109 protein-coding genes, 1 other RNA gene and 1 pseudogene are annotated in these 109,167 nt (G+C 61.9%); 41 read left to right on the forward strand and 70 right to left on the reverse strand.

Going from position 1 to position 109,167, the window contains the following annotated elements:
- Positions 1–131: 131 nt before the first annotated feature.
- Complete coding sequence (locus AC07W7_RS17185) at positions 132–824, reverse strand: alpha/beta family hydrolase (RefSeq protein ID WP_495039753.1); 693 nt, start codon at positions 822–824, stop codon at positions 132–134.
- Between the two features lie 79 nt (positions 825–903).
- Between AC07W7_RS17185 and ccoN (AC07W7_RS17190) the strand changes: the two genes are divergently transcribed.
- From ccoN (AC07W7_RS17190) to hemN, 16 genes are all read left to right on the forward strand, one after another.
- Positions 904–2,328, forward strand: coding sequence for a cytochrome-c oxidase, cbb3-type subunit I (ccoN, locus tag AC07W7_RS17190; RefSeq protein ID WP_076961247.1), 1,425 nt, complete (start codon positions 904–906; stop codon positions 2,326–2,328).
- A 10-nt stretch (positions 2,329–2,338) separates the two neighbouring features.
- A complete protein-coding gene (gene ccoO / locus AC07W7_RS17195; protein ID WP_029300055.1) occupies positions 2,339–2,947 on the forward strand; it encodes a cytochrome-c oxidase, cbb3-type subunit II in 609 nt (202 codons plus the stop codon).
- Positions 2,948–2,950: 3 nt separating this feature from the next.
- Positions 2,951–3,169 carry a cbb3-type cytochrome oxidase subunit 3 gene (locus AC07W7_RS17200; protein WP_076961246.1) on the forward strand — a complete coding sequence of 73 codons (219 nt, stop codon included), beginning with the start codon at positions 2,951–2,953 and terminating at the stop codon, positions 3,167–3,169.
- A complete protein-coding gene (gene ccoP / locus AC07W7_RS17205; RefSeq protein ID WP_076961245.1) occupies positions 3,166–4,089 on the forward strand; it encodes a cytochrome-c oxidase, cbb3-type subunit III in 924 nt (307 codons plus the stop codon). The genes AC07W7_RS17200 and ccoP (AC07W7_RS17205) overlap by 4 nt, the downstream gene beginning before the upstream one ends.
- Positions 4,090–4,625: 536 nt before the next feature.
- Positions 4,626–6,068, forward strand: a complete 1,443-nt coding sequence (gene ccoN / locus AC07W7_RS17210; RefSeq protein WP_076961244.1) for a cytochrome-c oxidase, cbb3-type subunit I — start codon at positions 4,626–4,628, stop codon at positions 6,066–6,068.
- Positions 6,068–6,676 (forward strand): cytochrome-c oxidase, cbb3-type subunit II, encoded by a 609-nt coding sequence (gene ccoO / locus AC07W7_RS17215; RefSeq protein ID WP_076961243.1) that lies wholly within the window; start codon positions 6,068–6,070, stop codon positions 6,674–6,676. The genes ccoN (AC07W7_RS17210) and ccoO (AC07W7_RS17215) overlap by 1 nt, the downstream gene beginning before the upstream one ends.
- A 5-nt stretch (positions 6,677–6,681) precedes the next feature.
- Positions 6,682–6,867: a CcoQ/FixQ family Cbb3-type cytochrome c oxidase assembly chaperone gene (locus tag AC07W7_RS17220; protein WP_003175465.1), complete on the forward strand. Its 186-nt coding sequence runs from the start codon at positions 6,682–6,684 to the stop codon at positions 6,865–6,867.
- Positions 6,864–7,838 carry a cytochrome-c oxidase, cbb3-type subunit III gene (ccoP, locus tag AC07W7_RS17225; protein ID WP_076961242.1) on the forward strand — a complete coding sequence of 325 codons (975 nt, stop codon included), beginning with the start codon at positions 6,864–6,866 and terminating at the stop codon, positions 7,836–7,838. The genes AC07W7_RS17220 and ccoP (AC07W7_RS17225) overlap by 4 nt, the downstream gene beginning before the upstream one ends.
- A 149-nt stretch (positions 7,839–7,987) precedes the next feature.
- A complete protein-coding gene (locus AC07W7_RS17230) occupies positions 7,988–8,242 on the forward strand; it encodes a type II toxin-antitoxin system Phd/YefM family antitoxin (protein ID WP_076961241.1) in 255 nt (84 codons plus the stop codon).
- Positions 8,242–8,652: a type II toxin-antitoxin system VapC family toxin gene (locus tag AC07W7_RS17235; RefSeq protein ID WP_495039754.1), complete on the forward strand. Its 411-nt coding sequence runs from the start codon at positions 8,242–8,244 to the stop codon at positions 8,650–8,652. The genes AC07W7_RS17230 and AC07W7_RS17235 overlap by 1 nt, the downstream gene beginning before the upstream one ends.
- Before the next feature lie 207 nt (positions 8,653–8,859).
- Entirely contained in the window at positions 8,860–10,275 is a 1,416-nt protein-coding gene (ccoG, locus tag AC07W7_RS17240; RefSeq protein ID WP_099170760.1) for a cytochrome c oxidase accessory protein CcoG, read from the forward strand.
- Positions 10,276–10,289: 14 nt separating this feature from the next.
- Positions 10,290–10,829 carry a FixH family protein gene (locus AC07W7_RS17245; RefSeq protein WP_076961238.1) on the forward strand — a complete coding sequence of 180 codons (540 nt, stop codon included), beginning with the start codon at positions 10,290–10,292 and terminating at the stop codon, positions 10,827–10,829.
- A 142-nt stretch (positions 10,830–10,971) separates the two neighbouring features.
- On the forward strand, positions 10,972–13,422 hold the full coding sequence (locus AC07W7_RS17250) for a heavy metal translocating P-type ATPase (protein ID WP_495039755.1): 2,451 nt from the start codon (positions 10,972–10,974) through the stop codon (positions 13,420–13,422).
- Between the two features lie 22 nt (positions 13,423–13,444).
- Positions 13,445–13,672: a cbb3-type cytochrome oxidase assembly protein CcoS gene (gene ccoS, locus AC07W7_RS17255; protein WP_057960320.1), complete on the forward strand. Its 228-nt coding sequence runs from the start codon at positions 13,445–13,447 to the stop codon at positions 13,670–13,672.
- The gene (locus AC07W7_RS17260) at positions 13,665–14,348 is read left to right on the forward strand and encodes a sulfite exporter TauE/SafE family protein (RefSeq protein ID WP_099170758.1); all 684 of its coding nucleotides are present in this window, start codon (positions 13,665–13,667) and stop codon (positions 14,346–14,348) included. The genes ccoS and AC07W7_RS17260 overlap by 8 nt, the downstream gene beginning before the upstream one ends.
- Positions 14,349–14,450: 102 nt before the next feature.
- Positions 14,451–15,833, forward strand: a complete 1,383-nt coding sequence (gene hemN, locus AC07W7_RS17265) for an oxygen-independent coproporphyrinogen III oxidase (protein WP_495039756.1) — start codon at positions 14,451–14,453, stop codon at positions 15,831–15,833.
- Positions 15,834–15,839: 6 nt separating this feature from the next.
- Here hemN and AC07W7_RS17270 read toward each other — a convergent pair whose 3' ends face one another.
- Positions 15,840–16,310 (reverse strand): hypothetical protein, encoded by a 471-nt coding sequence (locus AC07W7_RS17270; protein WP_076961234.1) that lies wholly within the window; start codon positions 16,308–16,310, stop codon positions 15,840–15,842.
- A 154-nt stretch (positions 16,311–16,464) separates the two neighbouring features.
- Here AC07W7_RS17270 and fnr point away from each other — a divergent pair, with 154 nt between their 5' ends.
- On the forward strand, positions 16,465–17,199 hold the full coding sequence (fnr, locus tag AC07W7_RS17275; RefSeq protein ID WP_076961233.1) for a fumarate/nitrate reduction transcriptional regulator Fnr: 735 nt from the start codon (positions 16,465–16,467) through the stop codon (positions 17,197–17,199).
- A 90-nt stretch (positions 17,200–17,289) separates the two neighbouring features.
- Positions 17,290–17,838, forward strand: coding sequence for an adenine phosphoribosyltransferase (locus AC07W7_RS17280; RefSeq protein WP_495039757.1), 549 nt, complete (start codon positions 17,290–17,292; stop codon positions 17,836–17,838).
- Positions 17,839–17,966: 128 nt separating this feature from the next.
- Here AC07W7_RS17280 and AC07W7_RS17285 read toward each other — a convergent pair whose 3' ends face one another.
- From AC07W7_RS17285 to dnaX, 5 genes are all read right to left on the reverse strand, one after another.
- Entirely contained in the window at positions 17,967–19,115 is a 1,149-nt protein-coding gene (locus AC07W7_RS17285) for an acyl-CoA dehydrogenase family protein (RefSeq protein WP_076961231.1), read from the reverse strand.
- Positions 19,116–19,316: 201 nt separating this feature from the next.
- Complete coding sequence (recR, locus tag AC07W7_RS17290; RefSeq protein WP_076961229.1) at positions 19,317–19,919, reverse strand: recombination mediator RecR; 603 nt, start codon at positions 19,917–19,919, stop codon at positions 19,317–19,319.
- Positions 19,920–19,977: 58 nt separating this feature from the next.
- A complete protein-coding gene (gene curA / locus AC07W7_RS17295; protein ID WP_495039758.1) occupies positions 19,978–21,003 on the reverse strand; it encodes an NADPH-dependent curcumin/dihydrocurcumin reductase in 1,026 nt (341 codons plus the stop codon).
- Positions 21,004–21,144: 141 nt separating this feature from the next.
- The gene (locus tag AC07W7_RS17300; protein ID WP_003193199.1) at positions 21,145–21,483 is read right to left on the reverse strand and encodes a YbaB/EbfC family nucleoid-associated protein; all 339 of its coding nucleotides are present in this window, start codon (positions 21,481–21,483) and stop codon (positions 21,145–21,147) included.
- A gap of 66 nt (positions 21,484–21,549) precedes the next feature.
- The gene (gene dnaX / locus AC07W7_RS17305; protein WP_495039759.1) at positions 21,550–23,604 is read right to left on the reverse strand and encodes a DNA polymerase III subunit gamma/tau; all 2,055 of its coding nucleotides are present in this window, start codon (positions 23,602–23,604) and stop codon (positions 21,550–21,552) included.
- A gap of 133 nt (positions 23,605–23,737) precedes the next feature.
- Here dnaX and AC07W7_RS17310 point away from each other — a divergent pair, with 133 nt between their 5' ends.
- Positions 23,738–24,505 carry a substrate-binding periplasmic protein gene (locus tag AC07W7_RS17310; protein ID WP_495039760.1) on the forward strand — a complete coding sequence of 256 codons (768 nt, stop codon included), beginning with the start codon at positions 23,738–23,740 and terminating at the stop codon, positions 24,503–24,505.
- On the opposite strand, the gene AC07W7_RS17315 is transcribed toward AC07W7_RS17310, so the two are convergent.
- The 3 genes and pseudogenes from AC07W7_RS17315 to AC07W7_RS17325 form a co-directional block, all read right to left on the reverse strand.
- On the reverse strand, positions 24,484–26,175 hold the full coding sequence (locus tag AC07W7_RS17315) for a putative bifunctional diguanylate cyclase/phosphodiesterase (protein WP_495039761.1): 1,692 nt from the start codon (positions 26,173–26,175) through the stop codon (positions 24,484–24,486). The genes AC07W7_RS17310 and AC07W7_RS17315 overlap by 22 nt on opposite strands.
- 18 nt (positions 26,176–26,193) lie before the next feature.
- On the reverse strand, positions 26,194–27,114 hold the full coding sequence (locus AC07W7_RS17320) for a methyl-accepting chemotaxis protein (RefSeq protein WP_415640210.1): 921 nt from the start codon (positions 27,112–27,114) through the stop codon (positions 26,194–26,196).
- A gap of 363 nt (positions 27,115–27,477) precedes the next feature.
- A pseudogene (locus AC07W7_RS17325) lies at positions 27,478–27,759 on the reverse strand (PAS domain-containing protein); the annotation flags it as partial.
- 457 nt (positions 27,760–28,216) lie between these two features.
- Here AC07W7_RS17325 and AC07W7_RS17330 point away from each other — a divergent pair.
- On the forward strand, positions 28,217–28,531 hold the full coding sequence (locus AC07W7_RS17330) for a helix-turn-helix domain-containing protein (RefSeq protein WP_029298195.1): 315 nt from the start codon (positions 28,217–28,219) through the stop codon (positions 28,529–28,531).
- A 182-nt stretch (positions 28,532–28,713) separates the two neighbouring features.
- The gene (locus AC07W7_RS17335; RefSeq protein WP_076961223.1) at positions 28,714–29,616 is read left to right on the forward strand and encodes a DUF2167 domain-containing protein; all 903 of its coding nucleotides are present in this window, start codon (positions 28,714–28,716) and stop codon (positions 29,614–29,616) included.
- Positions 29,617–29,746: 130 nt separating this feature from the next.
- Here AC07W7_RS17335 and ffs read toward each other — a convergent pair.
- The 6 genes from ffs to AC07W7_RS17365 all read right to left on the reverse strand — a co-directional run bounded on the left by ffs (position 29,747) and on the right by AC07W7_RS17365 (position 39,044).
- Positions 29,747–29,843, reverse strand: an RNA gene (ffs, locus tag AC07W7_RS17340) — signal recognition particle sRNA small type.
- A gap of 146 nt (positions 29,844–29,989) precedes the next feature.
- A complete protein-coding gene (locus AC07W7_RS17345; RefSeq protein WP_495039762.1) occupies positions 29,990–31,156 on the reverse strand; it encodes a zinc-binding metallopeptidase family protein in 1,167 nt (388 codons plus the stop codon).
- Between the two features lie 176 nt (positions 31,157–31,332).
- Positions 31,333–33,690 (reverse strand): NAD-dependent DNA ligase LigA, encoded by a 2,358-nt coding sequence (gene ligA, locus AC07W7_RS17350; protein ID WP_495039763.1) that lies wholly within the window; start codon positions 33,688–33,690, stop codon positions 31,333–31,335.
- An 86-nt stretch (positions 33,691–33,776) separates the two neighbouring features.
- Positions 33,777–34,640, reverse strand: a complete 864-nt coding sequence (gene zipA / locus AC07W7_RS17355) for a cell division protein ZipA (protein WP_076961220.1) — start codon at positions 34,638–34,640, stop codon at positions 33,777–33,779.
- Between the two features lie 253 nt (positions 34,641–34,893).
- Positions 34,894–38,382, reverse strand: a complete 3,489-nt coding sequence (smc, locus tag AC07W7_RS17360; protein ID WP_169900789.1) for a chromosome segregation protein SMC — start codon at positions 38,380–38,382, stop codon at positions 34,894–34,896.
- Between the two features lie 2 nt (positions 38,383–38,384).
- Positions 38,385–39,044 carry a GntR family transcriptional regulator gene (locus AC07W7_RS17365; RefSeq protein WP_076961218.1) on the reverse strand — a complete coding sequence of 220 codons (660 nt, stop codon included), beginning with the start codon at positions 39,042–39,044 and terminating at the stop codon, positions 38,385–38,387.
- A gap of 267 nt (positions 39,045–39,311) precedes the next feature.
- On the opposite strand from AC07W7_RS17365, the gene xdhA reads away from it, so the two are divergent.
- Positions 39,312–40,760, forward strand: coding sequence for a xanthine dehydrogenase small subunit (xdhA, locus tag AC07W7_RS17370; protein ID WP_169900791.1), 1,449 nt, complete (start codon positions 39,312–39,314; stop codon positions 40,758–40,760).
- Positions 40,753–43,152 (forward strand): xanthine dehydrogenase molybdopterin binding subunit, encoded by a 2,400-nt coding sequence (gene xdhB, locus AC07W7_RS17375; RefSeq protein WP_197883764.1) that lies wholly within the window; start codon positions 40,753–40,755, stop codon positions 43,150–43,152. The genes xdhA and xdhB overlap by 8 nt, the downstream gene beginning before the upstream one ends.
- 280 nt (positions 43,153–43,432) lie before the next feature.
- On the opposite strand, the gene AC07W7_RS17380 is transcribed toward xdhB, so the two are convergent.
- Positions 43,433–44,284, reverse strand: coding sequence for a glycine betaine ABC transporter substrate-binding protein (locus AC07W7_RS17380; protein ID WP_076963920.1), 852 nt, complete (start codon positions 44,282–44,284; stop codon positions 43,433–43,435).
- A gap of 273 nt (positions 44,285–44,557) precedes the next feature.
- Between AC07W7_RS17380 and AC07W7_RS17385 the strand changes: the two genes are divergently transcribed.
- Positions 44,558–46,111, forward strand: a complete 1,554-nt coding sequence (locus AC07W7_RS17385; protein WP_495039764.1) for a glycoside hydrolase family 17 protein — start codon at positions 44,558–44,560, stop codon at positions 46,109–46,111.
- 87 nt (positions 46,112–46,198) lie between these two features.
- On the opposite strand, the gene AC07W7_RS17390 is transcribed toward AC07W7_RS17385, so the two are convergent.
- Complete coding sequence (locus tag AC07W7_RS17390) at positions 46,199–46,567, reverse strand: hypothetical protein (RefSeq protein ID WP_099169483.1); 369 nt, start codon at positions 46,565–46,567, stop codon at positions 46,199–46,201.
- A 236-nt stretch (positions 46,568–46,803) separates the two neighbouring features.
- Here AC07W7_RS17390 and AC07W7_RS17395 point away from each other — a divergent pair, with 236 nt between their 5' ends.
- The 4 genes from AC07W7_RS17395 (at position 46,804) to AC07W7_RS17410 (ending at position 50,751) form a co-directional block, all read left to right on the forward strand.
- Positions 46,804–48,102, forward strand: a complete 1,299-nt coding sequence (locus AC07W7_RS17395) for a serine/threonine protein kinase (RefSeq protein ID WP_076963923.1) — start codon at positions 46,804–46,806, stop codon at positions 48,100–48,102.
- Positions 48,095–48,883: an MlaA family lipoprotein gene (locus AC07W7_RS17400; RefSeq protein ID WP_099169484.1), complete on the forward strand. Its 789-nt coding sequence runs from the start codon at positions 48,095–48,097 to the stop codon at positions 48,881–48,883. The genes AC07W7_RS17395 and AC07W7_RS17400 overlap by 8 nt, the downstream gene beginning before the upstream one ends.
- A 459-nt stretch (positions 48,884–49,342) precedes the next feature.
- The gene (locus tag AC07W7_RS17405; protein ID WP_495039765.1) at positions 49,343–50,113 is read left to right on the forward strand and encodes a hypothetical protein; all 771 of its coding nucleotides are present in this window, start codon (positions 49,343–49,345) and stop codon (positions 50,111–50,113) included.
- A 167-nt stretch (positions 50,114–50,280) separates the two neighbouring features.
- A complete protein-coding gene (locus AC07W7_RS17410; protein WP_495039766.1) occupies positions 50,281–50,751 on the forward strand; it encodes a hypothetical protein in 471 nt (156 codons plus the stop codon).
- 9 nt (positions 50,752–50,760) lie between these two features.
- On the opposite strand, the gene AC07W7_RS17415 is transcribed toward AC07W7_RS17410, so the two are convergent.
- Positions 50,761–51,675, reverse strand: coding sequence for a DUF808 domain-containing protein (locus AC07W7_RS17415; RefSeq protein WP_099169889.1), 915 nt, complete (start codon positions 51,673–51,675; stop codon positions 50,761–50,763).
- A 137-nt stretch (positions 51,676–51,812) separates the two neighbouring features.
- Between AC07W7_RS17415 and AC07W7_RS17420 the strand changes: the two genes are divergently transcribed.
- The gene (locus tag AC07W7_RS17420) at positions 51,813–52,418 is read left to right on the forward strand and encodes a TetR/AcrR family transcriptional regulator (RefSeq protein ID WP_057438851.1); all 606 of its coding nucleotides are present in this window, start codon (positions 51,813–51,815) and stop codon (positions 52,416–52,418) included.
- A 204-nt stretch (positions 52,419–52,622) separates the two neighbouring features.
- Positions 52,623–53,081 (forward strand): REP-associated tyrosine transposase, encoded by a 459-nt coding sequence (locus AC07W7_RS17425; RefSeq protein ID WP_169897528.1) that lies wholly within the window; start codon positions 52,623–52,625, stop codon positions 53,079–53,081.
- Positions 53,082–53,192: 111 nt separating this feature from the next.
- Here the strand turns inward: AC07W7_RS17425 and AC07W7_RS17430 are convergent, their stop codons facing one another.
- A complete protein-coding gene (locus tag AC07W7_RS17430; protein ID WP_495039767.1) occupies positions 53,193–53,633 on the reverse strand; it encodes a GlcG/HbpS family heme-binding protein in 441 nt (146 codons plus the stop codon).
- A 268-nt stretch (positions 53,634–53,901) separates the two neighbouring features.
- Here AC07W7_RS17430 and gcl point away from each other — a divergent pair, with 268 nt between their 5' ends.
- The 9 genes from gcl (at position 53,902) to AC07W7_RS17475 (ending at position 64,860) form a co-directional block, all read left to right on the forward strand.
- Positions 53,902–55,677 carry a glyoxylate carboligase gene (gcl, locus tag AC07W7_RS17435; RefSeq protein WP_169901338.1) on the forward strand — a complete coding sequence of 592 codons (1,776 nt, stop codon included), beginning with the start codon at positions 53,902–53,904 and terminating at the stop codon, positions 55,675–55,677.
- A gap of 10 nt (positions 55,678–55,687) precedes the next feature.
- On the forward strand, positions 55,688–56,470 hold the full coding sequence (gene hyi / locus AC07W7_RS17440; protein WP_197882508.1) for a hydroxypyruvate isomerase: 783 nt from the start codon (positions 55,688–55,690) through the stop codon (positions 56,468–56,470).
- 171 nt (positions 56,471–56,641) lie between these two features.
- Positions 56,642–57,532, forward strand: coding sequence for a 2-hydroxy-3-oxopropionate reductase (locus tag AC07W7_RS17445; RefSeq protein ID WP_076963931.1), 891 nt, complete (start codon positions 56,642–56,644; stop codon positions 57,530–57,532).
- Positions 57,533–57,866: 334 nt separating this feature from the next.
- Positions 57,867–59,147: a glycerate kinase type-2 family protein gene (locus AC07W7_RS17450; protein WP_495039768.1), complete on the forward strand. Its 1,281-nt coding sequence runs from the start codon at positions 57,867–57,869 to the stop codon at positions 59,145–59,147.
- Positions 59,137–60,552, forward strand: coding sequence for a pyruvate kinase (gene pyk / locus AC07W7_RS17455; RefSeq protein ID WP_495039769.1), 1,416 nt, complete (start codon positions 59,137–59,139; stop codon positions 60,550–60,552). Before AC07W7_RS17450 ends, pyk begins: the two co-directional genes overlap by 11 nt.
- 113 nt (positions 60,553–60,665) lie before the next feature.
- Positions 60,666–61,541, forward strand: coding sequence for an urea transporter (locus tag AC07W7_RS17460; protein WP_495039770.1), 876 nt, complete (start codon positions 60,666–60,668; stop codon positions 61,539–61,541).
- A 31-nt stretch (positions 61,542–61,572) separates the two neighbouring features.
- Positions 61,573–62,397, forward strand: coding sequence for an ion transporter (locus AC07W7_RS17465; RefSeq protein ID WP_099169896.1), 825 nt, complete (start codon positions 61,573–61,575; stop codon positions 62,395–62,397).
- Positions 62,398–62,490: 93 nt separating this feature from the next.
- Entirely contained in the window at positions 62,491–63,495 is a 1,005-nt protein-coding gene (locus AC07W7_RS17470) for a sulfate ABC transporter substrate-binding protein (protein WP_099169897.1), read from the forward strand.
- Positions 63,496–63,663: 168 nt separating this feature from the next.
- The gene (locus AC07W7_RS17475; RefSeq protein WP_169901341.1) at positions 63,664–64,860 is read left to right on the forward strand and encodes an MFS transporter; all 1,197 of its coding nucleotides are present in this window, start codon (positions 63,664–63,666) and stop codon (positions 64,858–64,860) included.
- Positions 64,861–64,895: 35 nt separating this feature from the next.
- Here the strand turns inward: AC07W7_RS17475 and AC07W7_RS17480 are convergent, their stop codons facing one another.
- From AC07W7_RS17480 to ccmA, 27 genes are all read right to left on the reverse strand, one after another.
- Positions 64,896–66,458 (reverse strand): M10 family metallopeptidase C-terminal domain-containing protein, encoded by a 1,563-nt coding sequence (locus AC07W7_RS17480; RefSeq protein ID WP_495039771.1) that lies wholly within the window; start codon positions 66,456–66,458, stop codon positions 64,896–64,898.
- Between the two features lie 269 nt (positions 66,459–66,727).
- Entirely contained in the window at positions 66,728–67,132 is a 405-nt protein-coding gene (locus AC07W7_RS17485) for a type II toxin-antitoxin system HicB family antitoxin (RefSeq protein ID WP_099169899.1), read from the reverse strand.
- Between the two features lie 24 nt (positions 67,133–67,156).
- Positions 67,157–67,345, reverse strand: coding sequence for a type II toxin-antitoxin system HicA family toxin (locus tag AC07W7_RS17490; protein WP_099169900.1), 189 nt, complete (start codon positions 67,343–67,345; stop codon positions 67,157–67,159).
- A 121-nt stretch (positions 67,346–67,466) separates the two neighbouring features.
- Positions 67,467–68,216, reverse strand: a complete 750-nt coding sequence (gene phnP, locus AC07W7_RS17495; RefSeq protein WP_495039772.1) for a phosphonate metabolism protein PhnP — start codon at positions 68,214–68,216, stop codon at positions 67,467–67,469.
- Positions 68,207–68,773 carry a phosphonate metabolism protein/1,5-bisphosphokinase (PRPP-forming) PhnN gene (gene phnN, locus AC07W7_RS17500; protein WP_495039773.1) on the reverse strand — a complete coding sequence of 189 codons (567 nt, stop codon included), beginning with the start codon at positions 68,771–68,773 and terminating at the stop codon, positions 68,207–68,209. Before phnN ends, phnP begins: the two co-directional genes overlap by 10 nt.
- Positions 68,773–69,918: an alpha-D-ribose 1-methylphosphonate 5-triphosphate diphosphatase gene (locus tag AC07W7_RS17505; protein WP_169897521.1), complete on the reverse strand. Its 1,146-nt coding sequence runs from the start codon at positions 69,916–69,918 to the stop codon at positions 68,773–68,775. Before AC07W7_RS17505 ends, phnN begins: the two co-directional genes overlap by 1 nt.
- A complete protein-coding gene (gene phnL, locus AC07W7_RS17510; protein WP_169901344.1) occupies positions 69,908–70,630 on the reverse strand; it encodes a phosphonate C-P lyase system protein PhnL in 723 nt (240 codons plus the stop codon). Before phnL ends, AC07W7_RS17505 begins: the two co-directional genes overlap by 11 nt.
- The gene (phnK, locus tag AC07W7_RS17515) at positions 70,627–71,436 is read right to left on the reverse strand and encodes a phosphonate C-P lyase system protein PhnK (protein WP_495039785.1); all 810 of its coding nucleotides are present in this window, start codon (positions 71,434–71,436) and stop codon (positions 70,627–70,629) included. Before phnK ends, phnL begins: the two co-directional genes overlap by 4 nt.
- A complete protein-coding gene (locus AC07W7_RS17520; protein WP_099169906.1) occupies positions 71,397–72,239 on the reverse strand; it encodes an alpha-D-ribose 1-methylphosphonate 5-phosphate C-P-lyase PhnJ in 843 nt (280 codons plus the stop codon). The genes phnK and AC07W7_RS17520 overlap by 40 nt, the downstream gene beginning before the upstream one ends.
- Positions 72,232–73,308, reverse strand: a complete 1,077-nt coding sequence (locus AC07W7_RS17525; RefSeq protein ID WP_495039774.1) for a carbon-phosphorus lyase complex subunit — start codon at positions 73,306–73,308, stop codon at positions 72,232–72,234. The genes AC07W7_RS17520 and AC07W7_RS17525 overlap by 8 nt, the downstream gene beginning before the upstream one ends.
- A complete protein-coding gene (gene phnH / locus AC07W7_RS17530) occupies positions 73,308–73,898 on the reverse strand; it encodes a phosphonate C-P lyase system protein PhnH (RefSeq protein WP_495039775.1) in 591 nt (196 codons plus the stop codon). The genes AC07W7_RS17525 and phnH overlap by 1 nt, the downstream gene beginning before the upstream one ends.
- A complete protein-coding gene (gene phnG, locus AC07W7_RS17535) occupies positions 73,895–74,335 on the reverse strand; it encodes a phosphonate C-P lyase system protein PhnG (protein ID WP_197882524.1) in 441 nt (146 codons plus the stop codon). Before phnG ends, phnH begins: the two co-directional genes overlap by 4 nt.
- Before the next feature lie 11 nt (positions 74,336–74,346).
- Positions 74,347–75,051: a phosphonate metabolism transcriptional regulator PhnF gene (gene phnF / locus AC07W7_RS17540; RefSeq protein WP_495039776.1), complete on the reverse strand. Its 705-nt coding sequence runs from the start codon at positions 75,049–75,051 to the stop codon at positions 74,347–74,349.
- Between the two features lie 35 nt (positions 75,052–75,086).
- Positions 75,087–75,869: a phosphonate ABC transporter, permease protein PhnE gene (phnE, locus tag AC07W7_RS17545; RefSeq protein WP_099169911.1), complete on the reverse strand. Its 783-nt coding sequence runs from the start codon at positions 75,867–75,869 to the stop codon at positions 75,087–75,089.
- Between the two features lie 183 nt (positions 75,870–76,052).
- A complete protein-coding gene (gene phnD, locus AC07W7_RS17550; protein ID WP_495039777.1) occupies positions 76,053–77,054 on the reverse strand; it encodes a phosphonate ABC transporter substrate-binding protein in 1,002 nt (333 codons plus the stop codon).
- Positions 77,055–77,086: 32 nt separating this feature from the next.
- A complete protein-coding gene (gene phnC / locus AC07W7_RS17555; protein ID WP_099169913.1) occupies positions 77,087–77,920 on the reverse strand; it encodes a phosphonate ABC transporter ATP-binding protein in 834 nt (277 codons plus the stop codon).
- A 294-nt stretch (positions 77,921–78,214) separates the two neighbouring features.
- Entirely contained in the window at positions 78,215–78,808 is a 594-nt protein-coding gene (locus AC07W7_RS17560; RefSeq protein ID WP_495039778.1) for a LysE family translocator, read from the reverse strand.
- A gap of 328 nt (positions 78,809–79,136) precedes the next feature.
- Positions 79,137–79,532 (reverse strand): hypothetical protein, encoded by a 396-nt coding sequence (locus tag AC07W7_RS17565; protein WP_236384410.1) that lies wholly within the window; start codon positions 79,530–79,532, stop codon positions 79,137–79,139.
- Positions 79,533–79,547: 15 nt separating this feature from the next.
- Positions 79,548–80,741 (reverse strand): c-type cytochrome biogenesis protein CcmI, encoded by a 1,194-nt coding sequence (ccmI, locus tag AC07W7_RS17570; RefSeq protein ID WP_495039779.1) that lies wholly within the window; start codon positions 80,739–80,741, stop codon positions 79,548–79,550.
- The gene (locus AC07W7_RS17575; RefSeq protein WP_099169921.1) at positions 80,734–81,207 is read right to left on the reverse strand and encodes a cytochrome c-type biogenesis protein; all 474 of its coding nucleotides are present in this window, start codon (positions 81,205–81,207) and stop codon (positions 80,734–80,736) included. Before AC07W7_RS17575 ends, ccmI begins: the two co-directional genes overlap by 8 nt.
- The gene (locus AC07W7_RS17580) at positions 81,204–81,740 is read right to left on the reverse strand and encodes a DsbE family thiol:disulfide interchange protein (RefSeq protein ID WP_099169922.1); all 537 of its coding nucleotides are present in this window, start codon (positions 81,738–81,740) and stop codon (positions 81,204–81,206) included. Before AC07W7_RS17580 ends, AC07W7_RS17575 begins: the two co-directional genes overlap by 4 nt.
- Positions 81,737–83,725, reverse strand: a complete 1,989-nt coding sequence (locus AC07W7_RS17585; RefSeq protein ID WP_236310163.1) for a heme lyase CcmF/NrfE family subunit — start codon at positions 83,723–83,725, stop codon at positions 81,737–81,739. The genes AC07W7_RS17580 and AC07W7_RS17585 overlap by 4 nt, the downstream gene beginning before the upstream one ends.
- Before the next feature lie 3 nt (positions 83,726–83,728).
- On the reverse strand, positions 83,729–84,184 hold the full coding sequence (gene ccmE, locus AC07W7_RS17590; protein WP_099169924.1) for a cytochrome c maturation protein CcmE: 456 nt from the start codon (positions 84,182–84,184) through the stop codon (positions 83,729–83,731).
- Positions 84,181–84,357, reverse strand: coding sequence for a heme exporter protein CcmD (gene ccmD / locus AC07W7_RS17595; protein ID WP_029292593.1), 177 nt, complete (start codon positions 84,355–84,357; stop codon positions 84,181–84,183). The genes ccmE and ccmD overlap by 4 nt, the downstream gene beginning before the upstream one ends.
- Positions 84,354–85,109 carry a heme ABC transporter permease gene (locus AC07W7_RS17600; protein ID WP_495039780.1) on the reverse strand — a complete coding sequence of 252 codons (756 nt, stop codon included), beginning with the start codon at positions 85,107–85,109 and terminating at the stop codon, positions 84,354–84,356. Before AC07W7_RS17600 ends, ccmD begins: the two co-directional genes overlap by 4 nt.
- An 85-nt stretch (positions 85,110–85,194) precedes the next feature.
- The gene (gene ccmB, locus AC07W7_RS17605) at positions 85,195–85,863 is read right to left on the reverse strand and encodes a heme exporter protein CcmB (protein WP_032859085.1); all 669 of its coding nucleotides are present in this window, start codon (positions 85,861–85,863) and stop codon (positions 85,195–85,197) included.
- Positions 85,860–86,495, reverse strand: a complete 636-nt coding sequence (gene ccmA, locus AC07W7_RS17610; protein WP_495039781.1) for a cytochrome c biogenesis heme-transporting ATPase CcmA — start codon at positions 86,493–86,495, stop codon at positions 85,860–85,862. Before ccmA ends, ccmB begins: the two co-directional genes overlap by 4 nt.
- A 197-nt stretch (positions 86,496–86,692) precedes the next feature.
- Between ccmA and fliK the strand changes: the two genes are divergently transcribed.
- Positions 86,693–88,264: a flagellar hook-length control protein FliK gene (fliK, locus tag AC07W7_RS17615; protein WP_099169927.1), complete on the forward strand. Its 1,572-nt coding sequence runs from the start codon at positions 86,693–86,695 to the stop codon at positions 88,262–88,264.
- Positions 88,261–88,590, forward strand: a complete 330-nt coding sequence (locus AC07W7_RS17620) for an EscU/YscU/HrcU family type III secretion system export apparatus switch protein (protein ID WP_099169928.1) — start codon at positions 88,261–88,263, stop codon at positions 88,588–88,590. Before fliK ends, AC07W7_RS17620 begins: the two co-directional genes overlap by 4 nt.
- A 212-nt stretch (positions 88,591–88,802) precedes the next feature.
- Here the strand turns inward: AC07W7_RS17620 and AC07W7_RS17625 are convergent, their stop codons facing one another.
- The 23 genes from AC07W7_RS17625 to fliL form a co-directional block, all read right to left on the reverse strand.
- On the reverse strand, positions 88,803–89,195 hold the full coding sequence (locus AC07W7_RS17625; RefSeq protein ID WP_169897508.1) for a DUF2802 domain-containing protein: 393 nt from the start codon (positions 89,193–89,195) through the stop codon (positions 88,803–88,805).
- Positions 89,196–89,678 (reverse strand): chemotaxis protein CheW, encoded by a 483-nt coding sequence (locus AC07W7_RS17630; RefSeq protein WP_032859076.1) that lies wholly within the window; start codon positions 89,676–89,678, stop codon positions 89,196–89,198.
- A gap of 75 nt (positions 89,679–89,753) precedes the next feature.
- The gene (locus AC07W7_RS17635) at positions 89,754–90,554 is read right to left on the reverse strand and encodes a CheW domain-containing protein (protein WP_099169930.1); all 801 of its coding nucleotides are present in this window, start codon (positions 90,552–90,554) and stop codon (positions 89,754–89,756) included.
- Positions 90,555–90,638: 84 nt separating this feature from the next.
- Positions 90,639–91,427, reverse strand: a complete 789-nt coding sequence (locus AC07W7_RS17640; protein ID WP_099169931.1) for a ParA family protein — start codon at positions 91,425–91,427, stop codon at positions 90,639–90,641.
- Positions 91,428–91,478: 51 nt separating this feature from the next.
- Entirely contained in the window at positions 91,479–92,366 is an 888-nt protein-coding gene (gene motD, locus AC07W7_RS17645; RefSeq protein WP_099169941.1) for a flagellar motor protein MotD, read from the reverse strand.
- A gap of 15 nt (positions 92,367–92,381) precedes the next feature.
- A complete protein-coding gene (locus AC07W7_RS17650; protein ID WP_099169932.1) occupies positions 92,382–93,122 on the reverse strand; it encodes a flagellar motor protein in 741 nt (246 codons plus the stop codon).
- The gene (locus AC07W7_RS17655) at positions 93,122–94,243 is read right to left on the reverse strand and encodes a protein-glutamate methylesterase/protein-glutamine glutaminase (RefSeq protein WP_099169933.1); all 1,122 of its coding nucleotides are present in this window, start codon (positions 94,241–94,243) and stop codon (positions 93,122–93,124) included. The genes AC07W7_RS17650 and AC07W7_RS17655 overlap by 1 nt, the downstream gene beginning before the upstream one ends.
- A 49-nt stretch (positions 94,244–94,292) precedes the next feature.
- Positions 94,293–96,512 (reverse strand): chemotaxis protein CheA, encoded by a 2,220-nt coding sequence (locus AC07W7_RS17660; protein WP_495039782.1) that lies wholly within the window; start codon positions 96,510–96,512, stop codon positions 94,293–94,295.
- Between the two features lie 12 nt (positions 96,513–96,524).
- Positions 96,525–97,313 carry a protein phosphatase CheZ gene (locus AC07W7_RS17665; RefSeq protein WP_099169935.1) on the reverse strand — a complete coding sequence of 263 codons (789 nt, stop codon included), beginning with the start codon at positions 97,311–97,313 and terminating at the stop codon, positions 96,525–96,527.
- A gap of 18 nt (positions 97,314–97,331) precedes the next feature.
- A complete protein-coding gene (locus AC07W7_RS17670) occupies positions 97,332–97,706 on the reverse strand; it encodes a chemotaxis response regulator CheY (RefSeq protein WP_162473193.1) in 375 nt (124 codons plus the stop codon).
- 168 nt (positions 97,707–97,874) lie between these two features.
- Positions 97,875–98,615: an RNA polymerase sigma factor FliA gene (fliA, locus tag AC07W7_RS17675; protein ID WP_099169936.1), complete on the reverse strand. Its 741-nt coding sequence runs from the start codon at positions 98,613–98,615 to the stop codon at positions 97,875–97,877.
- A complete protein-coding gene (fleN, locus tag AC07W7_RS17680) occupies positions 98,612–99,445 on the reverse strand; it encodes a flagellar synthesis regulator FleN (RefSeq protein ID WP_003192912.1) in 834 nt (277 codons plus the stop codon). Before fleN ends, fliA begins: the two co-directional genes overlap by 4 nt.
- Positions 99,446–99,545: 100 nt before the next feature.
- Positions 99,546–100,862, reverse strand: coding sequence for a flagellar biosynthesis GTPase FlhF (gene flhF, locus AC07W7_RS17685; RefSeq protein WP_197883942.1), 1,317 nt, complete (start codon positions 100,860–100,862; stop codon positions 99,546–99,548).
- Between the two features lie 11 nt (positions 100,863–100,873).
- Complete coding sequence (gene flhA / locus AC07W7_RS17690; RefSeq protein WP_495039783.1) at positions 100,874–102,988, reverse strand: flagellar biosynthesis protein FlhA; 2,115 nt, start codon at positions 102,986–102,988, stop codon at positions 100,874–100,876.
- Between the two features lie 293 nt (positions 102,989–103,281).
- Complete coding sequence (locus AC07W7_RS17695) at positions 103,282–103,485, reverse strand: cold-shock protein (RefSeq protein ID WP_495039784.1); 204 nt, start codon at positions 103,483–103,485, stop codon at positions 103,282–103,284.
- Positions 103,486–103,616: 131 nt separating this feature from the next.
- Complete coding sequence (flhB, locus tag AC07W7_RS17700) at positions 103,617–104,753, reverse strand: flagellar biosynthesis protein FlhB (protein WP_197884000.1); 1,137 nt, start codon at positions 104,751–104,753, stop codon at positions 103,617–103,619.
- 3 nt (positions 104,754–104,756) lie between these two features.
- Entirely contained in the window at positions 104,757–105,542 is a 786-nt protein-coding gene (gene fliR / locus AC07W7_RS17705) for a flagellar biosynthetic protein FliR (RefSeq protein WP_038446990.1), read from the reverse strand.
- Between the two features lie 4 nt (positions 105,543–105,546).
- Positions 105,547–105,816 (reverse strand): flagellar biosynthesis protein FliQ, encoded by a 270-nt coding sequence (gene fliQ, locus AC07W7_RS17710; protein WP_003192936.1) that lies wholly within the window; start codon positions 105,814–105,816, stop codon positions 105,547–105,549.
- Positions 105,817–105,820: 4 nt separating this feature from the next.
- Complete coding sequence (fliP, locus tag AC07W7_RS17715) at positions 105,821–106,564, reverse strand: flagellar type III secretion system pore protein FliP (protein ID WP_032859054.1); 744 nt, start codon at positions 106,562–106,564, stop codon at positions 105,821–105,823.
- Positions 106,564–106,998 carry a flagellar biosynthetic protein FliO gene (gene fliO / locus AC07W7_RS17720; protein WP_197884002.1) on the reverse strand — a complete coding sequence of 145 codons (435 nt, stop codon included), beginning with the start codon at positions 106,996–106,998 and terminating at the stop codon, positions 106,564–106,566. The genes fliP and fliO overlap by 1 nt, the downstream gene beginning before the upstream one ends.
- Before the next feature lies 1 nt (position 106,999).
- Positions 107,000–107,467 (reverse strand): flagellar motor switch protein FliN, encoded by a 468-nt coding sequence (gene fliN / locus AC07W7_RS17725; RefSeq protein ID WP_099170491.1) that lies wholly within the window; start codon positions 107,465–107,467, stop codon positions 107,000–107,002.
- Between the two features lie 48 nt (positions 107,468–107,515).
- The gene (gene fliM / locus AC07W7_RS17730) at positions 107,516–108,484 is read right to left on the reverse strand and encodes a flagellar motor switch protein FliM (RefSeq protein ID WP_099170492.1); all 969 of its coding nucleotides are present in this window, start codon (positions 108,482–108,484) and stop codon (positions 107,516–107,518) included.
- 9 nt (positions 108,485–108,493) lie between these two features.
- Positions 108,494–108,997 carry a flagellar basal body-associated protein FliL gene (gene fliL / locus AC07W7_RS17735; RefSeq protein WP_099170493.1) on the reverse strand — a complete coding sequence of 168 codons (504 nt, stop codon included), beginning with the start codon at positions 108,995–108,997 and terminating at the stop codon, positions 108,494–108,496.
- Positions 108,998–109,167: the final 170 nt, after the last annotated feature.

The following is a 109,167-nucleotide window of genomic DNA, read 5'->3' on the forward strand; positions in this document are numbered from 1 at the left end:
TCAGACTGAATGCCATGCTGCGTGACGGCACCGAATGGAGGTGACGAATGGCATGTTGAAGACAGTTGCTCCCACATTTTGAATGTATTCACAGATCAAAATGTGGGAGCTGGCTTGCCTGCGATGAGGCCCTAACGGGCGCCGAGAAACCCAGCCACCTTCCCCGCCGCAGCCTCCAAATGCTGCTCATGGGTAAACCCCGAAGCCTTCAACGGCTTCAGATCATGATCCCCCGCCACCAGCCACATCACCTCGATGCCCGGCGACAGCACATAACCCTGCACCGCCGCCCGATTGCCCAACGCATCGCGCTCGCCCTGCACAATCAAGGTCGGCGTCTTCAGCCCGGCCAGGTGCTCGACCCGGGGCTTGTCCGGCTTGCCCACCGCATAGAATGGATAACCCAGGCACACCAGCGCATCAACCGCCAGTTCATCGGCCAGTAAACTGGCCATGCGCCCGCCCATGGACTTGCCGCCGATAGCCAGCGGCCCAGCGACATGACGTCGCACCTGGGCATACACCTCGCGCCAGCATTCCAGCAGTCTGGGGGCCGGGTTCGGTGGGCGTTTGCCACCGTCCACACGGCGCTGGACCATGTAGGGAAACTCGAAGCGCAACACGTTGACCCCATGCCCGGCAAGGCGTGCAGCCATGTCGCCCATAAAGCCCGAATCCATCGGCGCGCCGGCACCGTGAGCCAGGATCAGCGTCGGTGATTGGCCCGCGTCAACGCTCGTGGCCGCATTCCACAACCACCCGTGTTCACGCACACACTGCGCCCATTGATCCCCGTCAATACTGGCCTTGTGCTCTTTGCCCATGCTTACCTCGCTTTTTAGTCTGCCTATAACTCCAGCCCAAGTGCCGTATCTGCTTGGGTTGAACCGTGGATGGGGAACCATGAACACTACTTTAAGTACCGCCTATAACTACAAGGTGGTCCGCCAATTCGCCATTATGACGGTGGTGTGGGGCATCGTCGGCATGGGGCTCGGGGTTTTTCTCGCTGCCCAGTTGGTATGGCCCGAACTCAACTTCAACCTGCCTTGGACCAGTTTCGGTCGATTGCGCCCACTGCACACCAACGCAGTGATTTTCGCGTTTGGTGGCTGTGCGCTGTTTGCCAGCTCCTTCTACGCGGTACAACGCACCTGCCAGACCCAGCTGTTCGCGCCGAAAGTCGCCGCGTTCTGCTTCTGGGGCTGGCAATTGGTGATTGTACTGGCAGCGGTCAGCTTGCCGCTGGGCTACACCAGCTCCAAGGAATACGCCGAGCTGGAATGGCCGATCGACATCCTGATCACCATCGTCTGGGTCGCCTATGCCATCGTGTTCTTCGGCACCGTGGCCAAGCGCAACACCAAGCACATCTACGTGGGCAACTGGTTCTTCGGTTCGTTCATCATCACCGTGGCGATCCTGCATATCGTCAACAACCTGGAAATCCCGGTCAGCCTGACCAAGTCCTACTCCCTCTACGGTGGTGCGACGGATGCCATGGTGCAGTGGTGGTACGGCCATAACGCCGTAGGTTTCTTCCTCACTGCGGGCTTTTTGGGGATGATGTACTACTTCGTGCCGAAACAGGCCGAGCGTCCGGTTTACTCCTATCGCCTGTCCATCGTGCACTTCTGGGCACTGATCACCCTGTACATCTGGGCCGGTCCGCACCACCTGCACTACACCGCGTTGCCAGACTGGGCACAGTCCCTGGGCATGGTGATGTCACTGGTTCTGCTGGCGCCAAGCTGGGGCGGCATGATCAACGGCATGATGACCCTCTCGGGCGCCTGGCATAAGCTGCGCAGCGACCCGATCCTGCGCTTCCTCGTTGTATCGCTGGCGTTCTACGGCATGTCGACCTTTGAAGGGCCGATGATGGCGATCAAGACCGTTAACGCCCTGTCCCACTACACCGACTGGACCATCGGCCACGTACACGCCGGCGCTCTGGGTTGGGTGGCGATGATTTCCATCGGCGCGCTGTACCACATGATCCCGAAAGTCTTCGGTCGCGAGCAGATGTACAGCCTCGGCCTGATCAACGCGCACTTCTGGCTGGCCACCATCGGCACCGTGCTCTACATCGCTTCGATGTGGGTCAACGGCATTGCCCAGGGCCTGATGTGGCGTGCGGTCAACGAAGACGGCACCTTGACCTATTCCTTCGTCGAAACCCTGGTGGCCAGCCACCCAGGCTTCATCGTGCGGTTGGTGGGCGGGGCGATCTTCCTCAGCGGCATGTTCCTGATGGCTTACAACACTTGGCGCACCGTGCGTTCGGCACAACCTGCCGAAGTGGCCGCTGCGGCGCAGATGGCCTGAGGAGTCGATGATGAAACACGAAACGATTGAAAAGAACGTCGGCCTGCTGATGCTGCTGATGGTGCTCGCCGTGAGTATCGGCGGCCTGACGCAGATCGTCCCGCTGTTCTTCCAGGACGTGACCAACAAGCCGGTCGAAGGCATGAAGCCCTACACCGCGCTGCAACTGGAAGGCCGTGACATCTACATCCGCGAAGGCTGTGTACAGTGTCACTCGCAGATGATCCGGCCGTTCCGCGCCGAGACCGAACGCTACGGCCACTACTCGGTCGCCGGCGAAAGCGTGTGGGACCACCCGTTCCTGTGGGGCTCCAAGCGTACCGGGCCGGACCTGGCCCGGGTGGGCGCACGCTACTCCGACGACTGGCACCGCGCGCACTTGTACAACCCGCGCAACGTCGTGCCTGAGTCGAAGATGCCGGCCTACCCATGGCTGGTCACCGCCCAGGTCGACAGCAGCCACACCGAAACCAAGCTCAAGGTCATGCGCACCCTCGGCGTGCCGTACACCGACGCGGACATCACCGCGGCCGTGGACAGCCTCAAGGGCAAGACCGAAATGGACGCTCTGGTCTCCTACCTGCAAGTGCTCGGCACTGCAATCAAGAGCAAGAGGTGAACCATGGGTTTTGAACTGGATACCGGAATGATCCGCGGCCTCGGCACGCTGGTGGTGGCGATTGCCTTCATCGGCCTGTCGCTGTGGGTGTTCAACGCCAAGCGCAACCCGGAGTTCGCCGAGGCCTGCCTGCTGCCATTTGCCGATGAGCCTAAGCCTGACGCCATCGACACCCCATCCGACGCTCAAGAAGAGCCTGTAACAAGGAGCATTCGGCCATGACTACCTTTTGGAGTACATGGATCTGTGTACTGACCCTGGGCAGCCTGATCGGCCTGACCTGGCTGCTGTTCGGCACCCGCAAGGGCGAGACCAAGGGCAGCGTCGACCAGACCATGGGCCACGCCTTCGACGGGATTGAGGAGTACGACAACCCCCTGCCCCAATGGTGGTTCCTGTTGTTCGCCGGCACCCTGGTGTTTGCCGTCGGCTACCTGATCCTCTATCCCGGCCTGGGCAACTGGAAAGGCGTCTTGCCGGGCTATGAAGACGGCTGGACGCAAAACAAGGAATGGGACAAAGAAATGGCCAAGGCCGACGCCAAGTTTGGGCCGATCTTCGCCAAATTTGCCGCCATGCCCGTGGAAGAAGTGGCTAAGGACCCGCAAGCGTTGAAAATGGGCGGCCGCCTGTTTGCCTCCAATTGCGCGGTGTGCCACGGCTCTGACGCCAAGGGTGCCTATGGCTTCCCGAACCTGGCGGACAACAACTGGCGCTGGGGTGGTTCGGCCGATGCAATCAAGCTGACCATCATGAACGGTCGCCATGCCGCCATGCCGGCCTGGGGTGAAGTACTGGGCGAAGACGGAGTGAAAAACGTCGCCGCCTATGTACGCCAAGACCTGGCCAAGTTGCCGCTGCCGGCTGACAGCAAAGTCGACCTGGCCGCTGGCAAGCAAGCGTTCGACACCACCTGCGTGGCTTGCCACGGCCCAGAGGGCCACGGTGTCGAAGCCATGGGCGCGCCGAACCTGACGCAACCTGCCGGGTTCATCTACGGCACCAGCCTGGCGCAGTTGCAACAGACCATCCGCCACGGCCGCCAGGGCCAGATGCCGGCGCAGGAAGCCCTGCAAGGCAATGACAAGGTTCATCTGTTGGCGGCTTACGTTTACAGTCTGTCGCAGAAGGAGCAGAAGTAAGCTACAAGCTGCAAGCTGCAAGAGAAGGGTTCTCAACTCGGCTCTTGCAGCCCTCTCCCTCCCCGCTCCAAACTTTCCGCTTGCCGCTTGCTACTCACCACTGCGCCCTGCGCCCCATTGTCGCACCCTTCCAAAGCACACCTTTCCCCTCTCGCCATTCGGGTCTACGCTTGTTTCGACAGTGGGCCGGCGTTGGTCGGTCGCAGCTCGACTTGCACTCGACGAGTCAAACGCTCCAGCAGGGTGACAGGCGCAAAGGCTGGCAGTGACCGGCTATCGCGCCATTGACCGCTCATCCCCCCGCCAGCGTGTTTGCACTGACCTCGGCGCAAGGACCTGCGTCCGCTCAAAATTCCTGTCCAACCCGTCAGCTTTTCATTTTGGATTTTGTCCTTACGCCAAACATGGAAAGGGCGCAGAATCTGGTTTGTAAAGCATTGACGCAGGTCAGCGTTACGTTGCAATGGCACCTCGCTTTCTCCATACTTGCGACCGATTTTTATCCTAATAAAACACCTAAACCGTGGAACCTTAGAATGAGCACAGCAATCAGTCCGACTGCTTATAACTATAAGGTAGTCCGCCAGTTCGCCATCATGACGGTGGTCTGGGGGATCCTTGGCATGGGGCTCGGTGTCTTCATCGCCTCGCAACTGGTCTGGCCGGAGTTGAACTTCGACCTGCCATGGACGACGTTTGGACGCCTACGCCCACTGCACACCAACCTGGTGATCTTCGCCTTCGGCGGATGTGCACTGTTTGCCACTTCCTACTATGTCGTGCAGCGAACCTGCCAGACGCGACTGATTTCCGATGGCCTGGCTGCCTTCACCTTCTGGGGCTGGCAAGCGGTCATCATCGGCGCCATCATCACCCTGCCAATGGGTTTCACCACCACCAAGGAATACGCGGAATTGGAATGGCCCCTTGCCATCCTTCTGGCGATTGTCTGGGTGGTCTACGGCATTGTGTTCTTTGGCACCATCGTCAAGCGCAAGACCAAGCACATCTACGTCGGTAACTGGTTCTACGGCGCATTCATCGTCGTGACGGCGATGCTGCACATCGTCAACCACGCGTCCTTGCCGGTGAGTTTCTTCAAGTCCTACTCGGCCTACGCCGGTGCGACCGATGCGATGATCCAGTGGTGGTACGGCCACAACGCCGTAGGCTTCTTCCTGACCACCGGTTTCCTGGGGATGATGTACTACTTCGTGCCAAAACAGGCCGAGCGTCCGATCTACTCCTATCGCCTGTCCATCGTGCACTTCTGGGCGCTGATCACCCTGTATATCTGGGCCGGTCCTCACCACCTGCACTACACCGCGTTGCCGGACTGGGCACAGTCCCTGGGCATGGCCATGTCGATCATCCTGCTGGCGCCCAGCTGGGGCGGCATGATCAACGGCATGATGACCCTCTCGGGCGCCTGGCATAAGCTGCGCACCGACCCGATCCTGCGCTTTTTGGTGGTGTCGCTGGCGTTCTACGGCATGTCGACCTTTGAAGGCCCGATGATGGCGATCAAGACCGTCAACGCCCTGTCCCACTACACCGACTGGACCATCGGCCACGTACACGCCGGCGCTCTGGGCTGGGTAGCGATGATCTCCATCGGCGCGCTGTACCACATGATTCCCAAGCTCTACGGCCGGGCGCAGATGCACAGCATCAGCCTGATCAATACCCACTTCTGGCTGGCCACTATCGGCACGGTGCTGTACATCGCCTCGATGTGGGTCAACGGCATCACCCAGGGCCTGATGTGGCGTGCGATCAACGACGACGGCACCCTCACCTACTCCTTCGTCGAAGCGCTGCAAGCCAGCCATCCTGGTTTCATCGTGCGTGCCTTAGGCGGCGCGTTCTTTGCCAGCGGCATGCTGTTCATGGCCTACAACGTGTGGCGCACCGTGCGTGCGGCAGACCCTGTAGCCGCTGAAGCCGCCACCAAGATCGCTGTTGTGGGAGCCCACTGATGAAGCATGAAGTAGTCGAGAAGAATATCGGCCTGCTGGCCTTCTTCATGGTCATCGCCGTGAGTATCGGCGGCCTGACCCAGATCGTTCCGCTGTTTTTCCAGGACGTGACCAACAAGCCGGTCGAAGGCATGAAGCCGCGCACCGCCCTTGAACTGGAAGGCCGCGACATCTACATCGCCAACGGCTGCGTACAGTGCCACTCGCAGATGATCCGCCCGTTCCGTGCCGAAACCGAACGCTACGGCCACTACTCGGTCGCCGGTGAAAGCGTGTGGGACCACCCGTTCCTGTGGGGTTCCAAGCGTACCGGCCCGGACCTGGCCCGGGTTGGCGGTCGTTACTCCGATGACTGGCAGCGTGCGCACTTGTACAACCCGCGCAACGTGGTGCCCGAGTCGAAAATGCCGGCGTACCCGTTCCTCGTGGAAAACAAGCTCGACGGCAAAGACACTGCCAAGAAAATGGAAGTCTTGCGCACCCTCGGCGTGCCTTACACCGACGAAGACATCGCCGGTGCCCAGGCAGCCGTCAAGGGCAAGACCGAAATGGACGCGCTGGTGGCCTACCTGCAAGGCCTGGGCACCATCATCAAAAGCAAACGGTGATCTGAATGGATATCGGGATGATTCGAGGCCTGGGCACCGTTGTCGTGATGGTGGCCTTTATCGGCCTGGCCTTGTGGGTGTTCAGCCCCAAGCGCAAGTCAGAGTTTGAAGACGCGACCTTGTTGCCTTTTGCGGATGATCCCGAAGCCATCAAGCACGTCGAGCAAGCTTCTAGGAGTAACAAAGAATGACTACGTTCTGGAGTCTGTACGTCACAGTCCTCAGTCTGGGTACCATTTTTGCCCTGACCTGGCTGCTGCTGTCGACCCGCAAGGGCCAGCGCGCCGAACAAACCGACGAGACCGTTGGCCACTCGTTCGATGGTATCGAGGAATACGACAACCCACTGCCCAAGTGGTGGTTCATGCTGTTCGTCGGCACCATCGTGTTTGCCCTGGGTTACCTGGTGCTATACCCCGGCCTGGGCAACTGGAAAGGCCTGCTGCCGGGCTATGCCTACCTCGATAACGACAAGCAAACCCAGTTCGCCAACGGCCAGAGCGGCTGGACCGGCGTGCACGAGTGGGAAAAGGAAATGGCGCGCTCGGACGCCAAGTTCGGGCCGATCTTCGCCAAATTCGCAGCCATGCCCATTGAAGAAGTGGCCAAGGACCCGCAAGCCCTGAAGATGGGTGGCCGCTTGTTCGCCTCCAACTGCTCGGTCTGCCACGGTTCCGACGCCAAGGGCGCCTATGGCTTCCCCAACCTGACCGACGCCGACTGGCGCTGGGGCGGCGAGCCGGAAACTATCAAGGCCACCATCATGGCGGGCCGCCATGCGGTGATGCCAGGCTGGGCTGAAGTCATCGGTGAACAAGGCGTGGCCGACGTGGCCGGCTTCGTGCTGACCAACCTCGATGGCCGCAAACTGCCGGAAGGCGCCAAGGCCGACGTGGCCAACGGCGAGAAGTTGTTCGCCACCAACTGCGTGGCCTGCCACGGCCCGACCGGTAAAGGCACCCCTGCCATGGGCGCGCCGGACCTGACCCACCCGGGCGCGTTCATCTACGGCTCCAGCTTCGCGCAACTGCAGCAGACCATCCGTTACGGCCGCCAGGGCCAGATGCCTGCACAAGAGCACCTGCAAGGTAACGACAAGGTGCATTTGCTGGCGGCGTATGTTTACAGCCTGTCGCACAAAGAGCAGCCAGAGCAGAAGTAAGCTTTAGGCTGCAAGCTGCAAGAAAAAGCTCCGTACAGTGCATGCTGGCGGGGCTTTTTTGTATCTGGTGAAGCGCATCGACCGCTTGAAGCTCGCCACTTCAACGTAGTAACGTAACTACATTCACCCATCCCGCTGGGAGGCGCTCCATGACAATTACGACAATCTCCAGCCGCGAATTTAACCAAGACACAAGCGGTGCCAAAAAAGCCGCGCGCCAAGGACCGGTTTTTATCACCGACCGAGGCAAGCCTGCCCATGTACTGCTAAGTATTGAGGACTACCAAAAATTGACAGGCCTCAACGCCGATATTGTTGACCTGTTGATGATGCCAGAGGCGGCGGACATCGAGTTTGAAACCGAGCGCGCCGTGATCATTGATCGACCCGTGGACCTCTCTTGATGTATCTGCTCGATACCAACGTCATTTCCGAGTTACGCAAACCCCAGGCCGACAAAAATGTGGTGGCCTGGGCCAAAACCGTCGCCGCGCCGCGCCTGTATATTTCGGCGATTACCTTGAAGGAACTGGAGACCGGGGTGCTGCGCATGGAGCGCCGTGACCCCGTACAAGGCAAGGTCTTGCGCACCTGGCTCAAACGCCATGTCATGCCGGCCTTCGATGCCAGGATCCTGCCGATTGACGCGGCCGTGGCACTGCGCTGTGCCAGCCTGCATGTACCGGATCGAACCAACGAAAGTGATGCACTGATCGCCGCAACCGCTCTGGTTCACGGCCTGACCGTGGTCACCCGCAATGTCGCCGACTTCCAAGGCAGTGGTGTGACACTGATCAACCCATGGGACGAATGACCTTCAGGCCCTGAAAAAACGTCCATACTCATCCTGTCAATTGATTCAAGTCACGTACACCATCAATTGATTTCCCCCAACGCGACCAAAGGTCGCACCCGTTCATCGGTACTACAGGCGTATCATTACGCCACTGCAAGACCCCTATTTTGACCCTGGCCGGCACGTACTGGCCAAGGCAAATCTCCACTGCCGTGGGATGCAATGATGAGCAACCAGATTCCGGTACATGACGTTACCCCGCCTGCCAAAAAAACCAGCGACACCGTCGATCTCTACGCCTCGCGGGAGAAAATCTACACCCGTGCCTTCACCGGGATGTTCCGCAATCTGCGGATGCTCGGCGGCGCCGGGTTGTTCCTGCTGTACTTCGGTACGGTGTGGCTGAACTGGGGCGGGCACCAGGCTGTCTGGTGGAACCTGCCGGAGCGTAAGTTCTTTATTTTCGGTGCGACATTCTGGCCCCAGGATTTCATCCTGCTGTCGGGCATCCTGATCATCTCGGCCTTCGGCCTGTTCTTTATCACCGTGTACGCCGGGCGTATCTGGTGCGGCTACACCTGCCCGCAAAGCGTGTGGACCTGGATCTACATGTGGTGCGAAAAGGTCACCGAAGGCGACCGCAACCAACGGATCAAGCTGGACAAGGCGCCGATGAGCGCCAACAAGTTCCTGCGCAAACTCAGCAAACACACGCTGTGGCTGTTGATCGGCTTTGTCACTGGCATGACCTTTGTCGGCTATTTCTCGCCGATCCGCGAGCTGGTGTTCGAGTTCTTCACCGGCCAGGCCGATGGCTGGTCGTACTTCTGGGTCGGCTTCTTCACCCTCGCCACCTACGGCAACGCCGGCTGGCTGCGCGAGCAAGTGTGCATCTACATGTGTCCGTATGCGCGCTTCCAGAGCGTGATGTTCGACAAGGACACCCTGATCGTGTCCTACGACCCACGTCGTGGCGAAGTGCGTGGCCCACGCAAGAAAGGCGTCGACTACAAGGCCCAGGGCCTGGGGGATTGCATCGACTGCACCATGTGCGTGCAGGTCTGCCCCACCGGGATCGACATCCGTGACGGCCTGCAGATCGAGTGCATTGGCTGCGCCGCCTGCATCGACGCCTGCGACACCATCATGGACAAGATGGACTACCCTCGCGGGTTGATCAGCTACACCACCGAACATAACCTGTCGGGGCAAAAAACCCATAAGTTGCGCCCACGCCTGATCGGCTATGCGCTGGTGCTGCTGGCGATGATCAGCCTGCTGGCCACGGCGTTCTTCATGCGCTCACTGGTGGGTTTCGATGTCAGCAAGGACCGCGTGCTGTACCGCGAAAACGCCGAAGGGCGGATCGAGAACGTCTACAGCCTGAAAATCATGAACAAGGACCAGCGCGACCACACCTATGTGCTGGACGCCAGCGGCCTGCCGGACCTCAAGCTGCAAGGCAAGCGCGAGATCAAGGTTGCCGCCGGGGAAATCTTCACCCTGCCGGTGGAGCTGTCGAGCGCGCCAGAACAAATGCCGTCGAGCACCAACGAGGTGAAATTCATCCTCAAGGATGCTGACGATGACAGCATCCACGTAGAAGCCAAGAGCCGGTTCATCGGCCCACAAATTCGTTAAAAGAGAGCAGAACAATGCCCGTAGCAACTGCCGCAAGCCCCTGGTACAAGCACCTCTGGCCCTGGATCATCATTGCCATCCTGGCCTGCTCGGTGACGCTGACCCTGTCCATGGTGACCATTGCGGTGAACCACCCGGTCAACCTGGTCAACGACAATTACTACGAGGCCGGCAAAGGCATCAACCGCTCCCTGGACCGCGAATTGCTGGCCCAGACCCTGCAAATGCGCGCCAACATGCATTTGGATGAACTGACCGGCGAAGTGGAACTGTTCCTCACCGGCAACAGCGGGCCGACCACCCTGGAACTGAACCTGATTTCGCCGACCCAGCCGGAGAAGGACCGCAAGGTCGTACTCACCCGCAGCCAGAGCGAGCCGGGGCGCTATATTGGCCAGGTGACCGACAAGGTCGAGGGCCGGCGCTTCGTCGAACTGCTGGGGGTGGAAGGCGACCGCACCTGGCGCATGTTTGAGGAAGAAGACGTCAGCCACGGCACGGACCTGAAGCTGGGTGACGAGCCGTTGCAGGGTGCTGAAGACCTGAAGAACTGACAGCCGCGCTTCGCGCATCGCGAGCAAGTCGAATCGTCGCACCGCCGCTCCCACAGGAGATCGCGATCAAATGTGGGAGCGGCGGTGCGACGATTCGACTTGCCGGCGATGCGGCCCTCCCCGCCCACACAGATCCAGAACCATGACCAGCCCAACCCCCTGCTACCACTGCGCCCTCCCCGTCCCGCCCGGCAGCCGCTTTACCGCGGTGATCCTCGGCGAGCCCCGCGAGCTCTGCTGCCCGGGTTGCCAGGCGGTGGCCGAGGCGATTGTCGCAGGCGGGCTGCAAAGCTATTACCAACACCGCAGCGAGGCCTCGGCCAACCCCGAAGCCCTGCCCGTGCAGTTGCTGGACGAACTGGCACTGTACGACCGCGCCGATGTGCAAAAACCCTTCGTGCGCCACGACGGCGACCTGGCCGAAGCCACCCTGTTGATGGAAGGCATCAGTTGCGCCGCCTGTGGCTGGCTGATCGAGAAACACCTGCACAGCCTGCCCGCCGTGGCCGAGGCGCGGCTGAACCTGTCCAACCATCGCCTGCACGTGCGCTGGGCCGACGGGCAATTGCCGTTGAGCCAGGTGCTCAGCGAGTTGCGCCAGATCGGCTACGCCGCCCACCCGTATCAAGCCGACCGCGCCGCCGAACAACTGGCCAGTGAAAACCGCCTGGCCCTGCGCCAACTGGGCGTGGCCGGCCTGCTCTGGTTCCAGGCGATGATGGCGACCATGGCCACCTGGCCGGAATTCAATATCGACCTGAGCCCCGAGCTGCACGAGATCCTGCGCTGGGTCGCGCTGTTTCTGACCACCCCCATTGTGTTCTACAGCTGCGCGCCGTTCTTCAAGGGCGCCATGCGCGACCTGCGCACCCGCCACCTGACCATGGATGTCTCGGTGTCGCTGGCCATCGGCGGCGCTTACCTGGCGGGCATCTGGACGGCCATCACGGGGGTGGGCGAGCTGTATTTCGATGCCGTGGGCATGTTCGCCCTGTTCCTGCTGGCCGGGCGTTACCTGGAGCGCCGCGCCCGGGAACGCACCGCCGCCGCCACCGCCCAACTGGTCAACCTGCTGCCCGCCTCGTGCCTGCGCCTCAAACACGATGGCCAGAGCGAACGTATCCTGCTCACCGAACTGGCCCTGGGCGACCGGGTGCTGGTGCATCCGGGTGCCATCCTGCCGGCCGACGGGGTGATCCTGGAGGGACAGTCGAGCATCGATGAATCCCTGCTCACCGGCGAATACCTGCCACAACCGCGACAGGCCGGCGACAGCATCACCGCCGGCACCCTCAATGTCGAAGGCCCGTTAACCGTGCAAGTGCGCGCCCTGGGCCACGACACCCGCTTGTCGGCCATCGTGCGCCTGCTGGAACGGGCCCAGGCCGAAAAACCACGCCTGGCCCAAATCGCCGACCGCGCCGCACAATGGTTCCTGCTCTGCTCGCTGATCGCCGCCGCGGTGATTGGCCTGTTGTGGTGGGAGCTGGATGCGTCGCGGGCGTTCTGGATTGTCCTGGCGATGCTGGTGGCAACCTGCCCGTGCGCCCTGTCCCTGGCAACCCCCACCGCACTGACCGCCGCCACCGGCACCCTGCACAAACTCGGCCTGCTGCTGACCCGTGGCCATGTGCTCGAAGGCTTGAACCAGATCGACACGGTGATTTTCGACAAGACCGGCACCCTCACTGAAGGCCGCCTGGCCCTGCGTGCCATCCGGCCACTGGGCGCGATGAGCAGCGACCTGGCCCTGGCCCTGGCCGCCGCCCTCGAAAACCGCTCCGAACACCCGATTGCCCGGGCTTTTGGCCGTGCCCCGCTGGCGGCTGATGAGGTGCTCAGCACCCCGGGCCTGGGGCTCGAAGGCCGGGTCGGCGAACGCCTGCTGCGCATCGGCCAGCCTGGTTTCGTGTGTGAATTAAGCGGCTGTGCGATGCCCGATTCGCCGCAAGATTCCGGCCAATGGCTGCTACTGGGCGATACCGGCGGCGCCCTGGCCTGGTTTGTCCTGGATGATCGCCTGCGCAGCGATGCGCCGGCACTGCTGGCCGCGTGCAAGGCGCGGGGCTGGCGCACCTTGCTGCTGTCGGGCGACAGCTCGCCGATGGTCGCCAGCGTGGCCGCCGAATTGGGCATCGATGAAGCCCGTGGCGGCCTGCGCCCGGATGACAAGCTGCAAGTGCTGCAACAGCTGCACAAGGAAGGCCGCAAGGTATTGATGCTCGGTGACGGCGTGAATGACGTGCCGGTCTTGGCCGCCGCGGATATCAGCGTGGCCATGGGCTCGGCCACTGACCTGGCGAAAACCAGCGCCGATGCGGTGCTGTTGTCCAACCGCCTGGATGCCCTGGTGCAAGCCTTCAGCCTGGCCCGGCGCACGCGCCGGGTCATCATTGAAAACCTACTGTGGGCCGGGCTGTACAATGGCCTGATGTTGCCGTTTGCCGCCCTCGGTTGGATCACGCCGATCTGGGCCGCGATCGGCATGTCCCTCAGTTCGTTGACCGTGGTGCTCAACGCCCTGCGCCTGACTCGCCTGCCGCGTGCCAGCGCCGCGAGCACCACCCCACAGCCCCGCCCGCTGCCGGCTTGAGCCGCGCGGGCCTGGAGTAGCGATGCCAGCTCTTTACGTAATGATTCCTGCGGCGCTGCTGATCGTCGCCATCGCCATCTACATCTTCTTCTGGGCGGTGGACAGCGGCCAGTATGACGACCTCGACGGGCCAGCCCACAGCGTGCTGTTCGATGACCAGGACCCCAAGCACCTGGCCGCTGTCGACGAGGCCAGCAGCCACCCGCAGCCACCGGCCAAGCCAGACGAACCGGCGCCGCCCCATGCTTGACCTCGCGCCCCTGCTGGTTTCCGCGCTGATCCTCGGCCTGCTGGGCGGCGGCCATTGCCTGGGCATGTGTGGCGGCCTGATGGGCGCGCTGACCCTGGCCATCCCCCCGGAACAGCGCAGCCGGCGTTTTCGCCTGCTGCTGGCGTACAACCTGGGACGCATCCTCAGCTATGCCACCGCTGGCGTCTTGATCGGCCTGGCCGGCTGGGCCGTGGCCAACAGCCCGGCGGCGATGTTCATGCGTATCCTCGCCGGCCTGCTGTTGATTAGCATGGGCCTGTACCTGGCCGGCTGGTGGAGCGGCCTGACCCGTATTGAAAGCCTCGGGCGCGGCCTGTGGCGCCATATCCAGCCGTTTGCCAACCGTTTGCTGCCGGTGTCCAGCCTGCCCCGCGCCTTGCTGCTGGGCGCACTGTGGGGCTGGCTGCCCTGCGGCCTGGTCTACAGCACACTGTTATGGGCCGCCAGCCAGGGCAATGCACTGGACAGCGGGCTTTTGATGCTCGCCTTCGGCCTCGGCACCTGGCCGGTATTGCTCGCCACCGGGCTGGCGGCAGAGCGTGTCACCGCGCTGTTGCGCAAACGTAGCGTGCGCATGGCCGGCGGCCTGCTGGTGATCCTGTTTGGCCTGTGGACGCTGCCCGGCCCCCATCAGCACTGGCTGATGGGCCATTAAAAGGCCATGTGGCATAGCGCCGCTCCCCGTTGATACAAATCAAGATGCCCCGCCAGCCATGCCCCTAGACTCGGCCCACTAGCCAATCCGGGGAACGCCCGCATGCTCGACGCCATTCGTTGGGACACTGATCTGATTCATCGCTACGATTTGGCGGGGCCGCGCTACACCTCCTACCCCACCGCCGTGCAATTCACCAGCCAGGTCGGCACCTTCGACCTGCTACACGCCCTGCGCGACAGCCGCAAGGCCGTGCGCCCGCTGTCGCTGTATGTGCACGTGCCGTTCTGCGCCAATATCTGCTACTACTGCGCCTGCAACAAAGTCATCACCAAGGACCGGGGCCGCGCCCAGGCCTACCTGCAACGCCTGGAGCAAGAGATTCAACTGGTCGCCTGCCACCTGGACCCCAACCAACAGGTGCAGCAACTGCATTTTGGCGGCGGCACCCCGACCTTTCTCAGCCACGACGAATTGCGCCAGCTGATGGCGCAACTGCGCCAACACTTCAACCTGCTGGATGACGACTCTGGCGACTACGGCATCGAGATCGACCCACGGGAAGCCGACTGGGCCACCATGGGCCTGCTGCGTGAACTGGGTTTCAACCGGGTGAGCATCGGCGTGCAGGACCTGGACCCCGAAGTGCAACGGGCGGTCAATCGCCTGCAAAGCCTGGAAGAGACCCGCGCGGTGATCGATGCCGCGCGCACCCTGCAGTTTCGCTCGATCAATATCGACCTGATCTATGGCCTGCCCAAGCAGACACCCGAGCATTTCGCCCAGACGGTGGCCGAGGTCATCAGCCTGCAACCGGACCGCCTGTCGGTATTCAACTATGCCCACCTGCCGGAACGTTTCCTGTCCCAGCGGCGGATCAACAGCGAAGACCTGCCGACCCCTGCCGTCAAGTTGCAGATGCTTGAGCAAACCATTGAGCAGCTGACGGCGGCCGGCTACAACTACATCGGCATGGACCACTTCGCCCTACCCGATGACGAGTTGGCCATTGCCCAGGAAGAATCTACCCTGCAACGCAATTTCCAGGGCTACACCACCCACGGCCATTGCGATTTGATCGGGCTCGGGGTCTCGGCCATCAGTCAGATTGGTGACTTGTACTGCCAGAACAGCAGCGACCTGAATCATTACCAGAACGCCTTGGCCGGGGCGCAACTGGCCACCAGCCGCGGCCTGCTCTGCAGCGCAGACGATCGTTTGCGGCGGGCGGTGATTCAACAGCTGATCTGTCACTTCAGCCTGGACTTCGACAGCATCGAGCAGGCCTTCACCGTGGATTTTCGCGGCTATTTCGCCCAGATCTGGCCACAACTGGAAGTGATGGCCAGTGACGGCCTGATCGAACTCGACGCCAAGGGGATCCGGGTGCTGCCGGCCGGGCGCCTGCTGGTACGCTCGGTGTGCATGGTGTTCGATGCCTATCTGGAGCAACACAATAGGCAACGATTTTCACGGGTGATCTGAGCCGGGCTACTTGGCCATCAACGAGGCGGTCTTCACCGCGTCCCCAGCACTCAGGTTCTTCATTGCTTCGTTCAACGACGCATAGGCGGCGGTCAGCGCGGCTTGCAAGCCGCCCAACGCCGACTGCACGCCGCTCAGTTTCGCCAGGGCCTGCTCCGGGCTCAGGCGCTTGTCGGCCATGACCGCCGACATCTCTGCCATCTTTTCCGCGATCTGCTGCTTCAACTGGCGAATCATTTTCAGCAGTTTCTGCACGTTCTCGTCCAGCCCGCTTTCTTCAATATCGTTGTTGGCCGTTTTCTCGGCGTTGGCGGCCCTCAGCGACGCACCGGAAAAGGTCACACTCACGCCTTCGGCAGGCTTGGTTTCACCGAGCGCCGTTGTCTCGGCCCCCGCGCCCACGGCGCTGGTTTTTTTCGGTTCAAGCAGCGTCGGCACTGTGGTGCGGGACGGAAGATTGCCGTCGATGGAAAGCATATCGTGAGCCTCCAAGCTCTTGGTCGTTAGCAGTCCATCGGCCGCCGTGCAAAATTCTTTATACCCCTGCCGGTTTTTTGTACAGGCTGGCCGGATAGTCCCTCAGTGCGGTACCCTTACGGCTTATGTGTGTTTTCCCACAAGGATTTAAGAAATGTCCGAGCCAGTTAAACTGCGCGCTCATAGCCAGGCTCACTGCAAGGATTGCAGCCTGGCACCCCTCTGCTTGCCACTTTCGCTGAATCTGGAAGACATGGATGCGCTGGACGAAATCGTTAAACGTGGCCGCCCCCTGAAGAAAGGCGAGTTTCTGTTTCGCCAGGGTGACAAGTTCGATTCCGTCTATGCGGTGCGCTCGGGCGCCTTGAAGACATTCAGCCTCAGTGATGGCGGCGAAGAGCAGATCACCGGCTTCCACCTGCCCAGCGAGCTGGTTGGCTTGTCGGGCATGGACAACGAGATCCACCCGGTATCGGCCCAGGCCCTGGAAACCACATCGGTGTGCGAGATCCCGTTCGAGCGCCTGGACGAACTGGCCCTGCAATTGCCCCAGTTGCGCCGCCAACTGATGCGGGTCATGAGCCGGGAAATCCGTGACGACCAGCAAATGATGCTGTTGTTGTCGAAGAAAACCGCCGACGAACGGATTGCCACCTTCCTGGTCAACCTGTCGGCACGCTTCCGCGCCCGTGGCTTCTCGGCCAACCAGTTCCGCCTGAGCATGTCGCGCAACGAAATCGGCAACTACCTGGGCCTGGCGGTGGAAACCGTGTCCCGGGTATTCACGCGCTTCCAGCAGAACGAACTGATCGCCGCCGAGGGCAAGGAAGTGCACATCCTCGATCCGATCCAGCTCTGCGCGCTGGCCGGCGGCTCCCTCGACGGCTGATCGCCGGACAAGGGGCGCGACACTTGCGGCCAAGCCAACCGGCGAGGCCGCAGGTATACTGCCGAGTCTTTGCGCCCAGGACTCCCGACGATGACTTTCGACGCCTTCGACATCAAATCCCTGATTCGCCCCGTCATCGACTTCCCCAAGCCTGGGGTGATCTTTCGTGATATCACGCCGCTGTTCCAGTCGCCCAAGGCCATGCGCCTGGTGGCCGACACCTTTATCCATCGCTACGTCGAAGCCGAGTTCAGCCATATCGGCGCCATGGATGCCCGCGGTTTTTTGATCGGCTCGATCATTGCCTATCAGTTGAACAAGCCGCTGATCCTGTTCCGCAAACAGGGCAAGCTGCCGGCGGACGTACTGTCCGAGGGCTATCAGACCGAATACGGCGAAGCCTTCCTTGAAGTGCACGCCGACAGCCTGTGCGAAGGGGATTCGGTATTGATGTTCGATGATCTGATCGCCACCGGTGGCACCCTGATTGCTGCGGCCAACCTGGCGCGGCGCATGGGCGCACGGATTTTCGAGGCGGCGGCGATTATTGATCTGCCGGAGTTGGGGGGGTCGCAGCGTTTGGAGGATATGGGGATCGCGACCTTCTGTTTGATGCAGTTTGGCTTGGCTGAGCGGTAATTTGCGCTGGTCTTGCGGGCCTCATCGCGGGCAAGCCCGCTCCCACCTTGGACCGAGTTCCAACTTTGGAATGCGGGCGAATGTGGGAGCGGGCTTGCTCGCGATGAGGCCCGCAAGAACGACATCCATTACAACCCCATCTGCTTACTGATGATCTCGTTCATCACCTCGCGAGTCCCGCCGCCAATCGACAAAATCCGGTTGTCCCGGTACAGCCGCTCCACCAGGCTGCCGCGCATATAACCCAGGCCACCGAGAATCTGCACCGCGTCATATGTCACCCGGTCGGCGGTGTCGGTGGCGAGGTTCTTGGCCATGGAAATCTCCTTGATCACACTCTTGCCCGCCGCCATCTTCGCCGCCTGGCGGTAAGTGAACTCCCGGGAAACCTCGACCGCCGTGGCCATCTCCGCCAGGCGGTGCTTGAGCACCTGGAACTTGCCAATCGGCTTGCCAAAGGCCTCGCGCTGCGCGGCCCACTTCAGGCTCTCTTCCAGGGCCATCTGCGCCGTCATGTTGGCCATCAAGGCCAGGGCCAGGCGTTCGCTCTGGAAATTGCCCATGATGCAGGCAAAGCCCATGTTTTCGGCGCCGATCAGGTTGCCTACCGGCACCTGGCAATCGTCGAAGAACAGCTCGGCGGTGTCCGATGCCCACCAGCCCATTTTCTTCAGCGGCTGGCCGACGGTGAAGCCTGGTGTGTCCTTTTCGATCAACAGCAGGCTGATGCCGGCAAAACCCGGCCCGCCGGTACGCACGGCGACGGTGTAGTAGTCGGCGCGCACGCCGCTGGTGATAAAGGTCTTGCTGCCACTGACCCGATAACAGTCGCCATCACGCACCGCACGGGTTTGCAGGCTGGCCACATCGGAGCCGCCACCGGGCTCGGTGACGGCCAGGGCCATGATTTTCTCGCCGGACAAGACTTGCGGGGCCACGCGCTCGCGCACTTCGGGGCGCGCCCATTTGACGACGGGCGGCAGGCCGATATCCAGCGAACCCAGGCCCGCCACTACGCCGCCAGAACCACAGCGCATCAGCTCTTCGCTGGCGGCAACCTTGGCAAACAGGTCACCTTCATGACTGCCGCCCAGGGCTTCGGGGTAGCCAATGCCGAGAATCCCTGCCGCGCCGGCCTTGAGGTACAGCTCACGGGGGAAGTGTTCGGCCTCCTCCCATTGCTCGATGCCCGGCAGCATCTCGCGCTCGACAAAACGGCGCACACTGTCGCGGACCAATTGGTGACTGGGGTCGAAGTATTCCTGATAGGCAGACATCGGCAAGCTCCATGCAGAGATGGAGCGAACTTACCAAGCGCTTGCTTGGTTATCAAGCAGTACGCAAAAGCAATGTGTGTCGCTTATGTGGGAGCTGGCTTGCCTGCGATGCAGGCACTGCGGTGTATCAGGGGGACCGAGGCGATGCCATCGCAGGCAAGCCAGCTCCCACACAAGCCAGCGTGCTACAGGATATTAGGCTTAGAGGGCGATAGGTTTACGCCCGGCAAACGAGTGCGCCAGGGTGCCGCCGTCCACCAGCTCCAGCTCGCCCCCCAACGGCACGCCATGGGCGATGCGCGAGGTGATCAAGCCTTTGTTGGTCAGCAGTTGCGCGATGTAATGTGCCGTGGCTTCACCTTCCACCGTCGGGTTGGTGGCCAGGATCACTTCGGCAAAAGTGCCCTGCTCTTCAATGCGCGCCACCAGTTGCGGGATACCAATGGCTTCCGGCCCCAGGCCGTCGAGCGGCGACAGGTGGCCCTTGAGCACGAAGTAGCGCCCGCGATAGCCGGTCTGTTCCACCGCGTACACGTCCATCGGTCCTTCGACCACACACAGCAGTGTGTCGTCGCGACGGGGATCGGCGCATTGCGGGCACAGTTCTTCTTCGGTCAGGGTACGGCACTGGCGGCAATGGCCCACACCGTCCATGGCCTGGCTCAAGGCCTGGGCCAGCCGCGAGCCACCGCTGCGGTCACGCTCCAGCAGTTGCAGCGCCATGCGCTGGGCGGTTTTCTGGCCCACGCCCGGCAGGGTCCGCAGGGCATCGATCAGTTGACGAATCAGAGGGCTGAAGCTCATGGGGCAAAGGTCCGACAAAACAACGAGACGCGGTTTATACCCGCGCCTCGGATAAGCGTCAAATACGCACGACCAACTTGCCGAAGTTGCGCCCTTCCAACAGCCCGATAAAAGCCTCGGGGGCCTGCTCCAGGCCGTCGACCACGTCTTCGCGGAACTTGACCTTGCCGTCACGCACCCAGGGCGCCATGGCGCTGATAAATTCCGGGTGACGGTCGCCATAGTCGTCGAACACGATAAAGCCCTGGATGCGCACGCGCTTGGTCAACAAGGTGCGTTGCAGCGCCGGCAGCCGATCAGGGCCGCTGGGGGCCTCATGGGCGTTGTAGCCGGCAATCAGGCCACACAGAGGGATCCGCGCCTTGGGATTGAGCAGGGGCAGTACGGCGTCGAAGACCTTGCCGCCGACGTTTTCATAATAGATGTCCACCCCGCTGGAACAGGCCTGGGCCAGTTCATCGGCAAAATCCGCGCTTTTGTGGTCGATGCACGCATCAAAACCCAACTCCTCCACCACATAGCGGCACTTGTCTGCCCCGCCCGCGATGCCAACCACCCGCAAGCCCTTGAGCTTGGCCACCTGGCCGACCACCGAGCCCACCGCACCCGAGGCTGCCGCGACCACCAGGGTTTCCCCGGCCTTGGGTTGGCCGATATCCATCAGGCCCATGTAGGCCGTCATGCCGGGCATGCCCAGCACGCCAAGGGCCATGGACGGGCTCGGCAAGCCCTTGGGCACCGGCATCAGGTTGCGCCCATCGCTGATGCTATGGCTTTGCCAGCCGGTGGCGCCGACCACCAGGTCACCCACCTCGAACCTGGGATTGCGCGACTGTTCGATACGGCTGACAGCGCCGCCGGTCATTACCTCGCCGATTGCTACCGGCGCGGCGTAGGACGGCGCATCACTCATGCGCCCACGCATGTAGGGGTCTAGGGACAGGAACAGGGTCTTGAGCAGGACCTGGCCGTCCTCCAGGTCTGGCAGCGCCACGCGCTCCAGGCGAAAGTTCTCCGGCACGGGCGCGCCTTGCGGGCGGGAGACCAGGACGATGCGCTGGTTAAGGGTCATGGCTTGGGTCATCAGCAAGGCTCCTTTATATCGGTGATTGAATTCAGCGGTATAGGGTGCAGACAGCTGTTGCAAGGCTAACGTTCGATTGTGCCCGACACACACAAAAATGCCAGGCGCTAGGCCTGGCATTGTCAGTGTCGCGCTAGCCGATCAGAACGGCAGCTTCATGCCCGGCGGCAGTTGCATGCCCGCAGTCACGCCGGACATTTTGTCCTGGCTGTTGGCTTCGATCTTGCGCACGGCGTCGTTGACGGCCGCGGCGAACAGGGCTTCGAGCATTTCCAGGTCGTCTTCGCCAACGCCCGGCAATACGCTTGGGTCGATGCTCACGCGCTTGATGTCGTGACGACCGGTCATCACCACGCTGACCATATCGCCACCGGCTTTACCGGTGACTTCGGCGTTGGCCAGCTCTTCCTGCATCTTGGCCATCTTTTCCTGCATCTGCTGCGCCTGCTTCATCAGGCCGGCCATGCCACCTTTCATCATGGGAATCACCTCAAAAGTACGTGGATCAATACGGCGCCGTGCCTTGGGGCACGGCGCCTGCAATTATCAGCCCGCTGCAACCTGGGCTTCGACAGGTTCAATAGTATCGTGTCGCACCACCGCGCCAAACTGCGCCATCATCTGCTGGATCAGCGGATCGGCCTGGATCGACGCCTCGGCCTCGCGCTGGCGGTTGAGCCGGCGACGGGTGGCCGCCTGGGCCGGGGTTTCCTGTTCGGGCTTGATCAGCTCGATGGTCACCGTCAGGGTGCGCTCGTGGAACTGGTTCAGGGCATCGTTGAGCCGGCGCTGCTGGGTCGCGTTGAACAGGGCGCTGTGGGCCGGGTCCAGGTGCAACAGCCAGTGATCGCCCTCGACCGCCATCAGCGTGCAGTTGGCGGCGATGCTGCCGGTCATGCCGGAGATCGGCAATTTCGGGAACAGCTCCAGCCATTGCAGGGCCAGACCGGTGGCCGGCATGGCGGCAGGTTCCGCCTCCGGCTCGGGCGCCGGCTCAGCGGCGTGCTCGCTGGCCAGGTCGTCCAGGTAGCTGTAGGCCGAATCCATGTCCGGCTCAATGTAGTCTTCATCCAGCGGCGGCTCATCATCGTCCAGGTCGATACCCGGCGTGGCGGCGTCCACCTCGGCGATGGTCGGTTCAGGCACGGGAGCCGAGACCCACTCCGGCGCATCCGGCACTACGCTGTCGGGAGTCGGCGTCGGCATCGGCGTGAGCTCAGGCTGCTCGCCGGTGGTTTCCAGTACGGGCTCGACGGCAGGTGCCTGCTCGGCCACGACCTCTACCGGCTCGTTCCAGGGCAGATCGACCACGGGCGCAGGCGCGGGCTCGACAACCGGCTCCGGCGCCGCCACAGGCGCTACAGGCTCAACCGCGACCGGGGCTGGAGCGGCGGCCACAGGTTGCGGCGCGATCACTGGCGCGACCACGGCCGCGCCAGCCACTGGTTTGGCGGAATCAACTGTGGCCTGGCTGATCCCCACTGGCTTTAGCGGCTGTCTCGGCGCATCGGCGGTGTCTGCGGGGCGGAATGCCAGCATGCGCAACATGACCATTTCAAAACCGCCGCGCGGGTCTGGCGCCAACGGCAGGTCGCGGCGCCCGATCAGGCCCATCTGGTAGTAGAACTGCACATCTTCGGCCGGCAGCGCCTGGGCCAGGGCCAACACGCGGTCGCGGTCGCCGTGGCCGTTATCGACCCCTTCAGGCAGTGCCTGGGCGATGGCGACGCGGTGCAGCACGTTGAGAATTTCCGAAAGCACGCCATTCCAGTCCGGGCCCTGCTCCGATAAATGGCGCACGGCTTCGAGCAGCGCCTTGGCGTCGCCTTCGATCAGCGCATGCAGCACGTCAAACACTTGGCCGTGATCGAGGGTGCCGAGCATGGCGCGCACGTCGGCGGCCATCACCTTGCCTTCGCCGAAGGCTATCGCCTGGTCGGTCAGGCTCATGGCGTCACGCATCGAGCCATCGGCGGCGCGGCCGAGCAACCACAGCGCGTCATCTTCAAACGGCACGTTCTCCACGCCCAGCACATGGGTCAAGTGCTCGACCACCCGCTCGGGGGTCATGTTCTTGAGGGAGAACTGCAGGCACCGCGATAAAATCGTTGCAGGAAGTTTCTGCGGGTCGGTGGTGGCCAGGATGAATTTGACGTAGGGCGGCGGTTCCTCCAAGGTCTTCAACAGCGCGTTGAAGGAGTGGCTGGAGAGCATGTGCACTTCGTCGATCAGGTAGACTTTGAAGCGGCCACGGCTGGGGGCGTACTGCACGTTGTCCAGCAGTTCGCGGGTGTCCTCGACCTTGGTGCGGCTCGCGGCGTCGATCTCGATCAGGTCGACAAAGCGCCCCTCGTCGATCTCCCGGCATACCGAGCAGGTGCCGCAGGGCGTGGAGGTGATGCCGGTCTCGCAGTTCAGGCACTTGGCAATGATCCGCGCAATGGTGGTCTTGCCCACCCCGCGCGTGCCGGTGAACAGGTAGGCGTGGTGCAGCCGTTGGCTGTCCAAGGCATTGATCAGAGCCTTGAGCACATGGGTCTGGCCGACCATTTCGCGGAACGAGCGCGGGCGCCATTTACGTGCAAGAACCTGATAACTCATCGAAAACCGTCGCGACTGGGAAGCGGAAGACGGTAATGCTAGCGGAGCAGGGGGGAAATTGCATCCGGCACGCTCGTCTAATCTGACTAAGCTGTCTTAGCACGCCCGTACCAGGGCGGATCCCGGAGAGTTTATGCGCGTAGTCCTGGGCGCTTTATGGATGATCAGCACACTGAGCCTGGCGGCGCCTGCGCCGTTGCGCTTCGCCATTTCCGACAGCTGGGCCATGCCTCTGGTGCAGATCGAGCGGGACCAACCGACCCAGGGCATTTTATATGACCTGATCTTGAGCCTGGCGACCCAGGTCGGCCATCCGGCCCGGTTCCAGGTATTGGCCCGGGCCCGCATCGCCCCGGCCATGAAAAATGGCGAGGTCGACGTGCGCTGCTACGTCGCACAGGCGTGGCTCAATGACCAGCCCGGCGATTATGTGTGGAGCATCCCGTTGCTGGTACAGCGCAATGTGCTGGTCAGCGCCCACGTGCCGCCGCTGTCGGTCATTGTGGACAAGCTGTCGACACAGAATATCGGCACCGTGCTCAACTACAACTACCCGACCCTTGATCCCCTCTTCGCCAAGGGCCAACTCAAGCGCGACGACGCCCGCAGCGAAGCGCAAGTGCTGCAAAAACTGGTGGCCGGGCGTTTCAAGTACGCGGTCACCAACGAGTGGACCCTGGAGCGCTTCAACCAGCAATTGCCGGTGGACCGCCGCCTGCACGTGGTGGCCGTGGTCGAAGAGCAAAGCCTGGGCTGCTATGTGCGCAACGACCCGGCCCTGCCCGTCCAGCAGATTTTGCGCACCTTGATGCGGATGAAGATGTCAGGGGAAATTGACGGCATCGTCCAGCTCTACACCGGCAACGGTGGGCGCCAGCCTCAATCTTCATCAACGCCATAGTTGAGCAGATCGAACCCCGCCGCCCAGGCCGGCACTTCGGCGGCGGGCATGGGCTGGGCAAAATAATAACCCTGGGCCACTTCACACCCCATGCGCAGCAGTAACTGGCCATGCTCCAGGGTTTCCAGGCCCTCGGCGATCACTTCGCGGCCAAAGGCCCGGGCCAGGCCGATCACCGCCTGGGTCAGCGCCAGGTCGTCCTTGTCATGCAGGATGTCGCGCACAAACGACTTGTCGATCTTGATGGTCTGGGTCGGCAGGCGCTTGAGGTAGCTGAGGGACGAATAGCCGGTGCCGAAATCATCCAGGGAGAACCGCACCCCCAGCGCCTGGCATGCCGCCAGGTGCTCGGTAACGCGCTGGATATGATTGATGGCCACCGATTCGGCGATCTCCAGGTCAAGCATGTGCGGCGCAACATCAGGATGCTGGGCCAGCAGCTGTTGCAGGCGCTCGACAAAATCCGCGCGCTGGAAATGCCGCGCCGCGATGTTCACGCTGACCGGCCAGCAATGCCCGGCCTCTTGCCACTGGCGTATCTGCGCCAGCACCTGGTCCATCACCCATTCGCCGACGTCGACGATCAGGTCGGTCTGCTCGATCAGCGACAGGAAATCCTTGGGCGACACCAGCCCGCGTATCGGGTGCTGCCAGCGCAGCAACGCCTCAAACCCCACGACCTGGCCGTGGCGCAGGTTGATCTTGGGGTGGAAGTGCAGGCACAACTCCCCCGCCGCCAGGGCCTGGCGAATCTGCTGGACGGTCTGGTGGGTGGCCTTGACCTCTTGCTCCAGGGACACGTCAAACAGCTGGTAGCGGTTACGGCCGCTTTGCTTGGCCACATACATCGCCTGGTCGGCATGGCGCAGCAAGGTGTCGGCATCCTCGTCATCCAACGGGAACAGCGTGACGCCAATGCTGGCAAACACGTTGATCTGCGCCCCCAGGATCGAGTACGGCTCGGAAATGGCCGTGAGGATGCGCCGCAAAGCGCGGTTCAACTCCTCGGCATCGCGCACGTAACGCAGGATCAGCACAAACTCGTCACCGGCCAGCCTGGCGACCACGTCTTCGCCGCGGATGATGTCCCGCAGGCGGCTGGCGACCTCCACCAGCAACAGGTCGCCGGAGGCATGGCCGTAGCCGTCATTGACCGCCTTGAAGCCATCCAGGTCGAGCATGCACACCGCCAGGGGAATGTGCTCGCTGCGGGAAAATTCCAGGGATTGCACAAGCAATTCCGAAAGGTAGGCGCGGTTGGGCAGCCCGGTCAGTACATCGTGGCCGACCCGCCATTGCAGGGTTTGCAGCAACTGGCGCTTTTCGCTGACATCAAACCGAATCGACACGTACTTCTGCACCTGGCCGGTACGCTCATCGACCAGCGGCACCATGGTGCTGTCGACCCAATACAGCGACCCATCCTTGGCGCGGTTGCAGATTTCCCCGCGCCAGACCTTGCCCTCGGTGATGGTGCGCCACATGCCCTGGAAAAACCCGGCAGGGTGCAACCCGGAGCTGAGGATCCGGTGGTTGCGCCCCAGCAACTCGTCGCGGCTATAGCCGGACATGCCGCAGAATTGGTCGTTGACGTAGGTGATGCGGCCGGTGAGATCTGTCTCGGAGAAAATGGCGGCGGCATCCACGGCCCTGCGGTATTTCTCATCCATGAATGAGGCTCTAGGTGGCTAGCGGTTGAACCGCTCGACCAGGGCACGCAACCCGGAAGAGATGCTTTCAAGTTCCCGGCCCCGGGTGACTGCAGCGTTGGCATTGCCCGCTGTCTTTTGCACCGTGGCCGCGACGTTATTGATCTGTTGTGAAACATCCTCTGCGACGTGGGATTGTTCCTGTGAGGCAGCAGCCATTTGCTGGCTCATGCCGGTAATGCGCTCCACCGCCTGGCGAATGCCCAGCAGTGCCTGTTGCGCCTGCAATACCTGTTGCACGCCCTGCTCGGCTTCGTGAATGCCGGTGCTGGCAATGTTCACCGCTTCGTCGGCGCCTGCGCGCAAACTCTGGATAATGCCCTGGATCTGCTCGGTGGACTCGCGGGTCTTGCCCGCCAGCGCCCGCACTTCATCGGCCACCACGGCAAAGCCGCGACCCTGCTCGCCGGCCCGCGCCGCTTCGATAGCGGCGTTGAGGGCCAGCAGGTTGGTCTGGTCGGCGATGGCCTGGATCATGCTCGCGGCCACGCGGATTTCCTGGGTCTGGCCGGCCAGATGGCCCACCGCCTGGTTGATCTGGGTGACGGTGCTCGCCAGCAACTGGATCGCCTCGCGGGTGCTGCCGACCACCTGGCTGCCATGCCCGGCCAGGTCATTGGCGGTGCGGGCTTCGCTGGCGGTCTGCTGCACATGCGTCGCCACTTCGGCGATGGACGCGGCCATTTCGGTCATGGCGGCGGCGGTCATATCGGTCTCGGCGCGTTGCTCCAGCAGCGCCGACTCGGTCTTGCCCGACAACACACTGGAATCGGTCGCCGCCTCGGCCATCTGCGTGGCCAGGTCGCTGAGCCGCGTGAGGGCGGTTTTCAAGCGCGCCTCCTCGCTGATCAGGATCATTTCCAGCTGCGCCGCCGGGCCCAGTGCATCGCTGTAGGTCATGGCGCTGATGGGGTCGGAAAAGGTGTTGGGCGTGTGTTCGACAATCTGCTTGAGCTGCTGCCCCAGACGCCGGTGTGCCCAGGCCCCCAGGCCGAGAAACAGCAGCGCGGCCGATGCCTGCGCCCAGCCGGTGGGCAGCCATTGCACCGCGCCACCAGCGACCAGCGCCGCCAGGGCGGGCACGGCCAGGGCATTGCCGAGCTGGCCCAGGCGCTGTGGCAGCGACACCGCCGAGCGCCCGGCACGCAAGCGTGCGTAGAGCGCTTCGGCACGCCGCACCTGCTCGCGCGTCGGCTTGACCCGCACCGACTCGTAGCCCACCAAGCGGCCCTTTTCGAGGATCGGCGTGACATAGGCGCTGACCCAATAGAAGTTGCCATTCTTGCAGCGATTCTTGACCACGCCCATCCAGCTGTGGCCGGCCTTGAGGTAGCGCCACATCAGTTCAAACACCGCAGGCGGCATGTCCGGGTGGCGTACCAGGTTGTGGGTACTGCCGATCAGTTCGGCCTGGGTGAAGCCACTCATGGCCGCAAACTCGGCGTTGCAGTAGGTAATATGGCTATTGATGTCCGTCGCGGAAATGAGCCGTTGCTGCTCCCCGAAAGTCTGTTCAACTGTGGTGACCGGCAAATTGACGCGCACTTTAAAGCTCCATGGACAGCATTCGATCTACCGGCCCGGGATCGGGTAGATCCGGCAGGTAGAGGGGTATTTCCAGACGGGTAAACCGTCAATCGGCTGGCTGGCCCCATTCAGCGGGCAAACCAGGTTTTACCCAGCACCTGACCTTCGGTTCGACGAAGATCAACTAGGCTTTAATTCGAGCGTCTGGTACGAAAGACGGGTGCTGCAGGGCCGTGCTAGAGCGCCCCTGGCGCTGCGGCCAAGCAACTTTCAGCGGTCACCTTTATGAAAGTGAGGAGAAAGCGATGATTTCCTGTTTCATAAAGCTGCCCTGTGAAACAAGCCCGTCAAATACTTGTCCTAAACGCCGATTCTACGAATTACATCACACTTTGCAAGAAAAGGTGATGGTGCGTGCCGTTGCCTAATGCCAATATTTATCGTTAAGTTCTTGATTCTAAATGGGAATTGAGCGATGCAAATTTCAAGTTTGGGTCCAGCCATCAGACGCTACCGAAAGGTAGCGGGGCTTACTCAGGCTGAACTAGGTGAGAAAACCGGTTTTGACCCTAAAACCATCAGCCGCTTCGAAACCGGCACCTATACACCCAGCGTTGACGCTCTCTTCTTGTTTGCAGAGGCCCTGGGAGTGAAGCTGAAAGTCTTTTTTGCCGATCTGGGCGATGAGGAAGAACAGCGCGCTTATCTGTTCGGTGTCATTCATAAAGCCACCCCGAAGGATCTGGGAAAGCTGATAGCGGCGGTAGACCAGGCCTTGTCCAAGCCTTAGAGCTCGCACGACATAAAAAGAGCAGGCCGCTGATGTTGCCTGCCCTTTGCCTCCAGACATGATCCAACCGGACAGCCCCTCTTTTGGCAGGCGCTGGGCCACGCCTTTTGTCAACATGGTCGCGCGGCCCAGGTGGATTCGGTATCCTTTTGCGCAATTATTTCAAAATGTAAAGGACTACCATGAACTACCTCCGCCTACTGGTGGCGGCTGCCGTCTTGAGCCTGCCTGTCGCGCCGGTCCATGCCAGCACCGCCCCGGCGCCGGTCGAAACCAGCGCCCCCGCCGAAACCGCCGAACACTTCCTCGCCTCCCTCAAACAGCAAACCGGCACCATCACCCTGCCCGGCGGTATCGCCACGCTCAAGCTCAACGACGAGTTCTACTACCTTGACCCCAAGGACAGCGAACGCCTGCTCACCGACGGCTGGGGCAACCCGCCGGGCTTCAGCACCCTGGGCATGATCGTGCCCAAGGCCGTCAGCCCACTGTCGGCACGCGGCTGGGGCGTGATTGTCAGCTACAAGGACGACGGGCATATTTCCGACGAAGACGCGGCCAAAATCGACTACGCCGAACTGCTCAAGCAGATGCAGGAAGACGATGCCGAGGACAACCAGGAACGCCAGAAACAGGGCTACGCCGGCCTGCACCTGCTGGGCTGGGCCGAACCACCGCACTACGACCAACAGTCCCACAAGATGTACTGGGCCCGTGAACTGAAAGCCGACGACGCCGAGCAGAACACCCTCAACTACAGCATCCGCGTGCTGGGCCGCGAGGGCGTGCTGGAACTCAATGCCGTCGCCGCCATGGCCGACCTGCCCACCATCAAGCAGGAACTGCCCAAGGTCCTGGCCTTCACCAACTTCACCGATGGCAACCTCTACACTGACTACAACCCGGGCACCGACAAGCTGGCGTCCTACGGCCTGGCCGCACTGGTCGCAGGCGGGATCGCCGGCAAGGCCGGGCTGTTCGCCAAGATCGGCATCTTCCTGCTGGCGGCGAAGAAGTTTCTGGTGATTGGTGTGATTGCCCTGCTGGCCGGCGCGCGCAAATTCTTCAACCGTCACAAAGGCTGATTGCCAGACACGCAAACGCCGCGGGAAACCGCGGCGCATGGATAGCTTCGCCCGCTGCACAGGAGTGCATGGCAAAGTAAAAATACGGATGAGTTGCAGAGTTGTTGCAAGGAGAGCGTTATGGAGGCAACCCCACCAGCCACACCCCGGCACACAATGTTCCCGCTGTGGCTGCTGCCTTCCGGCTCTGACCAGGTTCACGGGTAATCGTTGCGGGGGGACCGATGGGGTCACCATAACGACGCTGGCCTCTCGGCAAGCCGCGCCATTGTACCGATCTCATCGGAAGTTACAACCGTTGACGCAGGATTAAAAAGCCAAGAGGTTCAAGTACTTGCCATAGCCCTCAGGAACACCCGCCCCCACATTTCGATTATTGGGCGTTCAATGCCTCATCCGCCCGGCCACCCTCCTCCTGGATCACCAGGTGGATGAAGTGCAACTTGGCAATCACCGCCGGGGGCAGCACAAAGGGATAGAAATCCGGCTGCCCCATGCTGCGGGACAGTTCGTTGAGCATGCCGGCCAGCTCGATCCAGGCATTGACGAAGGACAGGAACGCCGTGCCGCCAGGGTGCTGCGGGTCATAGAGGGTGGTGAGGGGAAATGACGGGTAGTCCAGGTCCATCTCCCGCGCGCTCATGCCAAACCCCAGGGCGGTGTCGACCGCGTCCATCATGTGCAGGTAATGGGCCCAGGTTTCCGCCCAGTCTTCCCAGGGGTGCATGGTGGCATAGGCGCTGACGCTGGTTTGCTGCCAATCCGGGCGCGGGCCGTTCTGGTAGTACTGGTCGAGGGCGTCGGCATAACTGGCGCGCTCATCGCCGAACAGGTTGCGAAACGGCTGCAGCCAATGACTGCCGGCGATCAGGCGATCCCAATAGTAGTGGCCGACCTCATGGCGGAAATGACCGAGCAAGGTGCGGTACGGCTCGCGCATCTGCACGCGGATTTTCTCACGATGCTCGTCGTCGGCTTCCTTGATATCGAGGGTGATCAAGCCGTTGGCGTGGCCCGTGGTGGGGGCCTTGCCTTCCAGGTCGATACCCACGAAGTCAAAAGCCAGGCCGTTGGTCTCGTCGACTGTTTTGGGAATCACCTGCAAACCCAGGCTGATCAATTGCGCCACCAGCCGGCGCTTGGCGGTTTCGACTTTGCGCCAGCGTTCGGGGTTTTCCGCGATCGACAGGTCGGGGATGGTGCGATTAAGGCTGCACGCTACGCACAGCGGCGCAGTGCTGTAGGCCGGGATCAGCCAGTTGCAGGCCGCCGGGGTGTCGAGGTTGGCGCAACGGCGAAAGGCGCCGGCGTCGAGGTTGTCGTCCTGCAGCCAGGTATCGACGACAGGCCCCGGTTGCAGGGATGACAGCCGGCTTTGCTGAGGCAGGTAGCCCAGCAGCGCCGAACAGGCCAGGCACTGGCTGTTGCGAAAGAACAGGGATTGCCCGCAACGGCACTGCCAGACCTTGCTGTTGCGCGCAGCCCCGGCCACGAACGGTGCGGCGATGCGCGAACTGAGCTGCTCGAAGAAGCGGTACATGGCGATCTCTCCAGGGGCGTGCCCAAGACTAGATCATTTACTACCCAAGATCGTTCCCACGCTCTGCGTGGGAATGCATCCCAGGACGCTCCGCGTCCCAACAGCGGACGCAGAGCGTCCATGGCGGCGTTCCCACGCAGAGCGTGGGAACGATCAGCAGAGCGTGGGAACGATCATCAGAGGGGGATGTTGTGGCTGGCCAGGAAGGCGACGAATGCCTCTTCGTCCAGCACCTTCAACCCCAGCTCACTGGCCTTGGCCAACTTGGACCCGGCGCCCGGCCCGGCGACCACGCAATGGGTTTTCGCCGATACCGACCCCGCCACCTTGGCGCCCAGGCTTTCGAGCTTTGCCTTGGCCACGTCGCGGCTCATCAGTTCCAGCGAGCCGGTCAGCACCCAGGTATGCCCTGCTTCGGGCAAGCCCTCGACCACTTTCTTCTCGCTCTGCCAGTGCATGCCGAAGTCCTTGAGCTGCTGCTCGATGGCCAGGGCACGACGGGCATTGTCCTGATCATCAAAGAACTCGCGCACGGCCTTGGCCTGCTTCTCCGGCAGCGCCTGGCGCATGTCCAGCCAGTCGGCCTGGATAACCCCCTCCAGGGAGCCAAACTTGTCCGCCAGCTTTTGCGCAGCCCCCGGCCCCACGGAAGGCACGTGCAACTTGTCGAGCAAGCCGCCCAGGGTGGTGCTGGCGGCGAACTCGGCACTCAGCTCGCCCTGATCCTGCAAGACCAGTGCGCATTCGTCCGGCGACAACAGCGCGCCAATCACTTGCTGGTTGTGGCTGTCCTCAAAGAAGCTATGGATCTCGTGAGCCACTTCCAGGCCCACATCCGGCAAGTACGTCAACACTTCCGGCAACGCCTGCTGCACACGCTCAAGGGAGGCCAGCGAGCGCGCCAGCACCTTGGCGGTTTCCTCGCCCACATCGGGAATGCCCAGGGCGTAGATAAAGCGGGCCAGGGTCGGGGTCTTGCTGTTTTCGATGGCGGCGATCAGTTTTTTGCTGGAAACATCGGCGAAGCCTTCCAGGTCGATGATCTGCTCGTACTTGAGCTTGTACAGGTCAGCCGGCGAGCCGATGAGCTTTTCGTCGACCAACTGCTCAATGGTCTTGTCGCCCAGGCCGTCGATATCCATGGCCCGGCGCGAAACAAAATGGATAATCGCCTGCTTGAGCTGCGCGCCACAGGCCAGGCGCCCGACACAGCGATACACCGCGCCTTCGCTGACGGTTTCCCGACCCTTGCTGCGCTTGACCAGTTGCGTGCGCTCCACATGGGAACCGCACACCGGGCAGTTTTCCGGGATCTGTACGGCGCGGGCATTTTCCGGGCGGCGCTCGGTAACCACCGACACGACCTGTGGGATCACATCACCGGCACGGCGGATGATCACCGTGTCGCCGATCATCAGGCCCAGGCGCGCCACTTCGTCCATGTTGTGCAACGTCGCATTGGACACGGTAACGCCCGCCACCTTGACCGGCTTCAGGCGCGCCACCGGCGTCACGGCGCCGGTGCGGCCGACCTGGAACTCAACGTCGAGCAGCTCGGTGAGCTCTTCCATCGCCGGAAACTTATGGGCGATGGCCCAGCGCGGCTCGCGGGCGCGAAAGCCCAGTTCGCGCTGGTACGCGATACTGTTGACCTTGAACACCACACCGTCGATTTCATAGGCCAGGCTGTTACGCCGCTCTCCGATATCGCGGTAGTACGCCAGGCAATCCTCAATGCCCCTGGCCAGCTTCAGCTCGTGGCTGATGGGCATACCCCACTGCTGCAGCTGCTGCAGGTTGCCGATATGGGTGTCGCTGATATCGGTGGTCACGCCGTAGCAGCAGAACTCCAGGGGGCGGCTGGCGGTGATCTTCGAGTCGAGCTGGCGCAGGCTGCCGGCGGCGGCGTTGCGCGGGTTGGCGAAGGTCTTGCCGCCGACTTCCAGTTGCGTGGCATTCAAGCGCTCGAAACCGGCCTTGGACATAAAGACTTCGCCGCGCACTTCCAGGGTCGCCGGCCAGCCCGTGCCGTGAAGCCTCAAGGGGATATTGCGCACGGTGCGTACATTGACGCTGATGTCTTCGCCCGTGGTGCCGTCGCCACGGGTCGCGCCGCGTACCAACTCGCCATCCTGGTACAGCAGGCTGACCGCCAGGCCATCGAGCTTGGGTTCGCAGCTGTATTCCACCGCCACGCCAGCGCCAAACAGATCGCCCACCGGCAGGTCGAGGCCCTCGGTGACCCGGCGATCAAACTCCAGCAGGGTGGCTTCATCAAAGGCGTTGCCCAGGCTGAGCATCGGGATCTCGTGACGCACCTGGGTAAACGCCGACAACGCCGCGCTGCCGACCCGCTGCGTGGGTGAGTCGCGGGTCACCAGGTCCGGGTGCTCGGCTTCCAGCGCCTTGAGTTCGTGGAACAACCGATCGTACTCGGCGTCCGGGATGCTCGGCTCGTCGAGTACATGGTAACGGTAGTTGTGCTGATCCAGTTCAGCGCGCAGTTCGAGGATGCGGGTGTGGGCGGCGGTCATGGGTGTTCTCTCATAAAGCAAAAGAGCAGCCGAAGCTGCTCAATATGTAGTGCACGGATTCTACAGGCAACGCTTAGGATTAAACCTTAGCGCTTCTGTGTCAGGGCGCGACGCTCGAACTCGACGATGCGCTGACGGTAATGCTCGATGGTCTGGGCGGTCAGCACGCTGCGCTGGTCGTCCTTGAGCTCGCCGTTGAGTTCCTGGGACAGCTTGCGGGCTGCGGCCACCATGACGTCGAACGCCTGTTTCGGGTGACGCGGGCCTGGCAGGCCGAGGAAGAAGCTCACCGCCGGGGTGCTGAACAGGTCGATATCGTCCAGGTCGAAGGTGCCCGGCTTGACCGCGTTGGCCATGGAGAACAGCACTTCACCGTTGCCGGCCATGCTTTCGTGACGGTGGAAAATATCCATCTCGCCAAAACGCAGGCCGCTTTCCAGGATGTTCTGCAACAGCGCCGGGCCCTTGAAGCCGGCCGCGTCGCGGCAGATCACGCTGATCACCAGCACTTCTTCAGCCGCGGGTTGATCCTTGGCGGCCTCACGCGATGCGCTCTTGGCCGGGCGCTCATCGGGGAAGTCGCCGTCACGGCTGCTGAAGCTCGGGCCTTCATCCACGTCAAGGTTCAGGTCCCCCTGATGCGGCTCGGCCACGGCAGCGCTGCCACGCTTGCCGCGCTTGGACGACGGCTCGCGGGCTTCACGCACCGGCGCGCTCATCGACGGCAGGTCGTGCTCGTCCAGTTGCGGTTCTTTATGGGTGTCCAGGACACGGGGCGGCCCCAGCAGCTCGGCGGCGCCGTCGTCGTCGGGCAAATTGGACAGGTTGCGGTCCAGACGGAATTTCAGCTTGCCCTTGCCGCCGCGCATCCGGCGCCAGCCATCAAAAAGAATACCGGCTATTACAATAATGCCGATGACGATCAGCCACTCGCGCAGACCGATTTCCATGTAATCCCTTGCCTCTATAAAAAATGCTGAAAAATAAGGGGTTTAGCACCGTGCAAACCGCTTTAAAACGTGGCGCCAACTCTATGTTCTGACTGACGTTTTGCCCACGCATACGAAAAATTGACATTAAACTAGCACGACCAAAGATAACTTTACACAGTTGGCGCAAAATGTGTCGGCTGACGCAGGAATTAAGCTACAAGCCATACGCTTCAAGCCGACACTCTTGCCGCTTGAAGCTAGCAACTTGCCGCTAACTTTCCACCATCGCCATCGCCTCTTCCACATCCACCGCCACCAGTCGCGAACAGCCCGGTTCATGCATGGTCACCCCCATCAATTGATCGGCCATTTCCATGGCGATCTTGTTGTGGGTGATATAGATGAACTGCACCGTCTGGGACATCTCTTTAACCAAGCGGGCATAGCGTCCAACGTTAGCGTCATCCAACGGCGCGTCAACTTCATCGAGCATGCAGAACGGCGCCGGGTTCAACTTGAAGATGGCAAATACCAGGGCCAATGCGGTCAGGGCCTTCTCGCCACCGGACAACAAATGGATGGTGCTGTTCTTCTTGCCCGGGGGCCGCGCCATGATCGTTACCCCTGTATCGAGTAGATCTTCGCCCGTCAGTTCCAAGTAAGCGCTGCCACCACCGAAAACTTTTGGAAATAAGGCCTGTAAACCGCCATTAATCTGATCAAAGGTATCTTTGAAGCGGTTACGGGTTTCCTTGTCGATCTTGCGAATGACATTTTCCAAGGTGTCCAGGGCTTCCACCAGATCGGCGTCCTGGGCATCCAGGTAACGTTTGCGCTCGGACTGCTGCTGGTATTCGTCGATGGCCGCAAGGTTGATCGCGCCAAGTCGTTGAATACGCGCAGCAATGCGCTCAAGTTCTTCCTCGGCGTCTTTCTCGTTGGCCTGGGCGGTCAGGGTATTGAGTACGCCGTGCAGGTCGTAGCCATCTTCGAGCAACTGGTCCTGCAGGGTTTTGCGGCGCACCGTGAGGGCCTGCCATTCCATGCGTTGCTGTTCGAGCTGGCTGCGGATCAATTGGGATTGCTGCTCGGCCTGGGTCCGGCGCTTTTCTGCGTCGCGCAGTTCACGGTCGGCGTCTTCCAGGGCGATTTGCGCGGTCTTGAGTTCTACGTCGACGCTCATGCGTTTATCGAGCAACTCTTCGAGCTTCAAGCGCAGCTCTTCCAGGGGCGCCTCGCCCTCCTCCAGGTTGAGGCTCAGTTGCTCGCGCTTTTCCGTCAGGCGCTCGGACTGCATCTCCAGGCGCTCCAAGGCCTGGCGCGTGGAGTCGTGCTGGGCGCGCAACGAGCCCAGGCGCACCGCCAACTGGTGGGCGTGATCCTTGTGCTGGCGCGCTTCCTGGCGCACCCGGTCGAGGCGCTCGCGCAGGCTGTCACGCTGGGCCAGCAGCAGTTCGCGCTGCTCGGTGTCCAGAGCCATGCTGTCGAGGGCATCCTGCAACTGCAGGCGCGCTTCGCCGACTTGTTCGTGTTCGAGGGCGCGCTGCTCGCCCATCTCGGCCACTTCTTCATCGAGACGGGTACGGCGCAGGGTCAACTGTTCGGCCTTGGCCTTGCTGGCCGAGAGCTGGGCTTTCAGTTCGCCCTGCTGGCGCGCTTCGTCCTGCAACAGGCGGCGCAAATGTTCGCGACCGGTCTCTTGCTGGCGCTGGGTGGCGCGCAGGGTTTGCAGTTGGGTTTCCAGGGACTCCAGGGTCGCCTCGCGCTCTTCACGCTCGGCGCTCAGGTTGACGATTTCCTGGCCACGGGCCAATACGCCACTTTCGGCTTCACTGGCGCGGCGCACCCGCAAAAAGTGCCGGCCCACCCAATAGCCATCGCGGCTGATCAGGCTTTCGCCAGAGGCCAATTGGCCACGCAGCGCCAGAGCCTGTTCCAGCGAGTCCACCGGCTTGACCTGGCCCAGCCAGGGCGCCAGGTCAATCGGCGCCTCGACTTTATCCAGCAGGCTGCCCGGCACGCGGGTGCCATCGGCTGCCGGGCTGAGCAGGCGCAAGTCGCCCTGGGTAAAGCCCGCCAGGTCAAGGCCGCCAAAATCGTCCACCAGCACCGCTTGCAGGTCTGCACCGAGCACGGTTTCCACAGCCAATTCCCAACCAGCTTCAACCTTCAAGCCTTCGGCCAGGCGCGGACGCTCGGCCAGGTGCTGGTCGCGCAGCCATTCGGCGGTGCCGGTGCCGGGGTCCAGTGCGGCTTGCTGCAAGGCCTCAAGGGAGGCCAGGCGCCCGTTGAGGCGCTGCAAATCGCCTTGGGCCTGCTGCTGCGCCTGGGTCGCCTGCTGCAGTTCCTGGCGCAATTGCTCCAGGCGCTCCACTTGTTGTTCTTCGCTGGCCTCCAGCTCTTCCAGGGTCATTTCGCTTTCAGCCAGTTGCTCGCTCAACGCCATGATCGCCGCGTCTTCCGGGGCAGCAGCCAGCAAGGCGCGCTCCTCCAGGACCCGGCGCTGGCGCTCGGCCAGGCGTTCCATGCTGGTTTCCAGTTGCTGGATGCGCGACTGCTGCACCTCAGCCTGGCGCCGCGGTTCGGCGGAACGCAGGTTGAACGCGTCCCACTGCTCCTGCCAGCCGTGCATGGAGGTTTCCGATTCTTCCAGGGCCGCGGCGGCTTCTTCGGCGGCGGCGCTGGTGATTGCCTGCTCGGGGGTGAGCATGTCCAGCTCCTCCCCAAGGGTCAGCAGCAAGGTGCGGTCGTGACCCAGGTGCGACTCGGTTTCCAGCCGCGCCCGTTCCGCTTCCTTGAGGTCATCCTGCAACTGGCGCAAACGCTGCTGGCCGTGCTGGATGCTCTGTTCGACCCGCGCAATATCGCCGCCCACCGAATAGAAGCGGCCCTGCACCAGATTGAAGCGCTCGGACAGGTCATGGTGACCGTCACGCAGGCGCTCGATGCTGGCGTCGGCATTGCGCTGCTCGGCCACCAGGGCCTCGAAGCTGATTTCCTGGGTGCCGATGATCGCTTCGCGCTGGCCCACCTGGTCATTCAAGGCCTGCCAGCGCAGCGCCGAGAGTTGCGCCTTGAGCTGGCGTTCTTCGCCTTTGTATTCCTGGTACTTCTCGGCCGCCTGGGCCTGGCGGTGCAGGCGCTCCAACTGGCGCTCCAGCTCTTCACGCAGGTCGGTCAGGCGCGCGAGGTTTTCGTGGGTGCGGCGGATGCGGTTTTCGGTCTCGCGGCGGCGCTCCTTGTACTTGGAGATGCCGGCCGCTTCCTCGATAAAGTTGCGCAGGTCCTCGGGCTTGGCTTCGATCAGCTTGGAGATCATGCCCTGCTCGATGATCGAGTAGCTGCGCGGGCCCAGGCCGGTGCCGAGGAAGATATCGGTAATGTCCCGGCGCCGGCACTTGGTGCCGTTGAGGAAGTAACTGTTCTGGCTGTCGCGGGTCACTTTGCGGCGGATGGAGATTTCCGCGTAGGCGGCGTACTCCCCCACCAGGGTGCCGTCGGAGTTGTCGAACACCAGTTCGATGCTGGCCTGGCTCACCGGCTTGCGGCTGGTGGAGCCGTTGAAGATGACGTCGGTCATCGACTCGCCACGCAGGTTTTTCGCCGAGCTCTCGCCCATCACCCAGCGTACGGCGTCGATGATGTTCGACTTGCCGCAGCCATTGGGCCCGACCACTGCCGCCATATTACTGGGGAAGTTGACCGTGGTCGGGTCGACGAAGGATTTGAACCCCGCCAGTTTGATGCACTTGAGCCGCACGCTTAGGCGTCCGCCAGGGCTGCGATGACCAATGAGGCACTGCGCTGGCAGTAAGCCGAGAGCACCTGGCGGATCTGCGGCAGGTCACGGGCGAGGACGGCGGCGAGCAGTTGCTCGAACAGCGCCAGGTACTCGCTCATGGAGGCCTTGCGCTGATCCAGGGCCAGGTAATAGGCGCGGTTCATCGCCGGTTGCAGGTTCTCGACGGTTTCCTGCAGGTACGGGTTATTGGCAAAGGGGTACGCGGCGCGCATGACATTGAAGCATTCTTCGACAAAGGCGCGGATGTCCTGGCGTTCAAAATTGCTCACCAGCCGTTGCTGGATCTGCACGAACGGCGCCATGTCGGCCTGGGTCTGCCAACCCTTGGCCACCGCATCCCCCAGCAGAATGTACAACTCGCTCATCAGCGTACACAGGCTCTGCACCTTGTGCGCGGTGAGTTCGGTAACGTGGGCGCCACGGCGCGGCAGGATGGCGATCAGGTGCCGGCGCTCAAGGATCAGCAAGGCTTCGCGCACGGAGCCACGGCTGACATTGAGTGCCAGCGTGACTTTCTGTTCCTGGATCCGTTCCCCAGGCTTGAGATCGCCGCGAATGATGCGTTCGGCGAGGTGGTGAGCGATTTGCTCGGCGAGACTGTCCGGCGCCTTGAACGTCATGTTTTCCCTTCAAAATCTGCTATCGGTACAAGGGCGGCAGTGTAGCGCAATCGCTGGGCCGACAACGCCGAATTTGGCATGAAATACGCAGACGATAAAGCCCAGGCGCCCCTGAAAACGGCGGTTACAGGGATCTGAACCATAATCAAAGGGGTTGCAACCGCACTTTCTTGACCTTTCGGTCAGAAAATCGTTGACCGAAAAGTCAGACATGACTAGATTCGGCGCAAAGCGGTTAACAACAATAATGAGTCTGCGAGGCCTTCCGTGATCCAGTTTTTACTCAACCAGGAGCTCCGTAGCGAGCATGCCCTGGACCCGAACCTGACAGTGCTCAACTACCTGCGTGAGCACCTGGGCAAATCCGGAACCAAGGAAGGCTGCGCCAGCGGCGACTGTGGTGCCTGCACCGTGGTGGTCGGCGAGTTGCAGACCGACGAGCAAGGCGCCGAGCAGATTCGCTATCGCAGCCTCAATTCGTGCCTGACGTTTGTCTCGTCCCTGCACGGCAAACAGCTGATCAGCGTCGAAGACCTCAAGCACCAGGGCCAACTGCACAGCGTGCAACAGGCCATGGTCGAGTGCCATGGCTCGCAGTGCGGTTTCTGCACGCCGGGCTTTGTGATGTCACTGTTCGCCCTGCAAAAGAACAGCGACGCCCCGGACAGCGCCAAGGCCCACGAAGCCCTGGCCGGCAACCTGTGCCGCTGCACCGGCTACCGGCCGATCCTCGCCGCTGCCGAACAAGCCTGCTGCAACAAGCCCCAGGACCAGTTCGACAGCCGTGAGGCGCAAACCATCGCCCGCCTCAAGGCCATCGCCCCGACGCAAACCGGTGAACTGAACAGCGGCGACAAACGCTGCCTGGTGCCCCTGACCGTCGCCGACCTGGCCGACCTTTACGACGCCTACCCCCAGGCCCGGTTGCTGGCCGGCGGCACCGACCTGGCGCTGGAGGTCACCCAGTTCCACCGCGTGCTACCCGTGATGATCTATGTCGGCAACATTGAAGCCATGAAGCGCATCGAGACCTTTGCCGACCGCCTGGAAATCGGCGCCGCCACCGCCCTCTCCGACTGCTACAGCGCACTGCACCACGAATACCCGGACTTCGGCGACCTGCTGCACCGCTTTGCCTCCCTGCAAATCCGCAACCAGGGCACCCTTGGCGGCAATATCGGCAACGCCTCGCCGATCGGTGATTCGCCGCCGCTGCTGATCGCCCTCGGCGCGCAGATTGTGCTGTGCAAAGGCAGCGTGCGCCGCACCCTGGCCCTGGAAGACTACTTTATCGACTACCGCGTCACCGCCCGCCAGGACAGCGAGTTCATCGAGAAAATCATCGTACCCAAGGGCCACACGCTGTTTCGCGCCTATAAGGTGTCCAAGCGCCTGGACGATGACATCTCGGCGGTCTGCGCGGCGTTCAACCTGAAGATCGACAACGGGGTGATCAGCGCTGCCCGCGTCGCCTTCGGTGGCATGGCCGCCACGCCCAAGCGCGCGCAACATTGCGAGGCGGTGCTGATCGGCGCCACCTGGAACGCCGCCACCGTGGAGCAGGCCTGCGCGGCCCTGGCCGAGGACTTCACCCCGCTGTCGGACTTCCGGGCGAGCAAGGAATACCGCCTGCTCAGCGCACAGAACCTGCTGCGCAAATACTTTATCGAACTGCAAACGCCGCACATCGAGACTCGGGTGACCGCTTATGTCTAACCATCACGCCGTGGTAAAAACCCAAGCCGAAATGGCCGCGCTGTTTGCCCAGGACCTGACGTCCGGGGTCGGGCGCAGCGTCAAGCATGACAGCGCCGCCAAGCACGTGTCGGGCGAGGCGCAGTACATCGATGACCGCCTGGAATTCCCCAACCAGTTGCACCTGTATGCGCGCCTGTCCGACCGCGCCCATGCCCGGATCCTCAGCATCGACACGGCGCCCTGCTACGCCTTCGACGGCGTGCGCATCGTCATTACCCACGAAGATGTGCCGGGCCTGAAAGATATCGGCCCGCTGATGCCCGGCGACCCGTTGCTGGCCATCGACACCGTGCAGTTCGTCGGCCAGGTGGTACTGGCCGTCGCCGCCCGCGACCTGGAAACCGCACGCAAGGCCGCCATGGCGGCGGTGATCGAATACGAAGACCTGGAGCCGGTGCTGGATGTGGTCGAGGCCTTTCGCAACAAGCATTTTGTGCTGGACAGCCACACCCACCAGCGCGGTGATTCGGCGCTCGCCCTGGCGAGCGCGAAACACCGCATCCAGGGCACCCTGCATATCGGCGGCCAGGAACACTTCTACCTGGAGACCCAGATCTCCTCGGTGATGCCCACCGAAGACGGCGGCATGATCGTCTACTGCTCCACCCAGAACCCCACCGAAGTGCAAAAGCTGGTGGCCGAAGTGCTCGACGTGTCAATGAACAAGATCGTGGTCGATATGCGGCGCATGGGCGGCGGTTTTGGTGGCAAGGAAACCCAGGCCGCCAGCCCGGCCTGCCTGTGTGCGGTGGTGGCGCGCCTGACCGGCCAGCCGACCAAGATGCGCCTGCCCCGGGTCGAAGACATGCTGATGACCGGCAAGCGCCACCCGTTCTATATCGAATACGACGTGGGCTTTGACGACAACGGCCGCCTGCACGGGATCAATCTGGACCTGGCGGGTAACTGCGGCTGTTCGCCAGACCTGTCGAACTCGATTGTCGACCGCGCGATGTTCCACTCCGACAACGCATATTACCTGGGCGACGCCACCGTCAATGGCCATCGCTGCAAGACCAACACCGCCTCCAACACCGCCTACCGTGGCTTCGGCGGCCCGCAAGGCATGGTTGCCATCGAGGAGGTGATGGACGCCATCGCCCGCCATCTGGCGCTGGACCCGCTGGCGGTGCGCAAGGCCAATTACTATGGCAAGACCGAGCGCAACGTCACCCACTACTACCAGACCGTCGAGCACAACATGCTCGAAGAGATGACTGCCGAGCTTGAGGCCAGCAGCCAATATGCCGAGCGCCGCGCAGCGATCCGCCTGTACAACGCCCACAGCCCGATCCTGAAAAAGGGCCTGGCGCTGACCCCGGTCAAGTTCGGTATTTCGTTTACCGCCAGCTTCCTCAACCAGGCCGGCGCCTTGATTCATATCTACACCGACGGCAGCATCCACTTGAACCACGGCGGCACCGAGATGGGCCAGGGCTTGAACATCAAAGTCGCGCAAGTGGTGGCCGAGATTTTCCAGGTGGACATCGACCGGGTGCAGATCACCGCGACCAACACCGACAAAGTGCCCAACACCTCGCCGACCGCCGCCTCCAGCGGTGCCGACCTCAACGGCAAGGCCGCGCAGAATGCCGCCGAGACCATCAAGCAGCGCCTGGTGGAATTTGCCGCGCGCAAATACGACGTCAGCGAGGCCGATGTTGAGTTCCACAACGGCCATGTGCGGGTGCGCGAGCTGATCCTGACGTTCGAGGAACTGATCCAGCAGGCGTATTTCGCCCAGGTGTCGTTGTCGAGTACCGGCTTCTACAAGACCCCGAAAATCTTCTACGACCGCAGCCAGGCGCGGGGCCGACCGTTCTACTACTTCGCCTTCGGCGCGGCCTGTTGCGAAGTGATCGTCGACACCCTGACTGGCGAGTACAAGATGCTGCGCACCGATATCCTCCACGATGTGGGCGCCTCGCTGAACCCGGCCATCGATATCGGCCAGGTGGAAGGCGGCTTTATCCAGGGCATGGGCTGGCTGACCATGGAAGAGCTGGTGTGGAACAACAAGGGCAAGCTGATGACCAATGGCCCGGCCAGCTACAAGATTCCGGCGGTGGCGGACATGCCCCTGGATTTGCGGGTCAAGCTGGTGGAAAACCGCAAGAACCCGGAAGACACGGTGTTCCACTCCAAGGCGGTGGGCGAGCCGCCATTTATGCTCGGGATTGCCTCGTGGTGCGCGATCAAGGATGCGGTGGCGAGCCTGGGTGACTATCGCCATCAACCGAAGATCGACGCACCGGCGACCCCGGAGCGGGTGTTGTGGGGCTGTGAGCAGATGCGCCAATTGACCGCTGCGAAGGCTGTTAAAACCGAAACCGAGTTGGCTTCGCTCTAGACCGAGGCGCTGCTATCGCGGGCAAGCCCGCTCCCACAGGGGAATGCATTCCATATGTGGGAGCGGGCTTGCCCTAATGCCAGTCAGTTAAGCGGATTCTGCTTTCTGTAGGAGCGAGCTTGCTCGCGAAGGACGTCAACGATAACGCGTGTTTGCTAGGTAAACGCGGCGCTCTCAAGTTCTTCGCGAGCAAGCTCGCTCCTACAAAAAGGCTTAACTGACTGGCATTAGGGCTTGCCCGCTCCCACACAAAGCCCGTTCCTACAGTTTTTTGGGGGAGTTATGGAGCAGTCCACTCAGCCACACGCTCAGGGTGCTTGGCCACCCAATCCTTGGCCGCCACATCAGGCTTGGCGCCTTCCTGGATGGCCAGCATCACTGCGCCGATTTCATCCTTGGAGGCCCACTGGAATTTCTTCAGGAACGCCGCCACTTCCGGGGCTTTCTTTTCCAGGCCCTTGCTGCCAATGCTGTTGACGGTCTCGGCGGCGCCATAAATGCCCTTGGGGTCTTCAAGGAAACGCAGTTTCCATTTGGCGAACATCCAGTGTGGCACCCAGCCAGTCACCGCGATGGAGTCCTGCTTGTCTTCGGCACGGGTCAATTCCGCGATCATCGCCGCCCCGGAGCTGGCTTGCAGCTTGTAGTCCAGGCCATATTGCTTGATGACTTCGTCCGTCTTGAGCATCACGCCTGAACCGGCATCGATGCCCACGATCTTGTTCTTGAAGGTGGTATCGGTCTTCAAGTCCTCGATGGACTTGGCCTTGACGTACTCCGGCACGATCAAGCCGATCTTCGCCTCCTTGAAGTTGGGGCCGTAGTCGACCACCTTGTCCTTGTTCTTGGTCCAATACTCGCCATGGGTCGCTGGCAGCCAGGCCGAGAGCATGGCGTCGAGCTTGCCGGTGGCCACGCCCTGCCACATGATCCCGGTGGCGACCGCCTGCAGTTTCACCTCATAACCGAGCTTTTGCCTGATCACTTCGGCGGCCACATGGGTGGTGGCGACGCTGTCCGACCAACCGTCCACATAGCCGATGCTCAGGGTCTTGCTGTCGGCGCTGGCCAGTGTGGCGCTCATCGCAACTACCAAGGTGGCAGCTGCGCCCAAAAGTCGTCGCATCTTCATAGTGCATCCCCGAAAGTGCTGCGCCCGACGGATGCCGAGCGACGTCAACCTGTTGCTCTGTGGTGCCATTGGATCATCAACCTGCCGCCCCTGCGGACCTGCTCTGGCTACGACCTCGGTTGAGCAAGAAACGACATCACAAAGCCAGCAAGCCGTTTCATCGGAAAAACCGTAAAAATTCCGCCCGGACTTTGCATGTCAAAATTATGCGGTCGCCCTGAAAACCGGCAAATACAGGTAAGATGCGCGGCTTTGCTCCCTGACGGCGTGACCATGACCACGACTGCCCGCTTCCCCTTCCTGCCTTATATATTCGCCCTGTTGCTCGGCCTGTTTGCGCTCGGTGGCTACTGGTACGGCCTCGGCCAACCGGTGCTGCTGCCGGATGTGGCCAGCGCCAGCCACAAGCTGCAATGCGCGTCCTACACGCCCTTCGACAAGGACCAATCGCCGTTCGACCAACCGTTCAAACTGCGCCCCGCGCGCATGGACGCCGACCTGGCCCTGCTGGCCACACGCTTTGAGTGCATCCGCACCTATTCCCAGGCCGGCCTTGAGGCCTTGCCCGAGCTGGCGCGCAAACACGGCTTGAAGTTGATGATCGGTGCCTGGGTCAACAGCAACCCGGTGGACACCGCCAAGGAAGTCGACCTGCTGATCGCCTCGGCCAATGCCAACCCCGACGTGGTCACATCGGTGATCGTCGGCAATGAAGCCCTGCTGCGCAAGGAAATCACCGCCACGCAGTTGGTGAAGTTGATCGAAAAGGTCAAAAGCCAGATCCAGCAGCCGGTCACCTATGCCGATGTCTGGGAGTTCTGGCTGCAACACCCGGAAATGGCCCCGGCGGTGGATTTCCTGACCATTCACTTATTGCCCTACTGGGAAGATGACCCGGCGGGGATCGACCAGGCCCTGCGCCATGTCGGCGATATCCGCCAGACCTTCGGCAATCGTTTTGCCCCCAAGGACGTGATGATTGGTGAAACCGGCTGGCCCAGCGAGGGTCGCCAGCGGGAAACCGCCGTGCCGAGCCGGGTCAACGAAGCCAAGTTCATTCGCGGCTTCGTCGCCATGGCCGAGGCCAACGGCTGGCACTACAACCTGATCGAAGCCTTTGACCAACCCTGGAAACGCGCCAGCGAAGGCGCGGTCGGCGGCTACTGGGGGCTGTTCGATGCCGATCGCCAGGACAAGGGCATCCTGGCCGGCCCGGTCACCAACGTGCCGTACTGGCCAGTATGGCTGGGCGTTGGCGGGCTGATCCTGCTGGGCACCCTGGTGCTCGGCGGGCGTGTGCGCAGCACCCGCGCCGCGTTATTGCTGCCGCTGTTGGGCGCAGTGGCGGCGGGCTCGATTGGCAGTTGGGCCGAATTGACCCGGGTGACGGCACGCTTTACCGATGAATGGATCTGGGCCGGGCTACTGCTGGCCCTGAACCTGCTGGTGCTGGCCCATGGGGCCTTGGCCTTGAGCGCTCGCCAGAGTTGGCGCGCCCGGGCCTTCGCCTGGCTGGAGCAGCGGGCCGGCTGGCTGATTGCAATGGCCGGGTTCGCTGCGGCGGTGATGATGCTGGCGCTGGTGTTCGACCCACGCTACCGCAGCTTCCCCAGCGCCGCCCTGCTGCTGCCGGCGCTGGTCTACCTGCTGCGCCCGGTCAGCGGGCCACGGCGGGAAATCGCCCTGCTGACCTTCATCATTGGCGCCAGCATTGCACCGCAGCTGTACCAGGAAGGCTTGATGAACCAGCAGGCGCTGGGTTGGGCGCTGGTCAGTGTGTTGATAGTTGCAGCCTTGTGGCGTTGCCTGCGGGTGCGCAAGGCTTGAGATTGCTATCGCGGGCAAGCCCACTCCCACATTTTGATCTGTGAATACATTCAAATGTAGGGGTGGGCTTGCCTGCGATTGACCCTATCAGACAGCCCGAGGCGCCCTGACCAACCGCAACCCGGCAATCACCAGCGCAAACACCGCAAAATTGGTGTTGTACAACGCCAATGCCGGGATCCCGAACGCCAACCCCAGCACCGCCAAGCCCCAACCGGCACGGCCTGGTACAAAAAACGCCAGGACCGACGTGGCCAACGCGGCCCAGCCCAACACCCGAAAGTGAATCATCAGGCCCAGGTTGGCCCGCAACTGGCACTCCCAGCGGCTGGCATCGCCAGCGCAGAGGCCCACCCACTGTCCATCCTCCATAAACCCATAACGGGCGCCATAACTGGCGGCCAGCCATAACGGCAAGGCCAACAGCAGCAGGATCAGCGGCAAACGAGGGGACATACGGGCACTCCGATAGGCGAAAACGGCGCCCAGCTTAATCTCCCCGGGGCCATTGGCAAGGGTTGCACACAGATAACTATTCATCAAAGCGTGCCAAAGTGTATCGTCTGCCTACTATTACCTCGATTCCTACGTTTTTTTCCGATATTTAGTGCCGATGGCTGGCACTTCGGCGATAACGCGGTGGTCATAGCCTGCGAACTTCATTAAGCACGTTTCCTCTTAGGGATTTAGTCATGCTCCGTTCCTTGCGCTGTGCTGCCCTGTTGGGTAGCCTTTTTTTGAGTGCGTCAGCACTGGCGGTTGATGTCGACCCGGCCAGCTATGGCTACCCTTTGACCAACCCGTTTGAAGCGACCATCGCCACGACGCCCCCGGATCTGCGGCCGGATTTGCCATCCATCGATGACATCAACCAGTCCGACTACAGCCTGACCATGCGCCCGGAGCGTGAGTTCAGCCTGCCCGCCAACTTCTGGCCGGTGAAGAAGCTCACCTACCGCATTGCCAAACAAGACCGCGCCGCACCGCTGATCTTCCTGATCTCCGGCACCGGTGCGCGCTTTGACAGCACCCTCAACGAATACCTGAAAAAGCTGTACTACAAGGCCGGCTACCATGTCGTCCAATTGTCGTCGCCCACCAGCTACGACTTCATCAGCGCCGCCTCGCGCTTCGCCACACCCGGCATCACCCAGGAAGACGCCGAGGACATGTACCGCGTGATGCAGGCCGTACGTGCACAAAACGCCACGTTGCCAGTCACCGACTTCTACCTCACCGGCTACAGCCTGGGCGCGCTGGACGCGGCATTCGTCAGCAAGCTGGACGAAACCCGGCGCAGCTTCAACTTCAAGAAAGTGTTGCTGCTCAACCCACCGGTCAACCTCTACACCTCCATCAGCAACCTCGATAAGTTGGTGCAGACCGAGGTCAAGGGCATCAATAACAGCACCACGTTCTATGAGTTGGTGCTGAACAAGCTGACCCGCTACTTCCAGCAAAAAGGCTATATCGACCTCAACGACGCCTTGCTCTACGATTTCCAGAACTCCAAGGAGCACCTGACCAACGAGCAGATGGCGATGCTGATCGGCACCTCGTTCCGCTTCTCGGCCGCCGATATCGCCTTCACCTCGGACCTGATCAACCGCCGCGGCCTGATCACTCCGCCCAAATACCCGATCACCGAAAGCACCAGCCTCACGCCGTTTCTCAAGCGTGCGCTGCAGTGTGATTTCGACTGCTACCTCACCGAACAAGTGATCCCGATGTGGCGCGCCCGCTCCGACGGCGGCAGCCTGTTGCAACTGATCGACCAGGTCAGCCTGTACGCCCTTGAGGACTACCTGCGCGACAGCCCGAAAATCGCGGTGATGCACAACGCCGACGATGTGATCCTCGGCCCTGGCGACCTGGGTTTCCTGCGCAAGACCTTCGGCGATCGCTTGACCGTCTACCCCTTGGGCGGCCATTGCGGCAACCTCAATTACCGCGTCAACGCCGACGCCATGCTGGAGTTCTTCCGTGGCTAAACATCTCCTGCTTCTTGCCGCCTTACTCTGTGCAGGCGTTGCCAACGCGGACAACAGCAAGGCTCACGCACCGACCGCGGTCGACCCGGATGGCTTCAAGGAGCCCCTGAGCAAGCTCAAGTTCAACCCCGGCCTGGACCAGCGCGAATTCGAGCGCTCGACCCTCAATGCCCTTAACGTCTATGACCCGCTGGAGTCGTGGAACCGCCGGGTGTACCACTTCAACTACCGCTTCGACCAATGGGTATTCCTGCCGGTGGTCGACGGCTATCGCTACGTCACCCCCAGTTTCCTGCGCACCGGCGTCAGCAACTTCTTCAACAACCTGGGCGATGTGCCCAACCTGCTGAACAGCCTGCTGCAACTCAAGGGCCACCGCTCCCTGGAAACCACTGGCCGGCTGCTGGTCAACACCACTCTCGGCATCGCCGGGCTGTGGGACCCGGCCACCGCCATGGGCCTGCCGCGCCAGAGCGAAGACTTCGGCCAGACCCTGGGCTTCTACGGCGTACCCGGCGGCGCCTACCTGGTCCTGCCGATCCTCGGCCCGTCCAACCTGCGCGACACCGGCGGCCTGCTAGTGGACTACACCGCCGAATCCCAGATCAACTTCCTCAACGTTGCCGAAGTCAGCTCCAACCACCCGGAAATCTGGGCCTTGCGCGCAGTAGACAAGCGCTATCAGACCAGCTTTCGCTACGGCCAGATGAACTCACCGTTCGAGTATGAAAAAGTGCGCTATGTGTATAGCGAGTCGCGCAAGTTGCAGATTGCCGAGTAGCGTGTAACCACTGCAGCCCGGCCTTGCGGCAAATGCAAGCCCGGGCCCAGAACCCTGCCCACGTCCAGATTCCCTTATCTGGATACCTTTACTCGTACAAACTTTATCGACTATTCCAACACTATATTTAACCCTTTCCAAAGACCGGTATATTTTTATAATCAAGTACTGCATTGCGGCCGGGTTAATATCAGAAACATGAACATATGGAACCACCCACCCCTCACCACCACTTAAATCAAGAGTGGTTGGCGTCTTCGCACTTTTTACTTAAATAGAAACAATGATAAACATCCAATAAAAAGGATCCGTTTATGGATATCAGAGCCTTTACCGTAACTGGCAGCCCTAATCTCGGACAGCGCAACCCGTCCAACCGCAGCGACAGGCCGGCCGGCAGGTGATCGCCGGACGGCTGAACAGATCATCAATGCCAACCCTACCCTTAAAAACCTGGAGATGCGCCAGAGCATTTACAGAGGTGGTCCAGAGAGCAGGCCCCTGCCCGACGCCTATAAACAAGGCATCTACAAACGCACCGGCGACTGGGCAACCGCCAACAAGAACCCGGACGCCCGCGCCGATGCGGCCTATAACGCCGCACGTCTGTTCAACTTTATTGACTCAAAAAATGCGCATGCCGTAGTGGCAAGCCAACACAATGATGGTTTTCTCAGTGGTTATTCAGGTAACGAACAAGTTCTGCGGCATGAGCAAAGCGGCCTTCCATTTCGTGGTCAATCCATCCGAAAGGACTCCGAACATGCGCTGCTCAAAAAATTTATCGAGCATGGCTACTCCAGCCTGGAGTTTAAAGGTGAGCAACAGGTTTATGTAAGGCCAACTTTTGCCAGAGGACACCCCCTTGGCGATCAACGAAGCGCCGAGGATATCTTTAGAGACAATCCATTACTTGCCGTAGCAGAATATTCCGTCAACGAATTTGTTAAGTTTGGCGACGCCCTTGAAGACCTTCAAAAAGAAACGGGAGATTGGAGTAAAAAAAAAAAAAACAAAAACCCTGAAGCGCGGGCAGATGCTGCCTATAACTTAGCCTATCTAGCTAACTACATTGATAACTTAAATACCCCCACAACAGAGGTAAACCTACAATCCCCATCTTTTAATAAAGCTATGGTGTCGTTCTCAGGGAAACACGTAAACAAGTCGTATTTGCTTCATACCATCCTGTCATTTGGCTATCAAGAGCTTCTGCACTCAACAGAATAGAACCTCCTTTAAACACCCTTCACACCTTACCGAACAACACCCCCATCACTAGGAACCCTTTCGCACATGCTTACCACTTAAAACCCAGGCACACCCGCAAGTCAGCCTGACACACAACAGGCTGACTTCCCGTTGCCCCCCCTCAAACTCTCCAGTGGAACGCCAGCATGACGATATCGGTTTCCCAGCCCCCCATCACAGCGCAAATCCCCTCCGGCTCCGCAACGGCAGAAGCCCAGGCCTCAATAAAACCCGGCCTGAGTGCGCCCCCGGAAAAATCTACCCGGCCTGCCGGCGATCATCGCAGCGCCGAACAAATCTTCAAGGACACGCCGATCCTCAAGGACATCCTCAAACAAGACGGTCCTTTCGCAAGCAACTTCATCAATCAGCTCAAGCAACATACCGGCGATTGGGGGGCAGCCAACCACAATTTCGATTCACGCGCCGATGCCGCCTACAACCTGGCGCAAGTGGCAACCTATATTGATAGCCGCGAAAACCTGAAGCGTCAGGGCCCAACCCAGCAAAACGATCAGCACATACAGGGCTTCGGTTCATTTGGCAGTGTTTCAGGCGGCTCGGAAGCACAGTTGTTCAAGGCATTCAGCGAAAAAGGCTACAGCGCACTGCGATAATTTCAGCCTCTAGCCCCTCAAAGCGTGCCAGACCTTGCTCGCCACCGACACCAACGCCAGCACCACCGCCCCGGCGATGATCCCTGCGATGGCATTGAGCAAGGTCGGCATCAACCAACTGATACCACCGATGCTCTGGCTCACGCTTTCAATCCAGCGCGACACCGCAGGCACGCCGTGGGTCAGGATGCCGCCACCGACCATAAACATCGCCGCCGTGCCGATCACCGACAGGCTTTTCATCATGTACGGCGCGGCGCGCAGTAGCCCGTTGCCAATATCCCGTACCCACTGGCCGGGCTTTTGCGCCATCCACAGCCCCAGGTCGTCGAGCTTGACGATGCCAGCCACCAGGCCGTACACGCCAATGGTCATGACCAGGGCGATGCCCGACAGCACGATCACTTGCTGCATCAACGGCGCATCGGCCACGGTGCCCAGGGTGATGGCGATGATTTCAGCCGAGAGGATAAAGTCAGTGCGGATCGCGCCCTTGATCTTGCCTTTTTCAAAGGCCACCAGGTCCGTTGCCGGATCGGCCACGGCCTTGACCAACTGAGCATGCTCGGCCTGAGCTTCGGCCTGGCTGTGCAGGAATTTATGGGCGAGCTTTTCAAAGCCCTCGAAACACAGGTAGGCGCCCCCCAGCATCAACAACGGCGTGACGGCCCATGGCGCAAAGGCGCTGATCAGTAGCGCCGCGGGCACCAGGATCAGTTTGTTGATAAACGAGCCCTTGGCCACGGCCCATACCACCGGGATTTCCCGCTCGGCGCGCACACCAGAGACTTGCTGCGCATTCAGCGCAAGATCGTCACCCAACACCCCGGCGGTTTTCTTGGCGGCCATTTTTGTCATCAGGGCTACATCGTCGAGAACGGCGGCGATGTCATCGATCAGTACCAACAAGCTGCTTCCTGCCATAAGCCGGATGTCCTTAGTGATGTGAGATTTTTCGCAGCATAGCGTGGTACAAAGCGTCGCGGGCAGATTCTTGAGACGCGCGGATCGCCGGTGCTACCATGCGCAACCGCCTGTCCTGGCAAGGAATCATCTGGTCTATGAGCACCATTCGCGAGCGCAACAAAGAACTGATCCTGCGGGCTGCCAGCGAGGAGTTTGCCGACAAGGGCTTCGCCGCGACCAAAACCAGCGACATCGCCGCCAAGGCCGGGCTGCCCAAGCCCAACGTCTATTACTACTTCAAGTCCAAGGACAACCTCTACCGCGAGGTGCTCGAAAGCATCATCGAGCCGATCCTGGCCGCCTCCACCCCCTTCAACCCGGACGGCGACCCCAAGCAGGTACTGAGCAGCTATATCCGCTCGAAAATCAGCATCTCCCGCGACCTGCCCTTTGCCTCCAAAGTATTCGCCAGCGAAATCATGCACGGCGCGCCGCACCTGAGCCCCGAGCAGGTGCAGCAACTCAATGCCCAGGCCAAGCACAACATTGATTGCATCCAGAGCTGGGTCGATCGCGGCCTGATCGCCGCCATCGACCCCAACCACCTGATGTTCAGCATCTGGGCGGCAACCCAGACCTACGCCGACTTCGACTGGCAGATCTCGGCCGTGACCGGCAAGGCCAAGCTGGATGAGGCCGACTATGAAGCGGCGGCGCAGACGATTATTCGGTTGGTGCTCAAGGGGTGTGAGCCGGACTGATGGACCGTGGTGTGGCTATCGCAGGCAAGCCAGCTCCCACAGATCCCGTACCTGACACAGATTGTATAAACACCGCAAAACCACTGTGGGAGCGGGCTTGCTCGCGATAGCGCCCTCCCAGACACATCTTGCCAAAAGCCAGGCCCTCAATGCCTGCTTCTCAGATCTAGCCTCTCAGAACACCACCTGAAGAGAGGCCAAGGAATGCCTGATCTCCCTGCTTCACACCGCCTGCGCATTGGCCGTTTCAGCGAAACCGACCACATCTACCTGATCACCACCAACACCCACGAACGTGTGCCGATCTTCAGTGACTTCTACCTGGGCCGCCTGGTGGTCTGGCAGTTCAGGCTCGCCCACTATCAAGGGCTGGCGCACTCTCTGGCCTGGGTGGTGATGCCCGACCATTTCCACTGGTTGATCCAACTGCAAAAAGGTTCGCTGGGCGACTTGATGTGCCAGGTCAAATCCAAAAGCACTCGATCGGTCAATGGCGCCACTGGCCGCAAGGGAAGGCTTTGGCAAACCAGCTTTCATGATCGAATGCTGCGCAAGGAGGATGATCTGGTGAAGATGGCCAGGTATGTGGTGGCCAATCCGTTGAGGGCGGGGTTGGTGGAGAGGATTGGCGACTATCCGTTGTGGGATGCGATTTGGGTATAGGTTTAGGACCGAGGCGCCCCTATCGCGAGCAAGCCCGCTCCCACATTTTGACCGCGTTCACAGGTCAAAAGCGGGCTTGCTCGCGATGGGGCCATGACAATCGCTACCACCTCAAGCAGACACCCCCGCATCCGCCAACAACCCCACCCCCTCAATCGCCGTAATCGCACACTGCTCATCAATATCCGACGTATCCCCACTGATCCCGATCGCCCCCAGCACCAACCCCGCCGGATCCCGAATCAGCACCCCACCCGGCGCCGGCACCACGCCGCCCTGCCCCAGGCTGTTGAGCGCGGCAATAAATGCCGGGCGTTGCTGGGCATCCAGCGCCAGCAAGCGCGAGCCCTTGCCCAGGGCTATCGCGCCCCAGGCCTTGCCGATGGCAATTTGCGGGCGCAGCAGGCTGGCGCCGTCTTCCCGTTGCAGGGTGATCAGGTGCCCGCCGCTGTCGAGCACCGCGATGGTCAGCGGTGCAGCGGCAATGGTGCGACCTGCGGTGATGGCCTGGCTGACCAGGTTGATTGCGACTTTCAAGGTGAGAGCGCTCATGGGTGCCGTCCTTATCTTGTTATTGAGAAAGCCTTGGGGCTCTGCTTGAGCAGAAGCCGGATGCAACAAATAGAACACAATAGATTTACTTTTTGTATACAATATTTTCAAATATACGCACCACACGTCGAAATACTCCCGCTAAAAAGCCTTCCGACGAATGCACAGGCGTAAGAAGAAAATGGATTGACCTGCGCAGCTCGCCGTGAATACACTTTGAAGCAACACAACTTGTATACAATTACAAAAAGCAAGAGGCACCAAAACCATGAGCAAAATGAGAGCAATCGAAGCCGCCGTTCTGGTGATGCGCCGTGAGGGTGTAGACACCGCCTTCGGTATCCCGGGCGCCGCGATCAACCCGTTGTATTCGGCCCTGCAAAAGGTCGGTGGCATCGATCACGTCCTCGCTCGCCACGTGGAAGGCGCTTCGCACATGGCCGAGGGGTATACCCGCACCAAGGCCGGCAATATCGGCGTGTGCATCGGCACTTCGGGCCCGGCGGGCACCGATATGGTCACCGGGTTGTACAGCGCCTCGGCCGACTCGATCCCGATCCTGTGCATCACCGGGCAAGCGCCCCGCGCCCGGATGCACAAGGAAGACTTCCAGGCCGTGGACATCACCAGCATCGTCAAGCCGGTGACCAAATGGGCAACCACCGTGCTGGAACCTGGCCAGGTGCCGTATGCGTTCCAGAAAGCCTTCTATGAAATGCGCTCCGGCCGCCCCGGCCCAGTGCTGATCGACTTGCCATTCGACGTGCAGATGGCCGAGATCGAGTTCGACATCGACGCCTACCAGCCACTGCCCTTGGCCAAGCCCCTGGCCACGCGCATCCAGGTCGAGAAAGCCCTGGCCATGCTCGATCAGGCCGAGCGCCCGTTGCTGGTCAGCGGTGGTGGCGTGATCAATGCCGACGCCAGCGAACTGCTGGTGGAATTCGCCGAACTGACCGGGATCCCGGTGATCCCGACCCTGATGGGCTGGGGCACCATCCCCGACGATCACCCGCTGATGGTGGGCATGGTCGGCCTGCAAACTTCGCACCGTTACGGCAACGCAACCCTGCTCAAGTCGGACGTGGTGCTGGGCATCGGCAACCGCTGGGCCAACCGCCATACCGGTTCGGTAGAGGTGTACACCGAGGGGCGCACGTTCATTCACGTTGACATCGAGCCGACACAGATCGGTCGCGTGTTTACCCCGGACCTGGGCATCGTGTCCGACGCCGGCGCGGCGCTGACGATGTTTATCGAAGTGGCCCGCGAGTGGAAAGCCGCCGGCAAGCTCAAGGACCGCAGCGCCTGGCTGCATGATTGCCAACAGCGCAAAGCCACCCTGCACCGCAAGACTCACTTCGACAACGTACCGGTCAAGCCGCAACGGGTGTACGAAGAGATGAACCAGGTGTTCGGCAAAGACACCTGCTACGTCAGCACCATCGGCCTGTCGCAGATTGCCGGCGCGCAGTTCCTGCACGTCTACAAGCCGCGCCACTGGATCAACTGCGGCCAGGCCGGCCCGTTGGGCTGGACCATCCCCGCTGCGCTGGGCGTGGTCAAGGCCGACCCAAGCCGCAAGGTGGTGGCGCTGTCCGGCGACTATGATTTCCAGTTCATGATCGAAGAGCTGGCCGTGGGCGCGCAGTTCAAGCTGCCGTATATCCACGTGGTGGTGAACAACTCCTACCTGGGGCTGATCCGCCAGGCCCAGCGCGGGTTTGATATGGACTACTGTGTGCAGTTGTCTTTCGACAACCTCAACGCCCCGGAACTCAACGGTTATGGCGTCGACCACGTCGCCGTCGCCGAAGGCCTGGGGTGCAAGGCCCTGCGGGTGTTCGAGCCGGGCCAGATCCAGCCGGCGCTGCGCAAGGCCCAGGCAATGATCGAAGAATTCAAGGTGCCGGTGATTGTCGAGATTATTCTGGAGCGTGTGACCAATATTTCCATGGGCACCGAGATCAACGCCGTCAACGAATTTGAAGATCTGGCACTGGTGGGCAACGACGCACCGACTGCCATTTCATTGCTCGATTAAGGAGAACCCCATGCCGCGTTTTGCCGCCAACCTGTCCATGCTGTTTACCGAACAGGACTTTCTCGCCCGCTTCAAGGCCGCCGCCGATGCCGGTTTCAGTGGGGTGGAATACCTGTTTCCCTACGAGTTCAGCTCCGCCGAAATCAAGGCGCAACTCGACGCCCACGGCTTGACCCAAGTGCTGTTCAACCTGCCGGCCGGTGACTGGGCCAGCGGCGAGCGCGGCCTGGCCTGCCACCCGGACCGGGTCGAGGAGTTCCGCGCCGGGGTCAACCTGGCCATCGCCTACGCCCAGGTGCTGGGCAATACCCAGGTCAACTGCCTGGCCGGGATTCGCCCGGCCGGCGTGGATGACGCCACCCTGGAAAAAACCTTCGTCGCCAACCTCAAGTACGCGGCCGACAAGCTGCAAGCGGTGGGTATCAAGCTGGTGATGGAAGCGATCAACACCCGTGACATTCCCGGCTTCTACCTGAACAACACGGCACAGGCCCTGGCGATTCGCGAACAGGTGGGCAGCGCCAACCTGTTCCTGCAATACGACATCTACCACATGCAAATCATGGAAGGCGACCTGGCGCGCACCATGGCCACGCACCTGGAGCAGATCAACCATATTCAACTGGCGGACAACCCTGGGCGCAACGAGCCGGGCACCGGTGAGATCAACTACCGGTTCCTGTTCGAGCATCTGGATCGTATTGGCTACCAGGGGTGGGTCGGCTGTGAGTACAAGCCGTTGACCACGACCGAGGCCGGCCTGGGTTGGCTCAAGAGCCATAACGCGATCTAAGCCACACCACACAACCCCATGTGGGAGCGGGCTTGCTCGCGATGGTCTGACATTCAACATTTATGTCGGCTGACACACCGCTATCGCGAGCAAGCCCGCTCCCACATTTAGATCTCCTGTGTCTGGCAAACCGCGCCAGACCTGCACAACGAATAAAAAGAGGATTTCTCCATGGCTAAAATCGGCTTTATCGGCACCGGCATCATGGGCCAACCCATGGCCGCCAACCTGCAGAAAGCAGGCCACCAACTGTTCCTCTCCGAGCACCATGGCAAGGCGCCCGCCGAGCTGGTCGCCGCCGGTGCCGTGGCCCTGGCCAACCCGCAGCAAGTGGCCCAGGAAGCGGAGTTCATTATCGTCATGGTGCCCGACACCCCCCAGGTCGATGACGTACTGTTTCGCGCCGACGGTGTGGCTGCCGGCCTGTCGCCGAACAAAGTGGTGATCGACATGAGTTCGATCTCGCCCACCGCCACCAAGGCCTTTGCCGCCAAGATCAACGCCACCGGCGCGCAGTACCTCGACGCCCCGGTATCGGGTGGTGAAGTCGGCGCCAAGGCCGGGACCCTGAGCATTATGGTCGGCGGCCAGCCACAGACCTTCGAGCGCGCGTTGGCGCTGTTCCAGAGCCTGGGCAAGAACATCACCCTGGTGGGTGGCAATGGCGATGGCCAGACCGCCAAGGTGGCGAACCAGATCATCGTCGCCCTGAACATCCAGGCGGTGGCCGAGGCGCTGCTGTTCGCCGCGAAAAACGGCGCCGATCCGGCCAAGGTCCGCGAAGCGCTGATGGGTGGCTTTGCCTCGTCGAAAATCCTCGAAGTGCATGGCGAGCGGATGATCAAGGGCACCTTCGACCCGGGTTTCCGCATCAACCTGCACCAGAAGGACTTGAACCTGGCCCTGGCCGGCGCCAAGGAACTGGGGATCAACCTGCCCAACACCGCCGGGACCCAGCAAGTGTTCAGCACCTGCACCGCGCTGGGTGGTGGCAACTGGGACCATTCAGGCCTGATCAAGGGGCTGGAGCATATGGCGAATTTCTCGATTCGCGATAAGTAACCGCCCCTTTTTCAATGCAATACCGTGTGGGAGCTGGCTTGCCTGCGATAGCGGTCTTTCAGTGACAGATGAATCGCCTGACACACCGCCATCGCAGGCAAGCCATAATGCCAGTCAGTTAAGCGGATTCTGCTTTCTGTAGGAGCGAGCTTGCTCGCGAAGGACGTCAACGATAACGCGTGTTTGCTAGGTAAACGCGGCGCTCTCAAGTTCTTCGCGAGCAAGCTCGCTCCTACAAAAAGGCTTAACTGACTGGCATTAAGGCAAGCCAGCTCCCACAGGTTGATGGCATTTCAAGTCTCCACTCCAATAACAAGAACCCGGGAGCCCGCTTATGTCGGTCGATCCGCAACACCTGCTTCGCGAGCTGTTTGCCACAGCCATCGACGCTGCCCACCCCCGGCAAGTCCTCGAACCTTATCTGCCCGCCGACCGCAGCGGCCGGGTGATCGTGATCGGCGCCGGCAAAGCCGCGGCGGCCATGGCCCTGGTCGTGGAAAACAGCTGGCAGGGCGAGGTTTCGGGCCTGGTGGTCACCCGCTACGGCCACGGCGCGCCCTGCCAGAAAATCGAAGTGGTCGAAGCCGCACACCCCGTGCCAGACGCCGCCGGCCAGGCCGTGGCCAGGCGCGTGCTGGAACTGATCAGCAACCTGGACGAAGACGACCGCGTGATCTTCCTCCTGTCCGGCGGCGGTTCGGCTCTGTTGGCGTTGCCGGCGGCGGGTATCAGCCTGGCCGACAAACAAGCCATCAACAAAGCCCTACTCAAGTCCGGCGCGACCATCGGCGAGATGAATTGCGTGCGCAAGCACCTCTCGGCGATCAAGGGCGGGCGACTGGCCAAGGCCGCCTGGCCGGCCACGGTCTACACCTATGCGATTTCCGATGTGCCGGGCGACCAGGCCACGGTGATTGCCTCCGGCCCGACCGTGGGCGACCCGAGCACCTCGCAACAGGCCCTGGCGATTCTCAAGCGTTACCAGATCCAAGTGCCGGGCTCGGTGCGCAGTTGGTTGCAGAACCCGGAGTCGGAGACCGTCAAACCCGGCGACCCTAGCCTTGCGCGCAGCCATTTCCAATTGATCGCGCGACCGCAACAGTCCTTGGAAGCGGTGGCGGTGAAAGTGCGCCAGGCCGGTTTCAGCCCGCTGATCCTCGGCGACCTGGAAGGCGAAGCACGGGACGTAGCCAAGGTCCACGCCGGCATTGCGCGGCAGATCGTGCAGCACGGCCAGCCGCTGGCGGCGCCCTGCGTGATCCTCTCCGGCGGCGAGACTACCGTGACCGTACGCGGCCATGGCCGGGGCGGACGCAACGCCGAGTTTTTGTTGAGCCTGACCGACAGCCTCAAGGGCCTGCCCGGCGTGTATGCCCTGGCCGGCGACACCGACGGCATCGACGGCTCCGAAGACAACGCCGGGGCAATCATGACCCCCACCAGCTACGCCCGCGCCGAGGCCCTGGGCCTGTCGGCCAGCGATGAGCTGGACAACAACAATGGCTACGGCTATTTCGCGGCACTCGACGCGTTGATCGTCACTGAGCCGACCCGTACCAACGTCAATGACTTTCGTGCCATTTTGATACTTGAGACTGCTGCCCATGACGCCTGACAAGAAGGTCAAAATCCTCGCCACCCTGGGACCGGCCACCGACGGTATCGATGACATCCGCGAGCTGGTGCAAGCCGGGGTGAATATCTTCCGCCTGAACTTCAGCCATGGCGAGCACGCCGACCATGCCCAACGCTACCAATGGATCCGCCAGGTCGAACGCCAGCTCAATTACCCGCTGGGGATCCTGATGGACCTGCAAGGGCCCAAGCTGCGGGTCGGGCGCTTCGCCGAAGGCAAGGTGCAACTGCTGCGCGGCCAGGCCTTGCGCCTGGACCTCGACCCCACCCCGGGCGATCAGCGGCGGGTCAACCTGCCCCACCCGGAAATCATCAAGGCCCTGGAACCCGGCATGGACCTGCTGCTGGACGACGGCAAGCTGCGCCTGCGGGTGATCACCAAGCACGCCGATGCGATCGACACCACGGTGCTAAATGGCGGCGAACTGTCCGACCGCAAAGGGGTGAATGTCCCACAAGCCTTGTTGGAGCTCAGCCCACTGACCGCCAAGGACCGCCGCGACCTGAGCTTTGGCCTGGAGTTGGGCGTGGACTGGGTGGCGCTGTCGTTTGTGCAACGCCCCGAAGACATCCGCGAAGCCCGCGAGCTGATCGGCGACAAGGCATTCTTGATGGCCAAGATCGAGAAACCCTCGGCGGTGCGCCACCTGCAGGAAATCGCCGAGCTCAGCGATGCGATCATGGTCGCCAGAGGCGATCTGGGCGTGGAAGTGCCGGCCGAAAGCGTGCCGCAAATCCAGAAAGACATCATCAGCACCTGCCGCCAGTTGGGCAAACCGGTGGTGGTGGCCACGCAGATGCTTGAGTCCATGCGCTTCTCGCCGGCCCCGACCCGCGCCGAAGTCACGGATGTGGCCAATGCCGTGGCCGAGGGCGCCGATACGGTGATGCTCTCGGCCGAAACCGCCTCCGGCGAATACCCGCTGGAAGCCGTGCAGATGATGAGCAAGATCATCCGCCAGGTGGAAAACGGCCCGGACTACCAGAGCCAACTGGATGTGAGCCGGCCCAAGGCCGAGGCCACGGTGTCCGATGCCATCAGCTGCGCGATCCGCCGGATCAGCAGCATCCTGCCGGTGGCAGTGCTGGTGAACTACAGCGAGTCGGGCAGCTCCAGCCTGCGCGCGGCGCGGGAACGGCCGGCGGTGCCGATCCTCAACCTCACGCCGAACCTGTCCACCGCCCGCCGCTTGAGCGTGGCCTGGGGCGTGCATTCGGTGGTCAATGACCGCTTGCGCCAGGTGGACGAGGTGTGTTCCACGGCGCTGGAAATCGCCCAGGCCCAAGGCATGGCGCAGCGTGGGGATACGTTGTTGATCACGGCGGGGGTGCCGTTTGGGCAGCCGGGGTCGACCAACTCGCTGCGTATCGAGACGTTGATCTAGCGTCTGTTCGGGCCTTATCGCGGGCAAGCCCGCTCCCACATTTGACCGTGTTCGCAGATCAAAATGTGGCTTACCTGCGATAAGGACAACTCGGTCTCCCTGACTCCCTCACCATGCCCAACCCAACCTGCCCCGACTGGGCCGAAGCCCTGCTCAACGGCTTCAGCCAGATCTTCCTGCAACGCCACCCGTTGTGTGGCTTGCTCTGCCTGCTGGCGATCCTGGTCTGCGCCCCGGCCCTGCTCGGCGGGGCGCTGCTGGGCGGGGTCGCCGGCTTGCTCACGGCCCAGCGCCGCGACTATCCCAAGGCCGAGCGCCAGGCCGGGCTCTATAGTTACAACGGTGTCTTGCTGGGGTTGCTGATCAGCCAACACTTTGCCTGGTCGCTGCTGTTGCCGCCGCTGATCCTGGCGTGTGGCGGCCTGAGTGCGATCCTGACCCGCCAATGGGTCAAGCGCATGGCCCATGGCGATGCCTTGCCCGCCTACACCGCACCTTTCGTCGGCATCGGCTGGTTGTTGCTCGGCACCGTCTCGCCTGCCACGTTGCCCCTCAGCACAGCGCACACCCTCGACTGGCTCAGTGCGCCGCTGACGGGCCTGGGGCAGGTCGTGCTGCTGGACCAACCGCTGGCCGGCCTGCTGATCGCCCTTGGCCTGCTGCTGGCCAGCCCTCGTGCAGCGCTGTGGGCCATGCTCGGCGCCTGTTGCGGCGTGGTCCTGGGCCTGCTGCTCGACGACCGCGCCGGCGCCCTGCTCGGCCTGCACAGCTATAACCCGGCGCTTGCCGCCCTGGCTCTGAGCCATTATCGGCGCCAACCCTGGCTGCCCTTGCTCGGGATCCTCCTGGCAGTCCTCCTCACCCCGGGCTTCGCCAGCCTGCACCTGGCGCCGCTGACCGCGCCGTTTATCCTGGCCTGCTGGCTGGTGCGCGCCACCCTGCGCCTGCGGCACAGGGCCAATATGGACAGCCCGCTTGAATCCCCCTAGGCTTCGCAGATCTTCGATTCAGGCGGACTTCATGGACAGCAACAACGACTGGCGCCAGCGGCTCTATGTGATGATCTTCCAGAGCGACACGGCAGCCGGGCGCCGCTTCGACGGCCTCCTGTTGCTGATCATCCTCGCCAGCCTGGTGGTCGTGATGCTCGACAGCATCGACCAAGTGCACCAGAACTACGCCAACGTGCTGGCCTATATCGAATGGGGCTTCACGCTGATCTTCCTCATCGAGTACGGCCTGCGCCTGTATTGCTCGCCCAAACCGCTGCGCTACGCCTTCAGTTTCTACGGGCTGGTGGACTTGCTGGCCATCGTCCCCGGCATCCTGGCCCTGTACTACAGTGATGCCCAGTACCTGCTGATTATCCGCATCATCCGCATGTTGCGGATCTTCCGGGTACTCAAGCTCGGCCCGTACCTCAAGCAGGCCAACTACCTGATGTCGGCGCTGCGCGGCAGCAAGCAGAAGATCGTGGTATTCCTGCTCAGCGTCTGCACCCTGGTGACGGTGTTCGGCACCCTGATGTACGTGATCGAGGGCCCGGAGCATGGCTTTACCAGCATTCCCAAGGGCATCTACTGGGCCATCGTGACCCTGACCACCGTGGGCTTTGGCGACATCGTGCCCAAGACCCCGCTGGGCCAGGTGATCTCGTCGCTGGTGATGATCACCGGCTACTCGATCATTGCCGTACCCACCGGGATCTTTACCGCCGAACTGGCCAACGCCATGCGCGGCGAGCAGTTGCAGCACGACTGCCCGGTGTGCAAGAAAAGCAGCCACGAGTCCAACGCGGCCTTCTGCTCACGTTGCGGTAACGGGCTCTATAAAAAAGTGGAATAAGCAAAGTACTTTTTAATCTTTAAGCGTCTATGCCGCCCCGGCTATAGTCGTGGGCTATAAGCCACTACCTTTGCGAACAACAAGGAATGAGCAGTGAAAAAACTCGTTAGCGCTTCTCTGCTGGCCGCCGGCCTTGCACTGTCTGCCGGCGCCCAGGCCGCCTCGACCACCCTGCTCAACGTCTCCTATGACGTGATGCGCGACTTCTACAAGGATTACAACGCCGCGTTCCAGAAGCACTGGCAAGCCGAGCACCCGGACGACAAGCTGACCTTGCAGATGTCCTTCGGCGGCTCCAGCAAACAGGCGCGCTCGGTCATCGATGGCCTGCCGGCTGACGTGATCACCATGAACATGGCCACCGATATCAACGCCCTGGCGGACAACGGCAAACTGGTGCCGGACAACTGGGTCACCCGCCTGCCCGACAACAGCGCACCCTTCACCTCTGCCACCGTGTTTATCGTGCGCAAGGGCAACCCCAAGGCCCTCAAAGATTGGCCGGACCTGCTCAAGGACGGCGTACAGGTGATCGTGCCCAACCCCAAGACCTCCGGCAACGGCCGCTACACCTACCTGTCGGCCTGGGGCTACGTGCTGAAGAACGGCGGCGATGAAAACAAGGCCAAGGACTTTGTCGGCAAGCTGTTCAAGCAGGCACCGGTGCTCGATACCGGTGGCCGTGCCGCCACCACCACCTTCATGACCAACCAGATCGGCGACGTGCTGGTGACCTTTGAAAACGAAGCAGAAATGATTGCCCGTGAATTCGGCCGCGATCAGTTCGAGGTGGTCTACCCAAGCGTTTCTGCCGAAGCCGAACCACCGGTGTCGGTGGTCGACAAAGTGGTCGATAAAAAAGGCACCCGCGCGGTGGCCGATGACTACCTCAAATACCTGTGGTCGGCAGAAGGCCAGGAAATTGCGGCCAACAACTACCTGCGTCCACGGGACCCGAAGGTGCTGGCCAAGTACACCGACCGCTTCCCGAAAGTCGACTTCCTGTCGGTCGAGAAGACCTTTGGCGACTGGCGCACCGTGCAGAAGACCCACTTCAATGATGGCGGGGTGTTTGACCAGATCTACAACGGCCAATAACTGACCGAGCACGGTCAAACATGTGGGAGTGGGCAAGCCCGCTCCCACATTGGGTTCTGCGCAAGGCATCAATGCCAGGCATGACTGAAATCATCAGTAACACTTTACCCTCTCCCTCGCCTACCCTTTACCTTTCACGCCCTCCTTCCCCGTTTTAACGAGAACACCATGACCGCTACCCCACCCACCACCGCCACCCTGACCCGTGGCATGGTGCTGCTGTTCGCGTTCTGCTGTGGCGCCATCGTCGCCAACCTCTACTACGCACAACCGATCATTGAACTGATCGCCCCAGACATTGGCCTGACGCCGGCCATGGCCAGCCTGATTGTGTCCCTGACCCAGATCGGCTATGCCCTGGGCCTGTTCTTCCTGGTGCCGCTGGGCGACCTGTTGGAAAACCGCCGGTTGATGATCACCACCACCGTGGTCGCCATCGCCAGCCTGTTGGGCGCAGCCTTTACCGAGCAGCCGAACCTGTTCCTGCTGGTGTCGTTGCTGATCGGCTTCAGCTCGGTGTCAGTGCAAATCCTGATTCCCCTGGCCGCGCACCTGGCGCCTGCCGAATCCCGCGGCCGGGTGGTGGGCAGCATCATGGGTGGCCTGTTGCTGGGCATCCTGCTGGCACGGCCGGTGTCCAGCCTGGTGGCAGACCACTTCGGCTGGCGGGTGATGTTCATGGCCGCCGCCGCGATGATGGCGATTATCAGCGTGGTGCTGTTGTTGACCATGCCCAAGCGCCAGCCGGATCACAGCGCCAGCTATGGCCAATTACTGCGCTCGTTGGGCACCTTGCTGCGCGAACAACCGTTGCTGCGCCAACGGGCGTTCTACCAGGGCTGCCTGTTTGCTGCCTTCAGCCTGTTCTGGACCGCCGTGCCCGTGGAGTTGTCGCGTAACCACGGCCTGAGCCAGAGCGAGATTGCCCTGTTTGCCCTGGTCGGTGCCCTCGGCGCCATTGCCGCCCCTATCAGCGGGCGCCTGGCCGATGCTGGGCATACCCAACGCGCCTCGCTCCTGGCGATGCTGTTTGCCGCGCTGAGTTTTCTGCCGGCGTTTATCCACCCGATCTACAGTGTGATTGGCCTGGCGGTGACCGGCGTGGTCCTGGACTTCTGCGTGCAGATGAATATGGTCCTCGGCCAGCGGGCCATCTACGCCCTCGACGCCCACAGCCGCAGCCGCTTGAACGCGCTGTACATGACCAGCATCTTTATCGGCGGCGCCTTTGGCTCGGCGATTGCCAGCAGTGTGTATGAACACGGCGGTTGGCTTGGGGTGATACTGGTGGGCAGCGCGTTCCCGCTGGTGGCCTTGCTGCGTTTTGTGCGGGTATCCAGGGCCGCGTTGGCAGTGAGCGCCTGACCCTCCGTCAGCACGCTCAGAGTCCTGCCTGTGGCTTACCTGCGGCCCAGCCCCGACGGGCTTTTTTCAAACAACCGCAAGAGCCCCTGCAACATCATAAGGGTCGCCTGGAGGACCCCTGTCAACGTCGCGAGCAGCGAAGCCTTGGTGTCTGGGGCTGGCGTTGGGGCTGGATCAGGGGCCGGCGCAGGAGTAGGAGTAGGGGTGGGTGCCTGCTCTTGCGTGACAATATCGGAGTGCTGGATTTTGCCAACGGTGTTCAACAGCAAGTCAGCCTTGCCATTACCACTCATATCGATCGCCAAACTGCCACGCCCTGTCTTCGCGTCATGGCTCAACACTGCCTCGCCTCGCTGCCCTTTGAATTGAGAGGTGAAGTTGAGGTCTTTGATACCGGTGTTTTTCAAGGCTTTGGAAACATCGATCTTATCGGTGCCGCTGGTGAAATCCTTGATCAGGTCAGGGTTCTGCGGCGTCGAATCACTGGCTTTGTCGTACTCGAAGGTGTCAGCGCCGCCGCCCCCCAGGAATACGTCTGCCCCACCTCCCCCCTTGAGGCGGTTATCCGCGTCATTGCCCGTCAACGCATCATTACCTGAACCGCCGATGGCGTTTTCCATCGTTACCCCTTTGGCGATGGAAACATTCCCGCGCATCCCTCCAACGTCCGAGAAGGACTCCGCCTTGAGGTTGATGTTCTGGTTCTGCGAATACCCGGAAAAATCCAGGGTGTCGTTCCCGCCACCATCCCACACACAAAAAAGGGCTGAATCACGAGCACTTTTCAAGCTCATGACGTCACGCCCGGTGTTGGAATTAAAACCATAGGTAGTGTCCGTGTTGCGGGTATTGCGGTTGACACCATACATACGCTGAATCGACGCAATGTCATGCATCATAGGCGCCGATGGCAGCTTATTCTTGAAGTTGTGGCCGGCGTTCTCGCTTTCGGCCCAATAACTCATGACCGAGTTGGCCCGTGTATCCTGCGCATACTTTGCATTCCGATCGTAGGTGCCTCCGCCGTTGTAGTCAGAGGGATGCGCCAACCCAAGGCAGTGCCCGATCTCATGCACCATCGTGGTATGAAAATGGCTGCCCTCCCTGGGTGTAGAGGGCACCCCTTGCGTACCGATCTGGGCACTTGCTGCCGGGTTCTGATGCGTAGGCCCCCAAGCCACGCCCCGGTTCGACCCGTCGTTACCTTTTACCTGAATAGATCCGTCCGGAACGCGGGCATTTTCATGAAAACTGATATTGGCCACGTCTTGCCAAGCCTGAAAGGCCCGACGGGCACAGGCCTTCTGTGGCTCGGTGAACTCCTGCAGATTGAAGGAAATCTGCGTCTTGCCGTTCTTGTCCCTGTCATAAAAGCGCATACCGCTTCGCGTAATCTGCTGGGCAGCCTGATCAGTGGTGAGGGAGCGTTTCTTACGGGAGTAAGACGGCTGCTTGTGCTGCCCAGCCGTTTTTGCCGGGTAATAATCAGGGCTTACAGAGGTATTGTTTATTTGACTCATGGCGTTCTCCAAATCGATTAAGGGCTGGGACAGCAGCGTCCAACGGCTTGCCTTCATCACGAAAGCCGTCTCGCTCACCGTCATCCCCCTTTAATCTTCCATGCAGGAAATCACCTCGCCACTTGGGCTTTGAGTCTTATTGAAACGCTTTGGCCTCCAGTTTGTTTTGCTGACAAAACACATGAATTCTGACAATCCTCATCCGTTACTGCGTCTCGAAAATGTGTGCCCAACCCTCTGACCGCGATTAAAAAACACAAAAAAGAACAGCTTGTTTCAATCCAAATCGTCAGCGTTATAAGAAATATCCGCTCTACATTTTCAGATTCAACGCAACCTCAGCGACACTAAGAACGCACCAACTTCTCCAACGCCGCATCCGCCAGGAATGACGAACGGCTTTTGACCTTATGCTCGCGTACATAACGGTCAATACGCTGGATCACATACCCCGGCAACGTCACATTGACCTTCTCGGTCTTGCCCAGGTAGGGCGAGATATCGAGCTCCAGCATGCCCCAGCCCATCCCGGCGTACTCCTCATGGCTGTGATAGGCCGCGACCGAGGTCGGCATGGGAATCGCCTGGCCTTCGCTCGCCATCTCCTGCAACAGGATGTGGGCCACTTCGACAGCGGCGTTGTAAGCCTCTTCAAAACTGTCCCCGGCGGTCACCGCGCCTGGAATATCGGGGATCTGGATACCGGTGGCGGTAAAGTCATCGCCCCATTCGATACAGATTGGGTATTGCATGAATAGTCTCCTTAAAAAACCGACCTAGAACGAAAACAGCCCGGCACGCTGCCGGATACTTCGCACGGTGCCCAAGGGCAGGTCCTTCTTGGGATGGGGCACCGGTATCGTGTACGGGTTATAGCGATGGGTGAAAAGATGATGGCTGCCCGTGACCCGATCCAGCACCCAGCCCGCCTCTTGCAGTTCCTTGATCAATAGCCTGCTTTGCACCACAGCCTCCTTGCTCCGGCCTGAATAAAAATAACCCTAGGGTTACCTTTACTCAAGCACAGATTTATCGGAGCAGACTGGCGGTTGTTTTGCCGGATATTGAAAAGCCGCAGGCATTGCGCTAAAGCACGCGCCCATCCCAGCCCACCGTCACCTGCGGTGGCAGTTCAGCGCGATGCTGCAACAGCCAGGCATCCAGGGTGTGCCCGACGTGGGTCAGCACCCCAAGCTCAGCACCGCACGCGTCGATGCATTGCAAGGCCAATGTCAGGTCATTGTGATTGCGCGGCGCCTGGGGTTGCGGTGGCATGGAGCAGTCGATGACCAACACGTCCAGGGGCTCGCGCCGCAACCAGTCGACGGTGGCCGGGGGCAGGCCCGTGGTGTCGGTCAGATAGGCCAGGCGCCGTCCCTGCCCTTGCAGCAGGTAGCCGAAGGTCGGCTTGGAATGTTGCAGGGGCAACGCGGTGACCGCCAGTTCGCCAAACTGCCGGGTCTCGAACGCGGCAAAGGGCTGGCTGAAATCAAGGATGCCGGGGTGTTTGTAGAGGTCCGACAGGCCCTCGGGGTCTGCCGGGCCATGCACCGGGATAATCAAGCCCTGGCCCCAGCGCAGGTGCAGCAGGCCCTGGGCATGATCGGCGTGATAGTGGGTCTGCAAAATGCCGTTGAAACTGCGGGGCGGGAAACGCGCGGTCAGGTCCGTCAGCCCGCTGTCGATCAACCAGCGCTGGTCGCCGCACTCGATCAGCGCGCTGCACTCCCGGCGGCGCAAGCGTTCATCGCTGCGCGCCAGGGTGCAGGCCGCGCATTCGCAGCCGTACACCGGGACTTGGCGGGCGTCGCCGGTGCCCAGCAGGGTCAGGCGCATGCCGAGTGCCCCTCCTCCAGACAATCGAGTAAGCGGGCGACGGTGTGCGCCAACAGCCCGGAGTTATCCAGCAGGAACACTCCGGGCGCGGCCTGCAAGCTGTCGCGAAACTGCGCATTGCGTGCCAGGCGCGCGTCGATTTCTGCCACCGACTCACGGCCCCGCACCAGCAAGCGCTGGCGCAACACCGCCTGGTCCACCGTCAGCAGCACCACTAACAGCGTCGGATAACGCGCGCGGGTTTGCGCCAGGTGGCCACGGGAGCCATTGACCAGCACATCGTCGCCGGCCGCCAGCCAGTCGTCGATCTGCCGGGGTATGCCATAAGACAAACCATTGGCCTGCCAACTGAGGGCAAAGCCGCCCTCGGCTTGCAGCGCGGCGAATTGCGCGGGGCTCACGCCCTGGGCGGCCTCGCCCACCGCTTCGGCCGAACGGGTGATCACCCGCCGCACAATACGGCAACCGCGCTCGGCCAATGGCCCGCGCGCCGCCTCCAACAGGCTGTCCTTGCCCGAACCCGATGGCCCGATGAGATAGATCAACCTGCCCGCCATCAAAACACCCTCTTGGCTTGTCGCCAGACTTGTTGGACTACCGGCAGCCCGCCCTGGGCCCTGGCTTGCACCAGGTCCGCACGCAGGCCCAGGGCAATTTCCCCGCGATCCTTGAGGCCCGCCGCCTGCGCAGGGGCCAGGCTGATCATTTGGATCGCCTGGGGCAGCTCGCAGTCATTGTCCTGGGCCGCCAGGGCAAAGGCCGCCGGCAGCAGGCTGGCCGGGTAGTAGTCACTGGAAAGTATATCCAGCAATCCTTCGGCAGCCAGGCCGGCGGCGGCCACATTACCCGAGTGGGACCCGCCGCGCACCACGTTCGGTGCGCCCATCAGCACTTTCATCCCCAGTTGCCGGCAACCACGCGCCGCTTCCAGGGTGGTGGGGAACTCGGCGATGTTCATGCCATAACGCGCCGACTCCTCGACATGGGCCAGGGTCGCGTCGTCATGGCTGGCCACCGACAGGCCACGCGCCAGGCAATGCTCGACGATGGCGGCGCGGTAGCGGTCGCTGTAGGCCTTGGAGTTGGCCATTTGCAGCACCACGAACGCATCCATGGTGGCCTCGTCCAGGTGGTACTTGCCCATGTAGTACTCGCGGTACTTGGACTCCAGCACGAACTGGCGCTGGCCCGGCGAGTGGTCCATCACCGACACCAACTGCACCAGCGGGTTTTCCACCAGGTCGCGGAACACGCTCAAGGTGTCCGGGTGGCATAGCTCGCAACGCAGGTGCAGGCGGTGTTCGGCGCGGGTCAGGCCGGCTTCCTGCGCCGAGGCGATGGCATTGAGCATCGCCGGCAGTTTCTGCATGCGATTGCCCTTGGGGTTCACGTCGCCGATGGACACCGCATCAAATACCGTGGTGATGCCCGCCGCGATGATCTGCGCATCATGGCTGAGCACCGCCGAGGTCGATGGCCAGTCCACGCCGGGGCGCGGGGTCATGTGTTTTTCCAGGTTGTCGGTGTGCAACTCCACCAGCCCCGGCAGCAGGAAATCACCGCCCAGGTCCTGGGCCTGGGGCAACTGGCTGCGGCCTTCGGCGAGGTCGACGATCACCCCGTCACGCAGCACCAGGCTGCCAAGAAATACACGATCAGCGGTCACCAGTCGGGCATTGCTAAGGATCTGTTCAGCGGGCATCGGCGTAGTCCTCATCGGTGATCACAGCGGGCGTCATGTCCAAATGGCGGTCGGCCACCGCCTCACGGGCGGCACGGTCATGGAAGATGCCGATCAGTGCGGCACCGCCGGCCTTGGCTTCGTTGATCAGCTCCAGGACGACCTGGCGGTTGTGGTCATCCAGGGATGCTGTCGGCTCGTCGAGCAACATCACCGGCCAGTCCACCATGAAGCCGCGCGCGATATTGACCCGCTGCTGCTCGCCCCCGGAGAACGTGCCCGGCGCCAGCGACCACAGGCGCCGGGGGATATTCAGGCGCGCCAGTAACTGCTCGGCACGCGCCTGGGCGTCGGCTTTCGTCCAGCCACGGGCCAGCGCGGGCTCCATCACCACTTCCAGGCAGGCGACCCGTGGGATCACCCGCAAAAACTGGCTGACATAGCCCAGGGTCTGCTGGCGCACCTGGAGAATGTCCCGGGGTTGCGCGCCCACCAGCTCCAGCCATTGCCCAGCGTGACGGATGCGAATGCTGCCGCCCGCGGGCAGGTAGTTGCCGTACAGGGTGCGCAGCAAGGTGCTTTTACCGGCGCCGGACTGGCCGTGCAGCACCAGGCACTCACCGCCCTGCACGCGCAGGTCCACGCCGCGCAGCACGTTGAGCACTACCCCATGTTGTTGGTGCAGGGTGAAGGTTTTCGAGAGGTCACGGACCTCGATCAGGGCATTTGTCATGGCTGCAATACCGAAGACACCAGCAGTTGAGAGTAAGGGTGCTGTGGATCGTCGAGGATCTGGTCCGTCAGCCCGGTTTCCACCACCCGCGAGCGGCGCATCACCACCAGGCGATCGGCCAGCAACCGTGCGACCGCCAGGTCATGGGTGACGATCACCACCGCCAGGTCCAGCTCGCGCACCAGGCCGCGCAGCAGGTCGAGCAGGCGCGCCTGCACCGACACATCCAGGCCCCCGGTGGGCTCGTCCATAAACACCAGGCGCGGGCTGGAAACGAGGTTGCGCGCGATTTGCAGGCGCTGCTGCATACCGCCAGAGAAAGTGCGCGGCAGGTCGTCGATACGCTGCGGGTCGATCTCCACCTGGCCCAGCCAGTCCAGGCCGGCACCACGCAATTGCGCGTAGTTGCGCACGCCCTGGGCCATCAGGCGCTCGCCAATATTGGCGCCAGCGGACACGCCCATGCTCAGGCCGTCGCGGGGGTTCTGTTCAACAAAGCCCCATTCGGTGCGCAACAAGGTGCGGCGCTCGGCTTCGCTGGCGCTGTAGAGGTCCAGCCATTCGCCGTCCTGGCTGCGATAGCCGATGCTGCCGGCCTGGGGCGGCAAGCGCCCGCTCAGCAGCGAGAGCAAAGTGGATTTGCCCGAGCCGGACTCGCCGACAATCCCCAGCACTTCGCCGGGGTACAGATCAAAACTCACGGCCTGGCAGCCCTTCTCGGGGCCGTACAGCAGGGACAGGTCGCGCACTTGCAATAATGGCTGGCTCACTGGTTGTTCTCCTTGACCCGTTGGGCGCAGTACCAGGTGTCGGAACACACGAAACTCTGGGTCCCGGCATCGTCGAGAATCAGCTCATCGAGGAACGATTCATGGCTGCCACAGATGGCGCAGTGGTGGTCCCACTTCTGCACTTCAAAAGGGTGATCCTCGAAGTCCAGGCTGCTGACCTGGGTATACGGCGGCAGCGCGTACAGGCGCTTTTCGCGACCGGCACCGAACAGCATCAGCGCCGGGCTCATGTCGAGTTTCGGGTTGTCGAATTTGGGGATCGGCGAGGGGTCCATCACATAGCGCTCGTCGACCATCACCGGGTAGGCATAGGCGGTGGCGATATGGCCGAAAGTGGCGATGTCCTCATACAGTTTGACGTGCATCACCCCGTAGTCGTTGAGGGCGTGCATGGTGCGGGTCTCGGTTTCCGAGGGTTCGATAAAGCGCAGCGGCTCGGGGATCGGCACCTGGTAGACCATGATCTGCCCGGCCTGCAGCGGGGTTTCCGGGATGCGGTGGCGGGTCTGGATCACCGTGGCGTCGGGGGTGGCTTCGGTGGTGGCGATACCGGCGGTGCGCGCAAAAAAGCGGCGGATGGACACGGCATTGGTGGTGTCGTCGGCGCCCTGGTCAATAACCTTGAGCACATCATCAGCCCCCAGGATCGCCGCCGTCAGTTGCATGCCGCCGGTGCCCCAGCCATAGGGCAACGGCATCTCGCGCCCGCCAAAGGGCACCTGGTAGCCGGGAATCGCCACGGCCTTGAGCAAGGCACGGCGGATCATGCGTTTGGTCTGCTCGTCGAGGTAGGCGAAGTTGTAGGCGGCATCATTCATGGCGAGTGCCCTCGGCCGGTTGGCGCAGTTTGCGGATCAGTTCCAGTTCGGCCTGGAAGTCCACGTAGTGCGGCAATTTAAGGTGCGAGACAAAACCGGCGGCCTCGACGTTGTCGCAGTGGGCCAGCACGAACTCTTCGCGCTGGGCCGGCGAGACAATCTCTTCGCTGTACTCCTCGGCCCGCAGCGAGCGGTCCACCAGGGCCATGCCCATGGCCTTGCGCTCGGCATGCCCGAACGCCAGGCCATAGCCGCGGGTGAACTGCGCCAGCTCGGTGGCCGAGCCGACGAACTGGTTGACCATCTCGCACTCGGTGACTTCGATGCTGCCCAGGCAAATGGCAAAGCCCAGTTCTTCGGGATCGATCCAGACCTCGACGTCACCGATGCGAATCTCCCCGGCAAACGGGTGGTTGCGCCCGTAGCCACGCTGGGTCGAATAACCCAGCGCCAGCAGAAACCCTTCATCGCCACGGGCCAGGGCTTGCAGGCGTTCGGCACGGCTGGCGGGGAATGCCAGCGGGTCGCGGGTGATATCGGCGACGCGGGCGTGGTCGTCGGCCTCGTGCTTGATCAGGCCTTCCTTGGCCAGCAACCCCAGCACCCGTGGGCACGGTTCGAGTTGCGCGTCCGCCGTGGTCTGCGGGCCTGGATACGAACCTTCGGCCAGCAGCGCAAAATCCAGCAGGCGATGGGTGTAGTCGAAGGTCGGGCCCAGCAGTTGGCCACCCGGCACATCCTTGAAGGTGGCCGACAACCGCCGGCTCAACGACATTTGCGCGGTGTCGATCGGCAGGCTCGGGCTGAAACGCGGCAACGTGGTGCGGTAGGCGCGCAGCAGGAAGATCGCTTCCACCAGGTCCCCCGCCGCCTGCTTGATTGCCAGCGCGGCCAGTTCGGTGTCGTACAACGAGCCTTCGCTCATCACCCGCGCCACGGCCAGGGGCAGTTGCTGGCGGATCTGCTCGACACTCAGTTCGGGAACCGCCGTATCGCCCCGGCGTTTTTTCGCCAGCAGGCGGTGGGCATTGTCGATGGCCTGTTCGCCACCTTTGACGGCTACGTACATCAGGCGTGCTCCTGTGTGATGCGGCTGCTGCGCGGCAGGCCGAGCAACTGATGGCCGGCGCTGAACAACACGTCCAGGCCACGGGGGAAGGCTTCACGGCGCTGGCGCTCCAGCCAGAACGCCGGCGGCACCGGCACCTGCACCCGGCGCTGGGCCTGGATGCCCGGGCCGCGCCAGAGCAAGGCGTGCCCGGCGTCGAGGGCGGTAAGCTGGACCAGCAAGGTGCAGGACTGGTCCGGGTAGCGGTCATTGCCATGGTCGAAGCCGCTCAGATCGAGCAGCTCCGGCTCGCCGAGCAGGGCAAACGCGGCCTCCTCCCGACCCGCGACCAACGGGCAGCCACAGTGGAAGGCCAGGTTGGCGCGGATCAGCGGCGTGTCGAACGCCGGTGCCAGCCACAGCGGCGTGTCCACATCCAGCAGCGCCAGGCACAAGGCATAGGTGGCGGGCGCCAGGCCATCGAGGTACGGGGCTGCCGGCAGGTGCTGGATCACACCCGGTTCAGCCAAGGCCTTGAGCGCTGCGCGAAAACTGCGTTGGGCATCCAGCACCGGGTCGACAAACGCCGGTTGCAATAATTGAGCGTTCATCCGTTTTCTCCTCGCACCAGGGTGAAGAACTCGACCTTGGTCGCCGCGGTGTCGGCCTCTTTTTGCGCGCGGCGCCGGGCCTGGGCCCGGGCCAGTGCGCTGATCAAATCCGTGAGCCATGGGCTCGGCGGCGTGTTTTGCAGATGGGCATCGGCCAGGGCCGCCAGTTCGGCGTGGGCCTTGTCGCGCCCCGCCAGGTAGCTGTAGCCGGTGCGGCCATCGGCCAGGCGCACCACACAGCGGGTCACCGTCATTTCGCCGACGTTGAACGGCGCGCCATTGCCGCCCATGCGCCCACGCACCAGGGTCATGCCGATTTCCGGGGCGCGGATCAGTTGGTACTCGGCATCCTTCAACGCGGCTTCGTGGGGTTGCAGTTCATTGAGCTGGGCGCGGGCAAGTACGCCAATCCAATGCTGACGCGGGGACAGATTCATCGGGGTCTCCATCAAGTCACCACCTGGTACTGGAAGCGATCCGAACGGCTGGTGGACTGCGCCAGCTCCACCGGGCGGCCATCGCGATCGCGGGAAAGGGTGAATACGGTCAAGGCCGGCAAGTGCCGGGGCATCATCAGCAGTGCGGCTTCGTCGCGGTTGGGCAAGCGCGCACCGATCAGGCTCTGGGTGCGGGTCAACGACAGGTCGCGCTCACGCAGGTATTGGCGCAGGGAGCCGCCGTTGTAGTGCGCCAGCAACGGCGCGTGGCTGGCGCAGTAGCGATGGCGGATCAGGCTGACGGGCTGCTGGTCGAGCTTGCGCAGGGTTTGCAGCTCGATCATCGGCGCCATTTCGGCGATGCCCAGGTGCTGCGCTTCTTCGCGGCTGGCGTAGCAGTAACGACGCTTGAGCAGCAGCGCCTGCACGCCATGCCCCAGGGCCGACAGCGACTGGCTGTAGGCGGTGTCGGCGCCCATCGGGTAGATCAGCGGCCGGTCCAGCACCTGCGTGCCCTTGCCCTGCTGACGCAGCAGGCTGCCTTCAAACACCAGCTCATCAATGGCCCGGCGCAGGGTGTGGCGGTTGACGCCAAAGCGTTCGGCCAATTGCACCTCGCCCGGCAGGAACTCCCCGGCCTGGTAGCCGCTGAGTTCACGACGCAGGATATCGGCGAGTTCGCGGTACACCGGCTCATCTTGTCTAGACAACTGCATGCTTAAAAAAAGCGCCCGCAGGCACCCCTCCAAGGTCAGATAAACCGCTTGCGCAGGCGCTGGGACAGCACGTCGATCAGGCTCACCACCACGATGATCACCAGCAGCACCGCGCAGGTCTGCACGAACTGGAAGGCGCGGATGTTCTCCCACAGGATCACGCCGATGCCGCCGGCGCCGACCATGCCCACCACCGTCGCCGAACGCACATTGGCCTCGAAGCGGTACAGCGCGTAGCTCACCCACAGCGGCATGACTTGCGGGATCACGCCGTAGATCACCTCTTGCAAGGCGCTGGCACCGGTGGCGCGCACCCCTTCCACGGGGCCGGGGTCGATGGCCTCGACGGCTTCGGCAAACAGCTTGGCCAGAACCCCGGTGGTGCTGATCCACAGGGCCAGTACCCCGGCAAACGGACCAAGGCCGACCGCCACCACGAACAACATGGCGAACACCATTTCGTTGATCGAGCGGAAGGCATCCATCACCCGGCGCAGGGGTTGGTGAATCCACCAGGGCGTGATGTTGTCGGCGCAGAGGATGCCTAGGGGCACCGAGCAGACAATCGCCAATACCGTGCCCCAGAGGGCGATTTGCACGGTGACGATCATTTCCTTGAGGTAGGCGCGCCATTCGTGGAAATCCGGCGGGAAGAAGTCGGCGGCGAAGGTCGCCATGTTTGCCGAGTCGCGGTACAGCGCCAGCGGGTTCATTTCCGCGCCTTTCCAGGCCCAGGCCAGCAACACCAGGAACAGGCCCCAGCCGAGGTATTGCGGCCAGGTTCTTTTGCCTACGGCTTCAGCGTGCAAGGTCGTCATGGATCACTCTCGATAATGGTTGGAGCCGGGTCTGTGTGTGTGGGAGCGGGCTTGCCCGCGAATGCGGTGTGTCATTCAACACATCCAGCGACTGATTCACCGCTTTCGCGAGCAAGCCCGCTCCCACACAAGCCCACTCCCACATAGGCCCAGTTCACACATAGGCTCCGGTCCCACAGGGGGTCAGCCGTTGGCGGCGGGTTTCTTGTCCAGCTCGCTCAGGCGCTGTTGCAGCGTGGCCAGGTCGGCGTCGATCTGCGCCAGCTTCCTGGCTTTATCTGCCTCGGCCAGCTTGCTGTCGGCGCTGATAGTGGTGCGTTGCTTGAACAGTTCCAGCTGGCGGATCGGCAGCAACTGGTCGTCATTGGAGGCGAGGAACTTGCCCAACTGCATGTTCTTGAGCACCGCCTTCTCTTCATCGGTGTCGCCGTAGCTGAAGATGAAATCGCGGATCTTGGTCTTCTCGCTGTCAGTCAGGGCCTTGCTCCACACCAGCGGGTCGGCGGGGATCAGCGGCGACTTCCAGATCACCTTGAGTTGGGCGGCCTTGTCCGGCTGGGTCACTTCCAGGCGGTCCCAGCTTTCGGTGTTGAAAGTGGCCACGTCCAACTGCCCCTTGGCCACGCTCAGTGCGTTGACTTCATGGCTGGAGTTGAGCGTGCGCTTGAAGGCGGTGGCGGCATCCACGTTGTTCTTGGCGAACACGTAGTAGCCCGGCACCAGGTAGCCCGAGGTGGAGTTCGGGTCGCCATTGCCGAAGGTCAGGTTCTTGGCGTTCTTGAGCATGTCTTCGACGGAGTTGAGCGGGCTGTCCTTGCGCACGATCAACAGGCTCCAGTAGCCGGCGGCGCCGTTGGCGGCGGCGGTCTGGGCGAAGATCTGGCCGTTGGAGCGATCCACCGCCTCCATCGCCGCCTTGTTGCCGAGCCAGGCCACATCCACTTTGTTAAAGCGCATGCCCTGGATCAGCCCGGCGTAGTCGGAGGCGAAGGTAGCGTTGATGGTCAGGCCGGTCTGCTTGTGCATATCGTCGAGGAACGGCTGCCAGATGCTCTTGAGGTTCTGCGAAGACTCGGTGGACATGATGCCGAAGTTGATGGCCTTGTCGGCAGCCTGGGCATTGCCCATGGCGACGCTGGCCAACAACACGGCAGACAGGAAAACATGACCGATACGGTTCAACATGCAGGCGACTCCTATAGATCGTGGGTGGGGGTTCAAGCGCGGGCCAGGGCCAGGCGCTGGGGTAGCTCGGCACGGCGCGGCGACTCGGAAAACATCAGGCTGGTGTCGACGTCGGCACCGTACAGGTCGTTGAGGAACTGGCTGCTCATCTCGCGGCCCTGCCCATCGAAATGAATGCGCCCGTCCTTGAGCGCCACGGCACGCGGGCAATACCGCATGGCGTAATCGACTTGATGCAGGGTCACGACTACGGTCTTGCCGTCGCGGCGGTTGATATCGGCGAGGATCTCCATGACCTTGCGCGCCGACTCCGGGTCCAGGGAGGCAATCGGCTCGTCGGCCAGGATCACTTCGGCACGCTGGGTCAACGCCCGGGCAATCGCCACGCGCTGCTGCTGGCCACCGGACAGGGTCGAGGCGCGCTGCTGGGCCAGGTCCGCCAGGCCGACCCGTGCCAGGGACTCCATGGCACATTGCTTTTCCTCGGCCTTGAACAACCCGAGGTTGCCGCGCCAGCGCGGCATACGGCCCAGGCAACCGAGCAACACGTTGTCGAGCACACTCAGGCGATTGACCAGGTTGAACTGCTGGAAGATATAGCCAATATCCGCGCGCAGCCGCCGCACCTTGCCATTCAACCGCCCACTGGCCTGCACCTGGCGGCCCAGCACCTTGACGCTGCCGCCATTGCCCTTGTCGCAACAGGCCAGGCCCGCGAGGTGGCGCAACAACGTGGACTTGCCGGAGCCGGACGCACCGATCAGGGCAACCATTTCGCCAGTGGCGATAGTGAGTTCGAGGTCGACCAACGCGGTTTTCTTCGCAAAGGTCTTGTTCAGGCGATCGACATGGATAGCGGGAGTCATGGGCTTCTCTGTCTGGTTTGAACAGCCTTGCGGGGCTGTGTTTGAGTTCAAATGACAGTAGGCGCGGCAGGTGTCAGGGCTATGACTTGCACATGACGACAGGGGGGCGGTTTGATGAAGGTTTTATGAAAGGTTGGAACAGCTGAAGGACAATTCCCATGCACATGAGGATAAGGATCGTTCCCACGCTCCGCGTGGGAATGCCGCCAGGGACGCTCTGCGTCACAATCTTGATCGTTCCCACGTTCCGCGCGGGAATGCCCGACAAGCCAGCGGCGACCGGAAAAGGTTCGGTTATCCAACCAAAATACGAGCCCCCTGGTATACCGAAAATCCCATCAGGAGGCCCCCGCTGACCCGGTTGAACACGCTTAGGTTCGGAGGGTCGGGCAGATGCTTTTTGATAAGCCCGCCTCCCACGGCATAAACCATCTGACCTAGAAATGAACCGGCCAGAAAGCCGATTAAACACCAGTAAAGTCCATACCCTTCAAGGGTAATCCCACTGGCGATGGCGTAAGAAGAAATCGCAACGATGGTGAAAGGACTGGTCAACGTCAGCAAGAAAATAGGGATAAAACCCGCCGCGCTCTTCACCTGTTTTGGTGAGCTGTGTCTTTTGAAAGTCATCGCACCCAGGTAAAAAATATAAGCAATCGCCAACCACGTTAATAGGTGACTGTTTGCCAACCAAACCCCTTCGACTGTCTTTAAGCCTGTAAAGGCGACGGCTGCAAACACTGCATCTGCAACCGCCGCACCTGATGCTCCAGGCATTGCGCTACGTAGGCCATGGGTGATGGACTGCCTAAAAATAATGAAGGCTACGGGTCCAAAACTCAGGGATAACATTAAGGCAAATAATGTTGAGCCCAAGACGTCATGCACTTAGCGGCCAACCTCTTTTCTGGGTGTTGCGGCGAAACAGACTTTCACTTTGACGCTAGCAGGGTTTCACCCTGCTCACATCTGGCCATACGACTAGCTACTTTGACGGCCTTGATCGTTCCCACGCTCCGCGTGGGAATGCCGCCAGTGACGCTCTGCGTCACAATCAAGGCTCCAGCCGTATGCAGGTAATGGCGGTGGATCAGCCATGAATGTGTCGACTGACTCACCGCCATCGCAGCGATGCGGCGACCCGACAGGCCAGCTCCCACACTTGAATTGGATTTCAAATCATAAAAAAAGGCGACCGTTTGAAGGTCGCCTTAGATCATTGCGCGTACTGCTTACTCAACCCCGGCGGTACACCCTGCACATTCGTCTCTTCCCATGGCCCGTTGGGGCTGATGGAGCGGCTCCAGCCGTTGCTCCAGCGGTAGTAGGTGCGCTGGCGGTAGAAGGTGTGCGGTTGTTCGTCCAGCACGTACACCTGCATCTTGCCGTCCCAGTGGCTGGCGGCGCCGGGGGGTGGGGCGAAGGTTGGGGACTTGCTGGGCAAGGGCTTGGCGGGGGCGGTGACCGGGCCGGAAGGTTTGGTTACCGGCTGGGTCGAGGGGCCCGACGGTGGGATGGTCGGGCCCGTAGGCCCTGGTGGTGGCCGATGAACCGCGCAAGCGCTCAAGCCCAAGACCAGGCTGAGCAGGGTGATACGAGCGATGGCGGTCATGGGGGTTCCTCGAAATTATTGGTCCGGGCTGTCGATGGTCAACTGCTGGGTCGCGGTGGTGCTGCTGGCCAGGGTTTGACTGCGGCCGATCCACTCGCCGGCAGTCGGTTGACCGGCCCGTGAGATGCGCGCAACCAGTTGGACTTCGGGAAAGTTGGACAGTTTCAACTGCGGCATCATCGCATCGGCATCGCCCAGTTCGACGGTCACCGGCAGGTCGGCCACGGTGACGCGCTTGGCGGCCAGTGGCGCCGGCGGGCCGGAAGCGGCGCGGGCGAAGATGAATACGCTGTCGGTCGGCAGAGCGCGGGCTTTGACATCCGCCGCCAGGTCCACGCGTACTTTCATCACGGCGGTCTTGGCGGTCGGCGCGACGGCAGCGCCGCCCTCTTTCAACTTCTCGGCCGCGCGGTCGATACCGCCTTGCAGCGCTATGCGGGAGTTGTCCTGCTCCGGTAACTGGGCCAACAGACGGTTCCAGTAGTCGATAGCTTCCTGGTAACGATGCCCTTCAAAGGCGGCGATGCCCAGCAGGCCGAGGCTGGTGACTTCTTTCGGATCGAGCTTCAGCGCTTCGTCGGTCAAGGCCTGAAGCTGCGGCGACCATTGTTTGTTGTTGGCAAAGTACTGCGCCTGGGCCCACTGCCCAAGCAATTCCGGCTGGCGGCCGGCCAGGGCCACGGCGCGCTCGAAGACCTTGGCCGCATCGGCCGAACGGTCCTGGGCCATATAGGCGCGCCCCAGGAAGTACAGGCCTTCAGCCGAGTCCGGTTGCGCCGCTGCTGCCCGCTCCAGGCGCTGGGTCATGTCGGCAAGGGACACCGGCGGCTGGGCGAATTCGCGGGTCAGTTCAACCTTGTCGATGGCACCATAATGCAGGTACAGCCCCAGGCCCAGCACCGGCACCAGCACGGCGGCCAGCAGTGGCAGTGGCTTGCCCAGGCGCGATTCGCGAGGTTTTTCCACACCTTCGGTATCGGCCAGCAATTCGCGGGCGGCTTCGGCGCGGCCGGTGTCGAGCTGTGCTGCGTTGAGCACGCCTTCGCTTTGTTGGGTTTGCAGTTCGGCAACCCGTTCCTGATACAGCGCAACGTTCAGCGCAGTGCGATCTTCTTCACGCTGGGCGCGACGCACGCGCAACACCGGGATCAACAGGAAACTCAAGGCAACCAGGAGCAGCAGGCCAGCTGCGAGCCAGAAATCAATCATCAGTTTTTTTGTCCAGCAGTTGGTCGAGGCGTTGGCGCTCTTGGGCAGATAGCGCGTCAGATCCATCGGTAGGTGCCGCACGACGACGGCGGACGATCACGGCCATGACCACCAGGCCACCCAGCAACAGGGCGGCGGGGCCAAACCACAGCAGCGCAGTCTTGCTCGTCAGCGCGGGTCTGTAGCGGACAAAATCACCATAGCGATCGACCATGAAGTCGATGATCTGCTGATTGTCCTTGCCCTCACCCAGCATGCGGAAGATCTCTTTGCGCAGGTCGGCGGCAATCGGTGCGTTGGAGTCGGCGATGTCCTGGTTCTGGCACTTGGGGCAGCGCAGTTCCTTGGTCAGCTCATGAAAGCGCTCGCGGTCGGCCGGCGTGGAAAATTCGTAGGTATCGATGGCCGCGTGGGCCACACCCAGCAGGCCCAGGGCCAGGACGGCGGCGGTCAACCAGCGCTTCATGGCTTGGCCTCGTCCACCAGGGCCTGGTACTTGGCCGCCAGTTGTTCGCGCCAGATCACTTCGTCGATCACCCCCACGAACTTGTCGCGGATCACGCCCTTGGCGTCGATAAAGAAGGTTTCCGGGGCGCCATACACGCCGAGGTTCAGGCCCAGGTTGCCGTCTTCATCGCGTACGTCCAGCAGATACGGGTTGTGGAACTCCGCCAGCCACTTCACGGCCGACGCATTGTCGTCCTTGTAGTTGATGCCGTAGATCACCACGCCCTGCTCGGCCAGCTTGTTCAGCACCGGGTGTTCCACGCGGCAGGAGATGCACCAGGTGGCCCACACATTGACCAGCGCCGGTTTGCCGATCAGGTCGGCCTGGGTCAGGGTTTTATCGCCCTGCACCGTCGGCAGCGAGAACGCCGGGAACGGCTTGCCGATCATCGCCGACGGCAGCTCGGCCGGGTCCAGGTACAGGCCGCGATACAAAAACACCGCGACCAGCAGAAACAGCGCCAGCGGCACTACCATCAACCAACGCTTCATACTGCGGCTCCCTGCATGCCGAGGGCTTCACGCACCCGGCTCTTGACCTTGACCCGGTAACGCCGGTCCAGCGCCGCCAGCAAACCGCCGAAGCCGGTCAGCAGGCCGCCGAACCAGATCCAGCGTACAAACGGCTTGACGTGAACACGCACGGCCCAGGCGCCATCACCCAACGGCTCGCCCAGCGCCACGTAGAGGTCACGGGTGAACCCGGCGTCGATCCCAGCTTCAGTCATCATCGAACTCTGTACGGTGTACAGGCGCTTTTCCGGGTGCAGCACGGAAATCTGCTGGCCGTTGCGCAGCACGCGCACGGTGCCTTTGTCGGAGGTGAAGTTCGGCCCCTCGAAGTGCTTGGCACCTTCAAAGACGAACTGGTAGCCGCCCAGGTCCATGGACTCGCCAGGGGCCAGGCGCAGGTCGCGCTCGGCGCTGTTCTGGCTGGACAACACCACGCCCAGGGCACACACGGCGATACCGATATGGGCGATCTGCATGCCCCAGTAGCTGCGGGTCAGGCTCGGCAGGCCCTTGATCAGGCCCTTGTGGCGGGTCTTGTCGAAGATATCGCGCACGCCGGCCAGCAACACCCAGGCCGCCAGCATGAAGGTGGCAAGCACTGCCCAGTTGAAGTCGCCATAGGCAACCCCGGCAACCACCGCCAAGGCGGCACTGCCCAGCAACACCGGGGTCAGCATGCCCAGCAGCCATTTGACCGGGGTGTCTTTCCAGCGCACCAGCACGCCAACCGCCATCACCACCATCAACAGGCCCATCAACGGGATGAACAAGGCGTTGAAGTACGGCGGGCCAACCGACAGCTTGGCACCGGTCAGGGCATCGAGTACCAGCGGGTACAGGGTGCCCAGCAGGATCATCGAGGCGGCGACGATCAGTACCAGGTTGTTGCCCAGCAACAGGGTTTCCCGCGACCACAGGTTGAAGCCCACGTGGCTCTTGACCACCGGCGCGCGCAGGGCGAACAGGGTCAGCGAACCGCCGACCACACAGAGCAGGAAGATCAGGATAAACACGCCGCGCTCAGGGTCGGCGGCGAATGCGTGCACCGACGTCAGCACGCCGGAACGCACGAGGAACGTGCCCAAGAGGCTCAGGGAGAAAGCGGCAATAGCCAACAACACGGTCCAGCTCTTGAACACCCCGCGTTTTTCCGTGACCGCCAGGGAGTGGATCAGTGCCGTACCCACCAGCCAGGGCATGAAGGAGGCGTTTTCCACCGGGTCCCAGAACCACCAGCCGCCCCAGCCGAGTTCGTAGTAGGCCCACCACGAGCCCAGGGTGATGCCGATGCCGAGGAAAGCCCAGGCGACGATGGTCCATGGCCGCGACCAACGCGCCCAGGCGGCGTCGAGACGCCCGCCGAGCAAGGCGGCGATGGCAAAGGCGAAGGCCACGGAGAAGCCCACGTAGCCCATGTAGAGCATCGGCGGGTGGACGATCAGGCCGATATCCTGCAGCAACGGGTTGAGGTCGCGACCGTCCATGGGAATCTGCGGCAGAATCCGCTCGAACGGGTTGGAGGTCATGATCAAAAACAGCAGGAAGCCGATGCTGATCATGCCCATCACCGCCAGCACCCGCGCCAGCATCACGTGCGGCAACTGCCGGGAGAACACCGACACAGCAAAGGTCCAGCCGCCGAGGATCAGGGCCCACAGCAGCAGGGAGCCTTCGTGGGCGCCCCAGACGGCGCTGAACTTGTAGTACCAGGGCAAGGCGCTGTTGGAGTTGCTGGCCACATAGGCGACGGAAAAGTCGTCGGTCATAAAGGCGTAAGTCAGGCAACCGAAGGCGAACGCCAGGAACGCGAACTGGCCCCAGGCGGCGGGTTGCGCCAGGCTCATCCACAACCGGTCGCCGCGCCAGGCGCCCAGCAGCGGCACGATGGCCTGGACGATGGCAAAGCACAGGGCGAGGATCATCGCCAGTTGGCCCAACTCGGGGATAAACAATGTAGAGGTCATCGCTTAACCCTCCTTGGCTGGGGTTGGCGCGGATTGGCCGCTGTCTTTTAACGCCTTGGTCACTTCCGGCGGCATGTATTTTTCATCGTGCTTGGCCAGCACTTCATCGGCCACCACCACGCCGTCGGCGTTGATCTTGCCCAGGGCGACAATGCCCTGCCCTTCGCGGAACAGGTCCGGGAGGATGCCGCGGTAGGTGATGGTCACGGATTTATTGAAGTCGGTGACCACGAAGGTCACGTCCAGGGAGTCGCCGGAGCGCTTCAGGGAACCGGCCTCGACCATGCCGCCGGCGCGGATCCGCGTGTCTTGCGGGGCTTCGCCATTGGCGATCTGGGTCGGGGTATAGAACAGGTTGATGTTCTGCTGCAAGGCACTCAAGGCCAGGCCCACGGCAATGCCGACGCCCACCAGGATGGCAAGGATGATCAACAGACGTTTTCTACGCAGCGGATTCACTTATCGGTCTCCCGGCGCAGACGACGCGCCTCTTGTTGCAGGTAACGCTTGCGGGCCAGGATCGGCGCAACGACGTTGAGGGCCAGGACGGCCAGGCTGATGCCATAGGCGGTCCAGACGTACAGGCCATGGTGGCCCATGGCGAGAAAATCACTGAAAGAGGCGAAACTCATCCACGGGCTCCCAGGCTGTTTTGCACTTCGACCTTGACCCAACTGGCGCGGGCTTCACGCTTGAGCACTTCAAGGCGCATGCGCATCAGCAGCACCGCACCGAAGAAGCAGTAGAAGCCCAGGACCATCAGCAGCAGCGGCGCCCACATTTCCACGGGCATCGCCGGTTTTTCGGTGAGGGTGAAGGTGGCGCCCTGGTGCAGGGTGTTCCACCACTCCACCGAGTACTTGATGATCGGGATATTGATCACGCCGACAATCGCCAGCACCGCGCAGGCCTTGGCGGCGCTGTCACGATTGCTGATGGCGTTGCCCAGGGCAATCAGCCCGAAGTACAGAAACAGCAGGATCAGCATCGACGTCAGTCGCGCATCCCAGACCCACCACGAGCCCCAGGTCGGCTTGCCCCAGATCGCCCCGGTCAGCAGCGCCACGGCGGTCATCCACGCACCGATGGGCGCCGCGCATTGCAGGGCGACGTCGGCCAGCTTCATCTTCCACACCAGGCCGACAATGCCGCACACCGCCAGCATCACATAGCAGGACTGGGCCAGTAGCGCGGCAGGTACGTGGATATAGATGATGCGAAAGCTGTTGCCCTGCTGGTAGTCCGGCGGTGCGAAGGCCAGGCCCCAGACCAGGCCGCTGCCGATCAGCAGGAAAGCCGCGACGGCCAGCCAGGGCAGCATTTTGCCGCTGATGCCGTAGAACCACTTGGGCGAGCCGAGCTTGTGAAACCAGGTCCAGTTCATTGCTGTTTCCATCACGGTTGCTTTTCGTCGTTGCGAAAAGTCTAGGGTCTTTACTGGTTAAGGCATAACACTTAACCAGACCTCATTATTCGCCGACGCTGATCTTCAGGCCGGCCGCTATAGCAAAAGGTGTCAGGGTTACCGCCAGGGCGGTCAGGCTGCCAAGCCACAAGAGGTAACCAGTCGCCGGCATCCCCATGAGCGCGGCCTGCAAGGCGCCGCTGCCCAGGATCAACACCGGGATATACAAAGGCAAAATCAGCAAGGCCAGCAACAGCCCCCCACGTTTGAGGCCCACGGTCAGTGCCGCGCCCACCGCTCCCAGCAAGCTCAGCACCGGGGTGCCTAGCAACAACGAGGCCAGCAATACCGGCAGGCATTCGGCAGGCAGGCCCAGCATCATCGCCAGCAACGGCGCGAGCAAGACCAGCGCCAGGCCGGAGAAGGCCCAGTGTGCCAGTACCTTGGCCAGTACCAGAAGAGGCAGGGGGTGCGACGAAAGGACCCACTGCTCAAGGGAACCATCTTCAAAATCACTGCGAAACAGCCCGTCCAGCGAGAGCAGGACGGACAAAAGGGCCGCTACCCACACCAGTCCCGGAGACAAGGTTTGCAACAGTTTAGTCTCGGGGCCGACCGCCAAAGGGAACAACGCGATGACAATTGCAAAGAACACCAGCGGGTTGGCCAACTCCGCCGGGCGGCGACACAGCAAGCGGGCTTCACGGGCGACCAACAGGGCAAAGACACTCATACCGACCACCGCCCCAGGTCCAGGTCGCGGTAACCGGCAGGCATGCGGGTCAGGGTGTGGTGGGTGGTGAGGACCACCATGCCGCCCTGTTCGCAGTGCCGGGCCAGGTGTTCTTCGAGCTGCGCCACGCCCTGTTTGTCGAGGGCGGTGAAGGGTTCGTCGAGGATCCACAGCGGCGGGCCATCCAGGTACAAGCGGGCCAGGGCCACGCGGCGCTGCTGGCCGGCGGACAAGGTATGGCACGGCACGTCTTCAAACCCTTTCAAGCCCACGGCGGCCAGGGCCTGCCAGATCGACTCGCGCGTGGCCGGGTGATGCAGGGCGCTGAGCCAACTGAGGTTTTCTTCGGCGCTTAGCACATCCTTGATCCCGGCAGCATGGCCAATCCACACCAGGTTGCGCGCCAGTTCCGTGCGTTGCTCTTGCAGCGGCTTGCCGTTGAGGCGCACCTGGCCCGCCGTGGGCTGCATCAGGCCGGCCAACAGGCGCAGCAGGCTGGTCTTGCCACTGCCGTTGGGGCCGCTGACCTGCACCATGTCGCCGCCCGCCAGACGCAGTTCAAGGTGTTCAAACAGCATCCGCAGGTCTCGCTCACAGGCAAGCGCAACGGCTTCAAGTAGGGGGCTGGTCACAAGATCGCGGGCCTTTACGGTTCAAGTCGGCGGTGGAACGGCCGTTAAAGAGATGCACAATAACTGCATTGGCGGCCTGTTTTAGAGAGCTGGATCAATCAGTTGAGATGTTTTTGACACGCTCTTTGCAGACGGGCGGCATTATACATGCGATGCCCTACTCTAAAGAGGGCAATTTCCTTGAGACGGCGGCCACGATGAGCGGTGACATCAACCTTCCGACCCTTCCCCCCGCCCCGGCCACCGGGCCTCGGCCTGCGCCTGCGGTGGGTGAGCTGCTGAAACTGCTGGAGCCCCAGACAGGCTTGATCGACGCCGGCAAAACCGTGAACGCCGAGGTGCTGGCGCTCAAGCAAGGCGGTGAAGCCTTTCAGTTGTTACTCAAGCTGACCCTCGAAGGTGGCCGGCAAACCCTGGTGCAGGCCGCCAGCAGCCAGCCGCTGCCCCTGGGCAGCAACGTCGCGGTGAGCCAGACCGCATCGGGCGACTTGGCGATCAGCCTGCAACAGGCCCTCAGTGCCAATGTCGCGGCCCTGACCCGCATCGACACCCAGCAGTTGCCGGTGGGCACCTTGCTGCAAGCCAAGGTGCTGACCTCGCAGATGCTGCCCCAGGGCGCCGGGCAACCGGCGCTGTACCGCTCGCTGGTGTCGGTGCTCAACAACGCCCTGAGCGGCACCACCCTGACCCTGGACAGCCCGCAGCCCTTGCGCGTCGGCAGCTTGCTCAGCGCCGTGGTGCAGGGCGCGCAGACCCTGGACTTCGTGCCCCTGAGCGGGCTGCGCGATCAACTGGCGGTCAGCCAGCAACTGGCCGCCCAGCAAAGCCGCCAGGCCTCGCTGGAGGGGGTGTTCAATGCCCTGAAAAACCTGCCCGATGACACCTCCGCACAATTGCGCGCCGCCGTGGAGCGCCTGTTGGCCGGGCTGCCGGATATGGCGCAGGTCAGCAACCCCAAGGTGCTGGCGCAGTTGCTGAACAACAGCGGCGTGTTCCTCGAAGCCAAGCTGCTGGCCGGGCAAAACCCGCAAGTGCCGCCGCTGGATATGAAAGGCAGCCTGCTGCGCCTGGTCAACGAGTTGCTGCCCGCCCTGCCTGCCAGCACCAACCTCAATGCGATCCTGGCCGCCAATACCCTGGCGCAGATGCTGCCCAGCTTTGTCCGCAGCCCCCTGGGCACCCTCGGCCAGGTGGGCGCCCGCACCGCACCGGGCGGCTTCCCCCTGCCCGAGCGTCTGCTGCAGCGCCTGGACGGTGAAAACAGCCTGGAAAACCTGCTACGCCTGGCCGCCGGCGCCATCTCACGCTTGCAGAGCCATCAACTGTCGAGCCTGGAACAAAGCGGCACCACCGCCGATGGCCGCCTGCAAACCACCTGGCAACTGGAAATCCCCATGCGCACCTTGCAGGACATCGTGCCGCTGCAGGTCAAGTTCCAGCGCGAAGAGCCGCCGCCGGACAAGGACGAGCCGGAACGCAAGCTCGAACGCGACGCGAAAAAGATGCTGTGGCGCGTGGAACTGGCTTTCGACATGGAGCCCCTGGGCCCGTTGCAGGTCCAGGCGCAATTGAGCCAGGGCAAACTGTCCAGCCAGTTGTGGGCCACCCGCCCGTTCACCGCCAGCCTGATCGAAAGCCACCTGGGCAGCCTGCGCGAACGCCTGGTGTCGTCGGGCCTCAACGTCGGCGACCTCGACTGCCACCTCGGCACCCCGCCCCGGGGGCCGAAGACCGGGCTGGAACAACGCTGGGTGGATGAAACCGCATGAAGAACCCGACCCCACCGCGCCAGGCCATCGCCCTCAAATACGACGGCAAGGCCGCCCCCGCCCTGACCGCCAAAGGCGACGACGCCCTGGCCGAAGCCATCCTGAAGCTGGCGCGCGAACACGAAGTCCCGATTTATGAAAATGCCGAACTGGTGAAATTGCTGGCGCGCATGGAACTGGGCGACAGCATCCCCGAAGAGCTGTACCGGACCATTGCCGAGATTATTGCCTTTGCCTGGACGCTCAAAGGCAAGTTCCCGGCGGGGTATGACCCGGATGCCGAGCCAGTGGAGCGGGATGTGACCGCACGCGGGGATGATTACTAAAGCCCTGCGGGTTTACCCCAATCAAAAGTGTGTGCGGGCTTGTGTGGGAGCGGGCTTGCTCGCGATGGCGGAGTGTCAGTCAACTATTTATCAACTGACCCACCGCCATCGCGAGCAAGCCCGCTCCCACATTGGAACTGCGGTGGGTGCTGGGAGTGGGGCGACAAAAAACAAGCTGGCTTGCCGGCTCCCATATTGGAATCGGTGCAGGCTCAGTTTTTGTGCAATTTGCTCATCAACTGTGCCTCGGCCTGGGTCAGGCCGCAGGATTGGGTCAGTTCGTCCACCGTGGCGCCCATGCCGACCAACTTGGCCGCCTGGGCAAACGACAGATTGGCCGGGTCGCGCTGCTCCAGTGCCGACAGTTTGTCGGGCAACGGGGCGAGGATCGAGCGCAGTTCGTGCACGTCCTCCCCTACCCGCACGGCGCTTTGCTGGTAGTTGTCCACACGCTTGGCCATCTCGCGCAGGCGCTGGTCGCGCACGGCGTCGCGCTCGGCCTGGCGCAACGTCAGTTCGCGTTGCTGGCGCATATGGCGCAGCAATACCACCACAGTCCCGACCCACAGCAGGGCCAGGACGATTACCGCTACCTCAAGCATCAATCAGATGTTCTCCAGGTCCGACCACTCTTCTTCGCTCATCATCTTGTCCAGCTCAACCAGGATCAGCAACTCGCCGTTCTTGTTGCACACGCCCTGGATAAACTTGGCCGACTCTTCGTTGCCGACATTCGGCGCGGTCTCGACTTCCGATTGGCGCAGATAAACCACTTCGGCGACGCTGTCGACCATGATCCCGACCACTTGCTTGTCGGCCTCGATGATGACGATCCGCGTGTTGTCGTTGACTTCAGTCGGCATCAGGCCAAAACGCTGGCGCGTGTCGATCACGGTCACGACGTTGCCGCGCAGGTTGATGATGCCCAGCACGTAGCTTGGCGCACCCGGTACCGGCGCGATTTCGGTGTAGCGCAGTACTTCCTGCACGCGCATCACGTTAATGCCGTAGGACTCGTTGTCCAGTTTGAAGGTAACCCATTGCAGAATCGGATCATCCAAACCCTGTGCGGACGCTGACTTATTCATACCCCTGACCCCTTCAAATGCCGTTGAGAACGGCGTGTGTTCTTCTTGGGCAGCACCGTGGCGCTGCGTCTCACATCAAGTACGTGTGTTACCTGGCAGCTCTTTTACCGCGCCGCTGGCAATCAATTCAGCCAATTCGGCAACATCCAGCAGCGCGCACATATGTTCGATCACCGTGCCCGCCAGCCATGGTCGCTGGCCACGGTGGCTGCGCCATTTGATCTCGTTGGGGTCCAGGCGCAACGAACGGCTGACCTGATGCACCGCCAGCCCCCATTCGTAGCCCTGCACCGAAATCACGTATTGCAGGCCCTGGCGGAAATCATCGCGATAGCGGTCGGGCATCACCCAGCGCGCGGTGTCCAGTACCTTGAGGTTACCGGCCTGGCTCGGCAGGATCCCGAGGAACCACTCCGGCTGGCCGAACAATGGCGTCAATTCCTGGCCCTGCAGGGAGTAGATCGAGCCCAGGCACACCAAGGGCACCGCCAGGGTCAACCCGGCCACATCGAACAGCAGGCACTCGAACGACTCGGCAGCCCAGGACGGTCGACCATCGGTTTCTACCGGTGGCGGCGTGATGCTGGGCGGTCGATGCACCTCCGCTATCGGCGGCACCAGCACCAACGAGGCAGGCGCTTGCACGGCTAGGGCGGCAACCGGCACTACCAGCGCATCACGGGCCTGCTCTTCCAGGACCGCCCGTTGAAACTCATCCAGGCCAGCCTCGGCCTCGACCACAGGCACCGCCAACACCTCATCCAGTACCAGGATCGGCTCGGGCAGCACTTCCTCGGTCGCCTCCTGCAGCAATGCATCCAGGTAGGACTGCAGCGCCAGTTGCGGCCGGGTCTTGATATCGACAGGACGATTCATCTGTATGCCCACGCGCAAGCACCGTTAACCGTGTATTTAAAGGTTATCGGCGCGATGCCCCGCGGACTTGAATTTACATTCATTTCACGCCACCTGCGCCACAAGCTGCTGGGCCAGCAGGTGCTTGAGCAAGGCCCGGTACGCCAGCACGCCACGGCTTTTACCGTCGAATTGCGACGGTGCCAGGCCGGCGCGGCTGGCGTCACGCAGGCGCGTGTCCACCGGGATATAACCTTGCCAGATGGTCTCGGGGTAGGCATCGCGCAATACGCGCAAGGTGCCGAGGGAGGCCTGGGTACGGCGGTCGAACAGGGTCGGCACGATACTGAACGGCAACGCCTGCTTGCGCGAACGGTTGATCATGGCCAGGGTATTGACCATGCGCTCCAGGCCCTTGACCGCCAAGTGCTCGGTCTGCACCGGGATCACCAACTGCTGGCTGGCCGCCAGGGCATTGACCATCAGCACGCCCAGCAAGGGCGGGCTGTCGATGATCGCGTAGTCGAAGTCCTGCCACAGTTGCGCCAGGCTCTTGGCGATCACCAGGCCCAGGCCGCTCTGCCCCGGCGACTGGCGCTCCAGGGTGGCCAACGCGGTACTGGAGGGTAACAGCGAGATCTTGTCGTTGCTGGTGGGCAACAGCAGTTGCCCGGGCAAGCCGGTAGGGACGTTGCCCTTGTGCAGGAACAGGTCGAAGCAGCTGTGTTCCAGCACATCCGGGTCGTAGCCGAAATAGCTGGTCATCGAGCCGTGGGGATCCAGGTCGACAATGACCACGCGCTTGCCCGCCTCGGCCAGCAGGCCGGCTAAGGCGATGGAGGTGGTGGTCTTGCCGACCCCACCTTTTTGATTGGCAACTGCCCAGACTCTCATTCGGATTGTTCCTCCCGGCAGGCACTGGCTCGACCGAGAAATAGCACGAGGTTATAGAGCCGGTGACGGAGAATTGACGGCACTCCCACGTTCCGGCGGCGTTACGGGCGTCGGTGCAGTTTGTGTGCCAGCCCGCTTCATTGCTGCATCAGGTTGTGCATTGGCCGCGCCGGTGGCGGTCAGGCTGCGGCGCACATCAAGGTTGCGCGACACCACCAACACCACCCGCCGGTTGCGCGCGCGGCCTTCGGCCGTCGCATTATTGGCCACCGGCTGGAATTCACCATAGCCCACCGACGCCAGGCGTCCAGGGTTGACGCCCTGCATGGCCAGCATGCGCACGATGCTCGCCGAGCGCGCCGACGACAGCTCCCAGTTGGTGGGGAATTGCGCGGTATGGATCGGCTGGTCATCGGTAAAGCCTTCGACATGGATCGGGTTGTCGAAGGGTTTCAAAATCGCCGCCACCTTGTCGATGATGCTAAAGGCAATATCGCTGGGCAGCGCATCGGCGCTGGCGAACAACAGGCTGGAGTTGAGCTCGATCTCCACCCACAGCTCATTACCGCGAACGGTCATCTGGTTGGAGCTGATCAAGTCGCCAAATGCCGCGCTGATATCGTCGGCGATGCTCTTGAGCGGGTCGCTGCCACCACTGATGCCGGCATCGGTCTCGTCGCTGTCCTTGACCAGGGGTTTGGCCGGGGTCACGGTCTTGGGCCGCTCGTCGCCAATGGGAATCGGCTTGAGGGCCCGGTCCGAATCGGTAAATACGCCGACCAGGGCTTCGGAGATGACCTTGTACTTGCCTTCGTTGATCGAGGAAATGGAGTACATCACCACAAAAAAGGCGAACAGCAAGGTGATGAAGTCGGCATAGGACACCAGCCAGCGTTCATGGTTGACGTGTTCTTCAGGCTCGCGGCGACGACGGCTCACAGGCAATACCCCCCATCAATCCATGAAGCCCTGGAGCTTCAATTCGATGGAACGCGGGTTCTCACCCTCGGCAATCGACAGGATGCCTTCGAGCAGCATTTCCCGGTAGCGGGACTGGCGCATGGCAATGGATTTGAGCTTGCTGGCAATCGGCAGCAGCAACAGGTTGGCACTGGCCACGCCATAGATGGTGGCGACGAACGCCACGGCGATGCCGCTGCCCAGTTGCGATGGGTCGGCCAGGTTGCCCATCACGTGGATCAAGCCCATCACCGCACCGATGATGCCGATGGTCGGCGCGTAGCCGCCCATGCTTTCAAAGACTTTGGCCGCATTGATATCGCGGCTTTCCTGGGTATAGAAATCCACTTCAAGGATGCTGCGGATGGCTTCCGGCTCAGCGCCATCGACCAACAGTTGCAGGCCTTTGCGTGCATAGCTGTCGGGTTCGGCATCGGCCACGCCTTCCAGGCCCAGCAGGCCTTCCTTGCGCGCGGTGAGGCTCCAGTTGACCACGCGGTCGATGCCGCCGGCCAGGTCCACCCGCGGCGGAAAAACGATCCACACCAGGATCTGCATGGCCCGCTTGAACGAGCTCAGGGGCGACTGCAACAGCGCCGCGCCGACGGTGCCGCCGATGACAATCAGTGCCGCCGGGCCATTGGCCAGGGCACCCAGGTGGCCGCCTTCCAGGTAGTTGCCGCCAATAATGGCAACAAACGCCAGAAGAATCCCCACCAGGCTCAACACATCCATCAGTGACAGGCCTCCACCAGGTACTTGCCGATGTCATCCAGGCTGTAGACCGCGTCGGCCAGGTCGGCCTTGACGATGGCCATGGGCATGCCATAGATCACGCAGCTGGCTTCGTCCTGGGCCCAGATCGAGCTGCCGCCCTGCTTGAGCAGGCGCGCGCCTTCACGGCCGTCGGCGCCCATGCCGGTGAGGACCACCGCCAGAACTTTGTCGCCATAGGACTTGGCCGCCGAACCAAAGGTGATATCCACACACGGCTTGTAGTTCAGGCGCTCGTCACCCGGCAGGATTTTCACCGTGCCGCGACCATCGACCATCATCTGCTTGCCACCCGGGGCCAGCAACGCCAGGCCTGGGCGCAGGATGTCGCCGTCTTCGGCTTCCTTGACGCTGATGCGGCACAGCTTGTCCAGGCGCTCGGCAAAGGCCTTGGTGAACGCGGCGGGCATATGCTGGATCAACACGATGGGCGCCGGGAAGTTGGCCGGCAACTGGGTCAAGACCCGCTGCAAGGCCACCGGGCCGCCGGTGGAGGTGCCGATCGCCACCAGCTTGTAGGCCTTGCGCTTGGGCGCGGGCGACGTAGCACCCGGCGCCGCGGTACGGGCCGGGGCCACGGCAGGCCGGGCCACCGGAGCCGGCGCCGTACGCCCGAAAGGGCTGCTGGCCGCTGCCGGCGCGGCCACGGGGGCCGGCGCCGCCGGGGCGCGGAAGCTGCTGCGGTTGCTGCGCGAGATGCTGTGCACCTTCTCGCAGAGCATCTGCTTGACCTTTTCCGGGTTGCGCGAGATGTCTTCAAAATTCTTCGGCAAAAAGTCCACGGCGCCAGCGTCCAGCGCATCGAGGGTCACCCGGGCACCTTCGTGGGTCAGCGACGAGAACATCAAGACCGGGGTCGGGCAGCGTTGCATGATGTGGCGCACGGCCGTGATGCCATCCATCATCGGCATCTCGTAGTCCATGGTGATCACGTCTGGCTTCAATGCCAGGGCCTGATCAATCGCCTCTTTGCCGTTGGTGGCCGTACCGACCACCTGGATGTTGGAATCCGCTGAAAGAATTTCCGAGACGCGGCGGCGGAAAAAACCCGAATCGTCCACCACCAGAACCTTGACTACCATAACCACTCCGTTAGGCAGGGCGAGGGACAACCGCCCCGCCCAGCCAGAATCAAATACGCCGTGCGGCGTAACGCTTGAGCATGCTCGGCACATCGAGAATCAGCGCGATCCGACCGTCACCGGTAATGGTCGCACCCGACATGCCTGGCGTGCCCTGCAGCATCTTGCCCAAAGGCTTGATGACCACTTCTTCCTGGCCGACCAGTTGATCGACGACAAAGCCGATACGCTGGGTGCCCACGGAAAGGATCACCACATGGCCTTCGCGCTGTTCTTCATGAGCGGCAGACGCCACCAGCCAACGCTTGAGGTAGAACAAAGGCAGGGCCTTGTCCCGCACGATCACCACTTCCTGGCCGTCGACCACGTTGGTGCGCGACAGGTCGAGGTGGAAGATCTCGTTGACGTTGACCAGCGGGAAGGCAAACGCCTGGTTGCCCAGCATCACCATCAGGGTCGGCATGATCGCCAGGGTCAACGGCACCTTGATGACGATCTTCGAGCCCTGGCCCTTGGTCGAGTAGATATTGATCGAGCCGTTGAGCTGGCTGATCTTGGTCTTCACCACGTCCATGCCCACGCCACGGCCGGACACATCGGAAATCTCGGTCTTGGTCGAGAAGCCCGGGGCAAAAATCAGGTTGTAGCACTCGGTGTCGGTGAGGCGGTCGGCGGCGTCCTTGTCCATGACCCCGCGCTTGACCGCGATGCCGCGCAGGATATTGGAGTCCATGCCTTTGCCGTCATCGGTGATCGACAGCAGGATATGGTCGCCTTCCTGTTCGGCCGCCAGGATCACCTTGCCCAGGCGCGGCTTGCCGCTGGCTTCGCGCTCTTCGGGGGTTTCCACGCCGTGGTCGACCGCGTTGCGCACCAAGTGGACCAGCGGGTCGGCCAGGGCCTCGACAAGGTTTTTGTCGAGGTCGGTTTCTTCACCCACCAGTTCCAGGGCGATCTCTTTTTTCAACTGCCGGGCCAAGTCACGCACCAGGCGCGGGAAGCGCCCGAAGACTTTCTTGATCGGCTGCATGCGCGTCTTCATCACCGCGGTCTGCAAGTCGGCAGTCACCACGTCGAGGTTCGACACGGCTTTTTGCATGGTTTCGTCGCCACTGTTCAGGCCCAGGCGCACCAGACGGTTACGCACCAGCACCAGCTCGCCCACCATGTTCATGATGTCGTCCAGGCGCGCGGTATCGACCCGCACGGTGGTTTCGGCTTCACTGGCCGGGGCTTTGTCAGCAGGTGCCGGGGCACGGGCCGGTGCGGCGGGAGCCCGGGCAGCAGGCGCAGGGGCCGGCGCGGCGGCCTTGGAGGCAGCGGGGGCCGGCGTGGCCACGGCGGCAGTGGCTGCTGCGGCAGGTGCCACTTCAGAGAACTTGCCCTTGCCGTGCAACTCGTCCAGCAGGGATTCAAATTCGTGGTCGCTGATCAGGCCATCCGCCGCCGGCGCGGCAGGGGCAGGCGCCGCAGCAGGGGCAGCAGACGCGGCCGCCGCCGCAACAGCCGGCAAGGCATCGGCAGCAAACGAGCCTTTGCCATGCAACTGATCCAGCAGGGCTTCAAATTCGTCGTCGGTGATGTCGGTGCTGGCCGGTGGCGCAGGTTCCACAGGCGCCGGGGCTGGCGCCACGGCGTCCGGGGCGAATTGGCCCTTGCCGTGCAACTGGTCGAGCAATGACTCGAACTCGGCGTCGGTGATGTCTTCGGTGGTCGGCACCATGGGCGGCGTAGCCGCTGCCGGCACCGCTGCCGGCGCTTCTGCCTCGGCCTTGACGGCATTGAGGGAGTCCAGCAGCTGTTCAAATTCGCTGTCGGTGACGTCAGGCTCGGCAACCGGTTCGGGCGCCGCAACCACCACCGGGGCGGCGGTCAGGGCAGCCGGTTCTGCCAGGCGCGCCAGGGCGGCCAGCAGTTCCGGGGTGGCGGCAGTAATCGGTGCACGTTCGCGCACTTCATTGAACATGCCGTTGACCGCGTCCAGGGCTTCAAGGATCACGTCCATCAATTCCGAATCAACGTGCCGCTCACCCTTGCGCAGGATGTCGAACACGTTTTCGGCGATGTGGCAGCACTCCACCAGCTCATGGAGCTGGAGGAAGCCGGCGCCCCCTTTTACAGTGTGAAAACCGCGAAAAATTGCATTGAGCAGGTTCGCATCATCCGGTCGGCTTTCCAGCTCGACCAGTTGCTCGGACAACTGCTCTAGAATTTCGCCGGCCTCTACAAGGAAATCCTGAAGGATTTCTTCATCGGCGCCGAAGCTCATATTGCGTGCTCCTTAGAAGCCTAAACTGGACAGCAAATCGTCTACGTCATCTTGACCTGACATAACGTCTTCACGTTTATCGGCATGAATCTGCGGACCTTCACCCTTGGCGAGGTGTTTTTGTGGATCTTTTTCCGAGAGGATCGCTTCGCGGTCGTGTTCGATACCGGCAAAACGGTCGACCTGACCGGCCATCAGCACCAGTTTGAGCAGGTTGCTTTCCACTTCGGTGACCAGCAGGGTCACGCGCTTGATCACCTGGCCAGTGAGGTCCTGGTAATCCTGGGCCAGCAGAATGTCATTGAGGTTGCTGGAAACCGTGCGGTTTTCCTGCTCGCTGCGGGCCAAAAAGCCTTCAACCCGACGCGCCAGCTCGCGAAACTCTTCAGCACCCACTTCGCGCCGCATGAAACGGCCCCAGTCAGCGCTCAAGGCCTTGGCCTCGTTGGCCATGCCGTTCACCAGGGGCGTGGCGTTTTCCACCAGGTCCATGGTGCGATTGGCTGCCGCCTCAGTCAGCCTGACCACATAGGACAGGCGTTCGGTGGCATCGGTGATCTGCGAGATTTCCTCGGCCTGGGGCATGTGCGGGTCGATCTGGAAGTTGACAATCGCACTGTGCAACTCACGGGTGAGCTTGCCCACTTCCTGGTACAGGCCGCGATCGCGGGTCTGGTTGAGCTCATGGATCAACTGCACCGCGTCGCCGAACTGGCCTTTTTCAAGGCACTCGACCAACTGGTGAGCGTGTTTTTTCAGAGTCGACTCAAAGTCTCCCTGTGATGTTTCTTTATGCTCCATAGCTCCCCCGTGACGACATCAGCCGTGGATGCGTTCAAAGATCTTTTCGATCTTCTCTTTCAAGGCCAATGCAGTGAATGGCTTGACCACGTAACCGTTGACCCCAGCCTGGGCGGCTTCAATGATCTGTTCACGCTTGGCTTCGGCGGTCACCATCAACACCGGAAGGTTGCGCAGTTTTTCATCGGCGCGCACATGGCGCAGCAGATCGATACCGGTCATGCCAGGCATGTTCCAGTCGGTTACCAGAAAGTCGATGCTCCCGCTGTTGAGGATCGGAATCGCCGTAATGCCGTCATCCGCCTCGACCGTGTTAGTGAACCCAAGGTCACGCAACAGGTTTTTTATGATCCGCCGCATCGTTGAGAAGTCATCAACGATGAGGATTTTCATGTTCTTGTCCAATTCGACCTCCAAGCAGTCTTAAACGCGTCCAGCACCTGGGCGCGCCATATCATTCAACAGGCATTACACAAAAAGGACTGCTGGGGCACACCACGAGCCGTTTCCGCCCGGCTTGCGCCCTGACGGTTATCACCCACATTGTCCCCACACTGCCTGTCAGCGCGCTCGCCACTCTCCCAAACGCCCCCGCAAGCGGGCCGCGCATTGGCTATGAAGCTGGCTGACCCGCGATTCGCTGACCCCCAGGACCTCACCGATTTCCTTGAGGTTCAGCTCCTCATCGTAGTACAGCGCCAACACCAGCCGCTCACGCTCCGGCAAATTGGCAATCGCGTCCGCCAGGGCGCCCTGGAAGCGTTCATCTTCCAGGTCGCGGGAAGGCTCCTGGTAAGCGCTCGCGCCGTCCTCATGCAGCCCTTCATGCTCGCCGTCCTGTAGCAGGTCGTCGAAACTGAACAGGCGGCTGCCCAAGGTATCGTTCAAAATCCCGTAATAATCATCGAGACTCAATTGGAGTTCGGCCGCAACTTCGTGATCTTTAGCGTCGCGACCGGTTTTTGCTTCAATTGAGCGAATTGCGTCACTCACCATCCGGGTATTGCGGTGGACCGAACGCGGCGCCCAATCACCTTTACGCACTTCATCGAGCATCGCGCCACGGATACGGATACCCGCATACGTCTCGAAACTCGCACCCTTGCTCGCGTCGTACTTGGTCGACACTTCAAGCAGGCCGATCATGCCGGCCTGGATCAGGTCTTCGACCTGGACACTGGCGGGCAGGCGTGCCAGCAGGTGGTAGGCAATGCGCTTGACCAGGGGCGCATAGCGCTCGATCAATTCGCCCTGGCTGTCACGCGCCGATTTCTTGTAAAGGTTATAGCCGCTGGCTGTCATAGCACCGGTCCTGCACTCGTCTGATGCACCAATCGCTCGACGAAAAACTCCAGATGCCCCCGGGGATTGGCGGGCAGTGGCCAGGTATCGACCTTCTGAGCAATTGCCTTGAACGCCAACGCGCATTTCGAACGAGGGAACGCTTCATAGACTGCACGCTGCTTTTGCACAGCCTTGCGCACACACTCGTCATAGGGAACTGCACCGACGTATTGTAAGGCCACATCGAGGAAGCGATCTGTGACCTTGGTCAACTTGGCGAACAGGTTGCGCCCTTCCTGTGGGCTCTGGGCCATGTTGGCCAGCACGCGGAAGCGGTTCATGCCGTAGTCGCGGTTGAGCAGTTTGATTAGAGCATAGGCGTCGGTGATCGAGGTGGGTTCGTCGCAGACCACCAGCAACACTTCTTGCGCCGCGCGCACGAAGCTGACCACCGACTCGCCAATCCCGGCGGCGGTGTCGATCACCAGCACGTCGAGGTTGTCGCCGATATCGCTGAAGGCCTGGATCAGGCCGGCATGCTGCGCCGGGCTCAGGTGCACCATGCTCTGGGTGCCGGAGGCGGCCGGGACGATACGAATCCCCCCCGGCCCCTGCAACAGCACATCGCGCAGCTCACAGCGGCCCTCAATGACATCGGCCAGGGTATGTTTGGGCGTCAGTCCCAGCAGAACGTCAACGTTCGCCAGGCCCAGGTCGGCATCCAGCAGCATGACGCGGCGGCCAAGCTCTGCCAGAGCCAGGGACAAATTCACTGACACGTTAGTTTTCCCGACGCCACCTTTGCCGCCGGTCACCGCGATCACCTGTACGGGATGCATGCTGCCCATGTTCTTTCTTTACCTTGTCTTGCTTAGCCGCAGGCTACATAGGGTGGCCGCGGTAGCAGACCCTCGATGTAGGTACATTGCACTGTGTTGCATGTTGCCTTCAGCCGACCCGCTTGGCTGGGTTGTGATAGAGGTCGGCGAACATATCCGCCATCGCCTCTTCACTGGGTTCATCCTGCATTTGCACACTGACCGCACGGCTGACCAACTGATGACGGCGCGGCAGATGCAAGTCATCCGGGATCCGCGGCCCGTCGGTCAGGTAGGCGACCGGTAGTTCATGGCTGATAGCCAGGCTCAACACTTCGCCCAGGCTTGCCGTTTCATCCAGCTTAGTCAGGATGCAGCCGGCCAGCCCACAACGTTTGTAGCTATGGTACGCAGCCGTCAGCACCTGTTTTTGGCTGGTGGTTGCAAGTACCAGGTAATTCTTCGACCTGATCCCGCGCCCGGCCAGGCTTTCCAGTTGCATGCGCAGTGCCGGGTCGCTGGCTTGCAGGCCGGCGGTATCGATCAGCACCACGCGCTTGCGCAGCAGCGGGTCGAGGGCGTTGGCCAGGGACTGGCCCGGGTCGACATGGGTCACCGGCACATTGAGGATCCGGCCCAGGGTCTTGAGCTGCTCCTGGGCACCGATGCGGTAGCTGTCCATGCTCACCAGGGCAATGTTGTGGGCGCCGTACTTGAGCACATAACGGGCAGCCAGCTTGGCCAGGGTGGTGGTCTTGCCCATGCCGGCAGGGCCGACCATGGCAATCACGCCACCTTCTTCAAGGGGCTCGATTTCCGGGGTCTGGATCATCCGTGCCAGGTGGGCCAGCAGCATGCGCCAGGCCTGGCGGGGTTCTTCGATGCCGGTGGTCAGTTCCAGCAGGTCGCGCGACAACGGGCCGGACAGGCCGATGCGTTGCAGGCGACGCCAGAGGTTGGCCTGTTGCGGCTTGCTGCCCTGCAACTGGTTCCAGGCCAGCGAGCCCAACTGCACTTCCAGTAGTTCACGCAGGCCATTGAGTTCAAAACGCATCGAGTCGAACACGCGCTGGTCGACCGCAGCAGCCGGTGCTGGCGCGGCGGGACGTGGCGGCTCGACGAAGGTCGGTTCTACCAGTGGCTCGGCCGCGGTCAGCGGCAGGCCGGCAAACAATTGGCGGTTGGTGCTCGCATCGCTGTCGCCGCGCATGCTCAGCTCGGCCTGGGCCGAGACAATACGCGAGGCGGTCTTGCGCAACTCGTCTTCGAGTTCCATGTTCGGCACGCGCGGCGCCAAGGCCTGGGGTTTGTAATCCAGGGCAGCCGTCAGCTCGACACCGCCGGCAATGCGACGGTTACCGATAATCGCTGCGTCGGCGCCCAGCTCATCACGAACCAGCTTCATGGCCTGACGCATATCGGCGGCGAAAAAACGCTTTACTTGCATAACCCACTACCTCAGCCGTTGGGCCCTACTGTCGCGACGATAGTCACTTGCTTATTGTCAGGAATTTCCTGGTAAGCCAAAACGTGCAAATTCGGTACTGCCAGGCGTCCAAAGCGCGACAACATCGCGCGGACCGGGCCTGCCACCAGCAGAATCACCGGTTGGCCCTGCATTTCCTGGCGCTGTGCGGCGTCGATCAACGAACGCTGCAACTTTTCAGCCATGCTTGGCTCCAGCAGGACGCCCTCTTCCTGGCCCTGCCCGGCCTTCTGGATACTATTGAGCAATATTTGTTCCAACCTGGGTTCCAAGGTGATCACAGGCAGCTCGGAGTCAAGCCCTACAATGCTTTGGACGATGGCACGCGACAAACCGACGCGCACCGCCGCCACCAGCGCGGCAGTATCTTGACTCTTGGCGGCATTGTTGGCGATAGCCTCGGCAATGCTGCGAATGTCCCGTACCGGCACCTGTTCGGCCAGCAGCGCCTGCAGCACCTTGAGCAGCTGCGACAGCGACAACACCCCCGGCACCAGCTCTTCAGCCAGTTTAGGCGAGGCTTTGGCCAGCAATTGCATAAGTTGCTGGACTTCTTCGTGGCCAATCAGCTCGTGGGAATGCTTGTACAGAATCTGGTTGAGGTGCGTGGCGACCACGGTGCTGGCGTCAACCACGGTGTAGCCCAGGGACTGCGCCTGACTGCGCTGGCTGACTTCGATCCACACCGCGTCCAGGCCAAAAGCCGGATCTTTGGCGGTTATGCCGCTGAGGGTGCCGAATACCTGGCCGGGGTTGATCGCCAGTTCGCGGTCGGGGTAGATCTCGGCTTCGGCCAGGGTCACGCCCATCAGCGTCAGGCGGTAGGCGCTGGGGGCCAGGTCGAGGTTGTCGCGGATGTGGACGGTGGGCATCAAAAAACCCAGGTCCTGGGACAGTTTCTTGCGCACGCCCTTGATCCGCGCCAGCAACTGGCCGCCCTGGTTGCGATCCACCAGGGGGATCAGGCGGTAGCCGACTTCCAGGCCGATCATGTCGATGGGGGTCACGTCATCCCAGCCCAACTCCTTGGTTTCCTGGGCGCGGGCCGGCGACGGCAGCAAGTCCTGCTGGCGTTCCACCTCTTTCAAGGCCTGGACCTTGACCGCATTCTGCTTCTTCCAGAACAGGTACGCACCGCCGGCGGCCAGGGCGGCCATGGTCAGGAAGGAGAAGTGCGGCATGCCCGGCACAATGCCCATGATCGCCATGATGCCGGCGGCCACGGCCAGGGCCTTGGGCGAGGAAAACATCTGGCGGTTGATCTGCTTGCCCATGTCTTCGGAGCCGGACGCACGGGTCACCATGATCGCCGCCGCTGTCGATAACAACAGTGATGGCAATTGCGCCACCAAACCGTCACCGATGGTCAGCAAGGCGTACACCTTGCCGGCATCGCCAAAGGTCATGCCGTGCTGGAAAATACCCACCGCCATGCCGCCGATCAGGTTGATAAACAGGATCAGCAGGCCGGCGATGGCGTCGCCGCGCACAAATTTGCTGGCACCGTCCATGGAGCCGTAGAACTCGGCCTCCTGGGCCACTTCAGAGCGGCGGGCCTTGGCCTGGTTCTGGTCGATCAGGCCGGCGTTGAGGTCGGCGTCGATCGCCATTTGCTTGCCGGGCATGGCGTCGAGGGTAAAGCGTGCGCTCACCTCGGAAATCCGCCCGGCGCCCTTGGTCACCACCACGAAGTTGATGATCATCAGGATCGCAAACACCACGATACCGACCACGTAGTTACCGCCGATCACCACCTCGCCGAAAGCCTGGATCACCTTGCCGGCGGCGGCGTGACCGTCCTGGCCGTGCAGCATCACCACCCGCGTGGAGGCCACGTTCAGGGCCAGGCGCAGCAGCGTGGCAACCAGCAAAATGGTGGGGAAGACCGCAAAATCCAAAGGCCGCAGCGCGTACACACACACCAGCAGCACGACGATGGACAGGGCAATGTTGAAGGTGAAGAACACGTCCAGCAGGAACGGCGGCATCGGCAACATCATCATTGCCAGCATGACCAACAGCAACAACGGCACACCCAGGTTACCTCGCGAGAGGTCCGTCAGGGTGCCACGGGCTGTGTTGAGCATATTAGAGCGATCCACCGGTATTCCTCGTCACCTTGAAGCAAACTTTTGACGCCAAGAGGCGTCCTGAAGGCGGTATTGCAAGAAGCCTTCCAACTTTTGCTTCAGGGACGAGATCGTTCCCACGCGCTGCGTGGGAATGCCGCCAGGGGACGCTCCGCGTCCAGACCGTGCAGGGTGACGCAGAGCGTCACGGGATGCGTTCCCACGCGGGAGCGTGGGAACGATCATCGACCGTGCAGGGTGACGCAGAGCGTCACGGGATGCATTCCCACGCGGGAGCGTGGGAACGATCATCAGAGTAGCTGCACGTTTCCCGCCTGCTTGCCTTTTGCGCCGTCGATAACGTCATAGCTCACCCTTTGCCCCTCTTGCAGAGACCGGAATCCCCCGACCTGAATGGCTGAGTGATGAACGAACAGATCCTCTCCCCCATCGTCTTGTGTAATAAACCCATAGCCCTTTGCTTCGTTAAACCACTTCACCGTGCCCGTGGCCATTGTCTTTCTCCCGAAACTGCGCCTGTTTGCGGCCTATCAAACCGCGATGCACAGGTGCCGGATACTGTCAAAGTTGACAGGTCGGAAGAGAGTTGGACGAACGGTATGCGCCAGTACAGGCACCAACAGACTCAGGAATCGCGGCGCAGATCCGGCGGAATCGGCAAGTCCTTGAGCGGATCCGGGCGCTTGCCCTTGCCGGCACGGTATTGGCGGATCTGGTAGACATAGGCCAACACCTGCGCCACCGCCAGATACAGGCCGGCCGGGATCTCGTGATCGAGGTCCGTGGAGTAGAAGATCGAACGCGCCAGCGCCGGCGACTCCAGCAGCAGGATATCGTTGGCCTGGGCGATTTCGCGGATTTTCAAGGCGGTAAAGTCACTGCCCTTGGCCAGCAACAGCGGCGCGCCGCCCTTCTCGGCGTCGTACTTGAGCGCCACGGCGTAGTGGGTCGGGTTGGTGATGACCACATCGGCGTCGGGCACCGAAGCCATCATCTTGCGCTGGGACATCTCCCGCTGCAGCTGGCGGATGCGCTGCTTCACTTCCGGCTTGCCTTCCTGGTCCTTATGCTCGTCGCGCACTTCCTGCTTGGTCATCAGCAGTTTCTTGTGGCTTTCCCACAGCTGGATCGGCGCATCCACGGCGGCAATCAGGATCAGGCCACAGGCCATCCACAACGAGCTCCAGCCCACCAACTGCACGCTGTGGATGATCGCCAGTTCCAATGGCTCGTGGGCGATGCGCAGCAAATCGTCGATATCTGACTGCAACACCACCAGCGCCACGAACAGGATGATAAAAAACTTCGCCAGGGCCTTGAGCAGTTCCACCAAGGCCTTGGCGGAGAACATGCGCTTGATCCCGGCGCCAGGGTTCATCCGACTGAATTTGGGCGCCAGGCTGCCGGCTGCAAACAGCCAGCCCCCCAAGGAAATCGGCCCGATAATCGCCGCCAGGAGCAAGGTGATCAGCACCGGTTGCGCGGCCAGGATCGCGATCTTCCCCGAGTGCAGCAGGTAGATGCCCATGGCGCGCGGGTCCAGCAGCACCTCCCGAGGCAGGGAGAAGTTGTGCTTCATGATCTCCATCAAGTCCTGGGCCAGGCCGCCGCCGTAGATCAGCAGGCCACCGGCACCGGCGAGCATCACCGCCAGGGTGTTGAGTTCTTTGGAGCGGGCAATCTCGCCCTTTTCCCGGGAGTCCTTTTTACGTTTCTCCGTGGGGTCTTCTGTTTTGTCCTGACCACTCTCGCTCTCGGCCATGGCTCAGCGCGCCCGTGCCAGATCACGTAAGAACTGCAAGGCGTCACTGGCCAGCGGTTGATACTGATTGAGAATGTCGGCCAGGCCGATCCAGAAAATCCCCAGGCCCAATACCAGGGTCAGCGGGAAACCAATGGCGAAGATGTTCAACTGCGGTGCCGCCCGGGTCATCACGCCAAAGGCAATGTTGACCACCAGCAGCGCGGTGATCGCCGGCAACACCAGCAACAACGCCGCACCCAGCACCCAACTGAGGCGGCCGACCACTTCCCAGAAGTGATTGACGATCAAGCCCTCGCCCACCGGCAAGGTGGTGAAGCTCTCGGTAAGGATTTCAAAGGCCACCAGATGCCCGTTCATCGCCAAAAACAGCAGGGTCACCAGCATGGTCAGGAACTGCCCGATCACCGCCACCGACACGCCGTTGGTGGGATCGACCATGGACGCGAAGCCCATACCCATCTGGATCGAGACGATTTGCCCGGCAATCACGAAGGCCTGGAAGAACAGGGTCAGGGAGAAGCCCATCAAGGCGCCGATCAGGATCTGTTCGGCGATCAGCAACAGCGCACTGAGGTCCAGGGCGTTGACCGGCGGCATCGCCGGCAGCGTCGGCACGATGACCACGGTGATCGCTACCGTGAAAAACAGGCGTACGCGCTTGGGAACCAGGGTTGTGCCGATCACCGGCATGGTCATCAGCAAGGCGCCCACGCGAAACAGCGGCAGGATGAACGCAGCCACCCAGGTGCTGATCTGGGTGTCGGTCAATGCCAGCAAGGACTGCATCAGGTCAGCCGATCAACTGCGGAATACTGCCGTACAACTGCAGGATGTATTCCATGAAGGTCTGCACCAGCCAGGGGCCGGCCACGATCAGCGTGACCAGCATCACCAGCAAACGCGGGAGGAAGCTCAAGGTTTGTTCGTTGATCTGCGTGGCGGCCTGGAACATCGCCACCAGCAGGCCTACCAACAGGCTGGGCACCACCAGCACGGCGACCATCAGGGTGGTCAGCCACAGCGCTTCACGAAACAGGTCGACGGCGACTTCCGGGGTCATGGCGCTATACCCCTCCGAAACTGCCGGCCAGGGTGCCGATTATCAGCGCCCAACCATCCACCAATACAAACAGCATGATCTTGAACGGCAACGAGATAATCAGCGGCGACAGCATCATCATACCCATGGCCATCAGCACACTGGCCACCACCAGGTCGATGATCAGGAACGGGATAAAGATCATAAAGCCGATCTGGAACGCGGTTTTAAGCTCCGAAGTGACGAACGCCGGCACCAGGATGGTCAACGGCGCCTGGTCCGGGCTGGCGATATCGGTGCGTTTGGACAGGCGCACAAACAGCTCCAGGTCACTGGAACGGGTCTGGGACAGCATAAAGTCCTTGATCGGGCCCTGGGCCTTGTCCACCGCGTCCTGGGCCGTGAGCTTCTCGGCCAGGTAGGGTTGCAGGGCTTGCTGGTTCACCTTGTCGAACACCGGCGCCATGATAAACAGCGTCAGAAACAGCGCCATGCCGGTAAGGATCTGGTTCGACGGGGTCTGCTGCAGGCCCAGGGCCTGGCGCAGGATCGAGAACACGATAATGATCCGGGTGAAGCTGGTCATGAGCATGACGAACGCCGGGATAAAGCTCAGCGCCGTCATGATCAGCAGGATCTGCAGGCTGACCGAATACTCCTGGGCCCCGGCCGCGTTGGTGCCCAGGGTGATCGCCGGGATCGACAACGGGTCGGCGCCGAACGCCAGGGGTGCTGCCAGCAACAGCATGAGCGCCAGTAGAACGCGCATTACTTCTTATCCTTCTGGTCCTTGCCCATCAGCTCCATCAGGCGCTGGGCGAACTCCGGTGTGGCGGCTTCGGTCTGGGCCACGCTCACCGGATGCTTGAGCACGTGCAACGGGGTAATCCGGCCAGGGGTGAGGCCGAGCAGGATCTGCTCTTCGCCCACCTGCACCAGCACCAGGCGATCACGCGGGCCCAGGGCTCGCGAGCCGACCAGCTCAATGACCTGGGCATTGCCCGGGCCGATCCGCTGTACCCGGCGCAACAGCCAGGCGAGGACGAAGATCAGCCCCACCACCAGCAACAGGCCCAGCACCAGCTGGGTCAGTTGCCCCGTCACGCTGGCGCCGGCGACCGGCACGGCGACCTGGGCCACCGGCTCAGCCGCCCAGGCCCCCAGCGGCAACGCCCATAACAGTCCCCACCACTGGCGACTCATCTCAGCGCAGCTTCTTGATACGTTCGCTGGGGCTGATCACGTCAGTCAGGCGGATGCCGAACTTCTCGTTGACCACCACCACTTCGCCATGGGCGATCAGCGTGCCGTTAACCAATACATCCAGCGGCTCGCCAGCCAGGCGATCGAGCTCGATCACCGAGCCCTGGTTGAGTTGCAGCAAGTTGCGGATATTGATTTCGGTGCTGCCCACTTCCATGGAGATCGATACCGGAATATCGAGGATCACATCCAGGTTGGGGCCATCCAGCGAGACCGGCTCATGGTTTTTCGGCACGCTGCCGAACTCTTCCATGGGCAGGCGCTTGCCCACCGGCGCAGTGGCCGCATCGGCCGCCAGCAAGGCATCGATATCGTCCTGGCTGGCATCGCCGGTTTCTTCCAGGGCAGCCGCCCATTCGTCAGCCAGGGCCTGGTCTTCGGCGGAAGCGTTTTCGTGTTCGGTAGCCATTACATGTCCTCGGCGCAGCAAACAATCATGAATTAAGATCGGGTTGAATCAGCGACGGTTGATCGGTTCAACCACTTGCAATGCCAGGTTGCCCTTGTGGGAACCGAGCTTGACCTTGAACGACGGCACGCCGTTGGCGCGCATGATCAGTTCCTCTGGCAGTTCGACGGGAATCACATCCCCCGGCTGCATGTGCAAAATATCCCGCAGGCGCAATTGGCGGCGCGCCACGGTGGCGCTCAGCGGCACGTCAACGTCCAGCAGGTCTTCGCGCAGGGCCTTGACCCAGCGCTCGTCCTGGTCATCCAGGTCAGACTGGAAGCCCGCATCGAGCATCTCGCGCACCGGCTCGATCATCGAGTACGGCATGGTCACGTGCAGGTCGCCGCCACCGCCATCGAGTTCGATATGGAAGGTGGACACCACAATGGCTTCGCTGGGCCCGACAATGTTGGCCATGGCCGGGTTCACTTCCGAGTTGATGTACTCGAAGTTGACTTCCATGATCGCCTGCCAGGCTTCCTTCAAGTCGATAAAGGCCTGTTCCAGCACCATGCGCACCACCCGCAGCTCGGTGGGGGTGAATTCGCGGCCTTCGATCTTGGCGTGACGGCCGTCGCCGCCGAAGAAGTTATCCACCAGCTTGAACACCAGCTTGGCGTCAAGGATGAACAGCGCGGTGCCGCGCAGGGGCTTGATCTTCACCAGGTTGAGGCTGGTGGGCACGTACAGCGAATGCACGTACTCGCCAAACTTCATCACCTGCACGCCGCCCACCGCCACGTCTGCCGAGCGGCGCAGCATGTTGAACATGCTGATACGGGTGTAGCGGGCGAAACGTTCGTTGATCATTTCCAGGGTCGGCATGCGTCCACGGACGATGCGATCCTGGCTGGTCAGGTCATAACTTTTGACGCTGCCAGGCTCGGCAGACATTTCGGTCTGTACCAGACCATCGTCGACGCCATGCAACAGGGCATCGATTTCATCCTGGGACAGCAGGTCTTGCACGGCCATGTCGTGATCCTACTGCAATACGAAATTAGTGAAGAGCGCCTGCTCGACCACGACTTTGCCGAGCTCTTTCTGGGCCACTTCCTGCACGCTGGCAGTGACCTTCTGGCGCAGCATTTCCTGGCCCACGGGGGTGGCCAAGCTGTCGAAACTCTGCCCGGAGAACAGCATCACCAGGTTGTTGCGGATCACCGGCATATGCACCTTGAGCGCGTCCAGGTCCGCCTGGTTGCGTGCCAGCAGGGTAATACTCACCTGCAGGTAGCGTTGCCGGCCGTTCTGGTTGTAATTGGCGACAAAGGCCGGGAGCATCTGCTCGAAGATCGCCGGTTGCTTGGCGTTGGTGGCAACCTCGGCCACCGGTGCAGGCTTGCTCTGGGCACTGTGCATGAAAAACCAGGTCGCGCCCACCGACACGCCGATGGCCAATAACAAGGCCACGACAATCAGCAGGATCATCTTGAGCTTGCCCTTGCCTGCTGCAGGAGCGGGTGCTGCGTCGTCACTCTTCGCCATGCCAATAATCCGTCACTATTCGAGGTTTCATAGATCCACGGGAAGGCAAGAGCAAGTGTTATGCCAGAGTTGTCACGGATTTCAGTCCCCCCAAAAACAACTGTGGGAGCGGGCTTGCCCGCGATAGCGGTGGATCAGTCAGGAATCTATCCACTGACACACCGCTATCG

The sequence above is a fragment of the Pseudomonas sp. GW821-FHT01D09 genome (assembly GCF_059422465.1).

Excerpts from the sequence above, each read along its gene's own strand:
- AC07W7_RS17185 (WP_495039753.1), bottom strand. The coding sequence starts at position 824 with ATGGGCAAAGAGCACAAGGCCAGTATTGACGGGGATCAATGGGCGCAG.
- ccoN (WP_076961247.1), top strand. The coding sequence starts at position 904 with ATGAACACTACTTTAAGTACCGCCTATAACTACAAGGTGGTCCGCCAA.
- ccoO (WP_029300055.1), top strand. The coding sequence starts at position 2,339 with ATGAAACACGAAACGATTGAAAAGAACGTCGGCCTGCTGATGCTGCTG.
- AC07W7_RS17200 (WP_076961246.1), top strand. The coding sequence starts at position 2,951 with ATGGGTTTTGAACTGGATACCGGAATGATCCGCGGCCTCGGCACGCTG.
- ccoP (WP_076961245.1), top strand. The coding sequence starts at position 3,166 with ATGACTACCTTTTGGAGTACATGGATCTGTGTACTGACCCTGGGCAGC.
- ccoN (WP_076961244.1), top strand. The coding sequence starts at position 4,626 with ATGAGCACAGCAATCAGTCCGACTGCTTATAACTATAAGGTAGTCCGC.
- ccoO (WP_076961243.1), top strand. The coding sequence starts at position 6,068 with ATGAAGCATGAAGTAGTCGAGAAGAATATCGGCCTGCTGGCCTTCTTC.
- AC07W7_RS17220 (WP_003175465.1), top strand. The coding sequence starts at position 6,682 with ATGGATATCGGGATGATTCGAGGCCTGGGCACCGTTGTCGTGATGGTG.
- ccoP (WP_076961242.1), top strand. The coding sequence starts at position 6,864 with ATGACTACGTTCTGGAGTCTGTACGTCACAGTCCTCAGTCTGGGTACC.
- AC07W7_RS17230 (WP_076961241.1), top strand. The coding sequence starts at position 7,988 with ATGACAATTACGACAATCTCCAGCCGCGAATTTAACCAAGACACAAGC.
- AC07W7_RS17235 (WP_495039754.1), top strand. The coding sequence starts at position 8,242 with ATGTATCTGCTCGATACCAACGTCATTTCCGAGTTACGCAAACCCCAG.
- ccoG (WP_099170760.1), top strand. The coding sequence starts at position 8,860 with ATGAGCAACCAGATTCCGGTACATGACGTTACCCCGCCTGCCAAAAAA.
- AC07W7_RS17245 (WP_076961238.1), top strand. The coding sequence starts at position 10,290 with ATGCCCGTAGCAACTGCCGCAAGCCCCTGGTACAAGCACCTCTGGCCC.
- AC07W7_RS17250 (WP_495039755.1), top strand. The coding sequence starts at position 10,972 with ATGACCAGCCCAACCCCCTGCTACCACTGCGCCCTCCCCGTCCCGCCC.
- ccoS (WP_057960320.1), top strand. The coding sequence starts at position 13,445 with ATGCCAGCTCTTTACGTAATGATTCCTGCGGCGCTGCTGATCGTCGCC.
- AC07W7_RS17260 (WP_099170758.1), top strand. The coding sequence starts at position 13,665 with ATGCTTGACCTCGCGCCCCTGCTGGTTTCCGCGCTGATCCTCGGCCTG.
- hemN (WP_495039756.1), top strand. The coding sequence starts at position 14,451 with ATGCTCGACGCCATTCGTTGGGACACTGATCTGATTCATCGCTACGAT.
- AC07W7_RS17270 (WP_076961234.1), bottom strand. The coding sequence starts at position 16,310 with ATGCTTTCCATCGACGGCAATCTTCCGTCCCGCACCACAGTGCCGACG.
- fnr (WP_076961233.1), top strand. The coding sequence starts at position 16,465 with ATGTCCGAGCCAGTTAAACTGCGCGCTCATAGCCAGGCTCACTGCAAG.
- AC07W7_RS17280 (WP_495039757.1), top strand. The coding sequence starts at position 17,290 with ATGACTTTCGACGCCTTCGACATCAAATCCCTGATTCGCCCCGTCATC.
- AC07W7_RS17285 (WP_076961231.1), bottom strand. The coding sequence starts at position 19,115 with ATGTCTGCCTATCAGGAATACTTCGACCCCAGTCACCAATTGGTCCGC.
- recR (WP_076961229.1), bottom strand. The coding sequence starts at position 19,919 with ATGAGCTTCAGCCCTCTGATTCGTCAACTGATCGATGCCCTGCGGACC.
- curA (WP_495039758.1), bottom strand. The coding sequence starts at position 21,003 with ATGACCCAAGCCATGACCCTTAACCAGCGCATCGTCCTGGTCTCCCGC.
- AC07W7_RS17300 (WP_003193199.1), bottom strand. The coding sequence starts at position 21,483 with ATGATGAAAGGTGGCATGGCCGGCCTGATGAAGCAGGCGCAGCAGATG.
- dnaX (WP_495039759.1), bottom strand. The coding sequence starts at position 23,604 with ATGAGTTATCAGGTTCTTGCACGTAAATGGCGCCCGCGCTCGTTCCGC.
- AC07W7_RS17310 (WP_495039760.1), top strand. The coding sequence starts at position 23,738 with ATGCGCGTAGTCCTGGGCGCTTTATGGATGATCAGCACACTGAGCCTG.
- AC07W7_RS17315 (WP_495039761.1), bottom strand. The coding sequence starts at position 26,175 with ATGGATGAGAAATACCGCAGGGCCGTGGATGCCGCCGCCATTTTCTCC.
- AC07W7_RS17320 (WP_415640210.1), bottom strand. The coding sequence starts at position 27,114 with ATGACCTACAGCGATGCACTGGGCCCGGCGGCGCAGCTGGAAATGATC.
- AC07W7_RS17330 (WP_029298195.1), top strand. The coding sequence starts at position 28,217 with ATGCAAATTTCAAGTTTGGGTCCAGCCATCAGACGCTACCGAAAGGTA.
- AC07W7_RS17335 (WP_076961223.1), top strand. The coding sequence starts at position 28,714 with ATGAACTACCTCCGCCTACTGGTGGCGGCTGCCGTCTTGAGCCTGCCT.
- AC07W7_RS17345 (WP_495039762.1), bottom strand. The coding sequence starts at position 31,156 with ATGTACCGCTTCTTCGAGCAGCTCAGTTCGCGCATCGCCGCACCGTTC.
- ligA (WP_495039763.1), bottom strand. The coding sequence starts at position 33,690 with ATGACCGCCGCCCACACCCGCATCCTCGAACTGCGCGCTGAACTGGAT.
- zipA (WP_076961220.1), bottom strand. The coding sequence starts at position 34,640 with ATGGAAATCGGTCTGCGCGAGTGGCTGATCGTCATCGGCATTATTGTA.
- AC07W7_RS17365 (WP_076961218.1), bottom strand. The coding sequence starts at position 39,044 with ATGACGTTCAAGGCGCCGGACAGTCTCGCCGAGCAAATCGCTCACCAC.
- xdhB (WP_197883764.1), top strand. The coding sequence starts at position 40,753 with ATGTCTAACCATCACGCCGTGGTAAAAACCCAAGCCGAAATGGCCGCG.
- AC07W7_RS17380 (WP_076963920.1), bottom strand. The coding sequence starts at position 44,284 with ATGAAGATGCGACGACTTTTGGGCGCAGCTGCCACCTTGGTAGTTGCG.
- AC07W7_RS17385 (WP_495039764.1), top strand. The coding sequence starts at position 44,558 with ATGACCACGACTGCCCGCTTCCCCTTCCTGCCTTATATATTCGCCCTG.
- AC07W7_RS17390 (WP_099169483.1), bottom strand. The coding sequence starts at position 46,567 with ATGTCCCCTCGTTTGCCGCTGATCCTGCTGCTGTTGGCCTTGCCGTTA.
- AC07W7_RS17395 (WP_076963923.1), top strand. The coding sequence starts at position 46,804 with ATGCTCCGTTCCTTGCGCTGTGCTGCCCTGTTGGGTAGCCTTTTTTTG.
- AC07W7_RS17405 (WP_495039765.1), top strand. The coding sequence starts at position 49,343 with ATGCGCCAGAGCATTTACAGAGGTGGTCCAGAGAGCAGGCCCCTGCCC.
- AC07W7_RS17410 (WP_495039766.1), top strand. The coding sequence starts at position 50,281 with ATGACGATATCGGTTTCCCAGCCCCCCATCACAGCGCAAATCCCCTCC.
- AC07W7_RS17415 (WP_099169889.1), bottom strand. The coding sequence starts at position 51,675 with ATGGCAGGAAGCAGCTTGTTGGTACTGATCGATGACATCGCCGCCGTT.
- AC07W7_RS17420 (WP_057438851.1), top strand. The coding sequence starts at position 51,813 with ATGAGCACCATTCGCGAGCGCAACAAAGAACTGATCCTGCGGGCTGCC.
- AC07W7_RS17425 (WP_169897528.1), top strand. The coding sequence starts at position 52,623 with ATGCCTGATCTCCCTGCTTCACACCGCCTGCGCATTGGCCGTTTCAGC.
- AC07W7_RS17430 (WP_495039767.1), bottom strand. The coding sequence starts at position 53,633 with ATGAGCGCTCTCACCTTGAAAGTCGCAATCAACCTGGTCAGCCAGGCC.
- gcl (WP_169901338.1), top strand. The coding sequence starts at position 53,902 with ATGAGCAAAATGAGAGCAATCGAAGCCGCCGTTCTGGTGATGCGCCGT.
- hyi (WP_197882508.1), top strand. The coding sequence starts at position 55,688 with ATGCCGCGTTTTGCCGCCAACCTGTCCATGCTGTTTACCGAACAGGAC.
- AC07W7_RS17445 (WP_076963931.1), top strand. The coding sequence starts at position 56,642 with ATGGCTAAAATCGGCTTTATCGGCACCGGCATCATGGGCCAACCCATG.
- AC07W7_RS17450 (WP_495039768.1), top strand. The coding sequence starts at position 57,867 with ATGTCGGTCGATCCGCAACACCTGCTTCGCGAGCTGTTTGCCACAGCC.
- pyk (WP_495039769.1), top strand. The coding sequence starts at position 59,137 with ATGACGCCTGACAAGAAGGTCAAAATCCTCGCCACCCTGGGACCGGCC.
- AC07W7_RS17460 (WP_495039770.1), top strand. The coding sequence starts at position 60,666 with ATGCCCAACCCAACCTGCCCCGACTGGGCCGAAGCCCTGCTCAACGGC.
- AC07W7_RS17465 (WP_099169896.1), top strand. The coding sequence starts at position 61,573 with ATGGACAGCAACAACGACTGGCGCCAGCGGCTCTATGTGATGATCTTC.
- AC07W7_RS17475 (WP_169901341.1), top strand. The coding sequence starts at position 63,664 with ATGACCGCTACCCCACCCACCACCGCCACCCTGACCCGTGGCATGGTG.
- AC07W7_RS17485 (WP_099169899.1), bottom strand. The coding sequence starts at position 67,132 with ATGCAATACCCAATCTGTATCGAATGGGGCGATGACTTTACCGCCACC.
- phnP (WP_495039772.1), bottom strand. The coding sequence starts at position 68,216 with ATGCGCCTGACCCTGCTGGGCACCGGCGACGCCCGCCAAGTCCCGGTG.
- phnN (WP_495039773.1), bottom strand. The coding sequence starts at position 68,773 with ATGGCGGGCAGGTTGATCTATCTCATCGGGCCATCGGGTTCGGGCAAG.
- AC07W7_RS17505 (WP_169897521.1), bottom strand. The coding sequence starts at position 69,918 with ATGCCCGCTGAACAGATCCTTAGCAATGCCCGACTGGTGACCGCTGAT.
- phnL (WP_169901344.1), bottom strand. The coding sequence starts at position 70,630 with ATGACAAATGCCCTGATCGAGGTCCGTGACCTCTCGAAAACCTTCACC.
- AC07W7_RS17520 (WP_099169906.1), bottom strand. The coding sequence starts at position 72,239 with ATGAATGATGCCGCCTACAACTTCGCCTACCTCGACGAGCAGACCAAA.
- AC07W7_RS17525 (WP_495039774.1), bottom strand. The coding sequence starts at position 73,308 with ATGTACGTAGCCGTCAAAGGTGGCGAACAGGCCATCGACAATGCCCAC.
- phnH (WP_495039775.1), bottom strand. The coding sequence starts at position 73,898 with ATGAACGCTCAATTATTGCAACCGGCGTTTGTCGACCCGGTGCTGGAT.
- phnG (WP_197882524.1), bottom strand. The coding sequence starts at position 74,335 with ATGAATCTGTCCCCGCGTCAGCATTGGATTGGCGTACTTGCCCGCGCC.
- phnF (WP_495039776.1), bottom strand. The coding sequence starts at position 75,051 with ATGCAGTTGTCTAGACAAGATGAGCCGGTGTACCGCGAACTCGCCGAT.
- phnE (WP_099169911.1), bottom strand. The coding sequence starts at position 75,869 with ATGACGACCTTGCACGCTGAAGCCGTAGGCAAAAGAACCTGGCCGCAA.
- phnD (WP_495039777.1), bottom strand. The coding sequence starts at position 77,054 with ATGTTGAACCGTATCGGTCATGTTTTCCTGTCTGCCGTGTTGTTGGCC.
- phnC (WP_099169913.1), bottom strand. The coding sequence starts at position 77,920 with ATGACTCCCGCTATCCATGTCGATCGCCTGAACAAGACCTTTGCGAAG.
- AC07W7_RS17565 (WP_236384410.1), bottom strand. The coding sequence starts at position 79,532 with ATGACCGCCATCGCTCGTATCACCCTGCTCAGCCTGGTCTTGGGCTTG.
- ccmI (WP_495039779.1), bottom strand. The coding sequence starts at position 80,741 with ATGATTGATTTCTGGCTCGCAGCTGGCCTGCTGCTCCTGGTTGCCTTG.
- AC07W7_RS17575 (WP_099169921.1), bottom strand. The coding sequence starts at position 81,207 with ATGAAGCGCTGGTTGACCGCCGCCGTCCTGGCCCTGGGCCTGCTGGGT.
- AC07W7_RS17580 (WP_099169922.1), bottom strand. The coding sequence starts at position 81,740 with ATGAAGCGTTGGTTGATGGTAGTGCCGCTGGCGCTGTTTCTGCTGGTC.
- AC07W7_RS17585 (WP_236310163.1), bottom strand. The coding sequence starts at position 83,725 with ATGACCTCTACATTGTTTATCCCCGAGTTGGGCCAACTGGCGATGATC.
- ccmD (WP_029292593.1), bottom strand. The coding sequence starts at position 84,357 with ATGAGTTTCGCCTCTTTCAGTGATTTTCTCGCCATGGGCCACCATGGC.
- AC07W7_RS17600 (WP_495039780.1), bottom strand. The coding sequence starts at position 85,109 with ATGAACTGGACCTGGTTTCACAAGCTCGGCTCGCCCAAGTGGTTCTAC.
- ccmB (WP_032859085.1), bottom strand. The coding sequence starts at position 85,863 with ATGAGTGTCTTTGCCCTGTTGGTCGCCCGTGAAGCCCGCTTGCTGTGT.
- fliK (WP_099169927.1), top strand. The coding sequence starts at position 86,693 with ATGAGCGGTGACATCAACCTTCCGACCCTTCCCCCCGCCCCGGCCACC.
- AC07W7_RS17620 (WP_099169928.1), top strand. The coding sequence starts at position 88,261 with ATGAAGAACCCGACCCCACCGCGCCAGGCCATCGCCCTCAAATACGAC.
- AC07W7_RS17630 (WP_032859076.1), bottom strand. The coding sequence starts at position 89,678 with ATGAATAAGTCAGCGTCCGCACAGGGTTTGGATGATCCGATTCTGCAA.
- AC07W7_RS17635 (WP_099169930.1), bottom strand. The coding sequence starts at position 90,554 with ATGAATCGTCCTGTCGATATCAAGACCCGGCCGCAACTGGCGCTGCAG.
- AC07W7_RS17640 (WP_099169931.1), bottom strand. The coding sequence starts at position 91,427 with ATGAGAGTCTGGGCAGTTGCCAATCAAAAAGGTGGGGTCGGCAAGACC.
- AC07W7_RS17650 (WP_099169932.1), bottom strand. The coding sequence starts at position 93,122 with ATGGATGTGTTGAGCCTGGTGGGGATTCTTCTGGCGTTTGTTGCCATT.
- AC07W7_RS17655 (WP_099169933.1), bottom strand. The coding sequence starts at position 94,243 with ATGGTAGTCAAGGTTCTGGTGGTGGACGATTCGGGTTTTTTCCGCCGC.
- AC07W7_RS17660 (WP_495039782.1), bottom strand. The coding sequence starts at position 96,512 with ATGAGCTTCGGCGCCGATGAAGAAATCCTTCAGGATTTCCTTGTAGAG.
- AC07W7_RS17665 (WP_099169935.1), bottom strand. The coding sequence starts at position 97,313 with ATGGAGCATAAAGAAACATCACAGGGAGACTTTGAGTCGACTCTGAAA.
- AC07W7_RS17670 (WP_162473193.1), bottom strand. The coding sequence starts at position 97,706 with ATGAAAATCCTCATCGTTGATGACTTCTCAACGATGCGGCGGATCATA.
- fliA (WP_099169936.1), bottom strand. The coding sequence starts at position 98,615 with ATGACAGCCAGCGGCTATAACCTTTACAAGAAATCGGCGCGTGACAGC.
- fleN (WP_003192912.1), bottom strand. The coding sequence starts at position 99,445 with ATGGGCAGCATGCATCCCGTACAGGTGATCGCGGTGACCGGCGGCAAA.
- flhF (WP_197883942.1), bottom strand. The coding sequence starts at position 100,862 with ATGCAAGTAAAGCGTTTTTTCGCCGCCGATATGCGTCAGGCCATGAAG.
- flhA (WP_495039783.1), bottom strand. The coding sequence starts at position 102,988 with ATGCTCAACACAGCCCGTGGCACCCTGACGGACCTCTCGCGAGGTAAC.
- AC07W7_RS17695 (WP_495039784.1), bottom strand. The coding sequence starts at position 103,485 with ATGGCCACGGGCACGGTGAAGTGGTTTAACGAAGCAAAGGGCTATGGG.
- flhB (WP_197884000.1), bottom strand. The coding sequence starts at position 104,753 with ATGGCCGAGAGCGAGAGTGGTCAGGACAAAACAGAAGACCCCACGGAG.
- fliR (WP_038446990.1), bottom strand. The coding sequence starts at position 105,542 with ATGCAGTCCTTGCTGGCATTGACCGACACCCAGATCAGCACCTGGGTG.
- fliQ (WP_003192936.1), bottom strand. The coding sequence starts at position 105,816 with ATGACCCCGGAAGTCGCCGTCGACCTGTTTCGTGAAGCGCTGTGGCTG.
- fliP (WP_032859054.1), bottom strand. The coding sequence starts at position 106,564 with ATGCGCGTTCTACTGGCGCTCATGCTGTTGCTGGCAGCACCCCTGGCG.
- fliO (WP_197884002.1), bottom strand. The coding sequence starts at position 106,998 with ATGAGTCGCCAGTGGTGGGGACTGTTATGGGCGTTGCCGCTGGGGGCC.
- fliN (WP_099170491.1), bottom strand. The coding sequence starts at position 107,467 with ATGGCTACCGAACACGAAAACGCTTCCGCCGAAGACCAGGCCCTGGCT.
- fliM (WP_099170492.1), bottom strand. The coding sequence starts at position 108,484 with ATGGCCGTGCAAGACCTGCTGTCCCAGGATGAAATCGATGCCCTGTTG.
- fliL (WP_099170493.1), bottom strand. The coding sequence starts at position 108,997 with ATGGCGAAGAGTGACGACGCAGCACCCGCTCCTGCAGCAGGCAAGGGC.